Annotated in this window: 89 protein-coding genes and 1 other RNA gene; 45 read left to right on the top strand and 45 right to left on the bottom strand. The window is 44.8% G+C overall.

Features of this window, described 5'->3' with window-relative positions; genetic code table 11:
- Nucleotides 1-209 precede the first annotated feature (209 nt).
- Nucleotides 210-1,388: a 2-octaprenyl-3-methyl-6-methoxy-1,4-benzoquinol hydroxylase gene (locus R7127_RS15240; RefSeq protein WP_017821766.1), complete on the bottom strand. Its 1,179-nt coding sequence runs from the start codon at nucleotides 1,386-1,388 to the stop codon at nucleotides 210-212.
- A 257-nt stretch (nucleotides 1,389-1,645) separates the two neighbouring features.
- Here R7127_RS15240 and miaB point away from each other — a divergent pair, with 257 nt between their 5' ends.
- The 5 genes from miaB to lnt all read left to right on the top strand — a co-directional run bounded on the left by miaB (nucleotide 1,646) and on the right by lnt (nucleotide 7,263).
- Entirely contained in the window at nucleotides 1,646-3,070 is a 1,425-nt protein-coding gene (miaB, locus tag R7127_RS15235; RefSeq protein ID WP_005373038.1) for a tRNA (N6-isopentenyl adenosine(37)-C2)-methylthiotransferase MiaB, read from the top strand.
- Nucleotides 3,071-3,143: 73 nt separating this feature from the next.
- On the top strand, nucleotides 3,144-4,241 hold the full coding sequence (locus R7127_RS15230) for a PhoH family protein (RefSeq protein WP_005373033.1): 1,098 nt from the start codon (nucleotides 3,144-3,146) through the stop codon (nucleotides 4,239-4,241).
- 2 nt (nucleotides 4,242-4,243) lie between these two features.
- Nucleotides 4,244-4,708: an rRNA maturation RNase YbeY gene (ybeY, locus tag R7127_RS15225; RefSeq protein WP_005373030.1), complete on the top strand. Its 465-nt coding sequence runs from the start codon at nucleotides 4,244-4,246 to the stop codon at nucleotides 4,706-4,708.
- A gap of 105 nt (nucleotides 4,709-4,813) precedes the next feature.
- Nucleotides 4,814-5,713: a CNNM family magnesium/cobalt transport protein CorC gene (gene corC, locus R7127_RS15220; RefSeq protein WP_005384118.1), complete on the top strand. Its 900-nt coding sequence runs from the start codon at nucleotides 4,814-4,816 to the stop codon at nucleotides 5,711-5,713.
- Between the two features lie 32 nt (nucleotides 5,714-5,745).
- Nucleotides 5,746-7,263 carry an apolipoprotein N-acyltransferase gene (gene lnt, locus R7127_RS15215; RefSeq protein ID WP_248524842.1) on the top strand — a complete coding sequence of 506 codons (1,518 nt, stop codon included), beginning with the start codon at nucleotides 5,746-5,748 and terminating at the stop codon, nucleotides 7,261-7,263.
- Nucleotides 7,264-7,347: 84 nt separating this feature from the next.
- Here lnt and R7127_RS15210 read toward each other — a convergent pair whose 3' ends face one another.
- A complete protein-coding gene (locus tag R7127_RS15210) occupies nucleotides 7,348-7,818 on the bottom strand; it encodes a zinc ribbon-containing protein (protein WP_005373024.1) in 471 nt (156 codons plus the stop codon).
- 153 nt (nucleotides 7,819-7,971) lie between these two features.
- Between R7127_RS15210 and leuS the strand changes: the two genes are divergently transcribed.
- The 12 genes from leuS to lipA all read left to right on the top strand — a co-directional run bounded on the left by leuS (nucleotide 7,972) and on the right by lipA (nucleotide 20,505).
- Nucleotides 7,972-10,545, top strand: a complete 2,574-nt coding sequence (leuS, locus tag R7127_RS15205) for a leucine--tRNA ligase (RefSeq protein ID WP_203345952.1) — start codon at nucleotides 7,972-7,974, stop codon at nucleotides 10,543-10,545.
- A gap of 152 nt (nucleotides 10,546-10,697) precedes the next feature.
- Nucleotides 10,698-11,237 carry an LPS assembly lipoprotein LptE gene (gene lptE / locus R7127_RS15200; protein WP_005384122.1) on the top strand — a complete coding sequence of 180 codons (540 nt, stop codon included), beginning with the start codon at nucleotides 10,698-10,700 and terminating at the stop codon, nucleotides 11,235-11,237.
- Between the two features lie 5 nt (nucleotides 11,238-11,242).
- Nucleotides 11,243-12,262, top strand: a complete 1,020-nt coding sequence (gene holA / locus R7127_RS15195) for a DNA polymerase III subunit delta (protein ID WP_054865970.1) — start codon at nucleotides 11,243-11,245, stop codon at nucleotides 12,260-12,262.
- A gap of 88 nt (nucleotides 12,263-12,350) precedes the next feature.
- Entirely contained in the window at nucleotides 12,351-12,668 is a 318-nt protein-coding gene (gene rsfS, locus R7127_RS15190) for a ribosome silencing factor (RefSeq protein ID WP_005373015.1), read from the top strand.
- Nucleotides 12,669-12,672: 4 nt separating this feature from the next.
- Nucleotides 12,673-13,143, top strand: coding sequence for a 23S rRNA (pseudouridine(1915)-N(3))-methyltransferase RlmH (rlmH, locus tag R7127_RS15185; protein ID WP_017821762.1), 471 nt, complete (start codon nucleotides 12,673-12,675; stop codon nucleotides 13,141-13,143).
- Nucleotides 13,144-13,172: 29 nt separating this feature from the next.
- Nucleotides 13,173-15,089 (top strand): penicillin-binding protein 2, encoded by a 1,917-nt coding sequence (mrdA, locus tag R7127_RS15180; protein WP_005384126.1) that lies wholly within the window; start codon nucleotides 13,173-13,175, stop codon nucleotides 15,087-15,089.
- Entirely contained in the window at nucleotides 15,089-16,210 is a 1,122-nt protein-coding gene (rodA, locus tag R7127_RS15175) for a rod shape-determining protein RodA (RefSeq protein WP_005384128.1), read from the top strand. Before mrdA ends, rodA begins: the two co-directional genes overlap by 1 nt.
- 2 nt (nucleotides 16,211-16,212) lie before the next feature.
- Nucleotides 16,213-17,016, top strand: coding sequence for a septal ring lytic transglycosylase RlpA family protein (locus tag R7127_RS15170; RefSeq protein WP_017635670.1), 804 nt, complete (start codon nucleotides 16,213-16,215; stop codon nucleotides 17,014-17,016).
- Nucleotides 17,017-17,107: 91 nt separating this feature from the next.
- A complete protein-coding gene (locus tag R7127_RS15165) occupies nucleotides 17,108-18,286 on the top strand; it encodes a serine hydrolase (RefSeq protein WP_005384132.1) in 1,179 nt (392 codons plus the stop codon).
- 139 nt (nucleotides 18,287-18,425) lie between these two features.
- Nucleotides 18,426-18,704 (top strand): DUF493 family protein YbeD, encoded by a 279-nt coding sequence (gene ybeD / locus R7127_RS15160; protein ID WP_005384135.1) that lies wholly within the window; start codon nucleotides 18,426-18,428, stop codon nucleotides 18,702-18,704.
- Nucleotides 18,705-18,880: 176 nt separating this feature from the next.
- Complete coding sequence (gene lipB / locus R7127_RS15155) at nucleotides 18,881-19,543, top strand: lipoyl(octanoyl) transferase LipB (protein WP_005384137.1); 663 nt, start codon at nucleotides 18,881-18,883, stop codon at nucleotides 19,541-19,543.
- A complete protein-coding gene (gene lipA / locus R7127_RS15150; protein ID WP_005391329.1) occupies nucleotides 19,540-20,505 on the top strand; it encodes a lipoyl synthase in 966 nt (321 codons plus the stop codon). Before lipB ends, lipA begins: the two co-directional genes overlap by 4 nt.
- 460 nt (nucleotides 20,506-20,965) lie before the next feature.
- On the opposite strand, the gene glyA is transcribed toward lipA, so the two are convergent.
- Nucleotides 20,966-22,216 (bottom strand): serine hydroxymethyltransferase, encoded by a 1,251-nt coding sequence (gene glyA / locus R7127_RS15145; RefSeq protein WP_005381985.1) that lies wholly within the window; start codon nucleotides 22,214-22,216, stop codon nucleotides 20,966-20,968.
- A gap of 347 nt (nucleotides 22,217-22,563) precedes the next feature.
- On the opposite strand from glyA, the gene R7127_RS15140 reads away from it, so the two are divergent.
- From R7127_RS15140 to R7127_RS15130, 3 genes are all read left to right on the top strand, one after another.
- Nucleotides 22,564-23,166 carry a YitT family protein gene (locus tag R7127_RS15140; RefSeq protein ID WP_054579054.1) on the top strand — a complete coding sequence of 201 codons (603 nt, stop codon included), beginning with the start codon at nucleotides 22,564-22,566 and terminating at the stop codon, nucleotides 23,164-23,166.
- 90 nt (nucleotides 23,167-23,256) lie between these two features.
- Complete coding sequence (locus tag R7127_RS15135) at nucleotides 23,257-24,777, top strand: transcriptional regulator (RefSeq protein ID WP_258514781.1); 1,521 nt, start codon at nucleotides 23,257-23,259, stop codon at nucleotides 24,775-24,777.
- 131 nt (nucleotides 24,778-24,908) lie between these two features.
- Nucleotides 24,909-25,808, top strand: a complete 900-nt coding sequence (locus R7127_RS15130; protein ID WP_318148457.1) for a hypothetical protein — start codon at nucleotides 24,909-24,911, stop codon at nucleotides 25,806-25,808.
- Nucleotides 25,809-25,907: 99 nt separating this feature from the next.
- Here R7127_RS15130 and treC read toward each other — a convergent pair whose 3' ends face one another.
- The 4 genes from treC to gmhB all read right to left on the bottom strand — a co-directional run bounded on the left by treC (nucleotide 25,908) and on the right by gmhB (nucleotide 30,855).
- Nucleotides 25,908-27,593 carry an alpha,alpha-phosphotrehalase gene (treC, locus tag R7127_RS15125; RefSeq protein WP_065274236.1) on the bottom strand — a complete coding sequence of 562 codons (1,686 nt, stop codon included), beginning with the start codon at nucleotides 27,591-27,593 and terminating at the stop codon, nucleotides 25,908-25,910.
- A gap of 87 nt (nucleotides 27,594-27,680) precedes the next feature.
- Entirely contained in the window at nucleotides 27,681-29,105 is a 1,425-nt protein-coding gene (treB, locus tag R7127_RS15120; protein ID WP_005383602.1) for a PTS trehalose transporter subunit IIBC, read from the bottom strand.
- 176 nt (nucleotides 29,106-29,281) lie between these two features.
- Nucleotides 29,282-30,229, bottom strand: coding sequence for a trehalose operon repressor TreR (gene treR, locus R7127_RS15115; protein ID WP_005381960.1), 948 nt, complete (start codon nucleotides 30,227-30,229; stop codon nucleotides 29,282-29,284).
- Nucleotides 30,230-30,303: 74 nt separating this feature from the next.
- A complete protein-coding gene (gmhB, locus tag R7127_RS15110) occupies nucleotides 30,304-30,855 on the bottom strand; it encodes a D-glycero-beta-D-manno-heptose 1,7-bisphosphate 7-phosphatase (RefSeq protein WP_005381961.1) in 552 nt (183 codons plus the stop codon).
- Nucleotides 30,856-31,196: 341 nt separating this feature from the next.
- On the opposite strand from gmhB, the gene metN reads away from it, so the two are divergent.
- The 3 genes from metN to R7127_RS15095 are packed head-to-tail and all read left to right on the top strand — an operon-like array spanning nucleotide 31,197 to nucleotide 33,740.
- The gene (metN, locus tag R7127_RS15105) at nucleotides 31,197-32,231 is read left to right on the top strand and encodes a methionine ABC transporter ATP-binding protein MetN (protein WP_172563355.1); all 1,035 of its coding nucleotides are present in this window, start codon (nucleotides 31,197-31,199) and stop codon (nucleotides 32,229-32,231) included.
- Entirely contained in the window at nucleotides 32,221-32,898 is a 678-nt protein-coding gene (locus R7127_RS15100) for a methionine ABC transporter permease (RefSeq protein WP_005383604.1), read from the top strand. Before metN ends, R7127_RS15100 begins: the two co-directional genes overlap by 11 nt.
- A 32-nt stretch (nucleotides 32,899-32,930) precedes the next feature.
- The gene (locus R7127_RS15095; RefSeq protein WP_005381966.1) at nucleotides 32,931-33,740 is read left to right on the top strand and encodes a MetQ/NlpA family lipoprotein; all 810 of its coding nucleotides are present in this window, start codon (nucleotides 32,931-32,933) and stop codon (nucleotides 33,738-33,740) included.
- Nucleotides 33,741-33,866: 126 nt separating this feature from the next.
- On the opposite strand, the gene R7127_RS15090 is transcribed toward R7127_RS15095, so the two are convergent.
- Both R7127_RS15090 and syd read right to left on the bottom strand, forming a co-directional pair.
- The gene (locus R7127_RS15090) at nucleotides 33,867-34,643 is read right to left on the bottom strand and encodes a Zn-ribbon-containing protein (protein ID WP_005383605.1); all 777 of its coding nucleotides are present in this window, start codon (nucleotides 34,641-34,643) and stop codon (nucleotides 33,867-33,869) included.
- A gap of 2 nt (nucleotides 34,644-34,645) precedes the next feature.
- Nucleotides 34,646-35,191: a SecY-interacting protein gene (gene syd / locus R7127_RS15085; RefSeq protein ID WP_025768899.1), complete on the bottom strand. Its 546-nt coding sequence runs from the start codon at nucleotides 35,189-35,191 to the stop codon at nucleotides 34,646-34,648.
- 108 nt (nucleotides 35,192-35,299) lie between these two features.
- On the opposite strand from syd, the gene queF reads away from it, so the two are divergent.
- From queF to xni, 5 genes are all read left to right on the top strand, one after another.
- Nucleotides 35,300-36,145 (top strand): NADPH-dependent 7-cyano-7-deazaguanine reductase QueF, encoded by an 846-nt coding sequence (gene queF, locus R7127_RS15080; RefSeq protein WP_005383608.1) that lies wholly within the window; start codon nucleotides 35,300-35,302, stop codon nucleotides 36,143-36,145.
- A 164-nt stretch (nucleotides 36,146-36,309) separates the two neighbouring features.
- Nucleotides 36,310-38,592 (top strand): tetratricopeptide repeat protein, encoded by a 2,283-nt coding sequence (locus R7127_RS15075; protein WP_017635678.1) that lies wholly within the window; start codon nucleotides 36,310-36,312, stop codon nucleotides 38,590-38,592.
- A gap of 98 nt (nucleotides 38,593-38,690) precedes the next feature.
- On the top strand, nucleotides 38,691-40,256 hold the full coding sequence (locus R7127_RS15070) for a sensor domain-containing diguanylate cyclase (RefSeq protein ID WP_005381978.1): 1,566 nt from the start codon (nucleotides 38,691-38,693) through the stop codon (nucleotides 40,254-40,256).
- A 291-nt stretch (nucleotides 40,257-40,547) separates the two neighbouring features.
- Nucleotides 40,548-41,924, top strand: coding sequence for a nucleotide 5'-monophosphate nucleosidase PpnN (gene ppnN, locus R7127_RS15065; protein WP_005383611.1), 1,377 nt, complete (start codon nucleotides 40,548-40,550; stop codon nucleotides 41,922-41,924).
- Between the two features lie 58 nt (nucleotides 41,925-41,982).
- The gene (gene xni, locus R7127_RS15060) at nucleotides 41,983-42,765 is read left to right on the top strand and encodes a flap endonuclease Xni (RefSeq protein WP_053306525.1); all 783 of its coding nucleotides are present in this window, start codon (nucleotides 41,983-41,985) and stop codon (nucleotides 42,763-42,765) included.
- Between the two features lie 108 nt (nucleotides 42,766-42,873).
- Here the strand turns inward: xni and rlmM are convergent, their stop codons facing one another.
- From rlmM to pomA, 7 genes are all read right to left on the bottom strand, one after another.
- Nucleotides 42,874-43,965, bottom strand: a complete 1,092-nt coding sequence (gene rlmM, locus R7127_RS15055) for a 23S rRNA (cytidine(2498)-2'-O)-methyltransferase RlmM (protein WP_017820611.1) — start codon at nucleotides 43,963-43,965, stop codon at nucleotides 42,874-42,876.
- On the bottom strand, nucleotides 43,962-44,360 hold the full coding sequence (locus R7127_RS15050; RefSeq protein WP_047010151.1) for a DUF423 domain-containing protein: 399 nt from the start codon (nucleotides 44,358-44,360) through the stop codon (nucleotides 43,962-43,964). Before R7127_RS15050 ends, rlmM begins: the two co-directional genes overlap by 4 nt.
- Nucleotides 44,350-44,973 carry an alpha/beta fold hydrolase gene (locus R7127_RS15045; protein ID WP_017820609.1) on the bottom strand — a complete coding sequence of 208 codons (624 nt, stop codon included), beginning with the start codon at nucleotides 44,971-44,973 and terminating at the stop codon, nucleotides 44,350-44,352. The genes R7127_RS15050 and R7127_RS15045 overlap by 11 nt, the downstream gene beginning before the upstream one ends.
- On the bottom strand, nucleotides 44,954-45,874 hold the full coding sequence (locus R7127_RS15040) for a transcriptional regulator GcvA (protein WP_005383616.1): 921 nt from the start codon (nucleotides 45,872-45,874) through the stop codon (nucleotides 44,954-44,956). The genes R7127_RS15045 and R7127_RS15040 overlap by 20 nt, the downstream gene beginning before the upstream one ends.
- A gap of 510 nt (nucleotides 45,875-46,384) precedes the next feature.
- Nucleotides 46,385-47,833, bottom strand: coding sequence for a tRNA uracil 4-sulfurtransferase ThiI (gene thiI, locus R7127_RS15035; protein WP_005383617.1), 1,449 nt, complete (start codon nucleotides 47,831-47,833; stop codon nucleotides 46,385-46,387).
- A 211-nt stretch (nucleotides 47,834-48,044) separates the two neighbouring features.
- A complete protein-coding gene (locus R7127_RS15030) occupies nucleotides 48,045-48,992 on the bottom strand; it encodes a flagellar motor protein MotB (RefSeq protein ID WP_172563358.1) in 948 nt (315 codons plus the stop codon).
- Nucleotides 48,993-49,006: 14 nt separating this feature from the next.
- Nucleotides 49,007-49,768, bottom strand: coding sequence for a flagellar motor protein PomA (pomA, locus tag R7127_RS15025; protein ID WP_005381564.1), 762 nt, complete (start codon nucleotides 49,766-49,768; stop codon nucleotides 49,007-49,009).
- A gap of 263 nt (nucleotides 49,769-50,031) precedes the next feature.
- On the opposite strand from pomA, the gene xseB reads away from it, so the two are divergent.
- Genes xseB through dxs form a run of 3 tightly spaced genes read left to right on the top strand, consistent with a single transcriptional unit; the run spans nucleotide 50,032 to nucleotide 53,066 of the window.
- A complete protein-coding gene (gene xseB, locus R7127_RS15020) occupies nucleotides 50,032-50,274 on the top strand; it encodes an exodeoxyribonuclease VII small subunit (RefSeq protein ID WP_005381566.1) in 243 nt (80 codons plus the stop codon).
- Nucleotides 50,275-50,295: 21 nt separating this feature from the next.
- Nucleotides 50,296-51,180 carry a (2E,6E)-farnesyl diphosphate synthase gene (gene ispA / locus R7127_RS15015; protein WP_005383621.1) on the top strand — a complete coding sequence of 295 codons (885 nt, stop codon included), beginning with the start codon at nucleotides 50,296-50,298 and terminating at the stop codon, nucleotides 51,178-51,180.
- 20 nt (nucleotides 51,181-51,200) lie between these two features.
- Nucleotides 51,201-53,066 (top strand): 1-deoxy-D-xylulose-5-phosphate synthase, encoded by a 1,866-nt coding sequence (gene dxs, locus R7127_RS15010; protein WP_167415051.1) that lies wholly within the window; start codon nucleotides 51,201-51,203, stop codon nucleotides 53,064-53,066.
- A 58-nt stretch (nucleotides 53,067-53,124) separates the two neighbouring features.
- Here the strand turns inward: dxs and pgpA are convergent, their stop codons facing one another.
- The 14 genes from pgpA to R7127_RS14940 all read right to left on the bottom strand — a co-directional run bounded on the left by pgpA (nucleotide 53,125) and on the right by R7127_RS14940 (nucleotide 65,999).
- On the bottom strand, nucleotides 53,125-53,631 hold the full coding sequence (gene pgpA / locus R7127_RS15005; protein ID WP_005381569.1) for a phosphatidylglycerophosphatase A: 507 nt from the start codon (nucleotides 53,629-53,631) through the stop codon (nucleotides 53,125-53,127).
- A 91-nt stretch (nucleotides 53,632-53,722) separates the two neighbouring features.
- Nucleotides 53,723-54,688: a thiamine-phosphate kinase gene (thiL, locus tag R7127_RS15000; RefSeq protein ID WP_005381570.1), complete on the bottom strand. Its 966-nt coding sequence runs from the start codon at nucleotides 54,686-54,688 to the stop codon at nucleotides 53,723-53,725.
- 78 nt (nucleotides 54,689-54,766) lie between these two features.
- Nucleotides 54,767-55,234: a transcription antitermination factor NusB gene (nusB, locus tag R7127_RS14995; RefSeq protein ID WP_005381571.1), complete on the bottom strand. Its 468-nt coding sequence runs from the start codon at nucleotides 55,232-55,234 to the stop codon at nucleotides 54,767-54,769.
- Nucleotides 55,234-55,704, bottom strand: a complete 471-nt coding sequence (ribE, locus tag R7127_RS14990; RefSeq protein ID WP_005381572.1) for a 6,7-dimethyl-8-ribityllumazine synthase — start codon at nucleotides 55,702-55,704, stop codon at nucleotides 55,234-55,236. The genes nusB and ribE overlap by 1 nt, the downstream gene beginning before the upstream one ends.
- A 169-nt stretch (nucleotides 55,705-55,873) precedes the next feature.
- Nucleotides 55,874-56,983: a bifunctional 3,4-dihydroxy-2-butanone-4-phosphate synthase/GTP cyclohydrolase II gene (gene ribBA / locus R7127_RS14985; RefSeq protein WP_005381573.1), complete on the bottom strand. Its 1,110-nt coding sequence runs from the start codon at nucleotides 56,981-56,983 to the stop codon at nucleotides 55,874-55,876.
- 173 nt (nucleotides 56,984-57,156) lie between these two features.
- Nucleotides 57,157-57,810, bottom strand: a complete 654-nt coding sequence (locus tag R7127_RS14980) for a riboflavin synthase (protein WP_053306528.1) — start codon at nucleotides 57,808-57,810, stop codon at nucleotides 57,157-57,159.
- A gap of 8 nt (nucleotides 57,811-57,818) precedes the next feature.
- Entirely contained in the window at nucleotides 57,819-58,946 is a 1,128-nt protein-coding gene (gene ribD / locus R7127_RS14975; RefSeq protein WP_053306529.1) for a bifunctional diaminohydroxyphosphoribosylaminopyrimidine deaminase/5-amino-6-(5-phosphoribosylamino)uracil reductase RibD, read from the bottom strand.
- Between the two features lie 7 nt (nucleotides 58,947-58,953).
- Nucleotides 58,954-59,403, bottom strand: a complete 450-nt coding sequence (nrdR, locus tag R7127_RS14970) for a transcriptional regulator NrdR (RefSeq protein WP_005381578.1) — start codon at nucleotides 59,401-59,403, stop codon at nucleotides 58,954-58,956.
- 205 nt (nucleotides 59,404-59,608) lie between these two features.
- Complete coding sequence (locus R7127_RS14965; RefSeq protein WP_031780851.1) at nucleotides 59,609-60,859, bottom strand: glutamate-5-semialdehyde dehydrogenase; 1,251 nt, start codon at nucleotides 60,857-60,859, stop codon at nucleotides 59,609-59,611.
- A gap of 17 nt (nucleotides 60,860-60,876) precedes the next feature.
- Nucleotides 60,877-62,016: a glutamate 5-kinase gene (gene proB / locus R7127_RS14960; RefSeq protein ID WP_005383771.1), complete on the bottom strand. Its 1,140-nt coding sequence runs from the start codon at nucleotides 62,014-62,016 to the stop codon at nucleotides 60,877-60,879.
- Between the two features lie 121 nt (nucleotides 62,017-62,137).
- Entirely contained in the window at nucleotides 62,138-62,527 is a 390-nt protein-coding gene (gene crl, locus R7127_RS14955) for a sigma factor-binding protein Crl (RefSeq protein ID WP_005381584.1), read from the bottom strand.
- A 115-nt stretch (nucleotides 62,528-62,642) separates the two neighbouring features.
- Nucleotides 62,643-63,890, bottom strand: coding sequence for an esterase FrsA (gene frsA, locus R7127_RS14950; RefSeq protein WP_005381586.1), 1,248 nt, complete (start codon nucleotides 63,888-63,890; stop codon nucleotides 62,643-62,645).
- A gap of 91 nt (nucleotides 63,891-63,981) precedes the next feature.
- Nucleotides 63,982-64,446: an oxytetracycline resistance phosphoribosyltransferase domain-containing protein Tet(34) gene (gene tet(34), locus R7127_RS14945; protein ID WP_005381590.1), complete on the bottom strand. Its 465-nt coding sequence runs from the start codon at nucleotides 64,444-64,446 to the stop codon at nucleotides 63,982-63,984.
- Between the two features lie 263 nt (nucleotides 64,447-64,709).
- Complete coding sequence (locus tag R7127_RS14940) at nucleotides 64,710-65,999, bottom strand: NCS2 family permease (RefSeq protein WP_005381592.1); 1,290 nt, start codon at nucleotides 65,997-65,999, stop codon at nucleotides 64,710-64,712.
- Nucleotides 66,000-67,023: 1,024 nt separating this feature from the next.
- Between R7127_RS14940 and R7127_RS14935 the strand changes: the two genes are divergently transcribed.
- Nucleotides 67,024-68,496, top strand: a complete 1,473-nt coding sequence (locus R7127_RS14935; protein ID WP_005381594.1) for an aminoacyl-histidine dipeptidase — start codon at nucleotides 67,024-67,026, stop codon at nucleotides 68,494-68,496.
- A 64-nt stretch (nucleotides 68,497-68,560) separates the two neighbouring features.
- Here R7127_RS14935 and R7127_RS14930 read toward each other — a convergent pair whose 3' ends face one another.
- Entirely contained in the window at nucleotides 68,561-69,100 is a 540-nt protein-coding gene (locus tag R7127_RS14930) for a DUF3332 domain-containing protein (RefSeq protein ID WP_053306530.1), read from the bottom strand.
- Between the two features lie 329 nt (nucleotides 69,101-69,429).
- Here R7127_RS14930 and R7127_RS14925 point away from each other — a divergent pair, with 329 nt between their 5' ends.
- The 3 genes from R7127_RS14925 to R7127_RS14915 all read left to right on the top strand — a co-directional run bounded on the left by R7127_RS14925 (nucleotide 69,430) and on the right by R7127_RS14915 (nucleotide 73,506).
- Entirely contained in the window at nucleotides 69,430-70,497 is a 1,068-nt protein-coding gene (locus tag R7127_RS14925) for a succinylglutamate desuccinylase/aspartoacylase family protein (RefSeq protein WP_054576939.1), read from the top strand.
- 263 nt (nucleotides 70,498-70,760) lie between these two features.
- Complete coding sequence (locus tag R7127_RS14920; RefSeq protein ID WP_318142009.1) at nucleotides 70,761-72,947, top strand: TonB-dependent receptor domain-containing protein; 2,187 nt, start codon at nucleotides 70,761-70,763, stop codon at nucleotides 72,945-72,947.
- A 118-nt stretch (nucleotides 72,948-73,065) separates the two neighbouring features.
- Entirely contained in the window at nucleotides 73,066-73,506 is a 441-nt protein-coding gene (locus R7127_RS14915) for a hypothetical protein (RefSeq protein ID WP_005381599.1), read from the top strand.
- Nucleotides 73,507-73,596: 90 nt separating this feature from the next.
- On the opposite strand, the gene R7127_RS14910 is transcribed toward R7127_RS14915, so the two are convergent.
- Nucleotides 73,597-73,905, bottom strand: a complete 309-nt coding sequence (locus R7127_RS14910) for a DUF3622 domain-containing protein (RefSeq protein ID WP_025998700.1) — start codon at nucleotides 73,903-73,905, stop codon at nucleotides 73,597-73,599.
- Between the two features lie 295 nt (nucleotides 73,906-74,200).
- Nucleotides 74,201-78,094: a phosphoribosylformylglycinamidine synthase gene (purL, locus tag R7127_RS14905; RefSeq protein WP_172563641.1), complete on the bottom strand. Its 3,894-nt coding sequence runs from the start codon at nucleotides 78,092-78,094 to the stop codon at nucleotides 74,201-74,203.
- A gap of 299 nt (nucleotides 78,095-78,393) precedes the next feature.
- Between purL and mltF the strand changes: the two genes are divergently transcribed.
- Entirely contained in the window at nucleotides 78,394-79,971 is a 1,578-nt protein-coding gene (mltF, locus tag R7127_RS14900) for a membrane-bound lytic murein transglycosylase MltF (RefSeq protein ID WP_031779069.1), read from the top strand.
- A gap of 573 nt (nucleotides 79,972-80,544) precedes the next feature.
- Here mltF and tadA read toward each other — a convergent pair.
- The 6 genes from tadA to R7127_RS14870 all read right to left on the bottom strand — a co-directional run bounded on the left by tadA (nucleotide 80,545) and on the right by R7127_RS14870 (nucleotide 85,999).
- Nucleotides 80,545-81,054 carry a tRNA adenosine(34) deaminase TadA gene (gene tadA, locus R7127_RS14895; protein WP_373924694.1) on the bottom strand — a complete coding sequence of 170 codons (510 nt, stop codon included), beginning with the start codon at nucleotides 81,052-81,054 and terminating at the stop codon, nucleotides 80,545-80,547.
- Nucleotides 81,055-81,305: 251 nt separating this feature from the next.
- Nucleotides 81,306-82,865: an AbgT family transporter gene (locus R7127_RS14890; protein ID WP_017635695.1), complete on the bottom strand. Its 1,560-nt coding sequence runs from the start codon at nucleotides 82,863-82,865 to the stop codon at nucleotides 81,306-81,308.
- Between the two features lie 288 nt (nucleotides 82,866-83,153).
- Nucleotides 83,154-83,564, bottom strand: a complete 411-nt coding sequence (locus R7127_RS14885) for a prepilin-type N-terminal cleavage/methylation domain-containing protein (RefSeq protein ID WP_031780848.1) — start codon at nucleotides 83,562-83,564, stop codon at nucleotides 83,154-83,156.
- Nucleotides 83,554-84,849: a hypothetical protein gene (locus R7127_RS14880; protein WP_033905827.1), complete on the bottom strand. Its 1,296-nt coding sequence runs from the start codon at nucleotides 84,847-84,849 to the stop codon at nucleotides 83,554-83,556. The genes R7127_RS14885 and R7127_RS14880 overlap by 11 nt, the downstream gene beginning before the upstream one ends.
- The gene (locus R7127_RS14875; RefSeq protein ID WP_033905826.1) at nucleotides 84,849-85,475 is read right to left on the bottom strand and encodes a PilW family protein; all 627 of its coding nucleotides are present in this window, start codon (nucleotides 85,473-85,475) and stop codon (nucleotides 84,849-84,851) included. The genes R7127_RS14880 and R7127_RS14875 overlap by 1 nt, the downstream gene beginning before the upstream one ends.
- 8 nt (nucleotides 85,476-85,483) lie before the next feature.
- A complete protein-coding gene (locus tag R7127_RS14870; RefSeq protein WP_033905824.1) occupies nucleotides 85,484-85,999 on the bottom strand; it encodes a GspH/FimT family pseudopilin in 516 nt (171 codons plus the stop codon).
- 103 nt (nucleotides 86,000-86,102) lie between these two features.
- Between R7127_RS14870 and R7127_RS14865 the strand changes: the two genes are divergently transcribed.
- Nucleotides 86,103-86,534: a type IV pilin protein gene (locus R7127_RS14865; protein ID WP_053350257.1), complete on the top strand. Its 432-nt coding sequence runs from the start codon at nucleotides 86,103-86,105 to the stop codon at nucleotides 86,532-86,534.
- Nucleotides 86,535-86,603: 69 nt separating this feature from the next.
- On the opposite strand, the gene dnaJ is transcribed toward R7127_RS14865, so the two are convergent.
- The 4 genes from dnaJ to grpE form a co-directional block, all read right to left on the bottom strand.
- Nucleotides 86,604-87,752 (bottom strand): molecular chaperone DnaJ, encoded by a 1,149-nt coding sequence (dnaJ, locus tag R7127_RS14860; RefSeq protein ID WP_005381620.1) that lies wholly within the window; start codon nucleotides 87,750-87,752, stop codon nucleotides 86,604-86,606.
- Nucleotides 87,753-87,956: 204 nt separating this feature from the next.
- Nucleotides 87,957-89,870 carry a molecular chaperone DnaK gene (gene dnaK, locus R7127_RS14855; RefSeq protein ID WP_005381623.1) on the bottom strand — a complete coding sequence of 638 codons (1,914 nt, stop codon included), beginning with the start codon at nucleotides 89,868-89,870 and terminating at the stop codon, nucleotides 87,957-87,959.
- 347 nt (nucleotides 89,871-90,217) lie between these two features.
- Nucleotides 90,218-91,492 (bottom strand): dicarboxylate/amino acid:cation symporter, encoded by a 1,275-nt coding sequence (locus R7127_RS14850; protein ID WP_005381625.1) that lies wholly within the window; start codon nucleotides 91,490-91,492, stop codon nucleotides 90,218-90,220.
- 417 nt (nucleotides 91,493-91,909) lie between these two features.
- Nucleotides 91,910-92,506 carry a nucleotide exchange factor GrpE gene (gene grpE / locus R7127_RS14845; protein WP_021034134.1) on the bottom strand — a complete coding sequence of 199 codons (597 nt, stop codon included), beginning with the start codon at nucleotides 92,504-92,506 and terminating at the stop codon, nucleotides 91,910-91,912.
- 146 nt (nucleotides 92,507-92,652) lie between these two features.
- On the opposite strand from grpE, the gene nadK reads away from it, so the two are divergent.
- From nadK to bamE, 5 genes are all read left to right on the top strand, one after another.
- Nucleotides 92,653-93,537, top strand: a complete 885-nt coding sequence (gene nadK, locus R7127_RS14840) for an NAD(+) kinase (RefSeq protein WP_005381631.1) — start codon at nucleotides 92,653-92,655, stop codon at nucleotides 93,535-93,537.
- Nucleotides 93,538-93,802: 265 nt separating this feature from the next.
- Nucleotides 93,803-94,993: a DUF3103 domain-containing protein gene (locus R7127_RS14835; RefSeq protein WP_005383752.1), complete on the top strand. Its 1,191-nt coding sequence runs from the start codon at nucleotides 93,803-93,805 to the stop codon at nucleotides 94,991-94,993.
- A gap of 166 nt (nucleotides 94,994-95,159) precedes the next feature.
- Entirely contained in the window at nucleotides 95,160-96,824 is a 1,665-nt protein-coding gene (recN, locus tag R7127_RS14830; protein WP_005383750.1) for a DNA repair protein RecN, read from the top strand.
- 21 nt (nucleotides 96,825-96,845) lie between these two features.
- Nucleotides 96,846-97,328 carry a GNAT family N-acetyltransferase gene (locus tag R7127_RS14825; protein WP_005381636.1) on the top strand — a complete coding sequence of 161 codons (483 nt, stop codon included), beginning with the start codon at nucleotides 96,846-96,848 and terminating at the stop codon, nucleotides 97,326-97,328.
- Between the two features lie 242 nt (nucleotides 97,329-97,570).
- Nucleotides 97,571-97,930, top strand: coding sequence for an outer membrane protein assembly factor BamE (bamE, locus tag R7127_RS14820; RefSeq protein WP_017820585.1), 360 nt, complete (start codon nucleotides 97,571-97,573; stop codon nucleotides 97,928-97,930).
- A gap of 101 nt (nucleotides 97,931-98,031) precedes the next feature.
- Here the strand turns inward: bamE and R7127_RS14815 are convergent, their stop codons facing one another.
- Nucleotides 98,032-98,391: an RnfH family protein gene (locus R7127_RS14815; protein WP_005381640.1), complete on the bottom strand. Its 360-nt coding sequence runs from the start codon at nucleotides 98,389-98,391 to the stop codon at nucleotides 98,032-98,034.
- Entirely contained in the window at nucleotides 98,381-98,824 is a 444-nt protein-coding gene (locus R7127_RS14810) for an SRPBCC family protein (protein WP_005381641.1), read from the bottom strand. Before R7127_RS14810 ends, R7127_RS14815 begins: the two co-directional genes overlap by 11 nt.
- A 119-nt stretch (nucleotides 98,825-98,943) precedes the next feature.
- On the opposite strand from R7127_RS14810, the gene smpB reads away from it, so the two are divergent.
- The 3 genes from smpB to R7127_RS14795 all read left to right on the top strand — a co-directional run bounded on the left by smpB (nucleotide 98,944) and on the right by R7127_RS14795 (nucleotide 100,876).
- Nucleotides 98,944-99,429 (top strand): SsrA-binding protein SmpB, encoded by a 486-nt coding sequence (gene smpB / locus R7127_RS14805; RefSeq protein WP_005381642.1) that lies wholly within the window; start codon nucleotides 98,944-98,946, stop codon nucleotides 99,427-99,429.
- Between the two features lie 66 nt (nucleotides 99,430-99,495).
- Nucleotides 99,496-99,863: a transfer-messenger RNA gene (gene ssrA / locus R7127_RS14800) on the top strand.
- 527 nt (nucleotides 99,864-100,390) lie between these two features.
- Nucleotides 100,391-100,876: a DUF6795 domain-containing protein gene (locus tag R7127_RS14795; RefSeq protein WP_104978839.1), complete on the top strand. Its 486-nt coding sequence runs from the start codon at nucleotides 100,391-100,393 to the stop codon at nucleotides 100,874-100,876.
- Nucleotides 100,877-101,535: the final 659 nt, after the last annotated feature.

Genomic DNA, 101,535 nt, shown 5'->3' with positions numbered 1-101,535 from the left:
GAATTGGTAGACGCACCAGATTTAGGTTCTGGCGCCGCAAGGTGTGAGAGTTCAAGTCTCTCCTTCCGCACCATTATCGGAAAACCCAGCATGACTTTGCTGGGTTTTTTCTTTTTTTTGGTTCTGGACTCGGGAAATCATTAGATTTGCCGAATTAAAAAAGCGAGCTCATGGCTCGCTTTTTTTCTATCTGTGATTTGAGTAGCTTACTACATACCTAACGCGTATTTCAGTACTTGAGCCTTAATTGGCCCTGAGTTTTCAGCAAGCTTCAATGCAGCATTACGTACGAACTTCAATGGCCCAAGATCGTTGCTAAAACCTTTATAGAAAAAGTCCATGCCCGTCTGCATGAGTAAGTTGTCAGGTCGACGTGCGCGTTCGTATTTCGCGAGTAAGGTATCTTCCAGCTTTTCTTGGTGCTCTGTTACCGAAAGGAGAACGTCTACATCTTTGAAGCCTAAGTTTACCCCTTGCCCTGCAAGCGGATTGATCGTATGAGCAGAGTCACCCACTAACACGCAATTTTTGCTTGAGTAGCTTTGCGCATGACGACGAGTGAGTGGGAATGAGCCAAACTGTAAAACTTCAATATCGCCTAATTCAGCAGGGAAATGACGTAAGATTTCTTCCCTTAGTTGAGGTTTACCCATCGCACACAGTTGTTTAATACGTTTAGGCGAGTCATACCAAACCAAAGAACCTTGGCCTACTACTTGACCATCGTCGTTACTCAAAGAGCACAGAGGTAAAAATGAACGTGGGCCTGAAGGTGTAAATTGTTGCCAAGTAATATCTTGCTGAGGCAATTCTGTTTTCACGTTAATCAACATGCAGTGTTGTCGGTAATCCCACGCAGTTACACCAATTCCAGCCAATTGACGAACTTTAGAGTTTGCACCATCAGCACCAATCACCCAGTTAGCTTCAAACTGCTCCCCACTTTCTAGTGTCACAAGGTTTACATCTGCAAACTCAATGGCTTTTAATCGCTCAGGACACATCACGGTTAGATTTTCATACTGAGAGAAGACTTGCCAAAGACCTAATTGGATTAGGCGATTTTCAACGATGTAACCTAGCTGATCCAATGACAATTCATCAGAGTGAAAACGAGTACGGCACTCTGGGTGCTCCCAAGTTTCTAAGCGACGATAAGGACAAACTCGCATGCTCTTGATCTCTGACCATGCTCCGAGTGAATCAAGTAACTCCACCGACTGGTGCGAGATTGCAGATACACGAATATCCATCGCCTGAGCGGCATCAAAAACTTTAGGTTTTGTACCTTCAACCAAGACAACGCTTCTGCCCTGCTTGGCAAATCCAACAGCGACGGCTGCCCCAACCATACCGCCACCGATCACGGCGATGTCATACTTGTTCATTTTTCACTCTTCATCGTGCTGATTAATTGGCGTTTTTTATTGTACTTTCCATGGCTATTTTTACAAAATTGTTTAACAAAAAACCTTGTTCTGCATAGGGCGAAAAACTAGATTTCATCAGGCTTTGCAGAGAATTAGCTAGATCACTAGTCAGGTGCTTTTTAAAGCAGTACAATACGCCGCTTACCGCCGTGATGGCGGCTATAATTTGAGCAATAGCTCTCCGATTTAAGTACAACTGAACGAGCGAAAGTGAGATGAGTAAGAAACTGCTAATTAAAACCTGGGGCTGCCAGATGAACGAATACGATTCATCAAAAATGGCCGACCTGCTTAATGCTGCAAACGGCTACGAGCTGACGGAAGAGCCAGAGGAAGCAGACGTACTTCTACTTAACACCTGTTCGATCCGTGAAAAAGCGCAAGAGAAAGTTTTCCACCAGCTAGGCCGCTGGAAAACACTAAAAGATAAAAAACCTGGCGTAGTTATCGGTGTAGGTGGTTGTGTAGCAACGCAAGAAGGTGACCATATTCGTGAACGTGCACCATACGTTGACGTTATTTTTGGCCCACAAACTTTGCACCGCCTACCTGAGATGATCAAACAATCTCAGTCCGATGATGCACCAGTTATGGACATTTCGTTCCCAGAGATCGAAAAATTCGACCGCCTACCTGAACCTCGCGCTGAAGGTGCGACAGCATTCGTTTCTATTATGGAAGGCTGCTCTAAGTACTGTACTTACTGTGTCGTACCGTACACTCGTGGTGAAGAAGTAAGCCGTCCAATGGATGACGTACTGTTCGAAATCGCCCAACTTGCTGAACAAGGCGTACGTGAAGTAAACCTTCTGGGTCAAAACGTAAACGCGTACCGTGGTCCTATGCACGATGGTGAGATCTGTTCATTTGCAGAACTGCTTCGTTTGGTTGCGTCTATCGATGGTATCGACCGTATTCGTTTCACGACGAGCCACCCGTTAGAATTCACAGACGACATCATCGCAGTATACGAAGATACGCCAGAACTTGTGAGCTTCCTGCACTTACCTGTGCAAAGTGGTAGTGACCGTATCCTAACGATGATGAAACGCCCTCACACCGCTATCGAATACAAATCGATCATCCGTAAACTGCGTAAAGCTCGTCCTGATATCCAAATCAGTTCAGACTTTATTGTTGGTTTCCCTGGTGAGACAGACAAAGACTTCCAAGACACCATGAAGCTAATCAAAGATGTAGACTTTGACATGAGCTTCAGCTTTATTTTCTCTCCACGTCCAGGTACGCCAGCAGCGGATTACCCTTGTGATGTGTCAGAACAAGTGAAGAAAGAGCGCCTTTACGAACTACAGCAAACTATCAATGCTCAAGCGATGCGTTACTCTCGCTTAATGCTTGGCACAGAACAACGTGTTCTAGTTGAAGGTCCTTCGAAGAAAAATCTAATGGAACTACGCGCTCGTACAGAAAACAACCGTGTAGTAAACTTTGAAGGTAGTGCAGACCTAATTGGTCAGTTCGTTGATGTGAAGATCGTAGACGTATTTGCAAACTCACTGCGTGGTGAGCTAGTACGTACTGAAAAAGACATGGATCTTCGTAGTGTGATTTCCCCAACGCAGATGATGGCGAAAACACGTCGCGAAGATGAGCTGGGTGTAGCTACTTTTACGCCGTAAGCTCGTATAAATAGCCATAGAGAGCCTGGTCGTTATCAGGCTCTCACTAAGTGGCAAAAAATGAGAGGCAACATTGAGCAATAAAATCGTAACTCTAGAAATTAACCTAGAACCTTCAGACAACCGCCGACTAGCTAGCCTGTGCGGCCCATTCGATGACAACATCAAGCATTTAGAACGTCGTCTAGGCGTTGAAATTAACCACCGTAGTGACCACTTTACGATTGTCGGTAAACCTCATACCGCATCAGCTGCGCTGGATATCCTGAAAACTCTATATGTTGATACCGCACCTGTACGAGGTGAGATCCCAGATATTGAGCCTGAGCAAATCCACCTAGCGATCAAAGAGTCTGGTGTTCTTGAGCAGAATACTGAGTCTAATATCGAGCACGGTAAAGAAGTCTTCGTCAAAACCAAGAAAGGTGTGATCAAACCACGTACGCCAAACCAAGCGCAGTACTTGGTTAACATGGTCACGCATGATATTTCTTTTGGTATTGGCCCGGCTGGTACAGGTAAAACCTACCTTGCTGTAGCAGCAGCTGTTGACGCACTAGAGCGCCAAGAGATCCGTCGTATTCTACTTACTCGTCCAGCGGTTGAAGCTGGTGAAAAATTGGGCTTCCTGCCTGGTGATTTAAGCCAGAAAGTCGACCCATACCTACGTCCGCTATACGACGCTCTATTTGAAATGCTGGGCTTTGAGCGCGTAGAGAAGCTGATTGAACGTAACGTGATTGAGGTTGCCCCTCTTGCTTACATGCGTGGTCGTACTCTAAACGACGCCTTTATCATTCTTGATGAGAGTCAGAACACCACTGTTGAACAGATGAAGATGTTCCTAACGCGTATTGGTTTTAACTCTCGCGCGGTTATCACTGGTGATGTCACGCAGATTGACTTACCTCGTGGTGCGAAATCGGGTCTTCGTCATGCTATTGAAGTACTAAGCGAAGTTGACGACATCAGCTTTAACTTCTTCTTGGCCGACGACGTTGTACGTCACCCTGTGGTTGCTCGTATCGTTAACGCGTACGAGAAGTGGGAAGCACAAGACCAGAAAGAGCGTAAAGAGTTCGAGAAACGCCGTCGTGAAGAACGCGATGCGAAGTTACTAGAAGCAGCAAAAGCCGAACTGAATGCACAAGTTGCTTCAACTAAGGAATAATCATGGCGATTGAACTTGATCTGCAGCTGGCAGTCGAAAATGAAGAAGGTCTGCCTTCGCAGCAAGATTTCCAATTGTGGCTAGATAAGACAATTCCTCTCTTCCAGCCACAAGCCGAAGTCACCATTCGTATTGTTGATGAACAAGAAAGTCATACGCTCAACCATGAGTATCGCGGCAAAGATAAACCAACTAATGTGTTGTCGTTTCCATTTGAAGCACCTCCTGGTATGGAAATAGACTTACTTGGTGATTTGATTATTTGCCGCCAAGTTGTTGAAAAAGAGGCGGTTGAACAGAGCAAGCCTCTGCTAGCACATTGGGCGCATATGGTTGTACATGGCAGCTTGCATCTGCTAGGTTATGATCATATAGAGGATGACGAAGCCGAAGAGATGGAGTCCCTCGAAACCGAAATCATGCAAGGTATGGGTTATGAAGATCCTTACATTGCTGAAAAAGAGTAGCTATTGGCCACTCGACAGGGAAAGGCGAACCACTTAAATGACTCTCGTGTTCGCCTCTCTATGTGTGCTATCACACTTCTGATAGCGTTACTTAATTGAGAAACAATGAACGAAGATAATTCTCCCTCTTCTAACGAAGATAAGAAAGAAAAGGCAGAAGGTCCGAGTAGAAAGTCCTTCTTTGAACGTCTAGGTCAACTATTTCAGGGCGAACCAAAAGATCGCCAAGAGCTTGTGGATGTTATCCGCGACTCTGAAGTTAACGACCTGATTGACCATGACACTCGCGATATGCTTGAAGGTGTTATGGAAATCTCCGAAATGCGTGTGCGTGACATTATGATCCCGCGTTCGCAAATGGTTACAGTTGAGCGTACTCACGACCTTGATACCTTGGTTGCTTTGATTACCGATGCTCAACACTCTCGCTACCCTGTGATCAGCGAAGATAAAGACCATGTGGAAGGCATACTTCTAGCGAAGGACTTACTTAAATACTTAGGCTCAGGCAGTAATCCATTTGATATCGAAGAAGTCATTCGACCAGCGGTTGTGGTACCGGAAAGTAAACGCGTTGATCGACTGCTGAAAGAATTCCGTGAAGAACGTTATCATATGGCCATTGTTGTCGATGAATTCGGTGGTGTTTCTGGTCTTGTGACCATTGAAGATATCCTTGAGGAAATCGTCGGGGATATTGAAGATGAATTCGATGAAAGTGAAGAGACGGACATTCGTAAGCTGAGCAAGCATACGTTTGCTGTCAGAGCGCTGACAACCATCGAAGAGTTTAATGAGACATTCGGAACCAACTTCAGCGATGAGGAAGTTGATACCGTTGGTGGTATGGTCATGACTGCCTTTGGTCACTTACCTTCTCGTGGTGAACTGGTTGAAATTGAAGGCTACAACTTCAAAGTCACCGCTGCCGATAACCGTCGTGTCATTCAACTCCAAGTGACGATCCCAGACGAAGAAACCCTGGTTGAAGCCACTCAAGAGTAACGCGATACCCATTGGGAATCTCAGAAATTACAATGATGAATGAACTCTTTCATCGCCTTAAGCGGCCCTTAGTGGCCGCTTTTGTTGGCGCCTCTACTACACTCGCTTTCGCTCCTTACCAGCTGTGGCCTATTGCCATTCTTAGCCCAGCAATTCTACTGATTCTTCTTGCTAACCAAACTCCGAAACGCGCACTATGGATTGGTTATGCTTGGGGGTTAGGTCAATTTGCAACTGGCGTTAGCTGGGTTTACGTCAGTATCTCCGGTTTTGGCGGTATGCCGCTCATTGCCAATTTATTTTTAATGGGCTTGCTTGTTGCCTACTTGGCTGTTTATTCAGGCTTATTTGCTTGGCTCAACAACAAGCTGTTTCCTCAATTTACGCTCACAAAAGCACTTCTCGCTGCACCTGCTTTATGGCTGATCAGTGATTGGTTACGTGGTTGGGTGATGACCGGCTTCCCTTGGTTATGGCTAGGCTATAGCCAGATAGATGCTCCACTCGCAAGCTTTGCACCAATTGGCGGCGTAGAACTGCTTACTCTATTTATCCTTATCAGCGCAGGGGCGTTAGCCTATGCATGGATTCATAAGCAGTGGCTGATGGTGATTATCCCTGCGGTACTACTCAGTACTGGCTTTGGGATTCGCAACTACGATTGGGTAACACCCCGACCAGAAGACACGACTAAGCTCGCGCTGATTCAAGGTAACGTAGACCAGAACCTAAAGTGGCTACCAAGTCAACGCTGGCCAACCATCATGAAATACGCTGACTTAACTCGTGAAAACTGGGACGCTGACATTATCGTTTGGCCAGAAGCAGCAATTCCCGCTTTTGAAATTGAAGTGCCTTCATTTTTGAGCAATATCGACAGCGCTGCAAAAATGAATAACAGCGCAATCATCACCGGTGTCGTCAATCAAGCTGAAGATCGACAGTTCTACAACAGTATTCTGTCCCTCGGCATCACACCATACGGTGACTACAGCTTCGATTTAAGCGAACGTTACCATAAGCATCACCTACTACCGTTTGGTGAGTTTGTACCATTTGAAGATATTTTGCGCCCATTAGCGCCATTCTTTAACCTACCGATGTCATCGTTTAGCCGTGGGGCTTTTGTGCAGCCAAACATCGTTGCGAATGGCATGCACATGGCACCAGCGCTTTGCTATGAGATCATCTTTAATGAGCAAGTGCGTCAAAATGTGACTGACGAAACAGACTTCATTCTAACGCTTTCAAACGATGCATGGTTTGGTTACTCTATCGGCCCTCTTCAGCATATGGAGATCGCCCGTATGCGTGCCTTAGAGTTGGGCAAACCGCTCATCCGCTCGACTAACAATGGATTAACAGCGGTAACCGATCACAAGGGTAAAATCGTTGAGCAAGTTCCGCAGTTTGAAACTGCAGTACTGCGCGCAGAGCTCACCCCAACCGATGGGAAAACGCCATATCGAATCGTTGGTACTTGGCCATTGTATATTTGGGTAGGGTTAAGTTTAGCGCTGGCTTTCGGTTTAAGAAGAAAACAGAGCTGATAACAGCTTGAAAGTAGAAAAGACAAAAAAGAGGCGACTAAGCCTCTTTTTTCTTCATTGCATTATACAGTCGTTACTCGCCATTTATGGCTTTAATGACTGACGAGTAAAGCCTTTGTGACCACACTTAATACACGGAATGATTACTGTTGGGTGGTTATACGTTGTCTTGTGACCACACTCATCACAGACTAAAGTGCCTAAGCCTATCACCTCTCCTGCTTCATATAGCCCTTGATGCTCTAAGTCATCGAACAACTCAACCCACTCAACTTTAGTTCGGTCTGTAATCTCTAACAGCCCTTGCCATATCGAATCCGCAATCGTTAAGTAAAACGGACCGCTTTTGCTATCCTCGTAACTCTCTGAAAACTCTTTTAAGTCTGCTTTAAGGTACGCTTTGATTAAAGCCAATTCATCTTTGGTCAAGTCATTAGCAGCATCCACCACTTTGCCCGACGTCTCAATCGCTTTGTTAACTTCTTCCGGACTGTGCTTCAAGGTTTCAATCACATCCTCGAGCATTTCCTCATAACCTGTTTTACGTTTAGGCATAACTGACCTCCATCTTTCTCCTACCTGCGTCACTTAAGGGCGCATGGGTACAGATTGGCTATTGTTGTGATCCCTAGCTTTAGGTATTCTATGACGATCTATTTAAGTCTGTTCTAACCGAACTCACAAATTCCAAGATAACGGATACCATCGATGCAAGAACAATACAACCCACAAGATATTGAACAAAAAGTTCAAAAGCACTGGGATGACAACAAAACCTTTGTTGTAAGTGAAGACCCAAATAAAGAAAAATTCTACTGTCTGTCCATGTTCCCATACCCAAGTGGTCGACTGCACATGGGTCACGTGCGCAACTACACTATCGGTGATGTAGTATCTCGTTTCCAACGCCTACAAGGCAAAAACGTGATGCAACCAATCGGTTGGGACGCATTCGGTCTACCTGCAGAAAACGCAGCAGTAAAAAACAAAACTGCGCCAGCACCTTGGACTTACGAAAACATCGAATACATGAAGAACCAACTTAAGCTTCTAGGCTTTGGTTACGATTGGAACCGTGAATTCGCAACATGTACACCGGAGTACTACCGCTGGGAACAAGAGTTCTTCACTAAACTTTACGAGAAAGGTTTAGTTTACAAAAAGACTTCTTCTGTTAACTGGTGTCCTAACGACCAAACTGTTCTTGCAAACGAGCAGGTTGAAGACGGTTGTTGCTGGCGTTGTGATACGCCTGTAGAGCAAAAAGAAATCCCTCAATGGTTCATCAAAATCACTGAGTACGCTCAAGAGCTACTAGACGACTTAGACAAGCTTGAAGGTTGGCCTGAAATGGTGAAAACCATGCAGCGCAACTGGATTGGTCGTTCTGAAGGTGTTGAACTGAAGTTTGAAGTTAAGGGTCAACAAGACCTAGAAGTTTACACAACACGTCCAGATACGCTAATGGGTGTGACTTACGTGGGTATCGCAGCCGGCCACCCTCTTGCAGCTCTTGCAGCAGAGAACAATCCAGAGCTTGCAGCGTTTATCGACGAATGTAAGAACAACAAGGTTGCAGAAGCTGAGCTAGCGACAATGGAGAAGAAAGGTATGGCAACTGGCCTTACTGCTATTCATCCATTGAACGGCCGCGAAGTACCAGTATACGTAGCAAACTTCGTTCTGATGGACTACGGTACAGGCGCGGTAATGGCTGTACCTGCACACGACCAACGTGACTACGAGTTCGCAACGAAGTACGGTCTAGACATCGTGCCAGTTATCAAGCCTGCTGATGGCAGCGAGCTAGACATCTCTGAAGCGGCATATACAGAGAAAGGTGTACTGTTCGATTCAGGTGAATTCGATGGCCTAGAATTCCAAGCGGCGTTCGATGCAATTGCAGCGAAGCTAGAAGCAGAGGGCAAAGGCACTAAGACTGTAAACTTCCGTCTACGCGACTGGGGTGTATCTCGTCAACGTTACTGGGGCGCACCAATCCCAATGGTAACGACTGAAGACGGTGAAGTTCACCCAGTACCTGCTGACCAACTACCAGTGATTCTTCCAGAAGACGTAGTAATGGACGGCGTAACGAGCCCAATCAAAGCAGACAAAGAGTGGGCGAAGACAACCTTTAACGGCGAACCTGCTCTACGTGAGACAGATACGTTCGATACGTTCATGGAATCTTCTTGGTACTACGCGCGTTACTGTTCACCACAAGCGGACGACATCCTAGACCCAGAAAAAGCAAACTACTGGCTACCAGTAGATCAGTACATCGGTGGTATCGAGCACGCTTGTATGCACCTACTGTACTCACGCTTCTTCCACAAACTACTGCGCGATGCGGGTTACGTATCGTCTGACGAACCGTTCAAGCAACTACTGTGTCAAGGCATGGTACTGGCTGATGCGTTCTACTTCGAGAACGAGAAAGGCGGCAAAGAGTGGGTGGCTCCAACAGACGTAGCCGTTGAACGTGATGGTAAAGGCCGCATAACTTCTGCTAAAGACACTGAAGGTCGTGATGTAACGCACTCAGGCATGATCAAGATGTCTAAGTCTAAGAACAACGGTATCGACCCTCAAGAAATGGTAGACAAGTACGGCGCTGACACAGTACGTCTATTCATGATGTTCGCGTCTCCGGCGGACATGACACTTGAATGGCAAGAGTCTGGCGTAGAAGGTGCGAACCGCTTCCTAAAACGTGTTTGGAAACTAGTGAAAGAGCACACAGCGAAAGGCGCAGCAGAAGCAGTAGATACCGCAGCGCTTTCTGGTGATCAAAAAGCACTTCGCCGTGACGTTCACAAGACTATCGCGAAAGTGACGGACGATATCGCTCGTCGTCAAACATTCAACACCGCGATCGCAGCGATCATGGAGCTGATGAACAAACTAGCGAAAGCGCCTCAAGAATCTGCGCAAGATCGTGCAATCCTTGACGAGGCACTGAAAGCTATTGTTGTCATGCTTTACCCTATCACTCCGCATATCTCATACGAGCTATGGGCAGCACTAGGTGAAACAGACATTGATAACGCGGCATGGCCGACGTTTGACGAAAAAGCGCTAGTTGAAGACGAAAAAACTATCGTTGTTCAAGTTAACGGTAAGCTACGTGCGAAGCTAACAGTCCCAGCTGATATCTCTAAAGACGATATCGAACAGCTTGGTCTAAACGACGAAAACGTGGTTAAGTTCACTGATGGCCTGACTATTCGTAAAGTCATTTACGTTCCAGGTAAACTGCTGAACATCGTTGCAAACTAATCACAGCTGTCAATTTGTCTCTGTGTAGCGAACTTATTTGTTAACCAAGAGTCATTAAACAGGGTAGTTAGCTACCCTGTTTATTTACCTCAAACCATTCACATGAGTGGTTTAAGGTAAATAACCCCTTCAATTTAGGATGAATACAATCAATGCGCTTTTTCTCTTTGATTAAACTACCAGTGGTATTGGTATTAGCGGGGCTTCTTTCTGCCTGTGGTTTTCACCTTCGCGGCGAGTATTCCGTACCGGAAGAGCTGCACACTATGTCTTTCTCCAGCTACGATGAATACAGTGAATTAACTCGCTATGTTCGCTCTCAACTCGAACTGAACAAAGTTGAACTTGTTCAACCATCATCGACGGTACCCAACCTTCATTTGACGGAAGCGACAATCGATGAGCGTACACTATCGCTTTATCAAAATAGCCGTGCAGCAGAAAAAGAGCTGACATACGTAGTAAAATACCGTGTGACAATTCCTGGCTATGGTTCTAAAAACTTTACGACAACAGTAAACCGCAACTACCTAGACAACCCGTTGACCGCACTTGCAAAATCTGTTGAGCGTGACGTAATTGAAGACGAGATGCGCTTGCAAGCCGCAAAACAGATGATGCGCCAGTTGGGTCGTATTCGTGCCGAATATGAAGCAGGACAAATCTCTGAGCCAGCGAACAAAAACTCTTAGTCACTATGCGAATTTATGCCGATAAGCTAACGGATCATTTAACTAAACAAGTTAAACAGGTTTACTTAATCTTTGGTAATGAGCCGTTACTGATTCAAGAAAGCCGCCAAGCAATCCAAAAGGCAGCGTTTCAGCAAGGTTTTGAGGAAAAACACCGTTTTTCGGTGGATGCTAGCATCGACTGGAACCAAGTTTACGACTGTTTCCAAGCGATGAGCCTGTTTTCAAACCGTCAATTGATTGAGCTTGAAATTCCTGAAAGTGGCGTAACAACCGCCGTCAGCAAAGAGCTGCAAACACTGTGTGATATGCTTCATGATGACATCATGCTCGTCATTGTTGGTAGCAAACTGACCAAAGCCCAAGAAAATGCGAAATGGTTCAAAGCATTAAGCTCAAAAGGCGATTGGGTAAGCTGCTTGTCGCCAGACCTTCAACGCCTACCTATGTTCATTCAGACACGTTGCCGCACGTTGGGACTAAAGCCCGATCAGCAATCACTGCAAATGTTGGCTCAATGGCATGAAGGTAACCTATTTGCATTGACACAAAGCTTAGAGAAATTGGCCCTACTCTATCCGGATGGTGAGCTGACCATCATACGTTTAGAGGAAGCCCTAAGTCGCCATAATCACTTCACTACCTTTAACTGGATCGACGCCTTACTGGCAGGTAAAGCAAACCGTGCACAACGTATTCTTCGCCAACTTGAGGCGGAAGGGATTGAGACCGTGATCTTGATTCGAAGTGTACAAAAAGAGTTGAGCCAACTTTTAAATATGCATCAAGACTTAAGTCAAATGGGAATGAACCAGGTATTTGAGAAATATCGAGTTTGGCAAAATAAGCGTCCACTCTATAACGCAGCACTGACCCGCTTATCAGCGAGTCGTATTTGTGCATTGCTCTCCTTATTGGCTCAAGCCGAGATAAAAGCCAAAACTCAGTATGACGAGTCTGTATGGCCAACTATTCATCAGTTGAGCTTAGAAACCTGCTCTCCTGATATTAAGCTGGCAATTTAAAAATCAAAGCGTGATATAGTGCGCGACCTGTTTTGCAAGCAAGAATGTAAAACACTGTAGAGATAAGAGACAAACCGAGGAAAACCGAGTGCTTCGCGAAGAACTGAAAGACTTTTTAGCTGATAAAGCCGACGACATGAAAGCGGAAGACATTATCGTCCTAAATGTGGAAGATAAATCAAGCGTGACAGATTACATGATCATCTGTACTGGTACATCCAAACGCCACGTTTCATCCATCGCTGACCATGTTGCAACAGAGGTGAAAAAAGCCGGTCTTGAGCCACTAGGAATGGAAGGTGAAAACGAAGGTGAATGGGTAGTCCTTGATATGGGCGACGCCATGCTTCACGTGATGCAAGAAGAGCACCGCGAACTCTACCAGCTAGAAAAACTCTGGGGTTAATCTTTTGAAAATTCAACTAATTGCTGTTGGCACAAAAATGCCAAAATGGGTTGAGGAAGGCTTTCAAGAATATCGTCGCCGTTTCCCGCATGATATGCCGTTGGAGTTGATTGAAATCTCTGCTGGCAAGCGTGGTAAGAATGCCGATATCGCTCGCATCCTGCAAAAAGAAGGGGAAGCGATGCTCGCTGCGGTACCAAAAGGCAACCGTATCGTCACGTTAGATATCCCAGGTAAAAAATGGGACACTCCTCAACTCGCTGAGCAGTTAGAAGCTTGGAAATTAGATGGCCGTGATGTATCAATATTAATCGGCGGTCCTGAAGGACTCGCTCCTGCATGCAAAGCTGCAGCAGACCAAAGCTGGTCATTGTCTGCCTTAACGCTACCCCACCCTCTAGTGCGTATCGTAATGGCAGAAAGCTTGTACCGAGCGTGGAGCATCACCGCTAACCACCCTTATCATCGCGAATAATCGTTGTTTAACTTTAGAGCCAAGCGTTAATGATTCGTAAACGCCGCAGTCAAATCCGAGATTATCAAGCCGAAGCGCGTCTGTTTGCCAGCCGCGCTATTGTTGCTTTTATCGGCATTGTTGTCTTGATGGGAGCTCTGGTTGCCAACATGTACAACATTCAGGTGAACCAGTTTCAAGACTATCAAACCCGCTCGAACGATAACCGCATCAAAGTAGTGCCTATCGCGCCTAACCGAGGTCTAATTTATGACCGAAATGGCGTTTTACTGGCAGAGAACCGTCCCGTCTTTAACTTAGAACTGACCCCAGAAAAAATTAAAGACATAGATGCAACCATCCAAGAATTACAAACTATTCTGGAAATTACACCAGACCAGATTGAACGTTTCCACCACGAGCGTAAACGGACTCGTCGATTTAAATCGGTCCCACTGCTGACCCAACTGAACGAAAAACAAGTAGCGGTATTCTCCGTCAATCAGTACCGCTTTCCGGGTGTGGAAATAAGTGCGACCTTAAAGCGCTACTACCCTTTCAGCGAAGTCTTAACCCACGTGATTGGTTACGTTTCTCGAATCAATGATCGCGACATGCAGCGCCTGATCCGAGAAGAAAAAGACGCAAACTATCAAGCCACTCGCGACATTGGTAAGCTGGGTATTGAAAAATACTACGAAGACCTCTTACACGGTACAGCCGGATATCAAGAAGTCGAGGTAAACAGCCGCGGCCGAGTAATTCGTACGTTAAAGTACGTTCCACCTGTACCCGGAAAAGACATCGTTTTAAACCTTGATATCAACTTGCAGCTGTACGTACACCAATTATTGGATGGCCGCAGAGGCAGTGCTGTAGTGATCGATCCTAGAGACAACGGCGTACTGGCTATGGTTTCAAGTCCTAGCTACGATCCTAACTCGTTCGTGCACGGAATCTCAGGTAAAGACTATCGTGCCCTTTTGAACGATAAAAACCGCCCTTTGGTCAACCGCACTACACTTGGCATTTACCCTCCGGCCTCTACCATCAAACCATTTATGGCGGTAGCCGCGCTGCAAGAAGGTGTCGTCACACCTAACACCACACGAAATGACCCTGGTTATTGGCGCATACCAAACTCCAACACACGCCCGTTTCGTGACTGGTTGCGTTGGGGGCACGGGCGCGTCGATATCATTAAGTCGATCGAAGAGTCTGTTGATACCTTCTACTATCAAATCGCTTATGACATGGGTATTGACCGTATTTCGAATTGGATGATGATGTTCGGTTTTGGTGATTACACTGGCATTGATATCTACGAAGAAAGTAAGGCGAATATGCCGACTCGTGACTGGAAAATGTCTCGCCATAAAACCCCATGGTATAAAGGTGATACGATCCCTGTGGGTATCGGCCAAGGATATTGGACAGCAACACCAATGCAAATCGCCAAAGCAACCTCCGTATTAGTAAACGAGGGAGAAGTGATCGCACCTCACTTGCTCAAAGCGACGATAGAAAATGGTAACGACTTCGAAGAGCAGCAAACGACAGAATACGTGACTTACCCACCAATCAAGAATGTGCCTAAAAAGTACTGGGATATGGCGAAAGAAGGCATGCGTCGGGTAAACCATGGCACGCGCGGAACAGCTCGTCGCTCATTCTACAAAATGAATTATGAAACAGCGGGTAAATCAGGTACTGCACAGGTCTTCGGTCTGGGTGAAAACGAAGAGTACAACGCCGATGAGATCGCCGAGCACTTACGTGACCATGCGTTATTTACTGGCTTTGCACCATTTGATGATCCTAAAGTGGTCGTCACTGTAGTACTAGAAAATGCCGGTGGTGGTTCTAGTAACGGTGCCCCAGTAGTAAGGAAAATTTTTGACCGAGTCGTTCTTGGTCCAGAAGAAATTGAGCCTGAAAACAATGCGAAGAAAGAGGTAAAACAGTAATGAAGATGGATCCCTCTACAGGTAAAAATCGCGCCCTGTTTGAACGCTTCCATATCGACTTACCACTCCTACTTGGCATACTGGCCCTGATGGGGTTTGGCCTGGTGATCATGTACAGCGCCAGTGGCCAAAGTTTACTGATGATGGATCGCCAAGCCATGCGAATGGTGCTTTCACTCGTTGTGATGCTCGTCCTTGCACAGCTTTCTCCACGAACTTACGAAAGCTTGGCACCTTTGATGTTCGTTGGTGGCGTTATACTGCTTTTCGGCGTGCTGTTTTTCGGTGAAGCATCGAAAGGCGCGCAGCGTTGGCTTAACCTCGGTTTTGTGCGCTTTCAACCGTCAGAGCTATTGAAGCTCGCGGTGCCATTAATGGTGGCTCGCTATGTTGGTAGACAGCCCCTCCCACCAACGCTAAGAACACTCATTGTTGCACTGATTATGGTCTGCTTACCAACCATTCTCATTGCAAAACAGCCTGACTTAGGTACCTCGATCCTGATCGCGGCTTCCGGTATTTTTGTTATCTTCCTCGCCGGCATTAGCTGGAAAATAATTGCAGGTGCTGCGATTGCATTAGGTGGTTTCATTCCAATTCTGTGGTTTTTCTTGATGCGAGAGTATCAAAAAGTGCGAGTTCGTACTCTATTTAACCCGGAATCTGATCCGCTAGGAGCGGGCTACCACATTATTCAGAGTAAAATTGCGATTGGCTCCGGTGGTATTTCCGGCAAAGGTTGGTTGCAAGGTACGCAGTCACAACTAGAATTTCTTCCAGAACGACACACTGACTTTATCTTTGCAGTAATTGCTGAAGAATGGGGTATGATTGGCTTCCTTTGCCTTTTAGCCATCTATCTATTTATTATTGGACGAGGTTTATATCTCGCCAGCCAAGCGCAAACCGCATTTGGACGAATGATGGCAGGCAGTATTGTACTCAGCTTCTTCGTGTATATTTTTGTAAATATTGGCATGGTAAGTGGCATCCTACCTGTAGTAGGTGTACCGTTGCCACTCATCAGTTATGGCGGCACATCAATGGTAACCTTGATGGCTGGTTTTGGTATTCTGATGTCGATTCATACGCACCGAAAAGCATTCTCTAAGGCGACCTAGACATGCAAAAACGCGCTTTATATTCCTTGGTTTTCTCTGCTCTTATTTTGGCAGGCTGTTCATCAACTAGCCAAAAAGAACAAGAAGGCCGTTACGAACTCGAATCCGATGTTGCACCGGATACACCGCTTTCAGTCGAACACATCGAGGATGCGCATCCTAAATATGAACCGTACAGCCTAGGTGGGAACAAAGATTACCACTTGCGTGGCAAAGACTACAAAATAGTTCGCAATGCGAAAGGCTTTAAAGAAAAAGGCCGCGCATCTTGGTATGGGAAAAAATTCCAAGGTCATTTGACTTCTAATGGCGAAATCTATGACATGTACTCAATGACGGCAGCGCATAAAACGCTACCGTTACCAAGTTACGTAAAAGTTACCAATACTGACAACGGCAAAACCACCATAGTACGAGTTAATGACCGAGGTCCTTTTCACGATGGTCGTATCATTGATTTAAGCTATGCCGCCGCGCACAAGTTAGATGTCATAAAAACAGGCACCGCGAACGTGGAAATTGAAGTGATCAGTATCAATCAGCCTACGGACAAAAAGTCATTAGAAGCGCACCCTAGGTACGTTATTCAAGTAGCATCATCAAAAAATGAAGAGCGCGCGCGAACTTTAGGTACCGAGCTTGGTCAAAAATTGGATACAGAAACTTTCCTAGAGAGTGCGAAAGAGTCTTATCGCTTGTTGTTAGGGCCATTTACTGACTATTCCCTGACGCAAGCCACACTAGATAAAGTAAAGTTGCTCGGCTATTCGTCTGCATTTATTAAAAAACACAACACTGCCAAATGACCTCGTGTCATGAATTTCTCTTTGATCCCCCTCTTACATAACTAGGGATTCTGATAAGATGTCTGCAGTTAACCCAAAAATTTGAATTACCATGAATAAAAATAAGTTTGTGAAATCTATTCTCGTTTCTTCGGTTGCCCTTTCTGCAACTTTCGCTCAATCTGCTCTTGCATCACCTATCGTTGTTCCAGATGCCCCTCAAATCGCGGCGAAGGGCTACGTGCTGATGGATTACCATTCAGGTAAAGTACTGGCAGAGAAAGAGATGAACACAAAATTGTCTCCAGCTAGTCTGACTAAGATGATGACCAGCTATGTAATCGGCCAAGAGCTAGCGCGTGGTAATATCTCAGAAGATGATGATGTCACCATCAGTAAAAATGCGTGGGCGAAAAACTTCCCTGATTCATCAAAGATGTTCATTGAAGTAGGCACAACAGTTAAAGTACGTGACCTGAACCGAGGTATCATCGTCCAGTCAGGTAACGATGCCTGTGTTGCGATGGCAGAACATATTGCAGGTTCAGAAGATGCGTTTGTTGACCTAATGAACGCTTGGGCCAACACATTGGGTATGACTAACTCGCACTTTGCCAACGTTCATGGCTTAGATAACGCAGAGTTGTACTCAACACCATACGACATGGCACTGCTGGGTAAAGCACTTATCCGTGACGTACCAAATGAGTACCGAGTGTACTCAGAGAAGAAATTTACTTACAACGGCATCACCCAATACAACCGTAACGGTCTACTTTGGGATAAGAGCATGAACGTTGACGGCATCAAAACGGGTCACACAAGTAATGCGGGTTACAGCCTAGTAAGTTCAGCAACTGAAGGTCAAATGCGCTTGGTTGCGGTCGTTATGGGTACTAAAGATGCCAATGCTCGTAAGTCAGAAAGCAAAAAGCTGCTAAGCTACGGCTTCCGTTTCTTCGAAACAGTGGCACCGCACAAAGCAGGTGAAACGTTCGTAGAAGAAAAAGTGTGGATGGGTAACAAAGACACCGTAGCACTGGGTCTTGACCAAGATACTTACGTAACACTACCGCGTGGTGAAGCGAAAAACCTAAAAGCAAGCTTCGTCCTTGAAAAAGAGCTAGAAGCCCCAATTAATAAAGGTGATGTAGTTGGTAAGCTATACTATCAGATCGATGGTGAAGATATTGCCGAGTACCCACTAATGGCACTAGAAACCGTAGAGCAAGGTAGTCTATTTAGCCGCATGTGGGATTACATCGTATTGTTATTCAAGAGCTTCTTCTAAAAAGAACGTTAGAGTAGCAAACTTATTCGCAAAGCCGCCTGAATGGGCGGCTTTTTAAGTTTGAGCTCCTCGTCTTGAGTTCCCCCTAATTTGACTGTACTATTTCGCACCGCAACGAATATCTACTGGAGTTATCGATATGCTAACCATCAACTCTGATGCAAAATTAAAAGACCTGCTTGAGTTCCCTTGTTCATTTACTTACAAGGTAATGGGTCATGCAAAACCTGAACTTCCAGAGCTTGTTCTTGAAGTTATTCAGCGCCATGCTCCAGGTGACTACAGCCCGACCGTTAAACCAAGTGCTAAGGGCAACTACCACTCTGTGTCAATCAACATTACTGCAACCTCTATCGAGCAGGTTGAGACACTGTACAAAGAGTTAGGTGAAATTGACATCGTACGCATGGTTCTATAATTTTTTGATAGATTAAATTTTTTTTGAAAGCAGCCTTGGCTGCTTTCTTTTTATTTATCAAAGAGATAACGAGGCTTTACATCGCTTTCAGTTAAAAATCTGTTACGCAGCGGTAGAGCATCAGGGTTATCCGGTTTATAATCCAAAAACTTTATATATTAGCAACAGGAATTCCCATGCAACACCAACTTGTTGTAAAACGACTTGGCCGCCAAGACTATGAGCCTGTATGGAAGGCGATGCATGAGTTCACCGACCAACGCACAGAAGAAACCCGTGATGAAGTCTGGTTGGTAGAACATAACCCAGTATTTACGCAAGGACAGGCAGGTAAAGCTGAGCACTTGATTAACACTGGCGATATTCCTGTTGTACAAAGTGATCGCGGAGGCCAGGTTACGTATCATGGCCCTGGTCAGTTGGTCGCCTACTTCTTGATCAACCTACGCCGTAAAAAATTAGGTGTACGAGATCTCGTTACCACAATCGAGAACCTCGTGATCAATACGCTAAAAGCATACAATATTGACTCAGCCGCGCGACCTGACGCACCAGGTGTCTACGTTGCCGGTAAGAAAATATGCTCTCTCGGTTTACGCATTCGTAAAGGATGCTCGTTTCATGGCTTAGCCTTGAACGTAAATATGGATTTAACACCGTTTCTGCGTATTAACCCTTGTGGTTATGAAGGTATGGAAATGGTTCAGGTCAGCCAATTTGGCGGCCCAGACAATGTAGAAGCCGTAGAAAAACAATTAATAGAAGAACTCGTTACTTTGCTCGATTATGAGCAAGTAGAATTCAGCACAGAAGCACCTTCTCAAGGTAATAAAGCATGAGCAAACCAATCCAGATGGAAAAAGGCGTTAAATATCGTGACGCCGATAAAATGGCATTGATTCCCGTAAAGAACATGCCTACAGAGCAGAAAGAAGTGCTACGTAAGCCTGATTGGATGAAGATCAAGCTACCAGCCGACAGCCAACGAATTCAAGACATCAAAGCGGCGATGCGTAAGAATAAACTTCACTCCGTATGTGAAGAAGCATCTTGCCCGAACCTAGCGGAATGTTTTAACCACGGTACAGCAACCTTCATGATCTTAGGTGCTATTTGTACTCGTCGTTGTCCTTTCTGTGACGTTGCTCATGGCCGCCCATTACCACCGGAAGCAGAAGAGCCTCAAAAACTGGCGAAAACCATTGCCGATATGAAGCTGAAATACGTAGTAATCACTTCTGTCGACCGTGACGATCTGCGTGACGGCGGTGCACAACACTTTGCCGATTGTAACCGCGAGATCCGTGCGTTAAACCCGCATATTAAGATTGAAACACTGGTTCCTGACTTCCGTGGTCGCATGGATGTAGCGCTTGATCTAATGAAAGACAATCCGCCAGATGTCTTCAACCACAACTTAGAAACAGCGCCACGTCTTTACCGTAAAGCTCGCCCAGGTGCGAACTATAAATGGTCACTTGAGCTTCTTAAGAAGTTCAAAGAGCAGCATCCCGATGTACCGACCAAGTCTGGTTTGATGATGGGTCTTGGTGAAACCAAAGAAGAAATCATCGAAGTACTGAAAGATCTACGCGCACACGGCGTAACGATGCTGACTCTAGGCCAGTACCTAGCGCCAAGCCGTCACCACTTGCCAGTAGAACGTTACGTTCCACCATCAGAGTTTGACGAGCTAAAAGAAGTTGCACTAGAACTTGGCTTCACGCATGCAGCGTGTGGTCCATTTGTTCGCTCTTCTTACCATGCCGATATGCAGGCTCAAGGTATCGAGATTAAATAAGCTCTCGCTTGTTTTGAAAAGCTTGTTTTGAAAAGAAAGGTTGGCTCAGTGCCAACCTTTTTTGCATCTGGCAAATGATGATAAAAAGCCATTCTACCACTGTCATTCTGAACAGCGAGGAACGAGCGTGATTCAGAATCAGTTTTCAGAGTACTGATGATTTTTAGGGAAACTCTGAGTAAAAGAGTGTGCCTTAACAAGATTCCTGATCTCGCCTAGGCTCGTCGGAATGACGTGGTTTCGATATATTGAAAAGGGACAGTGTTGGTAGCCATCCCCTTATCACACACTCTCGCTATATCTCATTCCAAACGCCAGACAAACAAAAAGGCCCTCAATTGAGGACCTTTAGTATATCAACGTTCAAAATAGATGAGTCGCGTTCTAGAAGAACACACGGAGTTTGCGCGAGCAAATGAGTATGTTCGACACCGAAATCGACTCACTCGATGAAAAGCAGTTATGCGTAAACTGGTAGACGCTTACAAATTTCTAGCACTTTCTGTTTAGTCGCTTCGATAACTTCTTCGTTGCCGATGTTATCTAGAACGTCACACATCCAGTTTGCTAGCTCTTTTGCATCTTCTTCAGTGAAGCCACGGCGAGTGATCGCTGGCGTACCTACACGAATACCAGACGTTACGAATGGGCTGCGTGGGTCATTTGGTACTGAGTTCTTGTTTACAGTGATGTTTGCTGCACCTAGTGCCGCGTCTGCGTCTTTACCAGTGATATCTTTGTCGATTAGGTCAACAAGGAACAAGTGGTTTTCTGTACCGTTAGATACGATTTTGTAGCCACGCTCTTGGAACTGACCAACCATTGCTTTTGCGTTTTTCACTACGCGAGCTTGATAAGCTTTGAACTCTGGCTCCATCGCTTCTTTGAACGCTACTGCTTTACCAGCGATAACGTGCATTAGAGGACCACCTTGACCACCAGGGAACACTGCTGAGTTCAATTTCTTGTACATATCTTCGCCAGCATTTGACAAGATAAGACCACCGCGAGGACCTGCTAGTGTTTTGTGCGTCGTTGTTGTTACCACGTGAGCATGCGGTACTGGTGTTGGGTATTCACCGGCAGCGATAAGACCAGCTACGTGCGCCATATCAACAAATAAGTAAGCACCTGCTTTGTCAGCGATTTCACGCATGCGTTTCCAATCAACGATTTGCGAGTAAGCAGAGAAACCACCGATGATCATCTTAGGTTTGTGTTCAAGTGCTAGCTGTTCCATCTCGTCGTAGTTGATTTGACCAGCTTCATCGATACCGTAAGGGATAACGTTGTAGTGCTTACCAGAGAAGTTTACTGGTGAACCGTGAGTTAGGTGACCACCGTGCGCTAGGCTCATGCCTAAAACTGTATCGCCTGGGTTAAGAAGCGCCATGTAAACTGCGCTGTTTGCTTGAGAACCTGAGTGAGGCTGTACGTTAGCGTACTCACAACCAAATAGTTGGCATGCACGCTCAATTGCTAGTGCTTCAGCTTTATCTACGTACTCACAACCGCCGTAGTAACGCTTACCTGGGTAGCCTTCAGCGTATTTGTTCGTTAGCTGAGAACCTTGCGCTTCCATTACACGTGGGCTTGTGTAGTTTTCAGAAGCGATAAGTTCAATGTGTTCTTCCTGGCGAAGAGTTTCTTCCTGGATAGCTGCGAACAGTTCCGCATCGTAATCTGCGATGTTCATATCACGCTTAAGCATCTGTATCTCCTGACTCAGATTAGTACTGAAAGTTGCAAAAAAACTGTTGAATGACCCGACGCAAACGTTTTCGTCACCCTAATGGCGCGCATTCTACATAATTTGATTTAGGTCATAAAGAGAAATTTACAATTTTTCTCATGCAGTTTTTTCATGATGACAAGCAATGTTTATCATGCCAGCATTGCAATCGCATAACGACAATCTATTGCCTGTCAAATTTGTGCTTTACACCCTGTAAAACAGCAATTACATAGGTTTACCGTAAATTTTACCCTCTAGCTACCGAAAAGATCATCTTTTTACTACTATGCACGCCTTATTTATCACTAATGACTGCAACATTGATGGAAAAACACTCATTAAAAGAAGACTGGATAGCGATTCTCACGGGTACCTTTTTAGTAGCTCAAGGCGTTTTCTTTCTCCAATCCGCGAACCTTCTAACGGGAGGCACGACTGGATTGGCTCTGCTTGTTAGCCAATTTACACCTTTTACCTTTGGTGTGCTGTACTTTTTAGCAAACAGTCCTTTTTACTTACTAGCATGGAAACGCTTCGGCCGTCATTTCGCCATTAATAGTGCCATTTCTGGCGCGTTGGTTTCTATCTTTGCCGATCATCTTTATTTGCTAATCTCGCTCGAATCGGTAAATGAAGTTTATTGCGCCGTCGCAGGCGGGCTTTTAATGGGGCTCGGTATGCTGATCCTATTCAGACATCGCTCCAGCTTAGGTGGCTTTAACGTGCTGTGTTTGTTTATCCAAGACAAATTTGGCATTTCAGTTGGCAAAAGCCAAATGGCAATCGATGCATGTATCCTGTTTGCTTCATTCTTCTTTGTCACACCAGAAGTGATTGGCCTTTCAATTTTGGGGGCGTTTGCACTCAATGTCGTGTTAGCGATGAACCACAAACCGCACCGCTATTCCGTGACCTACGGTTCATAAATTTTTGATAATGATTGAAGCGCGATTTATAAGATTTCGCGCTCCAATCGCTATATAATACTTCGCGATTTCCAAATAGATCGGTACGGTATGCGCGACTTTCTGCAACAAGCTAAACAGACTCACAGTTGTATTGCGATTGGAGAGCTGATCTATAACCCGAAGACACAGAGCCTTCATCAAGATGCTATCGCGATTGATCTTGAACCTCGCACCGTTGAATTATTAGAACTGCTGTTAACAAGCGTTGGCCACCCACTCTCTGCTGACACCATTATTGAAACCATTTGGCAAAGCAAGTTCATCTCTAAGAATGTGCTCACGAACCGCATTAGCACCTTACGTGCACTGCTACAGCAGTACTTACCCGAATACGATGCCGCTAAGCTTTTAGTCACTTACCCCCGCAAAGGCTACTTTCTTAACCCTGCCAATATTCGTTTAGTGCCACCAGCGAAAAACCATCGGCGCGTTATCTCAACCCAGGTGGCGAGTAATAAGAACTTCAAGCTGATTTTCGCTTACAGCTTATGTGCCATACTTGCGGTATGTAGCATGACGCTCGCAAGCTTGTTATGGCAACGCCAAGAAATCTCAACACAACAAACGCGTCATCAACTACTGATTCCCAAAGTCGAGCTACTACTCAACCGTGTCGATTCAATCGGCTCTCAGGCGCGAAAATACCGCATACTGGTCAAAGCCATCTTGCTGCAACAACAAGTCGAATATCCATACACCGACATCGCCAACCAAGATGCTCCCAGTTACTTTCTTGATCCTATCGGTCATACGCCATATTTCCCTGGCGCACGAAACATGCAGACCAGCGACTACGAGCTCAATATCGAGTTAAAAGACGGCACAAAACAGGGCATCTTGAAAGCGCAGATGAACCTTATTTATCCTGCGACGGGCAAGTTGGCGTTTCGCAATGAGTACACACTGCGTTTATCTGCCTTACAATCGGATATTTTCCAAATGCACTCGGATGTCGCGCAATACTTCAATCTGCCTGCACCTTCGGCAAGTACGTGGCAGCTTTCGGATATTCACAAAAAAATGTTATTCGAGAATGCCTTTTCTAGCCAACCTCTCCGACAATCTGATGAGTTTGCGGCTATAACAACGGCAAGACATCTCGCCTTATACGAGCACGAACATCAAAAGCTGGAAGCGTATTTAACTCAAGTACAATCGTCGTTTGATGTTTTGCCAGATGAGCTGAGCCTCTGGTTAGGTCTATTGCATTTCAAATTAGGTAACTTAGACAGGGCAAAAGCTCTGTTAACGACACCAGATGGCGACTCACGTATCCAAAACGCACTGATTTATACCTTTGTGTCTCACATTGCTTATATGCAGAACAAACTTGAACAGTTCCGTCTCAACTACATGGAATCACTGGTGGCGCTCCTGCGCGTTTTACCTTCCGAAACCTTGTTTGAGCGTCTTTCTCAATCTGAATCAAAAGAGACTTGCCTCCAACCGTGGAAAACGTTGCATGTTAGTGTGACCGATCAAGAAATCATAAGCCGATGGAAAGCGCTCATTAACGAGTATTGCACTAACGTAGCCAACGAAATAACCCCAAATAAAACAAAGACCTAAATATAAAATTAAGCTGTCATTAACCCCTGTTATCTTTTGTTTTTTGCCCTTTTTCTCTCACTGAACTTAGCATGCTCGCATTCAAGCAACGGCCCAACATGAAGCGGCCTTATCAATCAGGAATGTAAACCATGCTAAACAAAATGACGCTTATCGCAGCAGCAACTCTGGCTCTTTACGGCTGTGGCGGAGGTTCGTCTTCTGGCAGTGCGAATCCAAACAAAGTGCCTCAAGAAAGTTTCGACGTCTCGATTCACAACTCCATTTTCGCTCCTGTACCAAACACACAATTGAGCTATTCGTTTAGCTTGGATGGCCAACCAGAGGGCGACATGAAACTGAGCTTCCAAGCGATGGATCGCGAGCAAATATTGGCAGCATTGGCACAACTCCCAAACAGCGAGGCAATGGTCCAGTTGGTTAATGACTTGGTGAACTACGGCGCCGAACAGTTCTACTATTCAGACGAGCAGTACAACGACGACGAAGAGAGCAATACGCTTTACTTTGCAGGATCAGATGGTGCACTCCATGAAATCACTGACGCTTATTTCATTAGTCATCAGTTTATTGCCATGCTTATGCACAGCGGTCCGATTTTCCGCCTAAACGGTGACGACGTAAAAGAGAAAAGCCCGAATATTGACATCGGTGAAGAAACTATGTATCTGCAAACCACTCTTACAGGCTACTCAGTTCACAACCTACTAGACCGTTTTGTAGAGCATGAGTGGGTACAAAACCTTCCTATGACAGCATCTTGCCAAGTGGTTTGGCAACAGCAAATCCGAGAAACTGGCGTGCGTAAAGCGTTCTCGATCTCAGGCAAGAAAATTGAAGCGGCATACCTGATGGAAGAGAACATCTACAACCTAAACTGTGATGATATGGACTCAATGGAGTTCGCCACTTCGGCAGAACGTTGGTTTAATCCGAGCTTAGGTCTGATAGAACAAATTGAACTGCTGAAAGTACAACAAGTACAAATCAACGAAGAGAAAGTGCAGCTAACAGCGATTGAAACAAAATAAGCTTGCATTTTTTATAGATATCTCAATAAAAGAAGGCTTTGGGGAGCACACCAAAGCCTTCATCTCGAACATCAATCTTAGGGGTGATGACACCCGAGTTTATTCTTCTATCAATAAAATACGAGTTTCGTAAGGTCGTAACACTTGATGGTTTGACGCGACTGCGCTCGCTGAGTTTTGATAGTTAGATAGCAAGTTTTTCGCCTTACTCATATCAAAACGTTCTGGCAGAACGCATTCCACCTCTTCAGCGTAGTAGTTATTGATACACAGCAGCGTTTGCTTATCGTTCTGACGAGCGTAAGCGAAAATACGTTTGTGCTCTGGCAGCAGGTCCTCGTAACGGCCATCGGTGATGACTGGAACCTGTTTACGCAGTTCAATCAGACGCTTGTAAAAGTAGAACACCGAGTTCAAATCGGCAACCGCAGCTTCAGCATTGATTTCAGAGTAATTCTGCGCCACTTCAAGCCACGGCGTGCCCTCAGTAAAGCCCGCGTGTTTTGCACTGTTCCATTGCATTGGTGTACGTGAGTTATCACGCGACTTCTGTGCCAAGATCGCCATCATATCGTCATGAGATACACCATCACGGTTGACCATGATGTCGTACATGTTAGTACTTTCAACATCACGATATTGGCTGATTTCGGTATAACCCGGGTTGGTCATGCCGATCTCTTCCCCCTGGTAGACATAAGGCGTACCTTGCATCATGTGTACCGATGCCGCAAGCATCTTGGCAGATTCAACACGGTATTGCTCGTCGTTACCTAATCGGCTCACAACGCGTGGTTGGTCGTGGTTACACCAGAACAGCGCCCCCCACCCTTTGCCATTTAAGCCCGTTTGCCAATGATTGAAGATCTGTTTTAACTGAATGAAATCAAACGGCGCTTTGGTCCATTTTTCACCATTTGGATAATCGACTTTCAGATGATGGAAGTTGAACACCATGGATAGCTCTTTGCCGTCTAGCGAAGAATATTGCTGGCAGTGCTCTAGCGTAGTGGAAGACATTTCACCCACCGTCACGCTGCCGTATTTTTGAAACACAGATTCGCTAATCTCTTGAAGGTATTCGTGCACACGTGGACCATCCGTGTAGAAACGACGACCATCACCAATATCGTCACTTGGAAAATCTTGCTGCTTGGAAATCAGGTTGATAACGTCGAGACGGAAACCATCGACACCTTTGTCTGCCCAGAAGTTGATGACTTCTTTCACTTCTTCACGCACTACTGGGTTTTCCCAGTTTAAGTCCGCTTGCTCTTTAGCAAAAAGGTGCAAATAGTACTGGCCTGTTTTTTCATCCAGCGCCCAAGCGTTACCACCAAACTTAGATTGCCAGTTGTTTGGTTCTACACCATCTACCGGATCTTTCCAGATGTAGTAATCACGGTATGGGCTGTTTTTATCACCCAGTGCGGATTGGAACCACTTGTGTTCTGTCGACGTGTGGTTCACTACAATGTCCATGATGATACGAATACCCAACTGATGCGCTTCTGCTAGCAAAGTATCGAAATCTTCCATAGTGCCGAACTCAGGGTTGATCGAGTAGTAATCGGATATGTCATAACCGTTGTCGATCATTGGCGATTGGTAAACCGGCGTCAGCCAAATCGCATCCACACCAAGATGCTTAAGATAATCCAGCTTAGAAATGATCCCTTTGATGTCGCCCGTGCCTTTACTGCCACTGTCACAAAAGCTTTTTGGGTAAATTTGATAGATGGTTGCGGTTTTCCACCAGCTCTCATCATGCTTGGTCATAGCCATTTCTAACACTCACTTACCAGTAATCGGAAACTTAAAATTTGAAAAGAAAAATAGGAGGAGGCAGCCAAGTCACTGCCTCAAATAGAATTACGCGTTTGCAGGCTCAAGCTCACCTTTGGCTTGTGCACGCTTATAAAGAATTAACGTTAATGCAGCAGGTACTAGCATTGCGACTAACATAGCCAAAGCAAAAATGCCCCAGAACTGCGGTTGGATAGACAAGATGCCCGGCAAACCGCCCACACCGATACCGTTCGCCATTACGCCCGCACTACCACAAATAGCAGCAGCACACGCACTACCGATCATCGCGCTCAGCATTGGGAACTTGTATTTCAAGTTGATGCCGTACATCGCCGGCTCGGTCACACCAAGGTAAGCAGAGATAGCCGCAGGTACTGAGATATCACGCTCGCCATGTTTTTTACTGATGATAATGATGCCGACAACCGCAGACGCTTGAGCAATATTTGAAAGCGCAATCAGAGGCCAAATTGGCGTGCCGCCTAGCTCTTGCATTAATTGAAGGTCAACCGCGTTGGTTGTGTGGTGAATACCAGTAATGACCAATGGCGCGTATAGGAAGCCGAAGATGGTTGAGCCAATCATTGCGAAGTCACCTGTCATGGCTGCTTTTGCTGCGAAAGCAACACCATCACCCAACATACGACCGAATGGGCCAATGATAGAGTGCGCAAGAATCACAGACACGATGATAGAGACAAACGGCACGACCACTAGGTAAAGGTAAGACGGAATGATGCGTTTTAAGTTGGTTTCAATAAACGCCAGAGCCATACCAGCAAGCATTGCTGGAATCACTTGCGCCTGATAGCCCACTTTTTCGATGGCGAATAAGCCAAAATCCCACACTTCGGGTACTTGCTTACCAATCAGGTAGGCGTTCATCAACTGCGGCGAAACCAATGTTACACCAAGCGTGATACCCAGAATCGGAGTACCGCCGAGCTTTTTCACTGTCGACCAACATACGCCAACTGGTAGGAAGAAGAAGATCGCCTCACCAATCAGCCATAAGAAAGAGTGTACAGTTGCCCAAAACTGGCTGATTTCCGTTAGCGTTTGACCATCAAACATCTTGATGTCGCCAATCACGTTACGGAAACCAAGGATCAGACCACCGGTGATGATCGCTGGTAGCAGTGGTACAAAGATTTCTGCAAGGTGGGAAATACCACGCTCAACGATATTCATGTTTTGACGAGCAGCGTTCTTCGCTTCGTCTTTGCTGGCTTCACTTTTACCCGTCAGTCCGATCAGTACCTTGTAAACTTCATCCACTTCAGTACCGATAACCACTTGGAACTGGCCTGCGTTGGTAAAACAGCCCTTCACCATCGGTAATGTTTCTAACTGTTTCGTATCTGCTTTGTCCGTATCATTTAGAACAAAACGCAAGCGAGTTAAACAGTGACTTACACTGGCAATATTGTCCGGCCCCCCGACCAGCTCAATAAGACGCTCCACGTCTTTACGCGCAATCTTACTCATAACTTTGTCCACCCTGTATTGGATACATTCGATTCATCATTTTGTTTTTATAAATGGGAACATTCCCATTTCTTAATTTTAATATTGCCATTCGAAGACAAAAAACAAAATGGGAACAGTCCCATTAATTGAGAATGATCACAGTATAATTTTAGAGCAGATCGTTTTAGTGTGGATTAACAAACGATAGGCTGTTGAGTAAAGTGAACCACTTCCTCATCACCATTTAATTGATTGATCAGCATGTTAGCGGACTTCTCACCTGCAAGGGTATAACCTGGGTCGACACTAAATACTTTAGGGAAAAGGAAAGAGAGCAATTCATTACCACCAACACCTGTCACAACCACGTCTTCACGGCCTAACTCTTGAAGACGCTTAATCACGCCCAACGCGATGGTGTCACTGGCGCACACGATGGCCTGAGTATCAGATTGAAGGACTTTGTCTACCAACTGATAAGCACTTTCATGGCTCAACTTACCCGTTTGGAAACAAGGTGCAATTTGCTTGCGTTGACACCAAGCTTTATAAGCATTTAGACGAGCTAAGCCAGTGGTTTTGTCTTCAGGATCAACACCAATATAAGCAATGCGAGATAAAGATTGCTGCTCAAGGTGAGACAAAGCCATGTCTATCACACCTTGGTTATCGTAGTTGATCGAGGAAACCATTTGCGTGTCCATCGCGATCACGACGATACGATTCCCCCACTCCGCCAATGCTCGCTCATCACATCCAGTAAAGCCAAACACGATCACCCCATCGACGTTGCGACGTTTAAGCACATCCAAATGCTCATTGGTTTTATCGCGATCGAATTGGCTCTCCATGATCACCGCATCATAACCAGCGGAATACAAAGCATTGAGCATGGTACCAACGGCGCGATTTTCTGATGGTGAATCTAAACGGGAGATGATAACCCCAATAACCTTTTGACTGCCACCACGCATCGACTGCGCCGACTTTGATGGGACGTAGCCTGATTCACGAATGATTTGCTCTACCTTCTCACGCGTTTGCGGTTTCACTTTTGGATCGTTAGTAAGCACACGGCTTACTGTCGATTTGCCCACGCCTGCCAATTTTGCGATATCAAGAATGGTGAGTTTTTTGCTCATAAGTGTTCAGACTAAAAGAAGGAATCAAACAAAAGGGAAGCAGTGGCTTCCCTTAACTCAGTCAGTAATGCAGATTACTTGTTTAAGTACGCAGGCACATCTGCAATGCTATCTAATACTACCGTTGCAATGGCTTCGCCCTGTTCTGTTACTGGCTTACCAGTGCGAACCAAAATCTTAGTGCCAACGCCTGCCGCTTCTGCTGCCATCATGTCTTCAGCTTTATCGCCGATCATCACAGATTTCTCCATGTCGATCTTCAAGAAGTCACGCGCAGAAATGAACATGCCTGGTTTTGGCTTACGGCACTCACAATCTTGCTTGTACTCGCCAATGCCATGTTCTGGATGATGTGGACAGTAATAGATACCATCGAACTCAACACCATTATCAGCAAAGTTCCAATCCATCCATTGAGTCAGAGACAAGAAACGGTCTTCACTGAATTTACCGCGTGCGATGCCCGATTGATTCGTCACTAACACTAGAAGGTAGCCTTTATCTTTTAGCGCTTTCGTCGCTTCAAATACACCATCAATGTACTCAAAATCATGTTCGTCATGAACGTAGCCGTGGTCAACGTTTATTACGCCATCACGATCGATAAAAACAGCAGGTTTTGCCAAAACGTATTTCTCTATTAACTCGGTTTAATCAGATTATTACATACCTTATAAACTTCAACACTATCTAATTCATTCTAGGCCTCGACAAAACGGTTGATTTGTTGGGCAAGAATCGGTAAATCTGAGGGTGCCCCGCCGTCTACCTCCTGCTTGTTATCTATACATCTTCGTTTCAAAACAGAACATCCATACATTTAGACGTCTAGACGTAAAAATATCTATTGACTTCATTCTGCTTAACCCATAGCATCAACTGAAAATTGAGATAAAGCTCAACATTAAGTTCTGTCAAAGGCCGTTTTTGACAGCGAAGTTCCCCGTATCTTTGGGCAGGTTGAAACATGATAGAAATAAAAAACGTCAATAAAGTGTTCTACCAAGGCAGTAAGGAAATCCTTGCCCTGAAAGACATTAACCTACACATCGACAAAGGCACCATCTTTGGTGTTATCGGTTCATCAGGTGCTGGTAAAAGTACGCTGATCCGCTGTGTCAACATGCTAGAAGCACCGACCTCTGGTTCCATCATCGTTGATGGTGTAGATCTAACCAAACTCAGTAAAAAACAACTAGTCGAAACACGCCGTAACATTGGCATGATCTTCCAGCACTTTAACCTGCTTTCGTCTCGTACTGTGTTTGATAATGTGTCATTACCCCTAGAACTGGCAGGTAAAGACAAATCGCAAATCACAACAAAAGTAACTGAGTTGCTAAAGCTTGTAGGCTTAGCCGACAAACACGAGAGCTACCCATCTAACTTAAGTGGCGGCCAAAAACAGCGTGTGGCAATTGCTCGTGCATTGGCATCCGATCCTAGCGTGCTGCTTTGTGATGAGGCCACTAGCGCACTAGATCCGGCAACAACTCAATCTATCCTTGAGTTATTGAAAGAGATCAACCGCAAACTCAACATCACGATTTTACTTATCACTCACGAAATGGAAGTCGTAAAAAGTATCTGTCACGAAGTAGCAATCATCGGTGGTGGTGAGCTGGTGGAAAAAGGCACCGTTGGCGATATTTTTGCGCACCCTAAAACGGAGCTGGCGCACCAATTCATTCGCTCAACACTGGATCTTTCCATTCCTGAAGATTACCAAGCACGTCTGCAAGCAGAGCGTGTTGATGGCAGCTACCCGTTGGTTCGCTTAGAGTTTACTGGCGCAACCGTCGATGCACCGTTAATGTCGCAAATTTCTCGTAAATACAATATTGATGTGAGTATTTTGAGTTCCGACCTTGATTACGCTGGTGGCGTGAAATTCGGCATGATGGTCGCAGAGCTATTTGGTAACGAAGAAGATGACAACGCAGCTCTTGAATACCTGCGTAAGCACAACGTAAAAGTAGAGGTACTTGGTTATGTCCTTTAATACGATTTCTGAATGGCTGAGTTTAAACAGCAAACTACTTTTAGGTGCAACGTGGGAAACGCTTTACATGGTTGCGGTTGCCGGATTAGTCGGCTTTGCTGTGGGTATTCCATTAGGCGTAATCCTCCATATTACTAAGAAAGGCGGCCTACTTGAAAACACCAAACTAAATAGCGGCTTAGGCGCTATCGTTAACATTGGTCGTTCTGTGCCATTCCTCGTACTGATGGTTGCGATTATTCCAGTGACAAAAATGCTAGTTGGAACCTTTATCGGTACAACCGCAGCAATCGTCCCACTGACTATTGGCGCCATTCCTTTTGTCGCTCGTCTTATTGAAGGTGCTTTATTAGAAGTACCGACAGGCTTGGTGGAAGCAGCGCAGTCAATGGGGGCGACACCAACACAGATCATCACAAAAGTTCTACTACCTGAAGCAATGCCGACTATTGTTAACTCAGTAACGATTACCTTGGTCACTCTCGTTAGCTACTCAGCTATGGCGGGTACGGTAGGCGGCGGCGGCCTAGGCGACGTAGCCATCCGTTACGGTTTCCACCGCTACGATGTAACTATCATGGCCGTGACTGTCGTGATGTTGATTGTTCTAGTACAGATTATTCAGTCTATCGGCGACGCAGTGGTGCGCCGTGTAGACCACAGATAAGCATCAAAAATACAAATTATAAGGAGATAAAGATGAAATTTAGCCTTAAAGGTCTTTTGACTGTAGCAACGGCCGCCTCTGCTCTTGCTCTAGCGGGTTGCGGCGACAAAGAAGTAGACGTAAACAAAGTAAAAGTTGGCGTTATTGCTGGTGCTGAAGCACAAGTAGCCGAAGTGGCCGCTAAAGTAGCAAAAGAGAAATACAACCTAGACGTTGAGCTAGTAACATTTACCGATTACGTAACACCAAACGCCGCTCTGGATGATGGTTCAGTAGACGCGAATGCGTTCCAACACAAACCATACCTAGACCAACAAGTGAAAGACCGCGGCTACAAACTGGCTATCGCGGGTAACTCATTCGTTTACCCTATTGCTGGTTACTCAAAGCAAGTAAAATCAATTGATGAAATTCAAGATGGCGCACGCATCGCAGTACCAAACGACCCAACTAACCTAGGTCGCTCACTACTGCTTCTTGAGCAACAAGGTTTGATTACGCTACGTGATGGCGTTGGTCTACTCGCTACAGTACGTGACATCGTAGGCAACCCTAAAAATATCGAAATCATTGAACTAGAAGCCCCACAGCTTCCACGTTCACTGGATGACGTAACGCTATCTATCATCAACACCACTTACGCAAGCTCTATCGACCTATCGCCAGAGCGTGACGGCGTGTTCGTTGAAGATAAAGACTCACCATACGTAAACCTAATTGTCGCTCGCGAAGAAAATGTTAATGCGCAAAACGTACAAAACTTCGTAAAAGCTTACCAAACGGAAGAAGTTTACGAAGCGGCAAAAGAGCTGTTCAAAGGCGGTGTTGTGAAAGGTTGGTAATCCCACTTTTCAAAACATGACCGAAAACAACGTTCTAAACATAAACGTTCTAAACACAAAAGGGCTGATGTGAAAACATCAGCCCTTTCTATTTGTCTATCTACCCATTTAAGTAGCTTCAATTCGCTACTTAAGATGGTCCCAAGAGATATTCGACACGATTCGGCAGTCATCACACTTAAAATGAAATATGTCATGTAGTGGCTCATCGAGTAGCCACTCGCCATCGCATTTTGGACACTTGCGCGCTTTCTCGCTCTCCAGCGACTGACCACCGACACGATACTGGTAATAGTACGTAGGGATCTTCGTGATGTATTCGATACGGCCACGTAAGTCCCAACCTCGGCGAAACAGCACACTATCCACATCGCAAATTTCGTGCAGCGCCGCATGTTCCGCTCGGCAACCCCCTGCCATTTGGATTTCATCACACGCTTGCCACTCAGTCTGCCACTTAATGACGGCTTTATGGTCTCCATTAAGTGTTGGCTCATTACGATACAAAGGAATTGGCAACAGGGTTTCACCACTTCGCAAAGGCGAACACGTATGAACATAAGTCGTGTACAACACTTGCCAGCTAGGTGTCTCTTCTTCGGCTGCTTGTTCTGAATTCAAATCACGCCCCAGCATACGCATTTTCGGAGCAAGCAAAGACGCATCCGACAAACGGTTCATGCACACTTTGACGAAATCTGAGTGATAACGTGGATGCAAGCTGTCTTGTTCTGGGCAAACAACACGAACGAAAAATTCACCTTCTCCCATCACTATCGGAAATTCACGACCTAATACTTGGCCGTTGTAACGCAGAGCATCCATCAAGCCATTAATGGCTTTGTCTACCGCGCTGACGGTGGTGTTATCAAAACACTCAAACTGCAACTCAACAACATACATACTTAGACGGCAGCCTCTAACTTATTCAAGAACTCAACCAATGAATCTGCCAATACATCACGTTTAGAGGTGCCCAAACGCTCTAGAATCACATTGCCAGTGAGGTTACAAATAGAAATCACATCCATTTCCTCATCTGTCGCTGCGATAAATACTGTTGGTTTAAGTTTCAAGCGGCGCTGCGTCACCAAATGACCAAGAATATTTTCTTGTAGACGCACGAAATCGTCATCGCTCCAGACTTGCAGCAGCGTCAACGAATTACCTTGCCAAGTTGCCTCCATATCAGCGCAGTATTGAGAACCATAAAAGGCTTTAACATCATCTTGCAGTGACAACTCAATCGCATTTTCCACATTGGTGAAATCGGCCATTTCATCACGTGCGACCGCTTTCCAAAGCACCTTTCCATCACGCTTCTCTTCGACACAAGGAGAAACAAGCTCTGCAAGCTCTTCACTGCTTGGCAACTCATTGTGCTTAGCTTGCCAAGCTTGTTGGTAGCGCAGGCTGAACTCTTGTAGCGCCTGAGTAACGTTTGGGGTCATGAAGGTCTCCTCATTCCTTATTTATCAGATAGCCGTACTTGCCGGATGGCAATTGACCAGCGGATTCAGTAAAATTCTCGCCATTCTAATCGAAAACGACCACAAAGTATGAGCAAATATTCTGACGCTAAAGAGCTTGCTGGCCTAACACTAGGTAAAACGACCGAGTATGCGAACCAGTATGACCCAAGCTTGCTGCAACCAGTCCCTCGCAGCCTGAACCGAGATGACCTCCAGTTAGGCGATACTCTGCCTTTCATGGGGCACGACATTTGGACGCTGTACGAACTGTCTTGGTTAAATAGTAAAGGTTTACCACAAGTGGCCGTTGGCGAAGTATACATTCCAGCCACCAGCGCAAACTTGATTGAATCGAAGTCTTTCAAACTGTACTTAAACAGCTATAACCAAACCCGCTTTGCAAGCTGGGAAGAAGTGACTGAGCGTTTAACACAAGACCTTTCTGAATGCGCAGGTGAAAAGGTGCTGGTTGAGGTGAATCCAGTGACCCACTATACCAATCAACCTATCGTAACAATGGACGGTGAATGTATTGATGACCAAGACATTAACATCACCAGTTACGATTTCGATGCCGATTTGCTTGAAGGTGCAGCAGGTGAAGTACAAGTTGAAGAGGTGCTACATAGCCACCTATTGAAATCAAACTGTTTGATCACTAACCAACCCGACTGGGGCAGTGTAGAAATTCGCTACCAAGGCGCAAAAATAGATCGTGAGAAGCTGTTACGTTACTTAGTGTCTTTCCGCGAGCACAATGAGTTCCACGAACAGTGTGTAGAGCGTATTTTTACGGATCTAATGAAATACTGCCAACCAAGCAAACTGACCGTATTTGCCCGCTATACGCGTCGTGGTGGCTTGGATATCAACCCTTACCGCTCAACGGAACAAGATAAGCCAGCTCACAATCACCGTATGGCTCGTCAGTAAGCGCATAGGCAACAGAAATAAGTTCGGCAATCTAAAGGGTTGCCGGACGTTTTTATTGTCCAAGCATGTTACTATATCAAATGGCTTCAACCCGCATTTAAACGGCTAATTGAGGCTTTTCGCCGTTATCGCCATATCTAAAAACAGTTCGAGGGAACGAAAGGATGTTTTGGGACAGTTCGCGTCTATTCAAATTGATTGGCTTTCTTTGCTTGCTGTTTGTACAGCCACTTCATGCAACCATTTTATCGTCCGCGTTACTCAACGAAGCACAACAATTGGCGGAAATAGAGCCATCACAAGCAAAACAAGCGGCAACCAACTATTTGTCACAGCGTGAGCTAACAGAACGCAAAGAAAGTGACAGCCCTTCAGCCATGTCTCGCGACGAAACAGATCGTAGCGTTCGCACACCAAGCAGCACCATCGAAGCGCACAAGATTATCGCTCAGGCAGATTACGCCATGGGTAATGTTCGTTCGGCTATCGAGCACCTAAATAAAGCGGAACGCTTAGCGCAAGAATATCAATTGCCGTACATGGACTTAGATCTCCAGCTGATGCGCAACCAAATGATTTGGATGTACGACGAAAACTACTCAAAAGCGGAAGACACGCTTAACCAAATTGAACAACAGCTCGATGAAGCCGATGCCGTATTACAACGCACCGACAGCGTTCGCTACCGACTAGTGATGCAAAGAGCACTCCTCGCTTCACATAGTGGCGATATCATTAAAGCGGAAAACTTGTACTCTGAAGCAAAGACCATGCTTGACGATAGCCGCTCTGAGTTAGCCTTGATCGACTACTACACTGCCGTCGGCGAGTTTTACCTCAATAGCAAGAAGTACAATTTGGCTTTGTCAGAACTGCTATACGGTTATTGGCAATCTATTGAAAGTAACAGTGGTGCAAGATTAGCAAAAGTGAATCGCCTTTTGGCTAGGCTCTTCCAGGAACGACGAGTGTACGACAAAGCGATCGAATACTTATCCCAAGCCGCAGATTTTTATGACTCTTACCCTAGCTCTCCGATCCTAGCGGACGTCCTAGAGCAAATGGGCGACATCTACTTTTATCAGGGTAAGTTTAACCTTGCGTTAGTGCATTACTTCAACGTGCTTGACCATGAAAGTACCAGTAAGAACATCAATAGAATCATTAAAATTCGCTTAAGCTTGGCGGCTACCTACCTACAACTCTATAACTACGCGCTAGCAGAGCAGTACTTAGACCGCTCTAAAGAGCTTTTAGAATACACCAATATTCCTAAGCTTGAAGCAAAGGCTGCCCTGCTTCAGTCAGGTCTGGCTTATCATCAAAATGACAGTAAAGACGTCATTACTAACGCAAAGCTGGCGTTAGCGCTTGCTGAAAAGTCACCTGAAAATAACAACTTCATTAAGCAGCAGTCATACCGTTTACTTGGGTTGGGTTACGAGCAGGCAGGCGAATACAAACTTTCTCTGCAAGCTTATAAAAAATACACAAACCTCGTTCGTCTAGAACAAAAGCAGCTTAACCAAATCAGTGAAGATGCGTTCCGTCAGCAAAAAGAATTTGCCGAACAAACCATCCATTACATCGGTCAATCAGAACGCTTAGAGCAAGTGGAAAGAGAGCATCGTAAATTCCAGAAAATCTCATTTGCATTGTTTATTACTGTATTGGTCATGTTTTTGTTCATTATGCGCCGCGGTGTCATTATGCAGCGCCAAGCAAGTGAAATCGAAAAACTGCGTAACGACCTCTTCACCCACTCTCGCTCTCGTTTACGTAACTTGCGTATGCTGAATGTTAAGCTTTCTCGCTCATTGAAAAAGTCGAGCGAAACTTTCGAGCAATGGCAAATGGGTGAATTGATCCACGAACCACTTAATGATCGCCTACGCTTTGTTATGATCGATTTGCCATTCTTACGAAGCATGTACGTCCATAACGGCTATAAGGCAGGTCTAGAACTAGAACGGGCATTTGGCGACTTCCTTGCGGAAAAAATAGAAAAACCGTCGCGTCTTTACCATTTCTCAGATGCGAACTTACTCTACATAGAACCGAATGCTGACCGTGATGCTTCTGCCGAAGTCATGTTCGAAAAATTCCAGACTTGGGTGGATGAGTTCGCACAGCAGCACAACGTCAATCGTATTATTCGTATGGGCATCAGCGATTATCCGTTCTTACCCCGAGCCTACACTGCAATTAACGATGAGGAATTACTCGATCTGTTATTGCTTGCTACTCACATCGCACGAGAAGTCAGCTTGAAGGATAAGCAAAGCCACTGGGTGTTCTTAAAAGCCATCGATAATGCGCCTGCTGCTAGCTTTGCAACAGGTAACATAAGAACTGCCTGTCAACATGCCATTAGCCAAGGCCTGATCAAGATCCATTCGTCCTACAAGAATGAGGACGACATCAAGAAAATATTAAAAAATGGATAATTAAACGCCTGTTGAACGTAATAACTAATGACGCTATAAAGTTTTTTGTTATTATCAGATAATTGTCAGTAGTACATGGACTTAACCGTAGTCACTTCATGGGAATCTTGGAATCCGATATTCAGTCGCAGCTGCATCAGCTGAGTTGTCAACTTGACCAACTCAGACTGACTCATCGTGATACTTCACTCAAATTCAAACGTGAACAACAAGTTCTTAAACGCGTTGTGGCATCATTGTCTTCAGCTTGCCAGGGTTCGAATACTCAGGTATCCAACTACCTATTTGAAATCCAACAAGAGCTGCAACATCAAAAAGATATCAGCACTCTTATCCCGCGTTTAGCGGTATTAGAGAGGATGCTCAAACAGCAGTCGAAGACGATGGATAAACAAAACGGTTACCTTGACGAACAAATCAAGCACAGTGGTGAAACACTGCAACGTGTCACGGGCTTACCTGCGCAGTTAAAACGTGAACTACGGAACCTGATGAGTTTCTCTGAAGTTCACGCCAGCAATAAAGCTGATCAAGCCACTAAGCTACTGAGTATTTACGAACGCGCTCTGAAAATCATCACGTCTAATTCACGTCTACATCTTAGTGAATTTGAAAACAATCCCGACAGATCTCAGCTTGAGTGCTTAGCCAGCGACCTCCAACATACTATTACAGAGCTGGATTTCGAGGGAGAATCAGGCGATAGATTGCTGGATATTCGCGCTAAGTTGCTCCTTGGCGTGAGTGCCGAGTCTCTCATTGAGCTTACGCTCTCAACGCTGAAATTGGTTGTCGAAGCAACAAAGTTCGAGCGCGAGGCGTCTAGCCAATTCCTTGATCAGCTGAACACTTCTCTCGCAAGTAACCTAAAAACAGTTCATCAGAACGTCGACCAGCATCATACCTACTTTGAACACCGCCAAGAGCTCAACACAGAAATGAACAGCTTGGTTGAATTAAGCCAAAAGTCACTTAATCAAGCTCAAGATATCGCGGTTGTGAAAAAAGAAATCACGCCTCTTCTCGAAAAAATGGCGTCGCTGACAGAGCGACTGAAAATGACGGAAGAGCGAGAGCAAGCGCTGCAAGAACGGTTGAGTTACAGTAAGAACCAACTCGAAGCGGTATTTGAAACTACGCAAGATTATCGTCGACGCTTAGATGACCAAGCTCAGCGCATGTTGCTCGACCCGCTGACTAAAGTTTATAACCGCACTGCATTTAACGATCGACTAGAGCTAGAGTATCGCCGTTGGATTCGCTCTCAGCAAAACCTTCGTGTTGTGCTATTTGATGTAGACAACTTCAAAGCGGTGAATGATAGCTATGGTTATACGGCTGGCGATAAAGCGCTGAAGATCATCGCTCGTACTATTAACAAGCGCGTATCAGAAACGGAAACAGTAGCTCGCTTTGGTGGCGAGGAGTTTATTCTACTCGTCCCGGAACAATCTGAAGAATACACACTGGATCTGATTAAGCATATCCAGCGTGATATTAGCCAATTACCCTTTAAGTTCCGTGAGCAAAATATCATGATTACCTTAGCTGCTGTATCGACGTCTTTCAAAGAGTCCGATACGCCAGAGTATGTGCTCGATCGTCTTGGCAAGATGCTTGCGGACGCTAAAAAACGTGGAACAAACCAGCTTAACTGGAGCTAAGATTCGTACAAAAAGCGAGCAAACAAACCAAGTTTGGTGCAATCTTCGCTTTATAACCACCCATTTTCAACGAGTTATCACATTTCTTCCCTTTTAGTCTGCTAAGCTGTAAAAACCCAAGTCACTTCAAGATGATGTATTTATAAAAGGCAAATGTATCATCTTGAGGTTGCTTGGGAGTTGATAACCATAAAACCAAATCGGCCAACTACCTTTCATCAAACCATACGTATAACACCAAAAAGGTAAGTTGGTACTTTCCCTCAAATTAATGCAACACAAGGAGGCGTTATGATTACCCATATAAGCCCCGCTGGTAGCATGGACTTGCTATCTCAACTAGAAGTAGAGCGCTTAAAGAACACAGCCTCGAGTGAACTTTATCAGCTGTACCGTAATTGCACATTAGCGGTGTTGAACTCCGGTAGCCATACCGACAACTCGAAAGAACTGCTCGATAAATACCAATCGTTTGATGTCAACGTCGTGCGTCGTGAGCGTGGTATTAAGCTTGAGCTGACTAATCCGCCAGAGCACGCTTTTGTTGACGGCGAAATAATTAAAGGTATCCAAGAGCATCTGTTCTCCGTATTGCGTGATATCGTTTACGTAAACATGCATTTGGCAGACGCCCAGCGGCTCAACCTTACTAACCCAATTCACATTACGAACCTCGTGTTCGGCATTCTTCGTAATGCCAGAGCATTAACTCCAGGTATCGCACCGAATCTTGTCGTATGTTGGGGTGGTCACTCTATCAATGGAGTGGAGTATCAGTACACACGTGAAGTGGGTAACGAACTGGGCCTGCGTGAACTTAACATCTGCACAGGTTGCGGCCCTGGTGCAATGGAAGGGCCGATGAAAGGTGCAGCAATTGGGCACGCAAAGCAACGTTATACTCAGCAACGTTATCTTGGTTTAACCGAACCCTCGATTATTGCGGCCGAGCCACCAAACCCAATAGTAAATGAGCTGGTCATCATGCCCGACATCGAAAAGCGCTTGGAAGCTTTCGTCCGTATGGCTCATGGTATCGTTATTTTCCCAGGTGGCCCGGGCACAGCGGAAGAGCTACTGTACATTCTTGGCATCATGATGCACCCGGATAACGCCGATCAGCCAATGCCTATCGTATTAACAGGACCAAAAGAGAGTGAAGAGTACTTCCGCTCTATTGATGAGTTCATTCGCGACACACTTGGTGAGGAAGGGCAAAAGCACTACGAGATCATCATTGACGACCCGGCAGAAGTCGCTCGTATTATGAAACGCTCCATGGACTCGGTACGCCTTCACCGAAAAGAGAAAGGCGATGCGTACAGCTTTAACTGGTCATTGAAAATTGAGCCAAACTTCCAACTGCCATTCGAGCCTACTCATGAGTCGATGGAACAATTGGATTTAAGCCTAGATCAAGAACCGCAAGTTTTAGCGGCCAACTTGCGTCAAGCCTTCTCTGGCATAGTTGCAGGTAACGTAAAGGCTGAAGGTATTCGAGAAATAGAACGTAGAGGGCCTTTCACCATTCATGGCGACGCAGTCCTCATGAAAAAACTCGATAAGTTGCTAAAAGACTTTGTCGAACAGCACCGAATGAAATTACCTGGCGGTTCAGACTACGAACCGTGTTATCGAATCGCTCACCCGGAAATTGGTGGTCGATAGTCAGGCTAGCATTCGTTACACTAGGGGCATTACGCCCCTTTTTTATTGCTAAGTCATTATGTCTATTCATCTTGTTATCATTGATGCCCTAAACCTGATCCGCCGAGTGCACTCAGCACAACCAGATCCAACCGACATAGCAAGAACCATAACCACAACGCAAAGAACCCTCACTCGCATTCTGTCAGAGGCCAACCCGACACACATCATCGCGGTTTTTGATCACCACGAACAAGACAGAGGTTGGCGCGCTGAAATTCTCCCTGACTATAAGCAAAACCGAAAACCAATGCCTCAGCCACTACTGCAAGGGTTAGATGCGATTCAACAAGCGTGGTGGGAGCAAGGTATTGATTCATTGCTGTCTGAAGGCGATGAAGCAGATGATTTGGTTGCTACACTCGCAACGAAAGTGGCCAGCCATGGTGAAAAAGTCACCATCGTTTCCACAGACAAAGGTTACTGCCAGCTACTTTCCCCTACCCTACAAATCCGTGATTATTTCCAACACCGTTGGTTAGATGAACCATTTCTCGAAAAAGAGTTCGGCGTAAAACCAAGTCAACTAGCGGATTACTGGGGATTAACAGGGATAAGCTCTAGCCAGGTTCCGGGCGTACCTGGAATTGGCCCGAAAGCAGCGAAAGAGATTCTCACTCAGTTTGAGAGTATTGAAGCAGCCTACGCTAGTGAAGATCTCGTACCGAAATACCGTAAAAAATTGGATGAGCACATTGAATCTGCTCGTTTATGTAAACGCGTCGCCGCTTTAAAGTGCGATATCGAACTAGGCTTTAACTTGCAAGATATTCGCTTTTTAGGGCCAAACAAAGCGGAGTAGTGCCCGATGGTAGTTTCACACCATGAAACCCTCAGATATTAAAAAAGCGCCATTTGAAGGCGCTTTTTCTATTCTAATCACTATCCCCAAAAGACTCAGGGAATAAAGTTAGTAAGGTGAAATATTCGACAGACATTGGATATGAATCGTGATCTCTTCACGATCATGATACAAATGTTTAGCTTGTAGCTTGAACTTTACCTTATTATCAATGAGGAACTGCTTCAGATTTTCAAGGTCTTGCAGCACTTCGTCATAACGCCCTTTCATTGGCAGCTTAAGGTTAAAGATGGCCTCTTTTGCCCAACCTTTTAACAGCCACTGTCCCATCAGGTGAGCAACACGAGCTGGCTTTTCCACCATGTCACAAACAATCCATGTTACGTTCTTGCGGTCTGGTTCGAACTTAAAGCCATCCACCATATGGTGTTTGATCTGGCCAGTTTCCATCAAACTGTCTGCCATCATGCCGTTATCAACGCAGTGAACGAACATTGAGCGCTTCACTAATTGGTACGTCCAACCGCCTGGACATGCACCTAAATCCACACCCCACATACCTGGTGCCAAACGCTCATCCCACTCTTCACGTGGAATAAAGACATGAAATGCTTCTTCCAGTTTAAGTGTTGAACGACTTGGAGCGTCTGCTGGGAATTTAAGGCGAGGGATACCCATGAAGAACTGTGAGTTGTTGTCAGTGTAAGAGTAACCAACGTAACAGTGGCCAGGCTCAACAAAGCAAATGTGCAGTACTGGTTTTTTCGCGTTATCTTTGTTCAGCATTAAGCCTTTGCCGCGCAACGCTTGACGCATTGGGACGGTAAACTTACGGCAGAATTTCAGTAGCTCTTTCGCTTCATTTGTATCTGGCGTTTCAATTCTCAAATCACCACAACGAGGGAATGCTTCAATGTCTGCTAGTTCATTCAAAATTGGACTAATGCGGTCATCACTTGGCAACGATTGAAACTCAGCTGCTACCGCAAACATTTGTCGAGCAAAAATTAAAGACTTAAAGTCTAAACCTCTCGCAAGTTTGTCGGCATCTCCATCTTGGTAACACTCGAAGACAACATAACCTGAGTTTCTCTTCACACGAGGGAAGCCATACACTTCCAACTGTGTCGCTTTGTCCTGAATTTCACCAGCACACTCTTTCTCAAAGCCAGAACGGCAATAGAGCATTAGTTGTTTCACTTGGAGACCTCTTTGATATTGAACGCAGCAAAAAAGAACAGACACCAACCAATCATGAACAGTAATCCTCCCACAGGAGTAATTGGCCCAAACCACTTAATGCCCGTCAGCGCCAGCGCGTAAAGACTGCCGCTAAAACAAAAGATGCCGATAATAAAGCAAATCGCCGCAATGAAAAAATATTTTTGTGCTTTTTGTCCCAAATTGAGCAGAAGCAGAATGGCACAAAACACAATCGCCAACGTGTGAATAAATTGATACAGAACTCCGGTCTCAAATACACCGAGCAAATAAGGGGCCAGTGTCGCTTTTAGCCCATGAGCAGCAAATGCTCCAAGAGCGACCGAAAGCAGCCCAGACAATCCAGAGAATGAGAGTAACCACTTACTTTTCACTGTACACCTCTTTTATAAACGCCGCTAACTGCTCTATCGCGAGTGTAATGTTACCTACTTCAGTATGACCTGAGATCTTGCGCGGTTTGAAGCTGTGGTCACCATCAGGTAAAAAGCTCACCGTTACTTGTGACGAAAGGACGAAATCATCGAATTCCTCACGCTTACCAAAGGTGTCTCGTTCCCCTTGAAGAATCAGCGTAGGTTTCTCAATGGTTGCTAAGTGCTCGCCTTTGTATTTCTCTGGCTTTCCTGGCGGGTGAAATGGAAACCCTAAACAGGCAATGCCCGCCACCAGCTCATTTTCAGCCAACAAGCTCGACATACGACCGCCCATTGACTTACCACCAATAACCACGGGAGAAGAAGTAAAGTGAGCGATCACTTCGCTGTATGCTTCGAGCAACTTTGGCGCGCGATCGGGCGGACGCTTTTTGCCATCTTCCGAACGTTTCACCATGTAAGGGAAATTAAAACGCACTACACGAATACCTTGCTCCACTAATCCTTTGGCGACCGCTGTCATGAAGTCATGCTCCATCCCCGCACCTGCGCCGTGAGCGAAAATAAACAGCGGTCCGTTTTCAGGTCCCTCAGCTATCCAGTGATTCATCCAATACTTCCTCTTGTTCTTTTCTCGCGGTTGCTAACATCCAATCTCTAAACGTTGCGATTCGGCCCATATCTGCCTGCTGTTCATGACACACCACATAGAATGCATTCTTAGATATCAACACCTCGTCGAATGGTGCAATGAGTCGCCCGGCTTCCATTTCAGGTTTGGCGAGTACGTTGTTACCGAGCGCGACCCCCTGACCGTGCGCAGCAGCCTGTAGCACCATCGTTGAGTGACTAAAAATAGGACCGTGGTTTACGTTGATGCCTTCAATGTTGTAATGACGAGCAAACTGCTTCCAGTCTTTACGCGAAGTATCGTGTAACAAAGTATGTAATTTGAGGTCACTTAAAGATTCTAATGGTTTGTTACCCAAAAGTAATGAAGGTGAACAAAGTGGGATCAAAAACTCTTGGTACAATTTATCTGCTCGCAAACCTGGCCAGTTCCCACGGCCATAGTAGATCGCCACATCAACATCATCAGTCAGTGAGCCTTCATCCATATCTACGGCTTTAATACGAACATCGATATCGGGCTCTTGAGCATTAAAATCGGCCAAACGAGGTACAAGCCATTGGATAGCAAAACTCGGCGGTAGGCTAATCGTCAATGCCCCTTTTTCGCTACGTTCCAACACCTTATCTGTCGCTTCCGCAATCGAGGTGAAAATATCTTTGATATCGAGAAAGTAACTTTGGCCTTCTTCTGTTAACAACAAAGAACGATTACGTCGACGGAAGAGCTTCAATGATAAGAACTCTTCAAGCGCTTTAATCTGGTGACTGACCGCGGCTTGAGTAACAAATAACTCTTCTGCTGCTCGTGTAAAACTGAGATGACGAGCAGCCGCTTCGAAGACTCGAAGCGAATTTAATGGAGGCAATCTGCGAGACATATGGGACCTCTAATAGGATTAGTTTTTTTAATCTGAAACATTATAAAATGTCCGTTGTCGAACAGCCAGATAAATTCTATATTTCACCCCGCAACACGGGCCTGAACGGCTTGATTTCTTTGGAAATCAATTGGCTTCGTTGTTGCGATGTTGTGTTTGCAAACTCGTATTTCGAGTTAGGTAGATTTCTACCATAATGTTTTGTCCACACTCCCTGTGACAAAACATATACTTCCTGTATTTATTTTTGACCTGTCTGTCAAATTTGTTACACCGCCTAAATTAGGCGGTGTTTTTTTATCTATCAAAAATCTCATCCGCATATCTGGCAGCAATATCACTTTATTACTCTTCTTTCGGATTAATTATCGTTATATCAACACAAAGTGTATGGCTTTGCGATAAGCCTCAACATTATGCTAAGTAATGGTTGTCTGTAACGCGATCAAAAACAAAAAAGGCGCAAATTGATGTCTCAATTTGCGCCTTTTAACGTATTTTATCAGTCAGCTATGGACGGTAAACTTTTACGTTGCTGAAGCCTTGCTCTTGCAAGTAAAGCGCTTGCAGACGGCTCATCACACCGCGGTCACAGTAAAGTAAGTATGTCTTAGACTGGTCTAAGTCACCAAACTGTGTACCCAGCTTGTAGAAAGGGATATGTTTCACATCCACACCTTCGATTTCAAGTGGGTTATCGTCTTCCTCTTCAGGACTACGAATATCTAGCACAACCGCGTGCTCTTCTACCGCTTGAACTTGCTCTACTTCTGGTGCGGCTTGCTCAGACTCTTTCGCGATATCACGAATGTCCATCATGCGAGCTTCTTGAACCACTTGCTCAAGGATACTAAAGTCGAATTTCTCTTCTTCAGCTTCTAGCTTGCCTTTCACCGCTTTCACGGTTGGCTTCTTAGAGATAACACCACAGTATTCTGGCATTGTCTTTGCGAAATCTTCTGTGCCGATTTCACGTGCTAGATTGATGATGTCTTCTTTATCCCAGTTGATAAGTGGACGCAGAATCAGCGTGTCAGTTACGTTGTCGATATGGCGTAGATTGGTTAGCGTTTGGCTCGATACTTGACCTAGCGCTTCACCTGTTACCAATGCTTCGATCTTCATCTTCTGAGCGATCATGCCTGCTGCACGCATAAACATACGCTTCAAGATCACGCCCATTTGGCCGTCATCGACTTTCTCTAGGATTTCCGCAACCACAGGTTCGAAATCAACTGAGATAAAACGTACTTTTGCTGAAGAACCGTATTTGTTCCATAGGTAGTGAGAAACCTGCTTAACGCCGATTTCGTGTGCTGGACCACCTAAGTTAAAGAAGCAGTAATGTACTTTTGAACCACGCTTGATATGAAGATAGCTTGAAACACCAGAGTCGAAACCACCCGAGATCAGGCTTAACACGTCTTCTTGCGTACCCAGAGGGAAACCACCTAGGCCTTTATGACGAGACAACACTTGGTTTAGCTTGTCGTTCGAGACTTCTACCTTGATCGTCACGTCTGGGTTTCGTAGCTTAACACTAGCGCTTTCAATCGCTTGATTTAAACCACCGCCTACATAACGCTCTAGTTCAATAGAGGTAAAGTCATGCTTGCCACGACGCTTCGCACGTACAACAAAGGTTTTATTTTCGAGTGCAGCACGGTTGAGTTCTAGCACTTGCTCGAAGATATCGTGCAAGTCTTTAAATTCAGTTTGCTTCACTTCCAGTACGTGGTGAATGCCTGGTGTATGAGTCAAAACCTCAAGAACTTCAGCGTGGAATTCGTTACTCTCAGAGGTCACTTCAATGTGATCACGACGGTTAAATACCGCGACAGACTCCGTGCGGCTCTTAATGATGTTACGAATGTTGCACTCTAAAATCTTTGTGAAGCGCTTACGCACAGATTCACTTTTTACAAAAATTTCTGGATGGGGCTTTACAATAAATTTCATAGTCTAATTCGCAGGTTAGTTTCGCAATCAACAAAGAGTGACACTCAACTTCAATACTTCATACGCAGTAAAACCGCGTTTCAGTCACAAAAAGTAGTCTGAGCTCACTTTTAAGGCGCAAGATTATACACCCAAGCGGATTGGAAAAACAAAAAAAGCGAGCAATCTGCTCGCTTTCTTATCTCTTTACTGACTTAAAACTAAAGCCTAGTTATTGAATTACCGGCACTTCTTCGCTGTAGAGAGGCTCGCCTTGCATAATGCTGATTTCAACCCGTCGGTTAAGTGCGCGATTGTCATCAGAATCATTCGGTAACAAGGGCTCAGTATCCGCCATGCCTCGTACTCTTAAACGTTGATGAGAGAAGCCTCTCACTTTCTCCATCTCTTGCGCGACTGATACTGCGCGCTGAGAAGAGAGATCCCAGTTAGAACGATAAAGCTCCGAATCTAGCGGTCGATTGTCTGTATGGCCAGATACTCGAACAATGCCTGGCACATCTTTTACTAGCTCTGCAATCTGACGAACTAAAGGGCGAAACTTAGGCTGCAAGAAGGCCGAACCTTCTGGGAATGCACCTTTTTCACGCATACGTATAACAATCTGCTGACCGAGGTTTTCAACTTCAATGGCGCCTTGTTCAATCTCTCGTTCTAAGGCTTTCTTGATGCTTTCCATCAAGGTTTCCATCTCTTGCGACATATCTTTAGATTGCTGTTGTTGCATGTCCGCTTCGGCAGACTCATTGTTTTGAGTTGACGTTTCTGGCGATTGCCCACCCGTTAACTTGCCTTCATCACGTTTTGTGCCTCCAGCTCGATCAGACTCTCCTTCATGGAATTCAAGCGTCTGCTGAGTGATGTCCATGGTTTGCTGCATGATAACATCAATCGGAGTTGGTTCCGGCCGACCCGGTCGAAACTCTTGGGCAATAATGCTAGTGCCTTTGGGAATGTCTTTCACTTCAAGCTGATTTTGCACACCGAAGGCAAATTTCATTGATCCTGCAATTTGTTTGAACTTCAGTACATCCATCTCAGAAAACGAGAGCAGAAGAACAAAGAAACACATCAGCAGCGACATCAAATCTGCGAATGTCCCCATCCATAACGGGAGGCCAGGTGGCGGACAATCGCATTTGTTATCTTCATCATCCATCACGACTCTCCAAGTTACTCGTCAATCTCAAGGGCACGTTTACCTTCATTGAGGTAGTTCTTCAAGTAACTATCGATCACTCGCGGGTTTTGGCCATCTTGAATCGCTAATACGCCATCCATGATCAAACGGCGATTTAGCGTTTCTTGGTCACGGCGAAGAGAAAGTTTATCCGCAATAGGGAAAAACACCATATTGGACAGGATCGCGCCATACAATGTGGTCAAGAGTGCAACGGCCATTGCTGGTCCAATCGCTTTAGGGTCATCCATGTTTGAAAGCATCGCAACAAGACCAACCAAGGTGCCAATCATTCCCATCGCAGGAGCAACGTCGCCAAAGGCGCGAAATACACCAGTACCTTGCGTATGTCGTTCATCCGTAAGCGCGATGTCTTTTTTGAGTGCCGCTCTCACAACGTCGGCATCATGGCCATCAACCAGTAGATCAATGCCTTTCTGCATGAATGTGTTGTTTATTTCCATCTCTTCAAGAGCAAGAAAACCACCTTTACGCGCCGCATCGGCCATTTCCACAATTTTTGCGATCAGGTCTTCGGGTTCATCCGCTTTAAACATGAAGGCTTTGCCAGCAATCTTTGTCGCACCAAAAAACTGTCCCATTGTGAACTTCATCAACACGACGAATATTGAGCCACCAACGACAATAAGGATCGACGTGACATCGACAAACATGCCGATGCTGCCACCAAGCACCATCGCCATAATGACGAATGCAAAACCACCAATCAAACCTAATAGGGTTGCTAAATCCACAAAGCACTCCTCACGCTATACTCAAATACTGCCATTGGGCGGATTATTACCTGTATCGACAACTCGCGCAGAATTTTTAGAAAAATCTTAGCTAATGGATCACAAATTACACTTAACAACCTCAACCAAAATATGGGGTTTCATCGCTTAGACTCGTTGAACGCTAATTTTGTGACAATTATATAAGGTTAAATTTGACCAAGTTACTAGGCTAAGGTAACTTTCGTGCATCTTACCCGAGGCTTGATTAAGGCAGAAAAAAGATGGCGGTCAAGAAACCAGAAAACATGACCTTTGAAGCAACCATTGAAGAGCTTGATAGCTTGGTTGATCAATTAGAAAATGGCGATCTTGCTCTAGATGATGCCCTGCGTAAGTTTGAACGAGGCATTGCCTTAGCTCGTGCAGGCCAAACTAAATTAAGCGACGCCGAACAGCGCGTGAGCATTCTTCTTAGTGAAGATGATGAAGCACCACTGAGTGACTTCAAACCAGATTCAGAATAACAATCAGTAGTGAGCAATGTGATGCAACAGACATTGACGTCTTTTCAACAAAGAAACAATCAGCAATTGAATTTGTGGCTCGATCAGCTTCCATATCAAGAGCAGCCATTGATTCAAGCAATGAAATACGGCCTTTTGCTAGGTGGGAAACGCGTTCGCCCTTTTCTTGTTTACATCACAGGTCAAATGCTCGGCTGTAAACCTGAAGACTTAGACACCCCCGCCGCTGCTATCGAATGTATACATGCCTACTCACTCATTCATGATGATCTGCCAGCCATGGACGATGATGAACTGCGTCGAGGTCAACCAACTTGTCATATTAAGTTTGATGAAGCAACCGCAATACTGACAGGTGATGCACTACAAACCCTTGCCTTCACTATTATTGCTGATGGTCAATTAAGCCCGGCGGCAGAAGCTCAACGCATCAACATGATCAAAGCCTTAGCGCATTCCTCTGGTGCCAGCGGCATGTGTGTAGGGCAAGCCTTAGATTTAGGCGCGGAAAATCGCCAAGTTTCTCTTGAAGAAATGGAAGAGATACACCGTAAAAAAACCGGAGCTCTGATTGATTGTGCGGTAAAATTAGGTGCATTAGCTGCTGGTGAGAAAGGTATCGAGGTTCTACCTCACTTGGAGCGCTACTCAAAAGCAATTGGTTTGGCGTTTCAGGTTCAAGACGATATTCTTGATATCATCAGTGACACAGAAACACTGGGTAAGCCTCAAGGTTCCGACCAAGGTCTGAATAAGAGCACTTATCCTTCCCTGCTGGGTTTAGAGGGAGCCATAGAGAAAGCTCACACTCTGTTACAGGAAGCACTTCAAGCATTGGAAGCTATCCCATACAATACTCAGTTACTCGAAGAGTTCGCCCGATATGTCATCGAGCGCAAAAATTAACACTATAAGCGCGCATTTATATGACTCTTGATATTTCAAAGTACCCAACACTGGCGTTAGCAAATACACCGGAAGAATTACGTCTTCTTCCGAAAGAAACATTACCAAATCTGTGTGATGAACTGCGAACGTATCTGCTAAATTCAGTGAGCCAATCTAGCGGACACTTAGCGTCTGGCTTAGGCACCGTAGAGCTAACTGTCGCTCTGCATTATGTTTACAACACCCCTATCGACAAATTGATCTGGGATGTTGGTCATCAGGCTTACCCGCACAAAATCCTCACCGGACGTCGCGATAAAATGCCAACAATTCGCCAAAAGGATGGTCTACACCCTTTCCCTTGGCGTGAAGAAAGTGAATATGACACCTTATCTGTCGGCCACTCTTCGACATCGATTAGTGCAGGTCTTGGCATGGCCATCAGCGCACAAAAAGAAGGTAAAGGTCGCAAAATCGTCAGTGTGATTGGTGATGGCGCAATTACAGCAGGCATGGCATTCGAAGCCATGAACCACGCTGGCGACGTTCATCCTGATATGTTGGTGATTTTGAACGACAACGAAATGTCGATTTCAGAAAACGTCGGCGCCCTGAATAACCACCTTGCAAAGGTACTTTCTGGTAGCTTATACACTTCTATCCGTGAAGGCGGTAAGAAAGTGCTGTCTGGTGTTCCACCTATTAAAGAGTTGGTTCGCCGTACGGAAGAGCACCTAAAAGGCATGGTGGTGCCTGGTACTCTGTTCGAAGAGTTCGGCTTTAATTACATTGGCCCGGTTGATGGGCACGACGTCAATGAACTCGTCAAAACGCTGAAAAATATGCGTGAGCTCAAAGGTCCTCAATTCCTACACATCATGACCAAGAAAGGCAAAGGTTATGAGCCTGCCGAGAAAGATCCTATCGGCTACCATGCAGTGCCGAAGTTCGCACCGGCAAACAATAGCTTACCGAAGAGCAGTGGCGGTAAGCCAACTTACTCAAAGATCTTCGGTGACTTTTTATGTGACATGGCGGCCCAAGATCCTAAGCTAATGGCAATTACGCCAGCAATGCGCGAAGGATCAGGTATGGTGCGTTTCTCAAAAGAGTACCCAGACCAATACTTTGATGTGGCGATTGCTGAGCAGCACGCAGTGACACTGGCAACAGGCATGGCAATTGCGGGCGATCATCCAATCGTTGCTATCTATTCGACTTTCTTGCAACGTGGTTATGACCAGCTGATCCACGATATCGCGATCATGGACTTACCAGTGATGTTTGCGATCGACCGCGCAGGTCTCGTTGGCGCAGATGGTCAAACTCACCAAGGTGCGTTCGATTTGAGCTTTATGCGCTGTATTCCGAACATGGTGATCATGGCGCCAAGCGACGAAAACGAGTGCCGACAAATGCTTTACACTGGCCATAAGCATTCTGGCCCGAGTGCGGTTCGATACCCTCGTGGTAGCGGCATGGGCGTAGAAATCGAAACTGAGTTTACGGCGTTAGAAATCGGTAAAGGACGCATGGTTCGCCAAGGTGAAAAAGTTGCTATTCTGAACTTTGGTACTTTCTTGGGCAACGCGCTAGAAGCGGCAGAATACCTTAACGCCACTGTTGCTGATATGCGCTTTGTGAAACCGCTCGATGAGGCATTAATTCGTCAACTAGCCGCAGATCATGACGTGCTCGTGACGTTAGAAGAAAATGTTATCGCTGGTGGTGCTGGTGCTGGTGTCGTTGAGTTCATGATGAAAGATAAAATCATCAAACCTGTGTTGAACCTAGGTTTACCAGATGAGTTTATTCATCAGGGAACACAAGATGAACTGCATGAAGAGCTTGGTCTCGATGCAAAAGGAATCGAAAAATCCATCTTGGATTATTTAGCAAAATAGCATGTAAAAAGGGATGCTCATGGCATCCCTTTTTTACGTCCAGTGTTTAGTTCATGGTTTAATTCATCCAGCCAGCGTATTTTGCGACTAGAAACAGGGCAACACCAGCCATAATTCCCGCCACGATATCATCAACCATAATACCCAGCCCACCGTGAACTCGCTTATCTAGCCACCCAATTGGCCAAGGTTTTACCATATCGAAAAAACGAAATAAGATGAAGCCAGTGATCAACCACTTCCATTCAGTGAGTGGAATATTCAGTGCAGGTACAATGCTCATCGTAATCCAAAAGCCCGCAAACTCATCCCATACGATTGAACCATGATCATGTACTTTCATGTCTGCAGACGTCACTTGGCATATTTGAATGCCGATCACACACGAAATCAGAACAACAATGACATACGCCGTAAATGGTAATTGTGCCAACAGCAAAAAGAAAGGCACGGCCGCCAGTGTGCCCATTGTTCCAGGGATAAACGGGGATAATCCACTGCCAAAACCCGTCGCCAATAGATGCCACGGATTCTTTAATGAAATCAGAGAAAGAGGGTTGGTCATATCCTTAAACCTATACTGCTAGTTTGGTTTCAATCGTCATGCCTGCGAGTTACTCAATAGTAACAGGCTCTTGGCTAGAGCTTAGCTCAGATCATTTAAAGTGGTCGAAGCCACTTAAGTCCCAATCAAGTGGTTGATTGTTATCATGCAGCTCGAAGGTTCCATTTGGTCGGATTTGACCAATACATGTGACCTTACAGCCAGTATGAGATAAAGCGCTTTGTAACGAGCCTCGATTTTGCTCCGGCACGGTAAAACACAACTCGTATTCTTCGCCACTTGCTAAAGCATACTGCTGCGCGCTGATCTTATCATCTAAAAACTGGACTAATTCTGAAGAGATCGGTAGCTGAGAGACATCAATACTAACCCCAACCTGAGATCGCTGTAAAATGTGCTTAATATCAGAGATTAAACCATCTGAAATATCTATCGCCGACGAGGCTAAGCCAACAAGAGCTTGTCCAGCAAGCACACGCGGAGAACTAAGGTAATGAGCTCGCTCTAGTGCTTCCGCGCCGGCTCTACTGCGCAGAGAGTCATCTAGAATCACATCCAAGCCAGCTTTTGCATCGCCAAGGTTTCCCGTTACGTATACCCAATCCCCAGGCTTGGCGCCGGATCGCGTGAGCGCTTTGTCTTCAGGTACAAAACCTTGCACCGTCAGTGTCAGACACAATGGGCCTTTGGTGGTATCACCGCCTATTAACTGAATACCATAGTAATCAGCCAGTTCGAAAAATGCATCACAGAAAGGTGCAAGCCATTCTTCATCTGGCTCAGGCATCGTTAATGCAAAGCTCACCCACGCAGGCGTTGCGCCCATCGCCGCCAAATCACTGATGTTAGAAGCCAATGCTTTGTGTGCGACCCATGCTGGGTTCGCGTCGGCTAAGAAATGCGTTCCAGCTACCAATGTATCCGTGCTAATCGCAATCTGAACATTAGCTGGCGCTTTGACCAAAGCGCAATCATCACCAGCGGCTAGATGGACATCTTTACGTTGGCTCTGACGACCGACGAAGTATTTGTCTATCAGATTAAATTCACCAGACATAATTCACTTACTTTTTGATGTAAAAGCTTTTGATACAAAAAAGGTCAGCATGTGCTGACCTTTTCATTGAAGAAATCGTTATTTCTTACGAATGTGAGGTGCTGCTTTATCAAGTACACCATTCACAAACTTGTGGCTATCTTCTGCTGCGAAAACTTTTGCAAGTTCAATCGCTTCATTGATAACAACTTTGTAAGGAACATCTTCGCGACGAGTCATCTCGTACATAGCAAGGCGAAGAAGAGCAAGTTCCATCATATCTAAATCCTGCATAGGACGAGAGATGTATGGACGAATTTTGCTATCTAGCTCAGCGTGGCTAAGTACAACACCGCTTAATAGTTCACGGAAGTAAGCTACGTCTGTCTCTGGAGCAGCAAGCGCTGGCTCAGATGCATGAAGTTCTTCTTCATCGTATTTGTCGCCAGACAAAAACTGTTCTTCAATCTTGGCAACATTCTCTTTAGTAATTTGCCATGAGTAGATCGCCTGTAGAGCGAATTGACGTGCGTTACGACGTGCGGCTGGTTTCACACTGGCCCCCATTAGGAATCAATTTCAGATAGTACATTAATCATTTCAAGTGCGCTTAGTGCAGCCTCTGCACCTTTATTACCAGCCTTGGTTCCTGCGCGTTCAATCGCTTGATCGATCGTATCAACAGTCAAAACACCAAATGCTACTGGAATGCTGAATTCCATAGACACTTGTGCTAGACCTTTGTTCATTTCACTACAAACATAGTCAAAGTGAGGCGTTCCACCGCGAATAACAGACCCTAGAGAAACAATAGCGTCGAATTTGCCAGTTTTAGCAACACGCTGAGCTACTAGAGGTAGTTCTACGGCACCTGGACAACGCACAACCGTGATGTTGTCTTCGCTTACTTGTCCGTGACGCTTTAGTGTATCGATCGCACCAGAAAGTAGGCTTTCGTTAATAAAACTGTTGAAACGAGAAATAACGATAGCAATTTTTGCATTTGGCGCTGGGAAGCCACCCTCGATCACTTTCATAAGCTTTCCTTTAACTCTATTTATAAGTGAAATATGTTCATCAAGTGAGAATCGCCGGATTCTAGCACAAATTTGTGAGCAATATCTAATGGAAATTGGAGGCAAATCACCGGTTCCTAGCCATTGACGAGTTAAGCACGTCAAAGACTAGGAACTTATTGTTCGGTTGTTACTCGCAGACGTACTCAACAACGTTCAGACCAAAACCACCTAACGCGTGGTACTTTTTGTTGGTCGATGACAGAAGGCGCATATCATGTACACCGAGATCCGCAAGAATCTGTGAACCAACGCCAACACGGCGAGACGTGCCTTGTTTTTTAGCAAGCGTTGGGGCTTCACCTTTGTCTTGCGCTTCGAACATCTTCACGCGATGAATAAGTAGATCGGTCGATTCTTCATGGCCAAGAACAACCAGCACACCGCCTTCTTCACCAATGCGTTTCATTGCCTTATCTAGTGTCCAGCTGCGCTCTGCATTACGATCGCTACGTAGTAAGTCGGTAAAAACGTCTTGAAGATGAACGCGAACCAGTGGCGCTTTTTCTTTCAAATCGCCCTTGCACATTGCGTAGTGCACTTGATTATCAATGGTGTCTTTGTACGTAACTAACGTGAACTCGCCAAACTCTGTCGGTAACTTGCACTCTGCCACACGTTCAATCGTTGTCTCAGTGTTATTGCGGTACTCAATTAGGTCGGCAATAGTGCCCAATTTAATACCGTGCTTCTCTGCAAAGATCTCTAGATCTGGGCGACGAGCCATCGTGCCGTCGTCATTTAAGATCTCAACAATCACCGATGCTGGCTCTAAACCAGCAAGACGAGCCAAATCACAGCCAGCTTCAGTGTGACCTGCACGAGTCAGTACACCGCCGTCTTGAGCTGCGAGAGGGAAGATGTGACCAGGCTGCACTAAATCCGCAGCTTTAGCGTTTGGCGCGACTGCTGCTTGAACGGTACGTGCGCGATCTGCGGCTGAAATACCAGTCGTTACCCCTTCTGCTGCCTCAATCGAAACAGTAAAGTTGGTGGTGTATTGCGCATTATTGTCTTGCACCATTGGTGGCAGACCTAGACTTTCGCAACGATCTTTGGTCATGGTTAAACAAATCAGGCCACGGCCATAGGTTGCCATAAAGTTGATGGCTTCCGGCGTAATATGCTCGGCAGCCATGATCAAGTCACCTTCATTCTCGCGGTCTTCATCATCCATTAGGATGACCATTTTGCCTGCGCGAATATCATCAATAATTTCTTGTGGCGTACTGATTGGCATAGTCTGTTATCCCGTTATTCTAAATTTGTTATTGCGACAGCAATGAAAAATTACGTTGCAGTGAATGCTAGTTAGGTCAATAGTTTGAGCTTTGCATCAAGCAAGTCAATGAATCTCGCGGTGTTCTGTGAGTCTGCTCTTTATCGCATGCCTCACGCAGCCACTCCCAAGACTTATGCAAAACCGTTTTGCTGTAAAAAGTCCATCGTGATACGAGACTCAGCCTTATCTTCTTGTTGTCCTTGCAGTAAACGCTCCATATAACGCGCAAGTACATCAACTTCCAAGTTGACTTTGCGCCCCACTTGAAACTGGTCAATCGTAGTTTCTTCACTCGTATGAGGAACGATCGTCAGCTTAAAAGCATTTTTACGTAAGTCGTTGACGGTTAGGCTAATACCATCAACAGTAATCGAGCCTTTCTCTGCAACGTACTTGCTAATTTCCGCAGGCATTGCAACCCAAAATTCTATCGCACGGCCAACTGAATTGCGTTCGACAATTTCACCAACCCCATCGACATGGCCAGAAACGATATGTCCACCCAATCGCGTTGTTGGCAGCATGGCTTTTTCTAGATTCACCTTATCGCCTACTTGGTATTCAGAAAACCCAGTTTTCTTCAAGGTTTCTAATGACAGATCAGCACTGTAATAGTGGCTTCCGAAGTCAACTACCGTTAAGCAAACACCATTGGTCGCAATGCTATCGCCTAACTTAACGTCTGACATATCAAGCGTACCCGTTTCAACCGTGACGGTGATGTCTTCGCCCTTCGGCGTAATCGCAGCTAACTTGCCAACTGCTTCTACTATTCCTGTAAACATACTATTTCTTATCTAATTTCATTACGTTTTATGGTGGCGGTGATGCGAATGTCTACCCCAACCATACGAACGTCTGTAATGTTTAAATCTATGACGTCAGCCATAGCGCTTAACCCTAAAGCACCTATAAGCCCCCGACCATCGCTGCCCATGAGTTTTGGCGCAAGGTAAACAATGAGCTCATCTACAAGATTAGCCTTTATCATCGCACTCGCTAGCGTAGCTCCAGCTTCAACCCATAAGTGATTGATATGGTGCTCATCCGAGATACGTTTTAATGTCGTTGATAAGTCAATTTGGTCAGCGCTGTCCAATAGAGGGATACAGTCTCCATCAGAGCGAACAATAACTCGTTCTCCATCGGTATGGAACAGCTTGAGCGCATCAGTTAAATGGTTCTGACGGTCTAAGATTACACGTACTGGTTGACGAAGCTCTTCTTGTAAATAATGCGCTTGAACACTATTAGGTAAGTCATCCCAGCGCACATTGAGTGATGCATTATCATCAATCACCGTTTTGCTAGTAGAAAGAATGCCACCACTTATCGCTCGATAACGCTGCACATCTTGGCGGGCCGCTGGGGAGGTGATCCATTGGCTCTGACCATTACTGAGTGCGCTTTGCCCATCCAAACTGGCTGCCATTTTTAATTGAACAAACGGCATGCCTGTACGCATGTACTTTATAAAACCAGGGTTAAGGGCAAGGGCATCTTGCTCTAACAAGCCGATTTGTACTTCAATTCCGGCATCACGTAACATCTGGATGCCGCGACCTGCAACTTTCGGGTTTGGGTCTACCATGGCGCAAACCACACGTGCCACTTTGGCTTTAATCAGCCCTTCGGCACATGGCGGTGTACGGCCGTAATGAGAGCAAGGTTCTAGCGTCACATAAGCGGTTGCACCAACTGCTTTTTCACCCGCCATGCGCATCGCGTGCACTTCGGCATGCGGCTCACCAGCACGATGGTGATAGCCTTCACCGACAATTTCTTCATCACGAACGATGACACACCCTACATTTGGATTAGGGGCGGTGGTATAAATGCCACGTTTCGCTAACTTAATAGCTCGTGACATCATGGCGAAATCTAAATCAGAAAACGCTCTTTCAGGAGTGTGTTGAGTCATGAGCTACTCAGTCTTCTAGGCGGGCAATCTCTTCGCCAAACTCGCGAATATCTTCAAAGCTGCGGTAAACGGAAGCGAAACGAATGTAAGCCACCTTATCGAGCTCTTTGAGCTGGTCCATGACTAAATTACCAATCATTTCACTCGGAACCTCTCGCTCACCCGTCGCACGCAGTTGTGATTTGATCATACTGATCGCTAACTCTATAGAATCGGCACTCACTGGGCGTTTCTCTAAAGCGCGTTGAATACCGCCAACCATTTTATCTTCATCAAATGGTTCACGGTTGCCATTCGATTTGATTACTTTAGGCATCACTAACTCTGCGCTTTCAAACGTAGTGAAACGCTCGCTACACGCCAAGCACTGACGGCGACGTCGAACTTGATGGCCATCAGCCACTAAGCGGGAATCAATAACTTTGGTATCGTTCTCGGAACAAAAAGGACAATGCATATCACCTCCATATCTATACCAAAATAACCTCATGAGCAATCACGGAAACCACGCGTTCATGGTTATACGGACTCTATTAAAGCTATTTGGGTATAACGCTTTCAAACCGAAATAAAAGCTCATGTAGTGTAGCGGAATTGGTATGTTAGACAAAACAAAAAGGGGCGCAAAGGCCCCTTTTTCACTCAAGATCTCGTCGAATGTGTTAACTGCGTGCTAAGTAGTTCGCTTTACCAACCCACTTGTAGCTAGTTAGCTCTTCTAAGCCCATCGGACCGCGTGCATGTAGCTTTTGCGTAGATACTGCGACTTCTGCGCCAAGGCCAAATTGCGCACCGTCTGTAAAGCGCGTTGAAGCATTCACATAAACCGCCGCCGAACCGACAGAATTGATGAACAGTTCTGAGTTTTCCAAGCTATTGGTCATGATCGCATCTGAGTGGCTCGCGTTATGGACACGCATATGATCAATGGCATCTTTCACATCAGACACAACTTTTACACCAAGAGTGTAGCTCAACCATTCCGTATCAAAGTCACCCTCAACAGCATCGCGAATTTGTGTTGCTTGAGCCATCAGTGCTTTTGCCTTAGGCTCTGTCACGAAGGTCACTTTATCGTTCATGCGCTCTACGATCATTGGTAGGAGTTGCGCTGCAATTTTTTCATGCACGAGCAGCGTATCTAATGAGTTACACGCAGATGGACGTTGAACTTTAGAGTTCTCAACCACATTCAGGGATTTCTCTAGATCAGCGGATTCGTCGACAAAGATATGGCTGATACCAAAGCCACCAATAATCACCGGAATCGTGCTGTTTTCTTTACACATTTTGTGTAGGCCAGCACCACCGCGTGGAATGATCATGTCGACGTAATCGTCCAACTTAAGCAATTGAGAAACAAGCTCACGATCTGGTTTTTCAATGTACTGCACAGAAGCGGCAGGAAGGTTCGCCTTTGCGAGCGCAGACTGAATAACCTTCACTAATTCCATATTCGAGAAAAAGGTCTCTTTGCCACCACGTAAAATGCTTGCGTTGCCGGTTTTCAAGCACAACGCTGCGATATCAATGGTTACGTTTGGACGCGCTTCATAAATTACGCCCACGACACCAAGCGGCACGCGACGACGAGACAGTGACATCCCATTTTCCAGTACCTTACTGTCTATTTCGCTGCCTACAGGATCGTTCAGGCTAATGACGTTGCGAACATCATTCGCAATTGCAGTCAATCGTTCTTCGTTAAGCAAAAGGCGATCGAGCAGCGCATCGGTTAAACCCGCTTCACGGCCAAGTTCGATGTCTTTAGCGTTTGCCGCCAAAATAGCAGCAGAGTTTGCTTCTAGCTCATCAGCAATGATGGCTAATGCTTGGTTTTTTTGCGCAGTTGACGCTGTCGCTAATTCGAAAGCTGCATCTTTAGCAGCTTTACCCATATTCGTTAAATCCACTTTGCTTCCCTCTAATTCTATTCCTGAATGACGACCAAATCATCGCGGTGAATCACCTCAGAGCCATAATCATGACCCAAAATAGAGATGATATCTTTACTGTGCTTACCCGTAATTTTAGTTAGGTCATCACTTGAGTAGGCGCTGATGCCACGAGCCACCAACTTACCGTGAGCGTTTGTTACACGCGCTACTTCGCCTCGTGCGAAGTCACCACTAACTTTGATGACCCCTTTAGCAAGTAGGCTACTGCCCTTGCCGACCACAGCATTGACTGCACCATCATCAATAACGATGTCGCCCGATGCCGCAGGTCCCGCTAGAATCCAGCGTTTACGGTTCTCTAAGGCTTCAGCGCAAGGTAGGAAGCGCGTGCCCTGAGGTTCAGCACTTAAAGAGTCAAAGATAACATTCGGCGCACTACCAGCAGCAATAATAACCTCTATACCTGCGCGGCGAGCGATGTCTGCGGCTTGCAGCTTCGTTGCCATACCACCAGTACCCAATGTTGTACCGCTTCCACCTGCGATTTTACGCAGCGTATCGTCGATGGTTTTTACTTCCTTGATAAGCTCTGCGTTCGGATCTTTACGAGGGTCAGCAGTAAACAGACCTTTTTGGTCCGTTAAAAGCAAGAGCTTATCTGCACCACATAAAATGCCTACCAAAGCGGAAAGGTTGTCGTTATCGCCAACTTTAATCTCGCTAGTCGCAACGGCATCATTTTCGTTTACGATAGGAACAATATCGTTCGCAACGAGCGCATTAATAGTGTCACGCGCGTTAAGGAATCGCTCACGATCTTCTAAATCGGCACGGGTTAGTAGCATTTGGCCGATCTTGATACCATAAATACCAAACAAAGACTCCCATGTTTGAATCAAGCGACTCTGCCCCACCGCGGCAAGTAACTGCTTACTCGCCATCTCGTTGGGCAATGCGGGGTAACCAAGATGCTCACGGCCTGCTGCAATCGCACCAGACGAAACCATTACGATTGAATGGCCTTGTTTTTTAAGCTCAGCACACTGGCGTGCTAACTCAACCATGTGTGCACGGTCGAGTGCCAGAGTGCCGCCTGTCAGCACACTTGTACCCAGTTTCACAACGACAGTTTGTGGTTGTGAAACAACTGCATTTTGTTGATTCGTTGTCATGATGTCTTCTGAAGTGAAAAACAAATAAAGAGAGGATGTTTTAACAATCAAATAGGGAATTAACAAGAGAAAAGGTGCGTTTTCGCACCTTTTTGTTTGGTATTAAATGAAAACAACCAAATTAAGCGAAATCGAAAGACTCCGTGTGATATTCGACTTCTAATTTGAAGTGTTCTTCTAAAGTATCAACCAGCTTTTGATGGAATGTGCTCTGCGTGAGATACACTTCCTCTACCACTTTTTTGGGAAGGGCTTCAGATACCCATTGCCCTTCTTTGTTGTACTTGCCAATATGATATTTAGCAGTAAAGCCTCCCTCGATGGATTCCAAATCCATCCACCAGCCCCAAAATTCACGCTTCTCAGGCGATTTTTTGTCGTCTACACATACAGATAAACAATCAAAATAATAGCGCCCTTCTTGCGATTGTGGTTCGCGCAGGTAAGGCCCTATCGCCTTCAACTTTGACATCAAGCGAAAGTGAGTCGGGCCCTGAGTCGTCTCTGACATATGAATCTCCGTTTTCATAGTTAAAAGTAAACACCCAAGAATGATTATTATTTTTAATTATCATGAGCTTATTTTTTGCTCAGATATATCACTCTTAACTAATTTAGGAGAATTGTCACCCTAATAATTCATCTTCTAGCCACTTTATGGCTAAATCGAGGGATTGCTCATATCCTTTTGTAATTGTTTTGGAACTGATTTTTTTTGCTCTACCATACTGGCTAAATAGAGCAACAAGTTGATTATCACTGTGTGGCGACACTGGATCGCCTTCAAGACTCAAAGCCAAAATAGGCACTTTGGTTTTTCGACTGCTCAGGAAGCCCTGAACCTTCAATGACCACGCCATCATCTGACCAGCCATGCTATTAATATCAACCGCATTTTTCCCCAAACGGGAAGCCAAAAGATCTAAATACATCTTCGGCATTTTTTGTAACTTCTGAGGGGAAGTAAAAATATCATGTACGGGTGCGCCTAGAGCGACACAAGCTTTGATCTTTTCCTGCTCGACAAAAGAGAGTCTGATCATGGCATTACCACCAAAACGAAACCCAACTAACCCCACTTTGTGATGATCAACCCAAGGTAGCGAGTAAAGCTCATTCAATACCGCTTGATGTAGGCAACTTGAATTCTCGGTCAAGGGCCAATGAGAGCTATGCCCTACTGAAGGCATGTCTACGGTTAACATCGCAATATCTCGCGGTGCAAGACGATTACGGAACAAACGCCACATGTCGGTTTGTAGAGTATCCAAACCAGCGCTCACCATGACCACAGGCAACTGTTTATCCGTTCTTGGTAAATGGAGGTTCGCGATGATTTTGCGATTTTGGTAAGGCACTTCAATTTGCTTGATGGTGTACTTAGTTTTTTCTGCGCCGTCAGAATACGCTTTGTTTGCCAGTACTTGAGCCTGCGATGCCAAATTGTCATTTTTTAAATGTGGGTAGCCTGCAATACTAAAACACAAAGAAGCAGTGAAGAGTTCATCCGCTGCCTCTTCTCCTTGCATTTCATTTGCTCGCTTCTGATGATCCATACCAAGCTTGATCCACTCAAATGTCCAGTTACCACTGTGATAACCCATTACAGTGTCTAACCAATCATCATTGGTTCGCGAGTGAGAAGATGAAGCAATTTTAGACAGTACGCCTTCCATTTCGATCGGAGACAATCCTTGCCAAGCCCATTGCAAGCGACGCAAATGACGATACCAAGCACGATCACCTTGCGCTTCTCGTTCATCAAGTATTTTTTTACTGGTCGGCATGTACTGGGTAAGCGCGGAGGTTTCTTTTGCTTGCTTATGTTTCACGAACAAAGTTTCGGAAAGATTTTTACTGACGTCTTCAGACATAGGAAGAACCCTAGGCTATTAGCATGATTTAATATCATAATAAAAAAAATGCCCCTATAAAGGGGCATTTCTCAATATTCTTTAACCGCGCTTATTTTTGCTTGCGGTTTACTGGCTCAGCATACTGGATTGACATATCCCAAGGCTGCTCGATCCAAGTGTCTTGAGCAATATCTACAACGTAATCATCCAGCAGCTCTTTGCCTGATGGTTTCGCACACACAGCGATCATTTTCGCTTTTGGATACATCTCACGTAGTTTGCGCGCTGTATCACCACTGTCTACTAGGTCTTCAACGATTAGGTAACCTTCGCCATCACCTTCAGGTGCTTTTAGTACCGTCATGTCGCGCTGATGATCATGGTCGTAGCTTGAAATACAGATTGTATCAACGTAACGAATACCCAGTTCACGAGCCAAAATAGCGCCAGGAACCAAACCGCCGCGGCTTACCGCCCAAATTCCTTTCCATTGCTCAGCTGGCATTTGTTTTTCAGCCAGTTCACGGCAGTAAGTCTGCATTGCATCCCAAGTGATAATGAATTTTTTACTCATTGTAATAACCTAATAATTTGAAAATATGCATCCTCAAAATCTAGCGAAGTCACTCAAAAGCGGAATGCTCACTAACTTCTCCAAAATGTTTGGAGACGAGGATTTCAAGCTGCGCAAACGATTATTCTACCGAAACACACCGCTAATACCAACGGTGATATCAAAATTCTCTGCCTATTCCGCAGAAAAACCGTCTTCTGTGAACAACGTAAAAAAGAAAAAGCCAGCGTGAATAAATCCACACTGGCTTTTTGCTCGAGAAATTAACCGACGAGGTATTTAACGATGAAGATGGCTGACATCACCCATACACTCATCGACACTTCACGGCCCTTACCGCTGAATAACTTGATCGCCGCATATGCGATAAAGCCTAACGTGATACCTTCTGCAATCGAGAATGTTAGCGGCATAACTAAACAAGTCACAACAACTGGGGACGCTTCAGTTAGGTCACGCCAATCAATGCTTACTAGCCCAGACAGCATCAAGATCGCCACATAGAATAGCGCACCTGACGTTGCATAAGCAGGGATCATACCCGCAAGTGGTGAGAACAATAGAGCAAGTAGGAAGAGTACACCAACAACCACGGCTGTTAGACCAGTACGCCCACCCGCAGCCACACCAGAAACGCTTTCAATATAAGATGTCGTGTTAGAAGTACCAAGTAATGCACCTACTGACGTTGCTGTTGAGTCTGCAAGTAACGCTTTGTTTAAACGAGGGATGTTGCCATTCTCATCAGTTAGACCTGCTTTTTGAGAAACGCCAACGAGCGTACCTGCGGTGTCAAATAAATCGACAAATAGGAAAGCAAATACGACGGAAATCATGCCTACTTCAAACAAACCAGAGAAATCCAGTTGCATGAAAGTTGGCGCAATGCTTGGTGGCGTTGACATAATACCGCCCCACTGCACATCACCAAATAGAAGACCAAGCGCTGTAACGCCAAGAATAGCGATCATCACCGCACCTTTCACACCACGGTGAACCAATGCAATCGTAAGAAAGAAGCCAATCGCGGCCAATACAGATGGCAATGATGTGATCTCTCCCATAGAAACTAATGTCGCTGGGTTATCAACGACGATACCTGCATTTTTTAATGCGATAAACGCTAAGAAAAGACCAATACCAGCTGAAATACCTGTTCGTAGAGAATGCGGGATCGAGTTAATAATCCACTCACGGATCTTAAATACGCTTAAAAGAATAAACAGAAGGCCAGAAACAAATACAGCCGCTAACGCAACTTGCCACGTATAACCCATTCCCAATACAACAGAGTAAGTGAAAAATGCGTTCAGGCCCATTCCTGGTGCCTGTGCGATTGGGTAATTCGCAACAAATCCCATAATAAAACAGCCGATTGCGGCAGCAAGACAAGTCGCGACAAAAATGGCACCACGGTCCATACCGGTATCCGACAGGATCGCTGGGTTTACAAAAATAATGTAAGCCATAGTTAGGAAGGTCGTAACACCTGCAATGATCTCAGTACGCACATTTGTGCCATTTTCACTGAGTTTAAAAAGCCTCTCGAGCATGATCGAATCCTGTAAAGGTAAAAAAGTAAACGGTTGCGTAATCGATTGGCGGGAATTATAAAGTTATCAAATAGCAAATTCTAGATAGAATCTTCACTCTAATGCGTTTTTTTTCTTTGGATATGAAACACATTCTCTAACCTATCAAAGTAGGCAAAGGAATATATTCTTACAAAACAATAGGTAACCTAGATAACACAGTTCCCTAAAAGAGAATAAAAACTGAGCAATGTACTAAACTTTCAGATGAAAAAGGCCCATTTTTAACATGGTATCTAACAGATTTGATGGAAAAGTCGATAAAACCGAAGAATGGGGAATAGAAGAAGGCTTTGATGGCAATAAGTGAGTCAGGAAGAGAAAATAGAGATAAAAAAACGCCACCCAATGTGGGTGGCGGTGAATCATGTCAGCACTATCACTGAAAAAAAATTCCAATTTATAGGGGTGAACAAACTGTTCGAGTCACATGCGTTGACTTCACTTAGTAGCCAAAGCTTGTTGGGTATACAAAGTTACCGGTGTAAACAGACTTGCTATTCCAGAACATTGTACTTGGTAAACCTTTCATAACTATCACCTTTTAAATCAATTAAACATTCGTTGATTTCTCGGTTCCTTGGAGGCGATAAAACGGACTCATCCTTTGAGCATTTCATTCTTCTCTCAGAAGCTGGTTACAAATATACCACCAAGAAATTTAATTACAAGCATTTTAGTGATTGGAATCACAAAAAATACATAAATTGACCTTTATCAAAGTTTATATGTAATTAAATTACAATTTTATGAATTAAAAAATAAAGCCACTTTCAGAATGTATGATAGAGAACACATAGTGCTTGTTATTGTATTCACAAACTGTGACAGTTCTGAGAGAAATCCTTGTGATCGCGACTACTCGTACTCCTTATCTGGTGGTATGCTAACGGCAATTTGAAGGCCAAATCGTCTAGCATTTAATGCTACCTTGACAATATTTTTACGGTATATATTTGGCAAAGCACATCAAAAGGAGTCCTCCGTGTCTGAGTTCCATTCTGAGATCAGTACCTTATCACCTGCTCCACTTTGGCAGTTTTTCGATAAGATTTGTTCTATCCCTCATCCATCGAAACATGAAGAAGCATTAGCACAGTACATTATCAACTGGGCAACAGAGCAAGGCTTTGACGTTCGCCGTGATCCAACTGGTAACGTGTTCATCAAAAAGCCCGCGACACCAGGAATGGAAAATAAGAAGGCTGTTGTACTTCAAGCACACATCGACATGGTGCCGCAGAAAAACGAAGACACTGAACACGACTTCACCAAAGATCCAATCCAGCCTTACATCGATGGCGAATGGGTAACTGCGAAAGGCACGACGCTTGGTGCAGATAACGGTATTGGTATGGCTTCTTGCCTTGCTGTATTGGCATCTAAAGATATTAAGCACGGTCCACTCGAAGTTCTGCTGACGATTGATGAAGAAGCAGGCATGACTGGCGCATTTGGCCTTGAAGCTGGTTGGTTAGAGGGTGAGATTCTTCTAAATACAGACTCTGAGCAAGAAGGCGAAGTCTACATGGGTTGTGCAGGTGGCGTTGATGGCACCATGACTTTCGATATTTCTCGAGAATCAACGCCTGCAGGTTTTGTAACACGCCAACTGACGCTGAAAGGCCTAAAAGGTGGTCACTCAGGTTGTGACATTCACACAGGTCGCGGTAATGCCAACAAATTACTTGGTCGTTTCCTTGCCGGTCATGCTCAAGAGCTTGATTTACGTTTAGTCGAATTCCGTGGTGGTAGCTTACGTAATGCAATCCCTCGCGAAGCGTTTGTTACTGTCGCGCTTCCTGTCGAAAACCAAGACAAACTTGCTGAGCTGTTCAACCACTACACTGAGCTGCTTAAAACTGAATTGGGTAAAATCGAAACAGGTATCGTAACCTTTAATGAAGCGATCACGACTGACGCGCAAGTATTTTCAATCGCCGATCAGCAACGATTCATTGCGGCACTTAACGCTTGTCCAAACGGCGTAATCCGTATGAGTGATGAGGTGGAAGGCGTTGTTGAAACTTCTCTAAACGTTGGTGTGATCAGCACAGAAGAAAATAAAGTCACCGTGCTTTGCTTGATTCGTTCTCTCATTGACTCTGGCCGTAGCCAAGTGGAAAGCATGCTGCGCTCGATTACTGAGCTAGCAGGCGCACAAATTCAGTTCTCAGGCGCTTACCCTGGCTGGAAGCCAGATGCAGATTCCGAGATCATGGCAATTTTCCGTGATATGTATGAAGGCATTTACGGTCATAAGCCGAACATCATGGTCATCCATGCTGGTCTTGAGTGTGGCCTATTTAAAGAACCATACCCACACATGGATATGGTTTCTTTCGGTCCAACAATAAAATTCCCTCACTCTCCAGATGAGAAAGTGAAGATTGATACTGTTCAGTTGTACTGGGATCAGATGGTCGCGCTTTTAGAAGCGATTCCAGAGAAAGCATAATTCAATCACGAAAAACGACAAAGGGTGCCATACGGCACCCTTTTTTTGGTTTAGTTGAACCCAACTACACACGGTTTTGCGTGTAAGCGGCTAATTCATCCATTGAGGTTTGTGCAGCAACTTCACCATCAATGTAGTAAGTAACAAACTCACCATCGCGTACACCCATGAGTGTCGCCTTTTCACCGTTACTGTAAGTAATATCCATTTGAACAGTGTTCTCATCGATTTGCTGCATTCGCCCCTGCTCAATGACACGGTTATCCGCTAATGGTGCGATTGGTGCCGTCGTTAACGACTTATCTAACTGGTGATTGACATCAATGTAAGTATCTACCTTTGTATCGAAGATATGTGGCTTACCATTTAACGGGTTCTTACCCGTCCAAAATTCTAGAGAGTTAAACACGATATAATCCGCTGCGATCGCGACACCATAAACAGGCGCTAAAAGCATATTTAGGCCACCTCGAGCGTAACGGTTGTCAACAGCTTTCAAGTTAAACCCCATGACATAACCTGTCACGGCATTACTACCTACGCAACCTGAAAGTGAAACTGCTACCGCAGTCAATGCACCAATTTTAGCAATTGCCTTTTTCATCAAAACCTCTAGTTAGAAAGTGTGAAACCTCAAATTCGGCGCGGATATTATCGGATAAAAAGTAGGGTTAAAAGTCCGTTTTTTGTCCTCCATGAACAGTATTATTTTTAATACAGTCACATTTTTTAAGGCTATTATTGCGCTCTCTTCTCTATGGCTTGTTATGTATTAAACTGATAGAAAAGATCATATTGAAAACAAAAACTTCACACATACCAAAATTTCACGCATGACGATTAAAGTAATTTGTCGTGTCCTTAATGAGAATGATTAGTGCGATTTTGCAGCAATTGTTACATTGCTGATGACGCATTTGACAGAGATGGTTTATGGCCAGAAGTAAAAAAAGCAAAGTGTTTGAGCTCTTAGGACATCAAATACAACCAGGGCAACGATTAGAGATCGAATTTGAAGCAGCGAAGCTATATACACATTCGCCTTTATCTATTCCTGTGGAAATAATCCATGGGAAACAAGAAGGACCAGTTTTAATGGTGAATGCTGCTATCCATGGTGATGAGCTTAATGGCGTAGAAATCGTTCGTCAGATCATTAACCAACTGGATCCACAAAAACTGAAAGGCACTGTCATTGCAGTACCTATCGTTAACGTTTTTGGTTTCATCCATAAATCTCGTTACTTGCCCGACCGACGAGATCTCAACCGTTGCTTTCCTGGCAGTGAAAAAGGCGCACTTGCATCTCGTATGGCACACGGGTTCTTTAACAACATTGCCAAGCGTTGTGACTACATTTTGGATCTACACACAGGGGCCATTCATCGCACGAACTTGCCACAGATCCGCGCAAACTTAAGCAACCCAGAAACTCTGCGTATTGCTCAAGCATTTGCAACGCCAGTGATTGTTGATTCAGCATTGCGTGATGGCTCTTTACGCAGTGAAGCAGAAAAATGTGATATTCCAGTGCTCACCTACGAGGCTGGCGAAGCATTGCGCTTTGATCCACTTTCGATCAGCGCTGGTGTGTTCGGGGTTCGGCGCGTAATGCAAGCCATTGGTATGTTGCGAGCGAGCAGGAAAAAGCTGCCTGAGCCTATCATAGCGAAGTCCACCAGCTGGGTTCGCGCGTCAGGTAACGGCATTTTGCGTACTGTCGTTAATCTGGGAGACAAAGTAGAACAGGGTGAAACGCTCGCTTATATTAGCTCTCCTCTTGGTCATGATGAGATAGAACTAAAAGCCCCGAAGCGTGGTTTAGTTATCGGTCAACAAACATTACCATTGGTGAACGAAGGCGATGCAATTTTCCACCTTGCCTATTTTAACCAAGGTGATAATGCTTTAGAGCAAGCAGTCGAAAGCTATATTGAAGGCCTCACTGAATTCGATGCCGAGCCGCTGACCACCGGACAGATACCGTTAGAAACTCAGTAATTCCTACCAAGTAGGCGCCTGATTAGCTCAAAAGGAGCAACAGTGCTCGCACTATCTTGTTTAAAGCCAATAAGCTCAGCGTCCATGATGCTGGGCTTTTTGTTTTATGTACGCTAACGATACTTATCGTAGTTTCCACGAATGGATAAAAAACTTTACAATCCGTCGCAAAAACACATTTGATAATTAATCTCATTATCATTTATTAGTCGTAATAATGTTCTTATAATCCGAGCTTCATAAAAACACTATAAATCATCAATATGAAACGATTAAAAAGTCATCCACTCAAAGTAAATCTCATTTCACTGGCTTTGCTCTTCCCTCTTTATTCATATGCCGAGACAGCGCCAAATGAAGAGCTTGAAGTCATAGGCGTTCGTTATGCCAAACCTATTACCATTGCTGAGCCTGCGCAAACCACCATTAATTGGTCAGAGATTGAAGAGCAACAGTACTCTAATTTTGCCTCAATGATCGATGCCGTTCCCGGTGCATCAATAGATGGTGGCGGTCGTTCTGGTGGCGAACGTATTAACATTCGTGGTTTTGATGATCCAAGCGATATCGCCGTGTTTGTCGATGGCGCTCCAATTGGCTTTCAACAATACCGCTACGGTACCTTCTTTTTTGATCCGTTCTTAATTGGCGAAGCAGAAATTATCAAGGGCGCGCACGACTATCGAGCACTCAACGGGAAGTTTGGTGGCTCCATTCGCATTAAAACCAAAAGTGTCGATGATCTCCTGTACGGCGAAAGAAACTTTGGTGCTCGCATCTCAAGTGCATACAACACCAACGGCGATGAGAACGCCTACACGCTAACACTCTATGGTAAAAACGATACTGGTTTTTATTTTCTAGCGAATGGCTCGGTAAAAGATTCTGATGACATTAAAGTCGGAGGTGGTGAAACGCTGGATTACTCAGGTTATGAGCAAGAAAACATGCTCGTAAAGGTCGGTTATGAAAACAACGATCACGAGTTTGAAATTAGCCACACTCGCTACAAAGATGAAGGTCGTAAACCTTGGGCTAACCGCCGCGGAAAAATGCCTAACATCACCGAATACAATATCAAGAAATACGGCTCATTAGAAAAAGCCCAATACGCTTACACCGTCGATAACAAATACACGGACAACACCACGACCATCTCTTACCACTACATGCCGACTAACCCGTATATTGATTTCAATATCAAAATGGCACGTTCCGAAAACGATCGTCATTGGGTTCGCCCTGACGTAGCATTCGAGAAAATGTTCGTTTCTGTTGGCAGTTACGGTCATGAGTCATGGCTGAGTTACGAGCGTGATTACGTTGATGTGTTTAACCAAGCGCAATTCGGAGATCACACTCTAGTCACTGGGCTTCAATATCAAAAAACCGATAGAGACTCGTTAGTATTCAACGCATCATACGACAGTAATGAAGCGAAAAACTACGGTTGGTACACCCCTTACTACGAACCATCTGGCACGCAGTCAATTTATGCCGCTTACATTGCTGATCACTATCAAGCAGCAGACCGCCTAACAATCACACCTTCTCTGCGTTACGAATACATCAAGAGTGAAGGAAAAGGGAACGCAGCGCCGGATTATAATGATCCAGCTGCCGGACATAACTACGGTGAAACGACGCATAAAGGCTTTAGCCCACGTTTGGATATCGACTTTGATGCGAGCAATAATACGCGTTTAAACGCCTCCTACGCCTACGCTTTAAAAGCACCAACCGTTGATAACATCTACTCAGTGCAATATGCGCGAGCTACCGCTACGGCTACTGCTTTGAATCTGGACGTGTCTCGTATCCATGCTTATCAAGCAAGCGTTATCAACTTAACGGAAGGGCTGGTGAACTCTCGCGATAACCTCGCAACAGAGTTAACTATGTTCTATAACGATGTTAGCGACACAGTTGATATACGAACGGGCGAAAACCTCGACAAAAATACTACTGAGTTACAAAGCTGGAATACAAACCTAGATGGCTTTAAAAACTATGGCTTTGAGCTAATTTCACAATACCGGATTGAAGATTTCTACAGTAATTTCTCAGCAAGTTACATTCGCGGCAAAAACAAAGGTAGCCTATCTGACTCTACAGGTTCAGATGATGATCATCCTGATGTACCGCCATTAAACATTAATCTGGGTTTAGGTTACGAATGGATTCCTGGTTTACGTACGGGCTGGGAAGTCCGTTGGTATGATGCGCAAACCAAAACCAAGGCAAGCGGTAATAATTTAAAAGTGAAATCGCCAAGTGAGCAATACACGCTACAAAACGCTTACGTGGTTTGGGAAATACAACAAGTCGAAGGCTTGAGCGTTGGCGCGGTTGTGAAAAACTTAACCGATCGTTACTACGAAGCATACCTATCTAATGGCGTGCCTTCGCCTGGTCGCGAAGTCAAACTGCACCTCACTTATCAATACTAACCATACCTAAAAGATGCAGGGCAGACATTAACTGCCCTGTTATATCGTATCCAATGGCCATAATTGCACGCCGTTTTATTTATCAGTATTATCATTTCCTTTTGCTTGCATACACATTATGAACAATCTAAAAACACGGCTTCTTCTGATTTGCTTCTTCCCTGTAGGTAGCCTAGCGCAAGCTTCTGAGAACATTGCAGACTACTTACAAGAACAAAGCAAGCACCAAGTTTCAGAAGATTTTTACGCACAGCCAACAGCAAATAACCTGAATCTAGATGCAAAAACTAACTCTTTAACTTGGCACGAAGATGGTAAGCCGGATCACTGTCGTTACGCCAAGCAGCCCAAAGACGTCGCAACACATTTCGACTACGGTGAAGCAAACGATCTATCTGACGGCTTACAACACTTTGATTTACCGGAAAGACATTCTGCAAAGGTCAAATCGACACATCGCACTTATGCTAATAACCCTCACCTTCTTCCTGGCAATAAACAATTTGCAGCCCCTGAAGACGGCACGTTTAGCTTGTCCGTATCGTCGGATTGTTTTTAGCCGATATAAATAAAAAATGCCCTGAGACAAAACTCAGGGCATTTTCACTATTTGTTTGATGGGTAACGTCACCATCTCACCGATTTAAACTTATTCTTCGTCAGTGTCTACTTCGGTTTCACGTGCTTTGCGGGCTTCTTCTTTACGAACTTTTGCCGCTAGTTGTTCTGCTTCGCGCTCTTGACGTTGCGCTGCTTTACGCTCGTTACGAACCACTTGGTTTTGGATAAATCCAGCCAGTTCTTGTTCAGCCCAAGCTTGTGCTTTCTCTTCGCTGTCAAAGCCTGTTTCACGCTTTGATACTACAGTCTTACGAGATGTCACTTGGCGAGTGATTTCTGCGCTCCAGCCGTTACGTTTTTCAGTGACGCGGATAGCAAATTTTGGATTCTTAGACATTTCTTTCATTTCCTAAGGGATTTAGGGATCAATCAGGGATTCGGTCAACTTGATAACTCCATCTAAGCTGAGCTGTTTAACACCATCCCTTGGTAAGCGCGGTATTAGAGCATAAAAGTAATCTAAACGCTGCAAGTTTTTTACGCTAGATAATAGATGACAAAGAAGAGGCAGAACAAAGCAACGTTTCGCCAAGTCACTAGAAAGAGCGACGAAGAAAAAAGAGTGATAAGAAAAAAGAAAGCGTTGGTCTCTCAACCAACGCTTTACTTAAGCTAGATTAACTTTTGGTTAATTAACCAATATTCTTACGGGCATTTTGGAACATACGCATCCAAGCGCCATTTTCACCCCAACCTTCCGGAGCCCAAGAATTTGCAACTGTGCGGAATACGCGCTCTGGGTGAGGCATCATGATAGTTACGCGACCGTCTGCTGTTGTTAAACCAGTAATCGCGTTTGGCGAACCATTCGGGTTGTTCGGGTATTGTTGTGTTGGGTTACCGAGGTTATCCACGTAACGAATCGCAACCGTACCTGATGCTTCAATCGCTGCTAGGTGCTCTGCATCACGTACTTCTACACGCCCTTCACCGTGGGAAACCGCGATTGGCATGCGCGAACCAGCCATTCCGTCGAAGAATACAGAGTCAGATTTCTGAACTTCAACTAGACTAAAGCGCGCTTCAAAACGCTCAGATTCGTTGCGCACAAAACGTGGCCACAAGTCTGCACCTGGGATCAGCTCTTTCAGGTTTGATAGCATCTGGCAACCGTTACATACACCTAAAGAGAACGTCTCTTCACGGTTGAAGAAGGCTTGGAATTGTTCACGAGCTTGTGCGTTAAACAGGATAGACTTAGCCCAACCTTCACCCGCACCTAATACGTCGCCGTAAGAGAAGCCACCACAAGCTACTAGGCCATGGTATTCATCCAGTACCGCTTGGCCTGTTAGGATATCGCTCATATGGATGTCGGTTGCTTCAAAACCAGCTCGGTCAAACGCTGCTGCCATTTCGACGTGGGAGTTAACGCCCTGCTCACGTAGAATTGCCATCTTAGGTTTAGCACCTTTCGCAATGTACGGTGCTGCAACGTCTTCATTTACGTCGAAGCTGAGCTTAACGTTTAGACCCGGGTCAGAGTTGTCTTTCTTAGCTTCGTGCTCTTGGTCTGCACACGCTGGGTTATCACGTAGGCTTTGCATCTTATGCGTTGTTTCAGCCCAGATAACGCGTAGTTCGGTACGTGAACGTTCAAGCACAACTGCATCACCAGAAGTGATAACAAAGTCGTCTGAAGCTTCAACAGAACCAATCACATGTGAGCATGCCTCTAAGCCGTTTGCCGCCAGAGTAGATAGAACTGAATCTAGATCATCATTCTTAACTTGAACAACCGCACCTAGCTCTTCGTTAAATAGAACGGCCAGCGCATCGTCACCCAGCTCTGCGATGTTCGCTTTTACGCCACAGTGACCCGCGAATGCCATCTCAGCCAGTGTAACAAACAGACCGCCGTCGCCTTTATCGTGGTAAGCCACTAGCTTGTCATCACGTACTAACGCTTGCATTGCATCAAAGAAGCCTTTTAGCTGCTCTGCATTATCTACGTCAGCAGGTTTGTCACCCAGCTGTTTGTATACTTGTGCCAATGCTGTCGCACCTAAGCGGTTTTTGCCGTTACCCAAGTCAACAAGAACTAGAGAAGTATTTCCTTTGTCAGTGCGTAGTTGTGGAGTCACGGTCTTACGTACGTCTTCCACACGACCAAATGCCGTGATAACTAGCGACAGTGGAGATGTGACTTCTTTGCTCTCGCCGTTTTCTTCCCACTTGGTTTTCATCGACATAGAGTCTTTACCAACTGGGATAGTCAAACCTAAAGCAGGACACAGTTCTTCACCCACCGCTTTCACTGCTTCGTAAAGACCCGCATCTTCACCTGGGTGACCCGCTGGAGACATCCAGTTCGCAGACAGTTTAATGTGTTTAATATCACCGATGTCTGTTGCCGCAATGTTCGTTAGTGACTCACCAACTGCTAGGCGAGCCGATGCACCAAAGTCTAGTAATGCCACTGGCGTGCGCTCACCCATCGACATTGCTTCGCCATGGTAAGTGTCGTAGCTTGCCGCTGTTACTGCGCAGTTTGCTACTGGTACCTGCCAAGGACCAACCATTTGATCACGAGCAACCAGACCCGTTACTGTTCGGTCACCGATAGTAATTAGGAATGTTTTTTCTGCAACAGCAGGAAGACGAAGTACGCGATCCACCGCTTCATTAAGCTCAATACCATCACGAACAATGGCAGGGCTTTCCACTTTTAGTGTGGTTGCGTCGCGGTGCATCTTCGGTGGCTTACCAAGCAGGATATCCATTGGCATATCGATCGGCGTATTGTCGAAGTGAGAATCTTCTAGCGTTAGATGACGCTCTTCTGTCGCTACACCCACCACTGCATACGGTGCGCGTTCACGCTTACAGATTGCGTCGAATGCTTCCATGTTTTCTGGCGCTACCGCTAGAACGTAACGTTCCTGTGATTCGTTACACCAGATTTCCAGTGGGCTCATGCCCGGCTCATCGTTTGGTACATCGCGTAATTGGAACTTACCGCCACGCTCACCGTCGTCGACAAGTTCAGGCAATGCGTTAGAGATACCGCCTGCACCCACATCGTGGATAAATGCGATTGGGTTGTCGTCGCCTAACTGCCAACAACGGTCGATCACTTCCTGACAGCGACGTTCCATCTCTGGGTTTTCACGCTGTACTGAAGCGAAGTCCAGATCTTCTGCTGACTGACCAGATGCCATTGAGGACGCCGCGCCACCACCAAGACCGATGTTCATTGCCGGACCACCAAGTACGATTAGGCTCGCACCCACTGGAATCTCTTTCTTCTGTACGTGTTCATCTCGGATGTTACCCATACCACCAGCAATCATGATTGGTTTGTGGTAACCACGAATTTCTTCACCCGCATGAGAAGTGACTTTTTCTTCGTAAGTACGGAAGTAACCCAATAGATTTGGACGACCAAATTCGTTGTTGAATGCCGCGCCTCCTAGAGGACCTTCAAGCATGATGTCTAACGCATTTACAATACGACCCGGCTTACCGAAGTCGGTTTCCCATGGCTGTTCAAAACCAGGAATACGTAAGTTAGAGGTTGTAAAACCAACCAGACCCGCTTTTGGCTTACCGCCGATACCCGTCGCGCCTTCGTCACGGATTTCACCGCCTGAGCCAGTCGATGCGCCCGGCCACGGAGAGATTGCCGTTGGGTGGTTGTGCGTTTCTACCTTCATCAAGATGTGCGTATCTTCATGGTGGTACGTGTATTGACGGGATTTAGGGTCAGGGAAGAAACGCCCCGCTTTAGAACCTGTCATAACGGCTGCGTTGTCTTTGTATGCAGACAGCACATAGTCAGGTGTCGTTTCAAAAGTGTTTTTGATCATTTTGAACAAAGACTTAGGTTGATCTACCCCGTCGATAGTCCAATCTGCGTTAAAAATTTTGTGGCGACAATGCTCTGAGTTCGCCTGAGCAAACATCATCAATTCAATGTCGTTTGGGTTACGCCCAAGCTTAGTAAAGTTCTCTACCAAGTAATCAATTTCATCTTCTGCGAGTGCCAAGCCAAGGGAAACGTTTGCCTCTTCAAGCGCAAGACGACCGCCAGCTAAGATATCAACATGTGCGACAGGCTTAGGCTCTGCAACAGTAAATAATGCTGATGCGGCTTCAAATGCTGTGAATACTGTTTCCATCATGCGGTCGTGAATTAACGCTTTAACAGCGTCAGCTTGAGCTTCTGATAGAACAACTGAAGATTCGACATAATAAGCCGTACCACGCTCTAGACGTTTCACTTTATCCAGACCACAGTTAACAGCGATATCGGTAGATTTAGAAGACCAAGGCGAGATAGTGCCAGGACGAGGCGTGACAAGAAGTAGAAGACCTTCAGGCTCATGCTCTTCGATGGTTGGGCCGTAAGTTAGTAACTTTTCAAGTTTTTCTAACTCTTGGTCATCAAGGTCTGACTTTAGATCGGCAAAGTGCATAAACTCGGCATAAATACCAGTTACAGGCAGATCTTGTTCACGACAAAGTTCCAGTAGTTTATTAACACGAAACTCAGAAAGAGCTGGGGAGCCACGCAAAATTCTCATGTGCTTAGGTCTCTTATGCAATTGATTAAGGTGATATTGGAATAAATTCAGACACTTAAAATAAGCCCTGTCGAACCTATGCCGATTCCACCTCGTCATTGCGAGCGCATTATATAGTAATTGTTTTTGTGATGTAACACCAAAAGCAACCGTTTGCGTCATTTTTTTTGTCAAATTTGAATTACAACTAAAATGTCGATAAAACACACAATGTCACGTTATAAGTGTGTGATTCACTTTGCCCCATGAGCTCGCTTTGATATAAAGGCAAATAGAAATTTTCCAAGATGTACCTATTAATGCAAATAAGTCACTTCAACCGGCTCAAGCGCAGTGCTCTAATTTTAGTTTCTGTTCTTTTGCTCTCTGCTTGCCAGATTGAGTCGGAGCCCAAAAGTGAATTTGAAAAAATTCAAGAACGTGGTGTGCTTCGTGTTGGCACGCTAAACAATCAGCTTTCCTACTACATAGGACCCGATGGTCCCGCAGGGTTGGATTACGAATTGGCGCGTCAGTTTGCGGAGCAGCTCGGCGTCAAACTCGAGATTAAACCAGCCTTTCGCCAGGCTGAGCTTTTTCCTGCTCTTAAGAAAGGAGATATCGATATCATCGCTACGGGTTTAAATCAAACGTCACAAGCAGTCAAACGATTTAGACCAGGCCCTGCCTATTATTATGTAAGCCAACAAGTGGTATATAAAAAAGGGCAACTTCGACCACGTGATATCGAACAACTCATTGAATACCAAGCCTCGAAAGACGACGAGTCCGACGAAGATACAAATGCAGGAGCGCAAACATTAAAGATCGTTGAACAATCGCAATATGTTCCGACCCTAACAGCGTTAAAGAAGCAGTATCCAGAACTTCAGTTTGAAATTGTTGGTGATGCTGACACGAGAGACTTACTCAAATACGTATCGACGGGTGAGTTACGTTTTACTGTGACTGATTCGGTGGAACTTTCCCTAGCTCAACGCCTTTACCCCGATCTTGCGCTCGCATTTGAACTTACAGAAGATCAACCAGTGTCTTGGTTTACTCGACGTTCTGAAGACGAAAGTTTGTATGCGATGCTGATAGAGTTTTTCGGTAACATCAAACAATCAGGAGAACTGTCCACCCTCGAAGAAAAGTACATTGGTCATATTGAGGCATTTGATTACGTTGATACTCGCGCATTCATTCGAGCTCTGGATGACAAATTGCCTAAATGGGCACCTTTATTCCAAAAATACAGCGAAGAGTTCGACTGGCGCTTAATTGCAGCATTGGCGTATCAAGAATCACACTGGAAGCCAACAGCAAAATCGCCAACGGGTGTTAGGGGGATGATGATGCTGACTCTGCCAACAGCGAAAAGCGTCGGGGTAACAAACCGTTTAGACCCTGAGCAATCTGTTCGTGGTGGTGTCGAGTACTTACGTCGTATTGTAAGTCGCGTGCCTGATAGCATTAACGAGCATGAAAAAATATGGTTTGCGTTAGCTTCATACAATATTGGTTACGGCCACATGATGGACGCACGACGACTCACCAAAGCACAAGGTGGCGATCCGAACGCTTGGGCCGATGTAAAAGACAGGCTGCCTTTACTTCGTCAGAAGCGCTATTACAGCCAAACTCGCTATGGGTACGCCAGAGGCGATGAAGCGCGTAATTACGTAGAAAATATTCGACGTTACTACCAATCCATCATTGGTCATGTCAGCCAACAGCCAGCGATTGATGAGAATAGCGATGACTTGCAAGTGATTCCGCCGCTCAACCCCGACATTTTGATATCGGGCGCAGTAGAGACCGTCGTAGAACAAGTCTCTGGCGCTTCTGACGTCACGGTTGAAGAAGACACCGAACAAGAAAGCATTGAAGAATAAACCCGCGGTAAACTAAAAAATGACGAGCCTATGAAGCTCGTCATTTTTGTTGAGTCCTAACGAAAACTTATCTAGAATCCAATATTCTGAGTGACACCAACCACACTCAACCATTCCTTTGGTTGGTCGCCTTTTCTTCATCGTTAGTAAAACTGATTGCTTTGTAACCACATGGTTTAGCTCACTTGATGAAGCGGCGCCTTCGGCTACACTCTGCCGAAATAACGTCACTCCTATTATTAAGCATCGTATTGAAATTGTTTGCTGGCTCTGTGCAATGCAGAAGTCAAATGAAGAACGTTTAAACCATACAATGTTTAGTGCGATTATCGAGCCTATTGCCAAGCATCGATGAGCCGCGCTTTACTGGTATAAGTCTTGTCTGCAGGAGGTTTTGAATATGAGAAGACGTAGAGTGCAGTCAAAGCGTTTAAATAACACAGTAGCTGCTATCCGACGTAAACGTAAACTGACATGTATGAAAAAGAAAGTAAGTTCACGTAATCGTGTTTTTGTACATTTAGTCAATCACTAGTGCGTCCAAGCAAACATCTACCACGTTGTAGGTGTTTGCTAGCCCTCACTACTCCCACTACCTTGCTCGCTCTCTCGATTTTCTAATGCTTTTTGTGCTTGCTTCTTCGCTTTAATTTCCTTTCGGCGACGCTTAAAAAACGCTTGTAGCTGAGTGCGGCACTCATCTTCTAGCAGCCCCTTTTCAACTAAGGCGTAATGGTAAGCGGCTTGGCTTTCAAACAAATTAAGCACTGTTCCTGCAGCTCCAGCTTTTAAATCTGGCGCTCCAAAAACAACCCGCTTAACGCGGCTATGCAATAAGGCTCCGGCACACATTGGGCATGGCTCAAGTGTTACATATAACGTCGTATCCAGAAGGCGGTAATTTTCTAGCTTTTGGCCTGCTTTACGCAGTGTTTGGATCTCAGCATGTGCGGTAGCGTCATTAGTACCAATAGAGCGATTCCACCCCTCAGCGATAATTTCACCATCTTTGACAAGCACTGCGCCGACAGGTACTTCCCCCTCAGCTTCTGCTTGTTCGGCAAGCACCATCGCTCTGCGCATAAACAATTCATCTTGAGGGGTAAACGGATGGTTAGACAAAGGAGGCTCCAAAGAAACAAAAATGATTGAAGTCGGGAATTTTATCACCAACTTCGGTTTCACTACAGCGACACATCACGGGACAAAGTTTGCAACTCCAAAAAACTAGTTACAAGACCTATCGATGTTCGTTGTGCGAGAACAAAAAAAGCGCAGATCGAAGACCTGCGCTTTTCGGCTGCCAATTAGTGGCTTTCACACCCTACACGTTTTTACATTGTGTAAGTGTAAGGAGCTTGAATGCCTAGTGGGATACCTACCATCCAATAAGCAACTAGGAAGATAGACCAACCGATCAGCATTGCGATCGAGAATGGCATCATTAGTGACGCAAGCGTACCGATACCAGCCGACTTCACATAACGCTGACAGTAAACCACTACAAGAGGGAAAAATACCATTAGAGGCGAAATGATGTTCGATACAGAGTCACCCACACGGTAAGCCGCTTGAGACAGCTCAGGCGAGATACCAACCGCCATTAGCATTGGCACTAAGATTGGACCAATTAAAGCCCATTTTGCCGATGCCGAACCAATAAGTAGGTTTACAGACGCGGTTAGAAGTATCATACCGATGATGGTCACTTCACCTGGTAGGTTCATCGCTTTTAAGCCTTCTGCGCCATACAACGCTAGCATCGTACCGATGTTTGACTGAGCAAATGCAGATAGGAACTGAGCACAGAAGAACGACATAACAATGTATGCGCCCATGGTTGACATAGTATCAGCCATCGCTTTGATAATGTCGTTGCTGGTCTTGAACGTTCCAGACACTTTACCGTAAACGTAACCAGGAATGATAAACAGAATAAAGATCAACGGCACGATAGACTTCATTATCGGTGCTGAGAAGGCAGTAATTTCACCTTCAGGCGAGCGAAGTGCTGATGTTTCTGGAATTAACGCTGCAACAAGTAAAGCAATACCCGCCATCATTGCCCAACCTGCATAACGGAAAGCTTTTGATTCCAGTTCAGTAAATGAACCTAGGTTTGGCGCGGTTTCCGCATCATCATCAATTGGCATTTTTGATAAACGAGGCTCGATGATTTTCTCTGTCACGTACCAACCAATCCCCACAATAATGATAGAGGATAGGCCAGTGAAGAAGATGTTCGCTAATGGGTTAACCACATATTCAGGATCAAGAACCTGCGCCGCAGTTTGCGTAAAGCCAGCCAATAGCGGATCGATACCTGAAGGGATAAAGTTTGCAGAGAAGCCACCAGATACACCTGCAAATGCTGCCGCAATACCTGCTAAAGGGTGACGACCTGCCGCATGGAAGATAATACCGCCAAGAGGAATAACCAGAACATAGCCTGCATCTGCCGCAGTATGCGATACAATGGCAACCAAAATAAGCATTGGAGTAAGAAGCTTAGCTGGCGTGAAGTTCAGCATCTTCTTAAGACCCGTCGTAATAAAGCCCGAAGAATCTGCAACACCCACACCTAGCATTGCGACAAGTACGATACCCAGTGGCGCAAAGCCAGTAAACGTCGTCACCATGTTAGCAAGGAAACTTGCTAGCGCTTCGCCCGTAAGTAAGTTGGTGATAGTAAGAGCTTCGCCCGTTCGAGGGTTTGGAAGATCGAATGATACATTCGACAAAAGTGCTGACGCCGCCCAAGTAATGATCAATGCCCAGAAGAACAAAATCGCAGGATCAGGGATTTTGTTACCTGTCCTCTCGATAAAGTTTAAAAAGCGCTCCATCCCGCTCGGCTTCGATGATGGTGCTTTATTTACAGCTTGGTTACTCATGGTAACTCCATAGTGAATGATGTTGGTGCCAAGGCCTATTTGAATAATTATAACGACCTACTATCCAACGAGTATTCTAGTAAACACTAATGGAGAAAGCACAAGGTTCTAGATTTTTTTTCATAATTGGAGACATATTTTGCAAAAACACCACTTCAATTAAACATAATAAAAACAGTAGCACATCAACTCAATTAACAGTTCAAAAACCATTTATTAACCGTGAAAAATCCGGTATCAAACAGAAATTACACCCGCATTTGTCTCAGCCCATGTATGCAATTGAACTTAGTTTTCGAATTCACTGTACTGTGAAATCATAGTTTTCAGCTGAACGGATTGCGTCTGCCCCATTCTATCTTCCCAACTTGTTGTGATGATGATCGTCTTTAGTGAACCTGATACAGTAGCAGGTGGCACATCCCACTCCACCGTGTACGCTCCAGTGGCGGAAGATCCTGTCACGATAGAGGCAAAACTGGCAGTAGAAATCGTAGAAAGCGCATCCGAAGCACCACGCGTTCGGAACCATTCAAGCTGGTTCTCTGTTAGACGCAGTGCTTCAATACTTTTTATGGCATATTCGGATTCGCGTTCTAGATATACGTTTAGCTTAGTTAAACCTAGAGCCCCAACACCGATAAGCAGAAAAGAAATTAGAACTTCAAGAAGGTTAAAACCTTTTTGTTTAGAGATCATTCCAGGAGCCCTTCTTCCAGCGGAAATTAATAATCGGATCAACGACCTCATCGATGTTATCTCGGTTGTAAGCAAAATTTAGAGAGTTAACAAAATAAGCACTGTAACCTGGACTATCTAAGACTTGTCCCCCCGAAAAACTAAATGAGCCACGCTGCAGGTAAACGACTTTATCTAGAGCAAGCGTGGGAAAGTTAGCCGCATCCCCAAAATGATCTTTGGCCTCGAACAAGTTCCAATGTGTATCTAAATCTGTAAGTGAATTAGTCGTAAGTTGATAGAGCATACCAGGGAATGTCATTGAACCATGTACAGCAAAAATACCATCTTGAACCACAAGTAATATTGGAGCTTCTCCAGTAGCGGCAAAAGCTTCATTAAGATAATCAATGCCTCCTTTGATTATTATCCCATCAGAATCATTCTCATACTCTCCAGAGCTATTCTTTTTAGAGGAAGTAAACTCACAGGACCCCGTAACCCAAATATGAGTTTTCCCTGCTGAAATTTGCTCCCCAACTTTCTTTCCACAATCAGTAACGACTTGGTTAGTTGAGTCGTCGTAATCAATCGTAGTAAACCCCCAGCCTGATTTCACCGAGTTCCAGTCACTGCGTTGCTCTCTAAAAATGTCGTAAAATGGCTCTAGGTCTGCATCTTGAATAAAGTCCTCTCCGTAATCTGAGTCAGAAGAGGTCACACTCATATGTTCCGATTTACAATCTATATTGTTGTGAACAAAATCAGCATAAGGAGCAGAACCATGTATAACCCCTTGGTTTGTCGCTCCAGCACGTGAGTGAAATGCATTCTTATAGCGAATAGCAACACACTCCCACCCACTTCCTACAAATTCGCCAGGATCTGGTGTTGAAAATGCGGAGCTACCATTAACGTATAAATCTGTACTACTTTTTAGTGCTCCGGACGCTCTTCCTCTTGAAAGGACAAGTTGTTTTTCAACGGTCCGGCTGGAGTTTGGAGCTGGTTTGCTTAACAGCTTGTTGTCGGGTTCCAATGCTAATTGATGTAAACCTAAAGGTGTTTCACATCGGCTTGAAATTAGTGAAGTTGCAGAAGAAATATCACCGGTACTTTGAACTAAAGAATAGAAACACTCCAATCCCCCTTCTGCAAGCCAATGTTCTTGTCGTGCTTCAATTTGATTGTTGGCACGCTTGATCTGATAAAAAAGAGACTTGTAGCTACCAAGCGACATCATTAATGCCGCAACTAGCAATACACCCACAACTAATAACGCAGCTGCACCTTGTTGTTTCTTCATTACTGCCAGTTCCTTTGCATCGCAGTAAACGACTGCTGCGTGCGAATATCTGTCACGTCTTTCAATTCGGTTCCCAATGTAATGGTCACCAGTGCACTTTTTGCATCAGTGCTTTCTAGCAAATCACTAGTCAGGTCAAATCGATTAACGTGAATAACTTTTTTATCAAAGAGAGTGTTACATGAGCCTGTGCCTGCAAGGTTGACCACGTCATTAACATCCCATATCGTTATTTGCTTTTTTTCACACACAAATAGCGACTCTGGCGTATTAACTCGTTGCTCATAAGCCACGTTTTTATATAAAGGAGCAGAGCCAGAAACACCTATGTAATAGGCGTAAGCAATTAGCCCTCTATCAACATCATCAAGAGTGTAAATTGTGTTCGCTGAGCCCGATATTTTTATAGAATGACCATTGTTACCGTCAAAACCAGCACGCTGAATGTCGCTCTTGAGCATCTGCACGACACTTTCAGAATTCTGTAACAACATTAACTCTTTCGAACGCTCCATTATCACTCGTTGACCACTCACATAGATTGACCCCACTGTCGCAAGAGAAATAAGCCCAAGCACAGATGCGATCATAAACTCAATAAGGCTCGCCCCTTTTTGTTTAAACATAGCCATCCTTAAGAGCAAGTTGAATAACCGTAATATTCTGTGCCGCTGTTATCACTACATACTCTTACGCGGGCTGATAAAGTATGAGAAATGAGTTTTAAGGCTTTTGATGATTCACCAACAGGATGAAACTTCAAGTTTCCTGATGATGGTCGACCATGGACATCGTCGAAGCTGATTTGATCGGAAGCATAGCTCGGGGTAACGACAATACCGTAATACGGCTTACCTGATAAAGAGAACAACACAGTCCCAGCTCCCTCAGCTCCGTTATCTGTCAAATCAATACGCCAGTTTCCGTCACTGGATGAGCTCCCAGACATGATGATGTGTGCCCAAAGTCTTTCACGCCGTAATACTGCTTCAGACTTGCCTTCAATAACAAAGCCATGCAATTCATTAGCTAAGCGCTGCATTTTGTTGGTTTCAAAGACATTCTTGAAAGATGGTGCAGCTGTAGCCAATAAAGCACTCAGTACAGCAACAGTAATAAGAAGCTCCAACAACGTAAACCCGCGAGGCATTTCCCAAATTCCTATGTAAACGGCAAAAGGGCCGTAATTCATCTTGCACAGATGCTATCACCTGCCAAAAATAGGCGGAAAAGTGAAAAGGAAACTACTCGTGATGATTCGAATTTCTCGTTGTAACGGCTACAAAAAAGGATTGAGAGGGATGACATTGATCGAATTACTGGTAGCTGTAGTGATTGTCGGGATCATTGCTGCGATCGCCTACCCTTCTTACACTAATCATGTAATCAAGTCTCATAGGACGGTTGCCTTGAGCGATCTTAGTCGAATTCAGCTAGAGCTAGAGACATCTTATGATGGTGGGTACGACTGGAGTCATATTCTCTCTGGAGGCACATGCACTCTATGTGACTCAGACACAAATAGATTTTCTTTCGATATTGCGAGCTCTGCAAGTACGGCCTATACCATTACAGCAACAGCAAAATCGTCTCTGGGACAAGACGACGACGAGTGCTTGACTGGTTCTAAAACGATTACTTTAACGTCAACAAATGTCGAAGAACCAAGTGATTGCTGGAATTAGGAAGAACACCGAGATGCAAAAAGGCCTGCATTTTAGCAGGCCTTTGTATGTGTGCTTTTCGCTAACGTCTTAGCTGGTTAAATCATCAAAGAACTTTTTCACACCGTTGAAAAAGCCTTCTGATTTAGGCTTGTGCTTTGTCGCCGCTTCACCACCACAAGACTCTTCAAACTCTTTGAGCAGTTCTTTTTGGCGTGAGCTTAGATTTACTGGTGTTTCGACAACCAACTTCACAATAAGATCACCAACACCGCCACCGCGAACGCCTTTCACACCTTTACCACGCATACGGAACATACGACCTGTTTGCGTTTCTGAAGGCACTTTTAGGCTTACGCGACCATCTAGGGTTGGTACTTCAACTTCACCACCTAGAGCTGCCATCGCAAAGCTTACTGGCACTTCACAGTATAGGTTGTTGCCATCACGCTCGAAGATATGGTGCTCTTTCACGTGCACTTGTACATACAAGTCGCCAGCAGGCGCCCCCATTTCTCCCGCTTCACCTTCGCCAGATAGGCGAATACGATCGCCAGTATCAACACCTGCCGGGATCTTAACGTTAAGTGTTTTTGTTTTCTGCTTACGACCTTGACCATGACACTCATTACAAGGGTCTTTAATGATTTTACCTTTGCCGTGACAGGTAGGACAGGTTTGTTGCACTGCGAAGAAGCCCTGGCGCATCTGTACTTGACCATGACCATGACAGGTACCACATGTTTCAGCAGATGAACCTTTCTTCGCGCCACTACCATCACAGGTATCACAGTGTACTAGTGTCGGTACTTCGATCTCCTTCGTTACACCACGAACCGCTTCTTCTAGCGTCAATTCCATGTTGTAACGTAGGTCAGCACCTCGCTGGGCACGGTGGCCACCACCGCCACGACGACCACCACCAAAGATGTCACCGAATACATCGCCAAAGATGTCGCCGAAATCAGCACCGCCGCCGCCAAAGCCGCCGCCACCGAAACCACCGCCGCCTTGTTCAAAAGCAGCATGACCGTATTGGTCGTACGCCGCTTTCTTTTGAGGGTCGGTCAGAACTTCGTACGCTTCTTTTACTTCTTTAAACTTGTCCGCCGCAGAATCATCACCCTGGTTTCGGTCTGGGTGGAATTTCATCGCTAGACGCTTATACGCCTTTTTGATATCGCGCTCTGAGGCATCACGGCTTACGCCTAACACTTCGTAAAAATCACGTTTTGACATGTTCTTCGTCACCAGTTAATTACTACAAACGGCATCGATTCACCGCTTGGTGTTTGTATCGTTCTAGGTAAGTGCACTTGTCTGCAACATACTTAACTAGAAAGACAGCGTTTACAAACAGACGGGCGTAAGAGTTGCCCCAAACGCCCGCACACGAAGTCTTATCGACCCCAGATGGCTATGCAACCATCTGGTTAAGAAATATTATTTCTTGTCGTCTTTAACTTCTTCGAACTCAGCATCTACAACGTCGTCTTCTTTAGACTGTGCACCTGCGTCAGCACCTTGTGCTTGCTGCGCTTGAGCTTGTTGTTGAGCGATTTCCATCAGCTTTTGAGAAGCAGTCATTAGTGCTTGAACTTTAGCATCGATAGCTTCTTTGTCTTCGCCTTTACGTGCTGTTTCTAGCTCAGAAATTGCTGCTTCAATCTTCTCTTTCTCTTCTGCAGGTAGCGCTTCACCAGCTTCTTCTACTTGCTTACGAGTACCGTGAATCATTTGGTCAGCTTGGTTACGTGCAGTTGCTAGCTCTTCGAACTTCTTGTCCGCTTCTTTGTTAGCTTCTGCTTCTTGAACCATTTTCTCGATGTCTTCATCGCTTAGACCGCCAGAAGCTTGGATAGTGATCTTCTGCTCTTTACCAGTCTGCTTGTCTTTCGCAGATACGTGTAGGATACCGTCCGCATCAAGGTCAAACGTAACCTCGATTTGTGGCATACCACGTGGTGCAGGCTGGATGCCTTCTAGGTTAAATTGGCCTAGAGACTTGTTGTACATCGCTTGCTTACGCTCACCTTGTAGAACGTGGATAGTTACCGCGCTCTGGTTGTCTTCCGCTGTAGAGAAAACTTGGTTCGCTTTAGTTGGGATAGTTGTGTTCTTCTCAACTAACTTAGTCATCACGCCACCCATTGTCTCGATACCTAGAGACAGTGGAGTTACGTCTAGTAGTAGTACGTCTTTAACGTCACCAGCAAGTACACCACCTTGAACTGCAGCACCCATTGCTACTGCTTCGTCAGGGTTTACGTCACGGCGCGCTTCTTTACCAAAGAACTCAGCAACTTTCGCTTGAACCATTGGCATACGAGTCTGACCACCAACTAGGATTACGTCAGTGATGTCGTTTACTGATAGGTCAGCGTCAGCTAGAGCTACTTTTAATGGCTCAAGAGAGCGTTGTACTAGGTCTTCAACTAGAGATTCTAGTTTTGCACGAGTCACTTTAATGTTCATGTGCTTAGGACCAGTTGCATCTGCAGTAACGTAAGGTAGGTTTACGTCTGTTTGAGAAGTAGAAGAAAGCTCGATTTTCGCTTTCTCTGCTGCTTCTTTAACACGCTGCATTGCTAGTGGGTCGTTCTTAAGGTTGATGCCTTGCTCTTTGTTGAACTCATCAACCAAGTAGTTGATTAGACGGTTATCAAAGTCTTCACCACCTAGGTGAGTATCACCGTTAGTTGCTAGAACTTCGAATGTTTTCTCGCCTTCAACTTCATCAATTTCGATGATTGAAATATCGAATGTACCACCACCAAGGTCGTATACCGCGATAGTGCGATCGCCGCCCTTCTTATCAAGACCGTAAGCTAGCGCAGCTGCTGTTGGTTCGTTGATGATACGTTTAACTTCTAGACCTGCGATACGGCCAGCATCTTTTGTCGCTTGACGCTGAGCATCGTTAAAGTAAGCAGGTACTGTGATAACTGCGCCAGTTACTTCCTCACCAAGGAAGTCTTCAGCAGTTTTCTTCATTTTCTTAAGAACTTCAGCAGAAACCTGAGGAGCTGCCATTTTTTGGCCTTTCGCTTCTACCCAAGCATCACCGTTGTCAGCCTTAACGATTTTGTAAGGCATGATTTCGATGTCACGCTGAACTTCTTCGTCTTCAAAACGACGACCGATTAGACGCTTAATTGCAAATAGCGTGTTTTCTGGGTTAGTTACTGCTTGACGTTTCGCTGGTTGACCTACTAGCGTCTCACCGTCAGTGTAAGCAATAACCGATGCAGTAGTACGTTCGCCCTCTGCGTTTTCAATTACACGTGGTTTGTCGCCGTCTAATACAGCAACACATGAGTTAGTAGTACCTAAGTCAATACCAATGATTTTACCCATCTGGCTATCTCCGAATAAATTCTATTTTCGTTTGGTTATAACCCCAATGTGGGGGGAGGAGAATCGGGTTTCAACCCTTGCTCACAAACAAAAATAATCAATGTTTGCTTCTCTATGCCACATAGATAAGGGCGGCAAAATGCTTTTCAAGGGCAGAATTAAAAAAAAGCGTCTTTTTTCGAAATTTATGTGTTTCTTTCTGATTAGTTGGGAACTCGTCACACTGCTGTAGCGCAACAAAACGTCATTTCCCAGATAAATTTATTTATGTCCGACTCTTCCTAAATAAAAAACGAGCTCATAAGAGCTCGCTTCAATATTAGGGTTAAAATAAATGATTCAAGGTATTAGGCGTTCGCTTGAGCAGGCTCAGCATCAACACCTTCTTCTTTACCTATCTCACCTTCTGTTTTTGCAACAATGGTGTTCACTGCCGTGTCGCCGACAACGTTAGATGATGTACAGAACATATCATTAATACGGTCGACCGCTGCAATGATTGCCAAACCTTCAGGTGGTAAACCTAGTTGGTGAAGCAAAACGCCTACCATTACCACGCCGCCCCCAGGAACGCCGCCAGCACCAATAGATAACAGAAGAATAGTTAAGCCAAGTGTGAAGATGTCTGCGGTGTTAATTGGCTGGCCAAAAGCGTTCGCAACAAACATCGTTGCTAGAGCAATATAGATAGACACACCAGACATATTCATCGTTGCGCCCAGTGGTACACCGAAGCCAGCAACCGATTTAGAGACCTGAAGCTTTTCTGTCAGTGTGCGCATCGTTACCGGGATAGTCGCGTTTGAGCTCGCGGTAGATAGAGAGAAAAGAATCTGCTCACGAGTTGCACGTAGGAAAGTCTTTGGAGAAGTTCCTGTCGCAATACTCACTGCCATTGGGTAGAAGAAGAAGATCCAAAACACCAACATCGCAACCACCAAAGCCACGTAACCGGCAACGGACATTAATGTATTGGCGTTTAGCGTTGCACCTAGTTGAATCATTAGTGCGAACACACCATATGGTGCAAGACTCATCACTAATCCAACCAATTTCATCATGATTTCATTTGCCATTTTGAATGTGCGAATAGCTGGGCCACCACGAGAATCCAAAGCTTGAATTGCAAGCCCCGTCAAAATTGCCATAAAGATGATTTGCAGCATGTCGCCGCTAGCAAACGCTTGTACAGGATTGCTAGGAACAATGTTAACAACTAAAGAGAAAATGTCCGGCGTCTCTGTCGTTGTCAGCTGTACAGCCTCAGATACCGTTCCTGCTAGATTAGCGCCCGCTCCTGGCTGGAAGATCAAGCCGACAGTCAAAGCCGCCGTAATCGCAATGATGGTGTTAAGAATGTAAAGGGTAAAAGTTTTTCCACCAAGACGACCAAATGCACTGATGTCTTTCAAGTCAACAATGCCGCATACGATTGAAACGTAAACTAAAGGAACAACAAGCAATTTGATCAGTGAGACGAACATGCCGCCAACACCTTCTGCTGCTCCAAGTAGGTATGTATCAAAAATCGCAATACCGCTAAATAAGTACTGAATTGCTGTCCCCAGCACAAGGCCGGCAAACAAGCCTATAAAAATCTTACTAGAAAGCGATTTATCCATTATAAATCTCCGATATGTTGTGTTTACTATTTACATTTTTGTAGTTATATATGCTTACTTTTAAAGCATTAGTCGCAAATCATACACACCGAAGTTACAAAATAAAGTGATAATTTACATTTTTGTTAACGAAATTGTTTTAGAAAAAATGACTATATTTACATTCCTATGCAGAACAAACATTCACACAGCGAATGATTACAATCACTTATAGCCCTTTCCGTTAATAAACACGCAGCGAGATGAGAGAAAATCTCCTATAGGAAAATAATTAACCAATAGGAAAAAATATGAAGGGGATCAAATTTTCATTTATCGATATACAACTAAGTTCGATGCAGTCATTTATGTTTAAAACAAAAAAGCGCCCATCAAAAATGATGGGCGCTTTTATATTAAAAAAACAGGGAGTTAAAGTTACTTAGCAACCATTACCATTGCCGGACGAATCACACGACCGTTTAGTTCGTAACCTTTTTGCATAACAAACATAACAGTGTTTGATTCATGATCAGGGCTCTCCTGAATCGACATCGCTTGATGGAACTCTGGATTGAATGCTTCACCTTCAGGGTTGATTGCTTTCAAGCCAAATTTCGCGACAACGTCTACAAACGTTTTATGTGTTAGTTCAACGCCTTCTAGGAACGGCTTCACAGTTTCATTCTCTGTATCTGCCGCTTGAATTGCACGCTCTAGGTTATCAATAACAGGAAGCAGCTCTTCTGCAAACTTGTTCAACGCAAACTTACGTGCTTTATCGATCTCTTGCTCAGTGCGACGACGCATGTTTTCTACTTCAGCTTTAGAACGCAACACCGCATCTTGTTGCTCTTTTACTTTTGCCTCGCTAGACAATAGTGCCGCTTCTAGTTGAGCAATCTTAGCGTCTGTCTCATCACCAAGCTCTTCAAGCTCAGCTTCAACTTCTTGTGCTTCAGCTTCTACTTTTTCAGCCTCTTCGATGATTTGATCAAGCTCTTCTTCTGTAACTTTGTTTTCTTCGTTGCTCATGATATCTCCAGAATTCAACATAATGCCCTTAAAGCCATGCGCGTTTTTGCGGGCTTTAACCACATAAAAATTCGCATATTTAGGTGACTTGCCATTATTATGGGGATGAAGATTCCTGATTCAAGCCTCTTTAATGCGGAAATGCTATGAAAAATCCATGTAACGTGATCGCGATTATCGGAAAACCAAGAGATCAACAAGCAATTCAAACTCATAAAGAGTTGTACCAATGGTTGACTTCTGAGGGCTATAAAGTATTCATTGACGATCGCCTTGCCGCAATACTGGATGATATCCCACAGAGTCAGTTTGCTAGCTTAGTTGAACTAGGAAAAAATGCCGATCTAGCCATTGTGGTTGGTGGCGATGGCAACATGTTAGGTGCGGCAAGAATTTTATCCCGATTTGATGTGCCAGTTATAGGCGTGAACCGTGGAAATTTGGGCTTCTTAACTGACTTGAACCCAGACGACTTCCAAGCGTCTCTGCAAGCGGTACTCGACGGTGAGTATATTGAAGAGGAACGTTTTCTTTTAGAGGCGGAAGTACACCGCCACGGACAAATAAAGAGCCATAACGCTGCGCTAAACGAAGCCGTACTTCACCCAGGGCAAATTGCCCATATGATTGAATTTGAAGTGTACATAGATGAAAGCTTCGCCTTCTCTTTACGGGCCGACGGTTTGATTGTCTCCACTCCGACTGGCTCGACGGCATATTCACTTTCTGGCGGCGGCCCAATTCTTTCTCCTAGCTTGAATGCCATTTCACTCGTGCCAATGTTCCCTCATACATTGTCGAGTCGACCTTTGGTGGTTGATGGAAAACGTCGAATTAAATTGGTGGTATCACCAGAAAACCGTGGAACACAAGAAGTTAGCTGTGATGGACAAGTCTCACTTCCAGTTACCCCTGGCGACGAAATTCACATCTATCAAAGTCCAAATGTACTAAAGCTCATCCATCCAAAAGACTACAGCTACTATCACGTCTTACGGAATAAGCTTGGCTGGTCTAGTAAATTGTTCTAACACTTGTTACTCAGGGTAATAACTTCAATAAAAAAGCCAGCAGCTCAATTGCTACTGGCTTTTGGCTTTCTTAGACAAGAAATAGACACAAAGTAGTGAGGCGACACGATATTTGTCATCATTAAAGAGAAGCTTATAAATTTTGATCCTGTGGGCAAACTTTACACAAAAGATAGAAAAGCAAATTCAATGATCTATGTCCGGTGATATTCTCACCATGAATAGAGTATTAACTCTATTTCATACAATCAATAAAGGACATATTATGAAGAAAACCATCATTCTGTCTGTTCTCAGTACATTAGCACTTATTGGCTGCCAATCAGAGGAAACGCAAGTCAACAGTGTATCCAACGCAAAAGCGGAAGATATCACTAAGACGAAGCGTGCCCTAGCTCAACAATTGAGTGAGAATTATGCTGCCATTGAACCCATGCTGAGAAGAGATATTACTCCGCAACAGACTAACGTGTCTGTATCAGCATTTGTTAAGCAAAACCCTAACTCAGAGTTCAGCCGCCAGCTTGTACAAGCTGACACTCAAATTCGTAGCTGGAAAGGTATTTCTGAATACTCTGATCAGTTGTTAGAAGTTCGCTTGGCAAATGAAGCCATGATAACAGCATGGCAAAGTGGCGAGGTCGAGCCATTATTTGCATTTGAACCAAGTGGTGATGATGAGAATTGGCAATACATCGAAGCATTTGATGTTTATGGCAACATCCATCAACTCGATGTTTACCAGCTCCCTGAGGTACCTGTACTTGTCGTTGATAACAATAGCTCTGCAGAGCTAAAAGCAGGCTTGCAAGCTATGCAAGCTGAGATGAAAAAACTCGGTCAACCAGCTTTAGTTCAACCATATATTGCTGATGAACAACGCCAAAATACACCGCTATTGTCAAGTAGCGCAGTGGGCGAAGCGGCTCCAATTCAAACCACGCAGTTGAAAAAGATCCGTCTAGCCGATGACAAAGAACCTTGGATCTCTGGCAAGGCAGAAATCTACGCTATCGTAACGGGCGTCAATCCAAGTCGTGATGAACCTACTCTCGATTTGGTGGAGCTTCCATACTTAGACTACGATAACCAAGATTACTATCCAAATCAGATCATTATTCACTGGTCTCGTTACCGCTGGGGTGCGGCAGACATTGTGCTCATGGAGCAAGATGACGGCACAGACTATAAACAATTGGCAAAACTCCTTGTTCAAGTTGCCGAAGAAGTATTGAAAGCGATTCCAGATCCAGAAGTTCAGGCTTACGCGATTATTCCGCAAATCACGAACAAGATCATCGACACTATCCCCGATGGTGTACTCACGAATGATGATGACTTCGTCGACGTTTACTACACTCTAATGCAAGATACTTCATACGTAGATCACCCAGGTGCAGGTGTGAATGCAGTCGTCACACTAGAACCACTAACGATTAACCCAACTCGTCCGTAACCTGTTCAATTTTAATGAGTCGTTGTAATCACATCGGCTCATTTTTCCCACTTCATCACAAAAAAACAGCCTACAAAGAAAATTTTCCCTACCTGACTTTACTGTATAAAGAAACAGTATATACTGTTCTCTTATACAGTATTGTTCAGTTATACAGGTAAATAAAATGCTGGCTCATCTAAGTGTTAATAATTTTGCGATTGTTAAGTCTTTACAACTCGAGCTTTCTAAGGGCATGACCACCATTACAGGTGAAACAGGCGCGGGTAAATCCATTGCTATCGATGCTTTAGGGCTCTGCTTAGGCGGACGAGCCGATGCCGGCATGGTGCGACAAGGTGAAGAGAAAACCGAAGTTAGCGCCGCTTTTTTATTGGACAACAACTTACATGCAACACGTTGGTTAGAAGATAACGATCTGCTAGATGGCAGTGAGTGTATTTTGCGTCGTATTATCACAAAAGAAGGCCGCTCAAGAGCCTTCATTAATGGCAGCCCTGTTCCACTATCACAACTCAAATCTCTAGGGCAGCTACTTATCAATATCCATGGGCAGCACGCTCATCATCAATTGATGAAAAGTGAGCACCAAATGGCCATGCTCGACCAATATGCTGGGCATTTAAACCTACTAAAAAGCACACGAAGTGCTTACCAGCATTGGCGTCAGGCGGATAATAACCTCAAGCAGCTAAAAGAAAATAGCCAGCAAAACCAGGCGCAAAAACAGTTGCTTGAATACCAAATCAAAGAACTGAATGAGTTATCGCTAGGTGAAGAAGAATTTGCAGAGCTCGAGCAAGAGCATAAACGACTATCCAACAGTGGTGAACTCGCCACTACCTGTCAGCAAGCCATCGAACTTATTTACGAAGGTGAAGAAGTCAATGCGCTTGGTATTTTGCAATCGGCCAATCACTCCCTAATTCAATTAGCCGAATTAGATGAAAAGCTATCTGAGCTACCTAACATGCTGTCAGAAGCGATGATTCAACTTGAAGAAACGAAGAATGAATTACGCAGCTACTTAGATGGCATCGATGTTGATCCAGCTCGTATGGCTTATGTAGAAGAACGTTTTTCTAAAGTGATGTCTGTAGCTCGTAAACACCACGTAATGCCAGAAGAACTCTACCAGCATCATCAAGATCTTCTGGCCCAAGTAGAAGCGTTAGATTGCTCCGATGAACGTTTAGATGAACTTGCTCAAGAAGTAGAACACAAGTACCAAAGCTTTCTAACACAAGCAGAAAAACTGCACAAATCACGCAGCCGTTACGCAAAAGAACTGAACAAACTGATCACACAAAGCATGCACGAATTGAGCATGGAGAAAGCAGTATTCAGTATCGAAGTTAGCAATGACAACACGCACCCATCGCCGCTTGGCATGGACAGCGTGTGCTTCTTAGTATCGACCAACCCGGGACAACCATTGCAACCTATAGCAAAAGTTGCGTCAGGCGGTGAGCTATCACGTATCTCTCTAGCTATCCAAGTGATCACCGCTCAGAAAGTAGATACACCAAGTTTAATCTTCGATGAAGTGGACGTAGGTATTAGTGGCCCAACAGCTGCCGTAGTGGGCAAAATGCTACGCAAGCTTGGCGAATCTACTCAAGTATTGTGTGTCACTCACCTCCCTCAAGTTGCCGGATGCGGCCATCAACAAATGTTTGTTGCTAAGCAAACCAAAGCAGGCCAAACCGAAACCCAAATGCACGCATTAGATGAACAACAACGTGTGGCAGAATTAGCTCGCTTACTTGGTGGTAGTCAAATAACCGACTCAACGTTGGCAAACGCAAAAGAACTGCTTATCGCCGCTTAATAAATCGACAAGGGATGAGATATGGATATCAGAGCAATACACAAAACCAACTGCTTAGATCTCATCCCTATTTTTATTGAGTTAGAACATTACTACTTCAAAGAAAAAGCTTCATCAAAACACGATCTGGTCCATTATCTAAAGAGCCAAGTCTTCTCTGAACATTCTGGTGTTAATATCATTGCGGTTTACGATAATGATGACGTCGTAGGCTTTGCATCTTATACCGTCATGTTCCCTGCCCCAAAACTCTCAGGGCAGATGTACTTAAAAGATCTGTTCGTATCTTCGAAGGTTCGAGGAAAAGGGGTTGGTCTCAAGTTAATGAAGTATCTGGCATCTTTGGCGATCAAGTGTGGATGCCAAAGGTTGGACTGGACAGCTGAAAGTAGTAACCCTACCGCAGGTCAGTTTTACCGCTCAATTGGTGCAACACTAATTCATGAAAAAGAGTATTATCGTTTTTCAGGTGATGCATTACGCGAATTCGCCAAAACCGACTAACGAGTCACTAGGCTTGGCTCACCGCTGAAAGCGTCCATCACCCTATCTCCGATTGAAATGTGCTCTTCGTCACCTAACTAATACGTCATGTGGTGACATTTACCGCCTAATATCGGTGAATAAATGCAACTCAACTCAAAATTCGTTGTCAGATTGTCTACCATACGACGCATAGCTTTTTACATCTGCGTCGAGCTTGTTTATTATCAGCGCAGTATTTTAAAGGTTACTAAGAAATTATTATGCAATTAAAGAAGTGGTTAGTTGCCGTACCATTAGCAATGACATTGCTGACAGGATGTTCGGTATTGGAAAGACTGGTTTATCGTATTGATATCAACCAAGGCAACTATGTAGAACAAAGTGCGGTTGATAAATTAAAGTTTGGGATGACTAAAGCACAGGTTCGCTTCGTATTAGGGTCGCCAATGCTTATTGAAAACGGCTATCCAAACACTTGGTATTACATCTATCATCATACTCCTGGCCATGGCGAACCAGTACAGAAAGATCTGATTGTAAACTTTAATGACCAAGGCACACTCGCAGACATCAGTGGTGACTTTCCAAAAAGTGACGCATTTTACGAGCAAATTCAGTAAACTGACTTTTGCAAAAAAACCTCCCGTTTGGGAGGTTTTTTATTATATAGAAATCACGTTAGTCAAACTTTGAGTAACTCACATGAGCTATTGGGTTTATATTAATCCTGCTTATTTTTACGTACAGAACTAGGCTTGCCACCGGTGACTGGGTCTGCACTTCCCTCGGCTTTAGCCTGCTCCGCCCTTTTACGGCGAATCTCTTTCGGATCGGCGAGTAACGGACGATAAATCTCTATTCGGTCTCGATCTCGAACGGTCGCATCCAACTTCACGTTACGACTAAACACACCCACTTTGTTCTTGGACAAATCAATTTCAGGGTACAACTCCAATACACCGGATTGTCGAATGATCTCTTCTACCGTTGCGTGATTATTTACCACTAAGTTAAATACACGCTGTTCATGAGGAAGAGCATAGACAACCTCAACGTGAATCATATCTGACTCAATACTCATAACACTCGTAGACCTGTTTTGCGCGTTTAGTAAATGCATTTACCATATTACTAGTAAGCTCGTTAAAAATCTTACCGAAGGCCATCTCAATCATTTTACTTGAGAATTCAAACTCAAGCTTTAGTTCAACCTTGCAAGCTTGCTCATCTAGCGCGGTAAAAATCCAACCACCACGCAACGTCTTAAACGGGCCATCCACCAAGTTCATCATAATTGCCTGACCGGGGATCAACTCATTTGAAGTCGTAAACGTTTTGCTGATTCCAGCCTTCGCCACATCGACAGAAGCCACCATACCATTCCCCGAAGACTCAATGATTCTAGAGCCCGAGCAACCAGGCAGAAATTCAGGGTATTTAGCAACATCATTAACCAGATTGAACATCTGTTCGGCGCTAAAAGACACAAGCGCAGAACGGCTGACTTGCTTCATACATACTCCTATCGATACATGTACAGATTTAAAGCTACTCGCCAATTTTACTTTTATTCCACGATTGCGCAAATAAAAGGATTTCCTATCCGATATCCAACCCGTATAATGACGCTATTATGGCAAAGAAAAAAACGAAACAAAAAGCGGGTAGCAATACTATCGCGCTGAATAAAAAAGCTCGCCACGAGTATTTCATCGATGATGAAATCGAAGCTGGCTTGGAGCTCCAAGGTTGGGAAGTGAAAGCCCTTCGCCAAGGTAAAGCCAATATTTCTGAAAGTTACGTATTTATGCGTGACGGTGAAGCCTTTGTGAGTGGCATGACAATCACTCCTTTAAATCAGGCATCGACACACGTTGTGGCGAATCCTACACGTGTGCGTAAACTACTAATGAGTCGTCGTGAGCTGGATAATCTATTCGGACGTGTAAACCGTGAAGGTATGACATTAACGGCCCTCTCACTGTACTGGTCTCGCTCTTGGGTGAAACTAAAAATTGGCGTAGCAAAAGGTAAAAAGCTGCACGATAAACGTACGGATCTAAAAGAAAAAGACTGGGCAAGAGAAAAAGCACGCGTAATGAAGAGCGCGCTGCGTTAATCTTGACCACTTAAACGCATAGTACTGGACAGCCAATGCTTTTCTGTTACTATGCGAATATTACCTGGGGCTGATTTAGGATTCGACGGGAATTCAGAAGTCTGAGGTGCATGCCGAGGTGCGGTAGGCCTCGTTAACAAACCGCAAAAAAATAGTCGCAAACGACGAAAACTACGCACTAGCAGCTTAATAACCTGCTAAGAGCTCTCTCGCCCTAGCTTCCGCACGTAAGACGGGGATCAACGAGGGATCAAACCCAAACGCGCTAGCCCGGATTCTCCCGCCTGAGAGATGAACGGCGAATTTTAATTCAGGCTAGTCATTCATTAGCGTGTCGGTTCGCAGGTGGGTGGCGAAATTAAAGATCGACTAAGCATGTAGTACCAATGATGAACGGTTTTCGGACGCGGGTTCAACTCCCGCCAGCTCCACCAAACGTTTGGAAAAGGCCACCTTCGGGTGGCCTTTTTTGTATCAACTAAAATAGTCTCTTTTTTCAAACATTCATGCTTTCTGAAATCTTACTACATGGATTACCGCATACCTTTGGCCCATGTAGGTTTACAAACTCGTTGAGTATTAATCAGTAAACAAGAAGTTCATAAGTACTAATCAAAAAGGCAGAAAGCATGGTACTAAAAGCCCTGCAACTTAAAAGTCTTCTGCTTACCTATCCTTTCTAAGAGATAACTAGATCTAAGTCTAAAGTCTATACTCATCTCCCTCGATGAATTGATTGATGTATTCATTGTTAGTCCCTACTCGCTTGTTTCATTACAACTCTATAGATGTAATGACTACAAACAGTAGTTACAAAAAATAATGTAACTCTAATCACAAAGTTAACCTTAGATATTGAACAGAAACACAACATATATAGATTTTTAAATTTCAAAATGAAAATATTGTTGTGAAAAATTAAGTTGCTGGAATTATTACAGTCATATTAGTGAGCATTGTAATGAATTTTGAAGAAAGTAAATTGAATGACGAACACGTTAATCAATACACACCGAAAATCAATGGTGTGTTAACAAAGAAAGGAAAACCACTTAGTAGCCTGAAGGTTAGCCTTAGTATTGGTTTAAGCATGTCAGGGAAATCAATAGACTTATCAACATTCACAGACAGTACTGGTCGCTTTGAGTTTTCTCCAGTCTATGAAAATAAAGACGTCATAAGCACTCCTCTCATTGATCGCTATGTAACTATTGTTTTAGTCGCAGAACTCAGCAATGATGAAAGTACTATTATTTGGGAAGGAAGCTTTGATGGTTATAAAATAGAGGATTACGTAAAAAATAACATGGCTAACCTTGCTTGTGACACTGAGAACCCTCTTAAGTACTTTGCTTTTTCAATTGATGATGAAGAAAACGATGACTACTACGTGAACAGCCAATGTAACTTATTTGGTTATATAGACTCTGACTTGTATGGAAATTAAATAATGCACTCATGATGCAACTCCAGTTCCTATGTCTCCTCTTTGGCCATTTACTCACGGTGGTATTGAGTATCGGCTAGATGGAAGTTCTGGCATCTACTTCTGTGCTCATGGACTAGGAAAAAAATCTGTTCCGGGTTATGTCAATACCGCTACAAGTAATGAGTGGTCGGCACTACAACCCAAATCTCAAGCTTACCTAGAACGCAACGTATTTCTTGACTTCAACAATAGATATAATGCTCGGATGACTGATGGTTGGGTAAGTAAAATAGTCTCTTCAATTTTGACCTTACTAAGAATTTCAGGTCTGGGTCATATAATACAACAAATAGCAACTGTAGGCCTTACTGCTTGGGATCAACTAGCTAAAGCTATGGCGTACATCTCAAAACTAAAAAACGAGTATACAGAACACGTTCGCGGTATTTTAGGTCACATGAATGTAATGTCAGGTAGCGCAGCGATCGACCTATCGAGTATTACTTATAGAGTGATAAAACTTTGTTTTTCGAGACTAGTAAGAAGGTTAGATAGTCATGTTAGAAATGCTCTAAATATAGTAGAGTGACAGTAAAAGGCGGCTTTGTTGCGTAATTCGATGGAACTAAATCAAGAAACTACGATCTGAGCGGCTACGCCCATCAATCGTCGTAGCC

Source organism: Vibrio sp. 1159 (assembly GCF_033340395.1).
GTDB lineage: Bacteria > Pseudomonadota > Gammaproteobacteria > Enterobacterales > Vibrionaceae > Vibrio > Vibrio alginolyticus.
Note: the sequence above shows the minus strand (reverse complement) of the source record. Positions and strands in the feature narration are given on the sequence as shown.

Bases quoted from the DNA above. Each gene is read 5' to 3' on its own strand.
- R7127_RS15240 (WP_017821766.1), bottom strand. From the start codon at position 1,388: ATGAACAAGTATGACATCGCCGTGATCGGTGGCGGTATGGTTGGGGCA.
- miaB (WP_005373038.1), top strand. From the start codon at position 1,646: ATGAGTAAGAAACTGCTAATTAAAACCTGGGGCTGCCAGATGAACGAA.
- ybeY (WP_005373030.1), top strand. From the start codon at position 4,244: ATGGCGATTGAACTTGATCTGCAGCTGGCAGTCGAAAATGAAGAAGGT.
- corC (WP_005384118.1), top strand. From the start codon at position 4,814: ATGAACGAAGATAATTCTCCCTCTTCTAACGAAGATAAGAAAGAAAAG.
- lnt (WP_248524842.1), top strand. From the start codon at position 5,746: ATGATGAATGAACTCTTTCATCGCCTTAAGCGGCCCTTAGTGGCCGCT.
- R7127_RS15210 (WP_005373024.1), bottom strand. From the start codon at position 7,818: ATGCCTAAACGTAAAACAGGTTATGAGGAAATGCTCGAGGATGTGATT.
- leuS (WP_203345952.1), top strand. From the start codon at position 7,972: ATGCAAGAACAATACAACCCACAAGATATTGAACAAAAAGTTCAAAAG.
- lptE (WP_005384122.1), top strand. From the start codon at position 10,698: ATGCGCTTTTTCTCTTTGATTAAACTACCAGTGGTATTGGTATTAGCG.
- holA (WP_054865970.1), top strand. From the start codon at position 11,243: ATGCGAATTTATGCCGATAAGCTAACGGATCATTTAACTAAACAAGTT.
- mrdA (WP_005384126.1), top strand. From the start codon at position 13,173: ATGATTCGTAAACGCCGCAGTCAAATCCGAGATTATCAAGCCGAAGCG.
- rodA (WP_005384128.1), top strand. From the start codon at position 15,089: ATGAAGATGGATCCCTCTACAGGTAAAAATCGCGCCCTGTTTGAACGC.
- R7127_RS15170 (WP_017635670.1), top strand. From the start codon at position 16,213: ATGCAAAAACGCGCTTTATATTCCTTGGTTTTCTCTGCTCTTATTTTG.
- R7127_RS15165 (WP_005384132.1), top strand. From the start codon at position 17,108: ATGAATAAAAATAAGTTTGTGAAATCTATTCTCGTTTCTTCGGTTGCC.
- ybeD (WP_005384135.1), top strand. From the start codon at position 18,426: ATGCTAACCATCAACTCTGATGCAAAATTAAAAGACCTGCTTGAGTTC.
- lipB (WP_005384137.1), top strand. From the start codon at position 18,881: ATGCAACACCAACTTGTTGTAAAACGACTTGGCCGCCAAGACTATGAG.
- lipA (WP_005391329.1), top strand. From the start codon at position 19,540: ATGAGCAAACCAATCCAGATGGAAAAAGGCGTTAAATATCGTGACGCC.
- glyA (WP_005381985.1), bottom strand. From the start codon at position 22,216: ATGCTTAAGCGTGATATGAACATCGCAGATTACGATGCGGAACTGTTC.
- R7127_RS15140 (WP_054579054.1), top strand. From the start codon at position 22,564: ATGGAAAAACACTCATTAAAAGAAGACTGGATAGCGATTCTCACGGGT.
- R7127_RS15135 (WP_258514781.1), top strand. From the start codon at position 23,257: ATGCGCGACTTTCTGCAACAAGCTAAACAGACTCACAGTTGTATTGCG.
- R7127_RS15130 (WP_318148457.1), top strand. From the start codon at position 24,909: ATGCTAAACAAAATGACGCTTATCGCAGCAGCAACTCTGGCTCTTTAC.
- treC (WP_065274236.1), bottom strand. From the start codon at position 27,593: ATGGCTATGACCAAGCATGATGAGAGCTGGTGGAAAACCGCAACCATC.
- treB (WP_005383602.1), bottom strand. From the start codon at position 29,105: ATGAGTAAGATTGCGCGTAAAGACGTGGAGCGTCTTATTGAGCTGGTC.
- treR (WP_005381960.1), bottom strand. From the start codon at position 30,229: ATGAGCAAAAAACTCACCATTCTTGATATCGCAAAATTGGCAGGCGTG.
- metN (WP_172563355.1), top strand. From the start codon at position 31,197: ATGATAGAAATAAAAAACGTCAATAAAGTGTTCTACCAAGGCAGTAAG.
- R7127_RS15100 (WP_005383604.1), top strand. From the start codon at position 32,221: ATGTCCTTTAATACGATTTCTGAATGGCTGAGTTTAAACAGCAAACTA.
- R7127_RS15095 (WP_005381966.1), top strand. From the start codon at position 32,931: ATGAAATTTAGCCTTAAAGGTCTTTTGACTGTAGCAACGGCCGCCTCT.
- R7127_RS15090 (WP_005383605.1), bottom strand. From the start codon at position 34,643: ATGTATGTTGTTGAGTTGCAGTTTGAGTGTTTTGATAACACCACCGTC.
- syd (WP_025768899.1), bottom strand. From the start codon at position 35,191: ATGACCCCAAACGTTACTCAGGCGCTACAAGAGTTCAGCCTGCGCTAC.
- queF (WP_005383608.1), top strand. From the start codon at position 35,300: ATGAGCAAATATTCTGACGCTAAAGAGCTTGCTGGCCTAACACTAGGT.
- R7127_RS15075 (WP_017635678.1), top strand. From the start codon at position 36,310: ATGTTTTGGGACAGTTCGCGTCTATTCAAATTGATTGGCTTTCTTTGC.
- R7127_RS15070 (WP_005381978.1), top strand. From the start codon at position 38,691: ATGGGAATCTTGGAATCCGATATTCAGTCGCAGCTGCATCAGCTGAGT.
- ppnN (WP_005383611.1), top strand. From the start codon at position 40,548: ATGATTACCCATATAAGCCCCGCTGGTAGCATGGACTTGCTATCTCAA.
- xni (WP_053306525.1), top strand. From the start codon at position 41,983: ATGTCTATTCATCTTGTTATCATTGATGCCCTAAACCTGATCCGCCGA.
- R7127_RS15045 (WP_017820609.1), bottom strand. From the start codon at position 44,973: ATGAATCACTGGATAGCTGAGGGACCTGAAAACGGACCGCTGTTTATT.
- R7127_RS15040 (WP_005383616.1), bottom strand. From the start codon at position 45,874: ATGTCTCGCAGATTGCCTCCATTAAATTCGCTTCGAGTCTTCGAAGCG.
- thiI (WP_005383617.1), bottom strand. From the start codon at position 47,833: ATGAAATTTATTGTAAAGCCCCATCCAGAAATTTTTGTAAAAAGTGAA.
- R7127_RS15030 (WP_172563358.1), bottom strand. From the start codon at position 48,992: ATGGATGATGAAGATAACAAATGCGATTGTCCGCCACCTGGCCTCCCG.
- xseB (WP_005381566.1), top strand. From the start codon at position 50,032: ATGGCGGTCAAGAAACCAGAAAACATGACCTTTGAAGCAACCATTGAA.
- ispA (WP_005383621.1), top strand. From the start codon at position 50,296: ATGCAACAGACATTGACGTCTTTTCAACAAAGAAACAATCAGCAATTG.
- dxs (WP_167415051.1), top strand. From the start codon at position 51,201: ATGACTCTTGATATTTCAAAGTACCCAACACTGGCGTTAGCAAATACA.
- pgpA (WP_005381569.1), bottom strand. From the start codon at position 53,631: ATGACCAACCCTCTTTCTCTGATTTCATTAAAGAATCCGTGGCATCTA.
- thiL (WP_005381570.1), bottom strand. From the start codon at position 54,688: ATGTCTGGTGAATTTAATCTGATAGACAAATACTTCGTCGGTCGTCAG.
- nusB (WP_005381571.1), bottom strand. From the start codon at position 55,234: ATGGGGGCCAGTGTGAAACCAGCCGCACGTCGTAACGCACGTCAATTC.
- ribE (WP_005381572.1), bottom strand. From the start codon at position 55,704: ATGAAAGTGATCGAGGGTGGCTTCCCAGCGCCAAATGCAAAAATTGCT.
- ribBA (WP_005381573.1), bottom strand. From the start codon at position 56,983: ATGCCAATCAGTACGCCACAAGAAATTATTGATGATATTCGCGCAGGC.
- R7127_RS14980 (WP_053306528.1), bottom strand. From the start codon at position 57,810: ATGTTTACAGGAATAGTAGAAGCAGTTGGCAAGTTAGCTGCGATTACG.
- ribD (WP_053306529.1), bottom strand. From the start codon at position 58,946: ATGACTCAACACACTCCTGAAAGAGCGTTTTCTGATTTAGATTTCGCC.
- nrdR (WP_005381578.1), bottom strand. From the start codon at position 59,403: ATGCATTGTCCTTTTTGTTCCGAGAACGATACCAAAGTTATTGATTCC.
- proB (WP_005383771.1), bottom strand. From the start codon at position 62,016: ATGACAACGAATCAACAAAATGCAGTTGTTTCACAACCACAAACTGTC.
- crl (WP_005381584.1), bottom strand. From the start codon at position 62,527: ATGTCAGAGACGACTCAGGGCCCGACTCACTTTCGCTTGATGTCAAAG.
- frsA (WP_005381586.1), bottom strand. From the start codon at position 63,890: ATGTCTGAAGACGTCAGTAAAAATCTTTCCGAAACTTTGTTCGTGAAA.
- R7127_RS14940 (WP_005381592.1), bottom strand. From the start codon at position 65,999: ATGCTCGAGAGGCTTTTTAAACTCAGTGAAAATGGCACAAATGTGCGT.
- R7127_RS14930 (WP_053306530.1), bottom strand. From the start codon at position 69,100: ATGAAAAAGGCAATTGCTAAAATTGGTGCATTGACTGCGGTAGCAGTT.
- R7127_RS14925 (WP_054576939.1), top strand. From the start codon at position 69,430: ATGGCCAGAAGTAAAAAAAGCAAAGTGTTTGAGCTCTTAGGACATCAA.
- R7127_RS14920 (WP_318142009.1), top strand. From the start codon at position 70,761: ATGAAACGATTAAAAAGTCATCCACTCAAAGTAAATCTCATTTCACTG.
- R7127_RS14915 (WP_005381599.1), top strand. From the start codon at position 73,066: ATGAACAATCTAAAAACACGGCTTCTTCTGATTTGCTTCTTCCCTGTA.
- R7127_RS14910 (WP_025998700.1), bottom strand. From the start codon at position 73,905: ATGTCTAAGAATCCAAAATTTGCTATCCGCGTCACTGAAAAACGTAAC.
- purL (WP_172563641.1), bottom strand. From the start codon at position 78,094: ATGAGAATTTTGCGTGGCTCCCCAGCTCTTTCTGAGTTTCGTGTTAAT.
- mltF (WP_031779069.1), top strand. From the start codon at position 78,394: ATGCAAATAAGTCACTTCAACCGGCTCAAGCGCAGTGCTCTAATTTTA.
- tadA (WP_373924694.1), bottom strand. From the start codon at position 81,054: ATGCGCAGAGCGATGGTGCTTGCCGAACAAGCAGAAGCTGAGGGGGAA.
- R7127_RS14890 (WP_017635695.1), bottom strand. From the start codon at position 82,865: ATGAGTAACCAAGCTGTAAATAAAGCACCATCATCGAAGCCGAGCGGG.
- R7127_RS14885 (WP_031780848.1), bottom strand. From the start codon at position 83,564: ATGATCTCTAAACAAAAAGGTTTTAACCTTCTTGAAGTTCTAATTTCT.
- R7127_RS14880 (WP_033905827.1), bottom strand. From the start codon at position 84,849: ATGAAGAAACAACAAGGTGCAGCTGCGTTATTAGTTGTGGGTGTATTG.
- R7127_RS14875 (WP_033905826.1), bottom strand. From the start codon at position 85,475: ATGTTTAAACAAAAAGGGGCGAGCCTTATTGAGTTTATGATCGCATCT.
- R7127_RS14870 (WP_033905824.1), bottom strand. From the start codon at position 85,999: ATGCCTCGCGGGTTTACGTTGTTGGAGCTTCTTATTACTGTTGCTGTA.
- R7127_RS14865 (WP_053350257.1), top strand. From the start codon at position 86,103: ATGATTCGAATTTCTCGTTGTAACGGCTACAAAAAAGGATTGAGAGGG.
- dnaJ (WP_005381620.1), bottom strand. From the start codon at position 87,752: ATGTCAAAACGTGATTTTTACGAAGTGTTAGGCGTAAGCCGTGATGCC.
- dnaK (WP_005381623.1), bottom strand. From the start codon at position 89,870: ATGGGTAAAATCATTGGTATTGACTTAGGTACTACTAACTCATGTGTT.
- R7127_RS14850 (WP_005381625.1), bottom strand. From the start codon at position 91,492: ATGGATAAATCGCTTTCTAGTAAGATTTTTATAGGCTTGTTTGCCGGC.
- grpE (WP_021034134.1), bottom strand. From the start codon at position 92,506: ATGAGCAACGAAGAAAACAAAGTTACAGAAGAAGAGCTTGATCAAATC.
- nadK (WP_005381631.1), top strand. From the start codon at position 92,653: ATGAAAAATCCATGTAACGTGATCGCGATTATCGGAAAACCAAGAGAT.
- R7127_RS14835 (WP_005383752.1), top strand. From the start codon at position 93,803: ATGAAGAAAACCATCATTCTGTCTGTTCTCAGTACATTAGCACTTATT.
- recN (WP_005383750.1), top strand. From the start codon at position 95,160: ATGCTGGCTCATCTAAGTGTTAATAATTTTGCGATTGTTAAGTCTTTA.
- R7127_RS14825 (WP_005381636.1), top strand. From the start codon at position 96,846: ATGGATATCAGAGCAATACACAAAACCAACTGCTTAGATCTCATCCCT.
- bamE (WP_017820585.1), top strand. From the start codon at position 97,571: ATGCAATTAAAGAAGTGGTTAGTTGCCGTACCATTAGCAATGACATTG.
- R7127_RS14815 (WP_005381640.1), bottom strand. From the start codon at position 98,391: ATGAGTATTGAGTCAGATATGATTCACGTTGAGGTTGTCTATGCTCTT.
- R7127_RS14810 (WP_005381641.1), bottom strand. From the start codon at position 98,824: ATGAAGCAAGTCAGCCGTTCTGCGCTTGTGTCTTTTAGCGCCGAACAG.
- smpB (WP_005381642.1), top strand. From the start codon at position 98,944: ATGGCAAAGAAAAAAACGAAACAAAAAGCGGGTAGCAATACTATCGCG.
- R7127_RS14795 (WP_104978839.1), top strand. From the start codon at position 100,391: ATGAATTTTGAAGAAAGTAAATTGAATGACGAACACGTTAATCAATAC.